The sequence below is a fragment of the Pseudoduganella dura genome, assembly GCF_009727155.1.
Classification (GTDB): domain Bacteria; phylum Pseudomonadota; class Gammaproteobacteria; order Burkholderiales; family Burkholderiaceae_D; genus Rugamonas; species Rugamonas dura.
On sequence record NZ_WNWM01000002.1, the window covers coordinates 3,044,441 to 3,159,783 of the forward strand.

Annotated in this window: 89 protein-coding genes and 3 pseudogenes (2 of these 92 running past the window's edge); 46 read left to right on the forward strand and 46 right to left on the reverse strand. The window is 64.1% G+C overall.

Annotation, left to right across the window (positions count from 1 at the left end; translation table 11 throughout):
- From GJV26_RS13365 to GJV26_RS13380, 4 genes are all read right to left on the reverse strand, one after another.
- Window positions 1-369: the start of an ABC transporter substrate-binding protein gene (locus GJV26_RS13365; protein WP_155712461.1), read on the reverse strand. 837 nt of this gene lie to the left of the window's left edge; the window shows 369 of its 1,206 coding nt (coding positions 1-369); it begins with the start codon at window positions 367-369; the stop codon falls past the left edge of the window.
- Window positions 370-468: 99 nt separating this feature from the next.
- Window positions 469-1,224: an ABC transporter ATP-binding protein gene (locus GJV26_RS13370; protein ID WP_155709236.1), complete on the reverse strand. Its 756-nt coding sequence runs from the start codon at window positions 1,222-1,224 to the stop codon at window positions 469-471.
- Window positions 1,224-1,994 carry an ABC transporter ATP-binding protein gene (locus tag GJV26_RS13375; RefSeq protein ID WP_155709237.1) on the reverse strand — a complete coding sequence of 257 codons (771 nt, stop codon included), beginning with the start codon at window positions 1,992-1,994 and terminating at the stop codon, window positions 1,224-1,226. Before GJV26_RS13375 ends, GJV26_RS13370 begins: the two co-directional genes overlap by 1 nt.
- 294 nt (window positions 1,995-2,288) lie before the next feature.
- Window positions 2,289-3,338 carry an NAD(P)H-dependent flavin oxidoreductase gene (locus tag GJV26_RS13380; protein ID WP_155709238.1) on the reverse strand — a complete coding sequence of 350 codons (1,050 nt, stop codon included), beginning with the start codon at window positions 3,336-3,338 and terminating at the stop codon, window positions 2,289-2,291.
- Between the two features lie 731 nt (window positions 3,339-4,069).
- Between GJV26_RS13380 and GJV26_RS13385 the strand changes: the two genes are divergently transcribed.
- Complete coding sequence (locus GJV26_RS13385; RefSeq protein ID WP_155709239.1) at window positions 4,070-4,864, forward strand: 5'-methylthioadenosine/adenosylhomocysteine nucleosidase; 795 nt, start codon at window positions 4,070-4,072, stop codon at window positions 4,862-4,864.
- A gap of 126 nt (window positions 4,865-4,990) precedes the next feature.
- On the opposite strand, the gene putA is transcribed toward GJV26_RS13385, so the two are convergent.
- Window positions 4,991-8,641 carry a trifunctional transcriptional regulator/proline dehydrogenase/L-glutamate gamma-semialdehyde dehydrogenase gene (gene putA, locus GJV26_RS13390; protein ID WP_155709240.1) on the reverse strand — a complete coding sequence of 1,217 codons (3,651 nt, stop codon included), beginning with the start codon at window positions 8,639-8,641 and terminating at the stop codon, window positions 4,991-4,993.
- Between the two features lie 238 nt (window positions 8,642-8,879).
- Between putA and GJV26_RS13395 the strand changes: the two genes are divergently transcribed.
- Together GJV26_RS13395 and GJV26_RS13400 are read left to right on the forward strand one after the other, a co-directional pair.
- On the forward strand, window positions 8,880-9,335 hold the full coding sequence (locus tag GJV26_RS13395; protein ID WP_130186877.1) for an Lrp/AsnC ligand binding domain-containing protein: 456 nt from the start codon (window positions 8,880-8,882) through the stop codon (window positions 9,333-9,335).
- 51 nt (window positions 9,336-9,386) lie between these two features.
- Entirely contained in the window at window positions 9,387-10,925 is a 1,539-nt protein-coding gene (locus GJV26_RS13400) for a methyl-accepting chemotaxis protein (protein WP_155709241.1), read from the forward strand.
- Between the two features lie 69 nt (window positions 10,926-10,994).
- Here the strand turns inward: GJV26_RS13400 and GJV26_RS13405 are convergent, their stop codons facing one another.
- A complete protein-coding gene (locus GJV26_RS13405) occupies window positions 10,995-11,963 on the reverse strand; it encodes a LysR family transcriptional regulator (RefSeq protein ID WP_155709242.1) in 969 nt (322 codons plus the stop codon).
- Between the two features lie 107 nt (window positions 11,964-12,070).
- Here GJV26_RS13405 and GJV26_RS13410 point away from each other — a divergent pair, with 107 nt between their 5' ends.
- Window positions 12,071-12,358, forward strand: a complete 288-nt coding sequence (locus tag GJV26_RS13410) for a hypothetical protein (RefSeq protein ID WP_155709243.1) — start codon at window positions 12,071-12,073, stop codon at window positions 12,356-12,358.
- Between the two features lie 55 nt (window positions 12,359-12,413).
- Here GJV26_RS13410 and GJV26_RS13415 read toward each other — a convergent pair whose 3' ends face one another.
- The 7 genes from GJV26_RS13415 to GJV26_RS13445 all read right to left on the reverse strand — a co-directional run bounded on the left by GJV26_RS13415 (window position 12,414) and on the right by GJV26_RS13445 (window position 19,377).
- Window positions 12,414-15,152, reverse strand: a complete 2,739-nt coding sequence (locus GJV26_RS13415) for a DUF4214 domain-containing protein (protein WP_155709244.1) — start codon at window positions 15,150-15,152, stop codon at window positions 12,414-12,416.
- A gap of 90 nt (window positions 15,153-15,242) precedes the next feature.
- Window positions 15,243-15,839 (reverse strand): chalcone isomerase family protein, encoded by a 597-nt coding sequence (locus GJV26_RS13420; protein ID WP_155709245.1) that lies wholly within the window; start codon window positions 15,837-15,839, stop codon window positions 15,243-15,245.
- A 95-nt stretch (window positions 15,840-15,934) separates the two neighbouring features.
- Window positions 15,935-16,192, reverse strand: coding sequence for a YfhL family 4Fe-4S dicluster ferredoxin (locus tag GJV26_RS13425; RefSeq protein WP_155709246.1), 258 nt, complete (start codon window positions 16,190-16,192; stop codon window positions 15,935-15,937).
- Between the two features lie 8 nt (window positions 16,193-16,200).
- Window positions 16,201-16,692: a pantetheine-phosphate adenylyltransferase gene (coaD, locus tag GJV26_RS13430; RefSeq protein WP_155709247.1), complete on the reverse strand. Its 492-nt coding sequence runs from the start codon at window positions 16,690-16,692 to the stop codon at window positions 16,201-16,203.
- Between the two features lie 61 nt (window positions 16,693-16,753).
- Window positions 16,754-17,386 carry a 16S rRNA (guanine(966)-N(2))-methyltransferase RsmD gene (rsmD, locus tag GJV26_RS13435; RefSeq protein ID WP_155709248.1) on the reverse strand — a complete coding sequence of 211 codons (633 nt, stop codon included), beginning with the start codon at window positions 17,384-17,386 and terminating at the stop codon, window positions 16,754-16,756.
- Between the two features lie 236 nt (window positions 17,387-17,622).
- Window positions 17,623-18,318: an NUDIX hydrolase gene (locus GJV26_RS13440; protein WP_216643132.1), complete on the reverse strand. Its 696-nt coding sequence runs from the start codon at window positions 18,316-18,318 to the stop codon at window positions 17,623-17,625.
- 186 nt (window positions 18,319-18,504) lie between these two features.
- Entirely contained in the window at window positions 18,505-19,377 is an 873-nt protein-coding gene (locus GJV26_RS13445) for a DUF6279 family lipoprotein (protein WP_155709249.1), read from the reverse strand.
- A gap of 41 nt (window positions 19,378-19,418) precedes the next feature.
- Between GJV26_RS13445 and glmU the strand changes: the two genes are divergently transcribed.
- Window positions 19,419-20,801, forward strand: a complete 1,383-nt coding sequence (gene glmU, locus GJV26_RS13450) for a bifunctional UDP-N-acetylglucosamine diphosphorylase/glucosamine-1-phosphate N-acetyltransferase GlmU (RefSeq protein WP_155709250.1) — start codon at window positions 19,419-19,421, stop codon at window positions 20,799-20,801.
- On the opposite strand, the gene GJV26_RS13455 is transcribed toward glmU, so the two are convergent.
- The gene (locus GJV26_RS13455; protein WP_155709251.1) at window positions 20,785-21,432 is read right to left on the reverse strand and encodes an acyl carrier protein phosphodiesterase; all 648 of its coding nucleotides are present in this window, start codon (window positions 21,430-21,432) and stop codon (window positions 20,785-20,787) included. The two genes, glmU and GJV26_RS13455, sit on opposite strands and share 17 nt — an antisense overlap.
- Window positions 21,433-22,086: 654 nt before the next feature.
- Complete coding sequence (locus tag GJV26_RS13460) at window positions 22,087-22,551, reverse strand: Lrp/AsnC family transcriptional regulator (RefSeq protein ID WP_155709252.1); 465 nt, start codon at window positions 22,549-22,551, stop codon at window positions 22,087-22,089.
- A gap of 270 nt (window positions 22,552-22,821) precedes the next feature.
- Between GJV26_RS13460 and glmS the strand changes: the two genes are divergently transcribed.
- A complete protein-coding gene (gene glmS, locus GJV26_RS13465) occupies window positions 22,822-24,651 on the forward strand; it encodes a glutamine--fructose-6-phosphate transaminase (isomerizing) (RefSeq protein ID WP_155709253.1) in 1,830 nt (609 codons plus the stop codon).
- Window positions 24,652-25,140: 489 nt separating this feature from the next.
- Here the strand turns inward: glmS and GJV26_RS13470 are convergent.
- Window positions 25,141-26,568: pseudogene (locus tag GJV26_RS13470) on the reverse strand (IS1182 family transposase); the annotation flags it as partial.
- Window positions 26,569-27,988: 1,420 nt separating this feature from the next.
- Between GJV26_RS13470 and GJV26_RS13475 the strand changes: the two are divergent.
- Window positions 27,989-29,149, forward strand: a pseudogene (locus tag GJV26_RS13475) (IS30 family transposase).
- A 127-nt stretch (window positions 29,150-29,276) separates the two neighbouring features.
- Here GJV26_RS13475 and GJV26_RS13480 read toward each other — a convergent pair.
- From GJV26_RS13480 to GJV26_RS13510, 6 genes and pseudogenes are all read right to left on the reverse strand, one after another.
- Complete coding sequence (locus GJV26_RS13480; protein ID WP_155709254.1) at window positions 29,277-30,293, reverse strand: hypothetical protein; 1,017 nt, start codon at window positions 30,291-30,293, stop codon at window positions 29,277-29,279.
- 74 nt (window positions 30,294-30,367) lie between these two features.
- Window positions 30,368-32,044, reverse strand: coding sequence for an AAA family ATPase (locus GJV26_RS13485; RefSeq protein ID WP_155709255.1), 1,677 nt, complete (start codon window positions 32,042-32,044; stop codon window positions 30,368-30,370).
- On the reverse strand, window positions 32,041-33,372 hold the full coding sequence (locus GJV26_RS13490) for a restriction endonuclease subunit S (RefSeq protein WP_155709256.1): 1,332 nt from the start codon (window positions 33,370-33,372) through the stop codon (window positions 32,041-32,043). The genes GJV26_RS13485 and GJV26_RS13490 overlap by 4 nt, the downstream gene beginning before the upstream one ends.
- Window positions 33,369-34,826, reverse strand: a complete 1,458-nt coding sequence (locus GJV26_RS13495) for a class I SAM-dependent DNA methyltransferase (RefSeq protein ID WP_155709257.1) — start codon at window positions 34,824-34,826, stop codon at window positions 33,369-33,371. The genes GJV26_RS13490 and GJV26_RS13495 overlap by 4 nt, the downstream gene beginning before the upstream one ends.
- A 42-nt stretch (window positions 34,827-34,868) precedes the next feature.
- On the reverse strand, window positions 34,869-38,372 hold the full coding sequence (hsdR, locus tag GJV26_RS13500; protein ID WP_155709258.1) for a type I restriction-modification system endonuclease: 3,504 nt from the start codon (window positions 38,370-38,372) through the stop codon (window positions 34,869-34,871).
- 468 nt (window positions 38,373-38,840) lie between these two features.
- Window positions 38,841-39,134: pseudogene (locus tag GJV26_RS13510) on the reverse strand (transposase domain-containing protein); the annotation flags it as partial.
- A 442-nt stretch (window positions 39,135-39,576) separates the two neighbouring features.
- On the opposite strand from GJV26_RS13510, the gene GJV26_RS13515 reads away from it, so the two are divergent.
- The 3 genes from GJV26_RS13515 (at window position 39,577) to GJV26_RS13525 (ending at window position 45,531) form a co-directional block, all read left to right on the forward strand.
- The gene (locus tag GJV26_RS13515) at window positions 39,577-42,207 is read left to right on the forward strand and encodes an AAA family ATPase (RefSeq protein ID WP_155709259.1); all 2,631 of its coding nucleotides are present in this window, start codon (window positions 39,577-39,579) and stop codon (window positions 42,205-42,207) included.
- Window positions 42,208-42,318: 111 nt separating this feature from the next.
- Window positions 42,319-44,601 (forward strand): nSTAND3 domain-containing NTPase, encoded by a 2,283-nt coding sequence (locus GJV26_RS13520; protein WP_155709260.1) that lies wholly within the window; start codon window positions 42,319-42,321, stop codon window positions 44,599-44,601.
- A gap of 651 nt (window positions 44,602-45,252) precedes the next feature.
- Window positions 45,253-45,531 carry a hypothetical protein gene (locus GJV26_RS13525; protein WP_173346200.1) on the forward strand — a complete coding sequence of 93 codons (279 nt, stop codon included), beginning with the start codon at window positions 45,253-45,255 and terminating at the stop codon, window positions 45,529-45,531.
- Between the two features lie 176 nt (window positions 45,532-45,707).
- Here GJV26_RS13525 and GJV26_RS13530 read toward each other — a convergent pair whose 3' ends face one another.
- Entirely contained in the window at window positions 45,708-46,583 is an 876-nt protein-coding gene (locus tag GJV26_RS13530) for a LysR family transcriptional regulator (RefSeq protein WP_155709261.1), read from the reverse strand.
- Between the two features lie 98 nt (window positions 46,584-46,681).
- Between GJV26_RS13530 and GJV26_RS13535 the strand changes: the two genes are divergently transcribed.
- Complete coding sequence (locus GJV26_RS13535; protein WP_155709262.1) at window positions 46,682-47,971, forward strand: SGNH/GDSL hydrolase family protein; 1,290 nt, start codon at window positions 46,682-46,684, stop codon at window positions 47,969-47,971.
- Here GJV26_RS13535 and GJV26_RS13540 read toward each other — a convergent pair.
- Both GJV26_RS13540 and GJV26_RS13545 read right to left on the reverse strand, forming a co-directional pair.
- Window positions 47,956-48,561, reverse strand: coding sequence for a TetR/AcrR family transcriptional regulator (locus GJV26_RS13540; RefSeq protein ID WP_155709263.1), 606 nt, complete (start codon window positions 48,559-48,561; stop codon window positions 47,956-47,958). The two genes, GJV26_RS13535 and GJV26_RS13540, sit on opposite strands and share 16 nt — an antisense overlap.
- A gap of 57 nt (window positions 48,562-48,618) precedes the next feature.
- Entirely contained in the window at window positions 48,619-49,299 is a 681-nt protein-coding gene (locus GJV26_RS13545) for a type 1 glutamine amidotransferase domain-containing protein (protein ID WP_155709264.1), read from the reverse strand.
- A gap of 1,039 nt (window positions 49,300-50,338) precedes the next feature.
- On the opposite strand from GJV26_RS13545, the gene GJV26_RS13550 reads away from it, so the two are divergent.
- The 20 genes from GJV26_RS13550 to GJV26_RS13645 all read left to right on the forward strand — a co-directional run bounded on the left by GJV26_RS13550 (window position 50,339) and on the right by GJV26_RS13645 (window position 75,462).
- Window positions 50,339-50,554, forward strand: a complete 216-nt coding sequence (locus GJV26_RS13550; RefSeq protein ID WP_130186902.1) for a TOBE domain-containing protein — start codon at window positions 50,339-50,341, stop codon at window positions 50,552-50,554.
- Window positions 50,555-50,657: 103 nt separating this feature from the next.
- A complete protein-coding gene (locus GJV26_RS13555; RefSeq protein ID WP_229427911.1) occupies window positions 50,658-51,842 on the forward strand; it encodes a sigma-54 interaction domain-containing protein in 1,185 nt (394 codons plus the stop codon).
- A gap of 266 nt (window positions 51,843-52,108) precedes the next feature.
- The gene (locus GJV26_RS13560) at window positions 52,109-53,632 is read left to right on the forward strand and encodes an amidohydrolase family protein (RefSeq protein ID WP_229427910.1); all 1,524 of its coding nucleotides are present in this window, start codon (window positions 52,109-52,111) and stop codon (window positions 53,630-53,632) included.
- Between the two features lie 204 nt (window positions 53,633-53,836).
- Entirely contained in the window at window positions 53,837-55,192 is a 1,356-nt protein-coding gene (locus GJV26_RS13565; RefSeq protein ID WP_155709265.1) for an LLM class flavin-dependent oxidoreductase, read from the forward strand.
- Between the two features lie 237 nt (window positions 55,193-55,429).
- The gene (locus tag GJV26_RS13570) at window positions 55,430-56,971 is read left to right on the forward strand and encodes a putative porin (RefSeq protein WP_155709266.1); all 1,542 of its coding nucleotides are present in this window, start codon (window positions 55,430-55,432) and stop codon (window positions 56,969-56,971) included.
- A gap of 122 nt (window positions 56,972-57,093) precedes the next feature.
- On the forward strand, window positions 57,094-58,188 hold the full coding sequence (locus GJV26_RS13575) for an ABC transporter substrate-binding protein (protein WP_155709267.1): 1,095 nt from the start codon (window positions 57,094-57,096) through the stop codon (window positions 58,186-58,188).
- Between the two features lie 61 nt (window positions 58,189-58,249).
- Window positions 58,250-59,383: an ABC transporter substrate-binding protein gene (locus tag GJV26_RS13580; protein WP_216643133.1), complete on the forward strand. Its 1,134-nt coding sequence runs from the start codon at window positions 58,250-58,252 to the stop codon at window positions 59,381-59,383.
- A gap of 25 nt (window positions 59,384-59,408) precedes the next feature.
- A complete protein-coding gene (locus tag GJV26_RS13585) occupies window positions 59,409-60,281 on the forward strand; it encodes an ABC transporter permease (RefSeq protein ID WP_155709268.1) in 873 nt (290 codons plus the stop codon).
- An 11-nt stretch (window positions 60,282-60,292) separates the two neighbouring features.
- Window positions 60,293-61,063 (forward strand): ABC transporter permease, encoded by a 771-nt coding sequence (locus GJV26_RS13590; RefSeq protein ID WP_155709269.1) that lies wholly within the window; start codon window positions 60,293-60,295, stop codon window positions 61,061-61,063.
- 20 nt (window positions 61,064-61,083) lie between these two features.
- Entirely contained in the window at window positions 61,084-61,911 is an 828-nt protein-coding gene (locus GJV26_RS13595; RefSeq protein WP_155709270.1) for an ABC transporter permease, read from the forward strand.
- Between the two features lie 28 nt (window positions 61,912-61,939).
- On the forward strand, window positions 61,940-62,740 hold the full coding sequence (locus GJV26_RS13600) for an ABC transporter permease (protein WP_155709271.1): 801 nt from the start codon (window positions 61,940-61,942) through the stop codon (window positions 62,738-62,740).
- A gap of 16 nt (window positions 62,741-62,756) precedes the next feature.
- Window positions 62,757-63,575 carry an ABC transporter ATP-binding protein gene (locus tag GJV26_RS13605; RefSeq protein WP_155709272.1) on the forward strand — a complete coding sequence of 273 codons (819 nt, stop codon included), beginning with the start codon at window positions 62,757-62,759 and terminating at the stop codon, window positions 63,573-63,575.
- 24 nt (window positions 63,576-63,599) lie between these two features.
- Window positions 63,600-64,427 (forward strand): NADPH-dependent oxidoreductase, encoded by an 828-nt coding sequence (locus tag GJV26_RS13610; protein ID WP_155709273.1) that lies wholly within the window; start codon window positions 63,600-63,602, stop codon window positions 64,425-64,427.
- A 64-nt stretch (window positions 64,428-64,491) separates the two neighbouring features.
- On the forward strand, window positions 64,492-65,676 hold the full coding sequence (locus tag GJV26_RS13615) for an MFS transporter (protein WP_173346201.1): 1,185 nt from the start codon (window positions 64,492-64,494) through the stop codon (window positions 65,674-65,676).
- Window positions 65,677-65,849: 173 nt separating this feature from the next.
- Window positions 65,850-66,983, forward strand: a complete 1,134-nt coding sequence (locus GJV26_RS13620) for an ABC transporter substrate-binding protein (protein WP_155709275.1) — start codon at window positions 65,850-65,852, stop codon at window positions 66,981-66,983.
- A gap of 180 nt (window positions 66,984-67,163) precedes the next feature.
- A complete protein-coding gene (locus tag GJV26_RS13625; protein ID WP_155709276.1) occupies window positions 67,164-68,372 on the forward strand; it encodes a ScyD/ScyE family protein in 1,209 nt (402 codons plus the stop codon).
- A 194-nt stretch (window positions 68,373-68,566) separates the two neighbouring features.
- Window positions 68,567-69,763, forward strand: coding sequence for a pyridoxal-phosphate-dependent aminotransferase family protein (locus GJV26_RS13630; protein ID WP_155709277.1), 1,197 nt, complete (start codon window positions 68,567-68,569; stop codon window positions 69,761-69,763).
- A gap of 220 nt (window positions 69,764-69,983) precedes the next feature.
- Entirely contained in the window at window positions 69,984-72,131 is a 2,148-nt protein-coding gene (locus GJV26_RS13635) for a protein-disulfide reductase DsbD family protein (protein WP_229427884.1), read from the forward strand.
- Window positions 72,132-72,185: 54 nt separating this feature from the next.
- Window positions 72,186-72,797, forward strand: a complete 612-nt coding sequence (locus tag GJV26_RS13640; RefSeq protein WP_229419290.1) for a redoxin domain-containing protein — start codon at window positions 72,186-72,188, stop codon at window positions 72,795-72,797.
- 430 nt (window positions 72,798-73,227) lie between these two features.
- On the forward strand, window positions 73,228-75,462 hold the full coding sequence (locus tag GJV26_RS13645) for an NADP-dependent isocitrate dehydrogenase (protein WP_155709278.1): 2,235 nt from the start codon (window positions 73,228-73,230) through the stop codon (window positions 75,460-75,462).
- A gap of 127 nt (window positions 75,463-75,589) precedes the next feature.
- Here GJV26_RS13645 and GJV26_RS13650 read toward each other — a convergent pair whose 3' ends face one another.
- Together GJV26_RS13650 and GJV26_RS13655 are read right to left on the reverse strand one after the other, a co-directional pair.
- A complete protein-coding gene (locus GJV26_RS13650) occupies window positions 75,590-76,243 on the reverse strand; it encodes a VPLPA-CTERM sorting domain-containing protein (RefSeq protein ID WP_155709279.1) in 654 nt (217 codons plus the stop codon).
- A 24-nt stretch (window positions 76,244-76,267) separates the two neighbouring features.
- The gene (locus GJV26_RS13655; protein WP_155709280.1) at window positions 76,268-77,683 is read right to left on the reverse strand and encodes a family 43 glycosylhydrolase; all 1,416 of its coding nucleotides are present in this window, start codon (window positions 77,681-77,683) and stop codon (window positions 76,268-76,270) included.
- A gap of 522 nt (window positions 77,684-78,205) precedes the next feature.
- Between GJV26_RS13655 and GJV26_RS13660 the strand changes: the two genes are divergently transcribed.
- Window positions 78,206-78,484 (forward strand): acylphosphatase, encoded by a 279-nt coding sequence (locus tag GJV26_RS13660; protein ID WP_155709281.1) that lies wholly within the window; start codon window positions 78,206-78,208, stop codon window positions 78,482-78,484.
- 98 nt (window positions 78,485-78,582) lie between these two features.
- Here the strand turns inward: GJV26_RS13660 and GJV26_RS13665 are convergent, their stop codons facing one another.
- The 4 genes from GJV26_RS13665 to GJV26_RS13680 are packed head-to-tail and all read right to left on the reverse strand — an operon-like array spanning window position 78,583 to window position 84,666.
- On the reverse strand, window positions 78,583-81,717 hold the full coding sequence (locus GJV26_RS13665; protein WP_155709282.1) for an efflux RND transporter permease subunit: 3,135 nt from the start codon (window positions 81,715-81,717) through the stop codon (window positions 78,583-78,585).
- 9 nt (window positions 81,718-81,726) lie between these two features.
- Window positions 81,727-83,010 carry an efflux RND transporter periplasmic adaptor subunit gene (locus GJV26_RS13670; protein ID WP_173346202.1) on the reverse strand — a complete coding sequence of 428 codons (1,284 nt, stop codon included), beginning with the start codon at window positions 83,008-83,010 and terminating at the stop codon, window positions 81,727-81,729.
- A 10-nt stretch (window positions 83,011-83,020) separates the two neighbouring features.
- Window positions 83,021-84,262 (reverse strand): TolC family protein, encoded by a 1,242-nt coding sequence (locus tag GJV26_RS13675; protein WP_155709284.1) that lies wholly within the window; start codon window positions 84,260-84,262, stop codon window positions 83,021-83,023.
- Between the two features lie 47 nt (window positions 84,263-84,309).
- Window positions 84,310-84,666 carry a hypothetical protein gene (locus GJV26_RS13680; RefSeq protein WP_155709285.1) on the reverse strand — a complete coding sequence of 119 codons (357 nt, stop codon included), beginning with the start codon at window positions 84,664-84,666 and terminating at the stop codon, window positions 84,310-84,312.
- 120 nt (window positions 84,667-84,786) lie between these two features.
- Between GJV26_RS13680 and GJV26_RS13685 the strand changes: the two genes are divergently transcribed.
- Window positions 84,787-85,287: a DUF1993 family protein gene (locus GJV26_RS13685; protein WP_155709286.1), complete on the forward strand. Its 501-nt coding sequence runs from the start codon at window positions 84,787-84,789 to the stop codon at window positions 85,285-85,287.
- On the opposite strand, the gene GJV26_RS13690 is transcribed toward GJV26_RS13685, so the two are convergent.
- The 4 genes from GJV26_RS13690 to GJV26_RS13705 all read right to left on the reverse strand — a co-directional run bounded on the left by GJV26_RS13690 (window position 85,251) and on the right by GJV26_RS13705 (window position 89,038).
- On the reverse strand, window positions 85,251-86,687 hold the full coding sequence (locus GJV26_RS13690; RefSeq protein WP_155709287.1) for an apolipoprotein N-acyltransferase: 1,437 nt from the start codon (window positions 86,685-86,687) through the stop codon (window positions 85,251-85,253). The genes GJV26_RS13685 and GJV26_RS13690 overlap by 37 nt on opposite strands.
- Window positions 86,684-87,511, reverse strand: a complete 828-nt coding sequence (locus GJV26_RS13695) for an AraC family transcriptional regulator (protein ID WP_189441594.1) — start codon at window positions 87,509-87,511, stop codon at window positions 86,684-86,686. The genes GJV26_RS13690 and GJV26_RS13695 overlap by 4 nt, the downstream gene beginning before the upstream one ends.
- A 76-nt stretch (window positions 87,512-87,587) precedes the next feature.
- Complete coding sequence (locus tag GJV26_RS13700; RefSeq protein WP_155709289.1) at window positions 87,588-87,959, reverse strand: hypothetical protein; 372 nt, start codon at window positions 87,957-87,959, stop codon at window positions 87,588-87,590.
- A 191-nt stretch (window positions 87,960-88,150) separates the two neighbouring features.
- Complete coding sequence (locus tag GJV26_RS13705) at window positions 88,151-89,038, reverse strand: AraC family transcriptional regulator (RefSeq protein WP_155709290.1); 888 nt, start codon at window positions 89,036-89,038, stop codon at window positions 88,151-88,153.
- Window positions 89,039-89,176: 138 nt separating this feature from the next.
- Here GJV26_RS13705 and GJV26_RS13710 point away from each other — a divergent pair, with 138 nt between their 5' ends.
- Window positions 89,177-89,932, forward strand: coding sequence for an SDR family oxidoreductase (locus GJV26_RS13710; protein WP_155709291.1), 756 nt, complete (start codon window positions 89,177-89,179; stop codon window positions 89,930-89,932).
- Window positions 89,933-89,986: 54 nt separating this feature from the next.
- On the opposite strand, the gene GJV26_RS13715 is transcribed toward GJV26_RS13710, so the two are convergent.
- Window positions 89,987-92,233 carry a TonB-dependent siderophore receptor gene (locus tag GJV26_RS13715; RefSeq protein ID WP_155709292.1) on the reverse strand — a complete coding sequence of 749 codons (2,247 nt, stop codon included), beginning with the start codon at window positions 92,231-92,233 and terminating at the stop codon, window positions 89,987-89,989.
- A gap of 241 nt (window positions 92,234-92,474) precedes the next feature.
- Between GJV26_RS13715 and GJV26_RS13720 the strand changes: the two genes are divergently transcribed.
- The 3 genes from GJV26_RS13720 to GJV26_RS13730 all read left to right on the forward strand — a co-directional run bounded on the left by GJV26_RS13720 (window position 92,475) and on the right by GJV26_RS13730 (window position 95,350).
- Complete coding sequence (locus GJV26_RS13720) at window positions 92,475-93,179, forward strand: response regulator transcription factor (protein ID WP_155709293.1); 705 nt, start codon at window positions 92,475-92,477, stop codon at window positions 93,177-93,179.
- Entirely contained in the window at window positions 93,172-94,404 is a 1,233-nt protein-coding gene (locus GJV26_RS13725) for a sensor histidine kinase (protein ID WP_155709294.1), read from the forward strand. The genes GJV26_RS13720 and GJV26_RS13725 overlap by 8 nt, the downstream gene beginning before the upstream one ends.
- A gap of 76 nt (window positions 94,405-94,480) precedes the next feature.
- Complete coding sequence (locus GJV26_RS13730; protein ID WP_155709295.1) at window positions 94,481-95,350, forward strand: CE1 family esterase; 870 nt, start codon at window positions 94,481-94,483, stop codon at window positions 95,348-95,350.
- Window positions 95,351-95,519: 169 nt separating this feature from the next.
- On the opposite strand, the gene GJV26_RS13735 is transcribed toward GJV26_RS13730, so the two are convergent.
- The 3 genes from GJV26_RS13735 to GJV26_RS13745 all read right to left on the reverse strand — a co-directional run bounded on the left by GJV26_RS13735 (window position 95,520) and on the right by GJV26_RS13745 (window position 97,867).
- Window positions 95,520-96,215 (reverse strand): outer membrane beta-barrel protein, encoded by a 696-nt coding sequence (locus GJV26_RS13735; protein ID WP_155709296.1) that lies wholly within the window; start codon window positions 96,213-96,215, stop codon window positions 95,520-95,522.
- 192 nt (window positions 96,216-96,407) lie between these two features.
- Window positions 96,408-97,319, reverse strand: coding sequence for a LysR family transcriptional regulator (locus GJV26_RS13740; protein ID WP_155709297.1), 912 nt, complete (start codon window positions 97,317-97,319; stop codon window positions 96,408-96,410).
- Window positions 97,320-97,330: 11 nt separating this feature from the next.
- Window positions 97,331-97,867 (reverse strand): DinB family protein, encoded by a 537-nt coding sequence (locus GJV26_RS13745; protein WP_155712471.1) that lies wholly within the window; start codon window positions 97,865-97,867, stop codon window positions 97,331-97,333.
- Between the two features lie 223 nt (window positions 97,868-98,090).
- Between GJV26_RS13745 and GJV26_RS13750 the strand changes: the two genes are divergently transcribed.
- Both GJV26_RS13750 and GJV26_RS13755 read left to right on the forward strand, forming a co-directional pair.
- Entirely contained in the window at window positions 98,091-98,876 is a 786-nt protein-coding gene (locus tag GJV26_RS13750; RefSeq protein WP_155709298.1) for an SDR family oxidoreductase, read from the forward strand.
- Between the two features lie 53 nt (window positions 98,877-98,929).
- Window positions 98,930-99,310 carry a nuclear transport factor 2 family protein gene (locus GJV26_RS13755; protein ID WP_155709299.1) on the forward strand — a complete coding sequence of 127 codons (381 nt, stop codon included), beginning with the start codon at window positions 98,930-98,932 and terminating at the stop codon, window positions 99,308-99,310.
- 6 nt (window positions 99,311-99,316) lie between these two features.
- Here the strand turns inward: GJV26_RS13755 and GJV26_RS13760 are convergent, their stop codons facing one another.
- Window positions 99,317-99,613, reverse strand: coding sequence for a hypothetical protein (locus GJV26_RS13760; RefSeq protein WP_155709300.1), 297 nt, complete (start codon window positions 99,611-99,613; stop codon window positions 99,317-99,319).
- A gap of 100 nt (window positions 99,614-99,713) precedes the next feature.
- Between GJV26_RS13760 and GJV26_RS13765 the strand changes: the two genes are divergently transcribed.
- Window positions 99,714-100,292 carry a helix-turn-helix domain-containing protein gene (locus GJV26_RS13765; protein ID WP_155709301.1) on the forward strand — a complete coding sequence of 193 codons (579 nt, stop codon included), beginning with the start codon at window positions 99,714-99,716 and terminating at the stop codon, window positions 100,290-100,292.
- Window positions 100,293-100,304: 12 nt separating this feature from the next.
- Here the strand turns inward: GJV26_RS13765 and GJV26_RS13770 are convergent, their stop codons facing one another.
- Complete coding sequence (locus GJV26_RS13770; RefSeq protein ID WP_173346203.1) at window positions 100,305-101,480, reverse strand: aminotransferase class V-fold PLP-dependent enzyme; 1,176 nt, start codon at window positions 101,478-101,480, stop codon at window positions 100,305-100,307.
- A 118-nt stretch (window positions 101,481-101,598) separates the two neighbouring features.
- Between GJV26_RS13770 and GJV26_RS13775 the strand changes: the two genes are divergently transcribed.
- Window positions 101,599-101,790, forward strand: coding sequence for a hypothetical protein (locus tag GJV26_RS13775; protein ID WP_155709303.1), 192 nt, complete (start codon window positions 101,599-101,601; stop codon window positions 101,788-101,790).
- 22 nt (window positions 101,791-101,812) lie between these two features.
- Here GJV26_RS13775 and GJV26_RS13780 read toward each other — a convergent pair whose 3' ends face one another.
- From GJV26_RS13780 to GJV26_RS13800, 5 genes are all read right to left on the reverse strand, one after another.
- Window positions 101,813-103,384 carry a hybrid sensor histidine kinase/response regulator gene (locus GJV26_RS13780; protein ID WP_189441596.1) on the reverse strand — a complete coding sequence of 524 codons (1,572 nt, stop codon included), beginning with the start codon at window positions 103,382-103,384 and terminating at the stop codon, window positions 101,813-101,815.
- 6 nt (window positions 103,385-103,390) lie between these two features.
- Window positions 103,391-104,194, reverse strand: coding sequence for an alpha/beta fold hydrolase (locus GJV26_RS13785; RefSeq protein ID WP_173346204.1), 804 nt, complete (start codon window positions 104,192-104,194; stop codon window positions 103,391-103,393).
- A 108-nt stretch (window positions 104,195-104,302) separates the two neighbouring features.
- On the reverse strand, window positions 104,303-105,361 hold the full coding sequence (locus GJV26_RS13790; protein WP_155709304.1) for an MBL fold metallo-hydrolase: 1,059 nt from the start codon (window positions 105,359-105,361) through the stop codon (window positions 104,303-104,305).
- Between the two features lie 104 nt (window positions 105,362-105,465).
- Entirely contained in the window at window positions 105,466-106,476 is a 1,011-nt protein-coding gene (locus GJV26_RS13795) for a LacI family DNA-binding transcriptional regulator (protein WP_189441599.1), read from the reverse strand.
- Between the two features lie 127 nt (window positions 106,477-106,603).
- Window positions 106,604-107,431, reverse strand: a complete 828-nt coding sequence (locus tag GJV26_RS13800) for a polysaccharide deacetylase family protein (protein ID WP_229419291.1) — start codon at window positions 107,429-107,431, stop codon at window positions 106,604-106,606.
- A 428-nt stretch (window positions 107,432-107,859) separates the two neighbouring features.
- Between GJV26_RS13800 and GJV26_RS13805 the strand changes: the two genes are divergently transcribed.
- From GJV26_RS13805 to GJV26_RS13825, 5 genes are all read left to right on the forward strand, one after another.
- A complete protein-coding gene (locus GJV26_RS13805) occupies window positions 107,860-110,853 on the forward strand; it encodes a TonB-dependent receptor (protein ID WP_155709305.1) in 2,994 nt (997 codons plus the stop codon).
- Between the two features lie 117 nt (window positions 110,854-110,970).
- Complete coding sequence (locus GJV26_RS13810; protein WP_155709306.1) at window positions 110,971-112,518, forward strand: tryptophan halogenase family protein; 1,548 nt, start codon at window positions 110,971-110,973, stop codon at window positions 112,516-112,518.
- Between the two features lie 16 nt (window positions 112,519-112,534).
- Window positions 112,535-113,260, forward strand: a complete 726-nt coding sequence (locus GJV26_RS13815) for a SapC family protein (RefSeq protein WP_155709307.1) — start codon at window positions 112,535-112,537, stop codon at window positions 113,258-113,260.
- Window positions 113,244-114,245 (forward strand): cupin-like domain-containing protein, encoded by a 1,002-nt coding sequence (locus GJV26_RS13820; RefSeq protein ID WP_155709308.1) that lies wholly within the window; start codon window positions 113,244-113,246, stop codon window positions 114,243-114,245. Before GJV26_RS13815 ends, GJV26_RS13820 begins: the two co-directional genes overlap by 17 nt.
- Window positions 114,246-114,262: 17 nt before the next feature.
- Window positions 114,263-115,343 carry the 5' portion of a tryptophan halogenase family protein gene (locus tag GJV26_RS13825; protein ID WP_155709309.1) on the forward strand. Its footprint extends 422 nt past the window's final position, so only the first 1,081 of its 1,503 coding nucleotides appear in the window; it begins with the start codon at window positions 114,263-114,265; the stop codon falls past the right edge of the window.

Sequence of the window (115,343 nt, forward strand, 5' to 3'; positions counted from 1 at the left end):
GAAGATCTTCTTCTTTTCCGCCGCCACTTTCGCCATTGCCAGGTTGGCGCCGGAATTGGTGCCGCCGATCAGCAGGTCCACGCCCTGCTGGTCGAACCATTCGCGGGCCTTGGACGCGGCGATGTCCGCCTTGTTCTGGTGATCTGCGGAGATGAACTCGACTTTCTTGCCCGCGATGACGGTGCCGGCATCCGCGATCGCCATCTTGATCGCTTCGGCGCCGCCGGCGCCGTCGATATCCGTGTACAGGCCGGACATGTCGGTGATGAAACCGATCTTGATCGTGTCGCCCGACACCTGCGCGGATGCGGTACCGGACAGGCCGATGGCGCAGATCGCGGCAGCGCCGGCAATGACTTTGCGCGCCATGGTCGGCATGGTTGTCGCTTTAATTATTGATTTCATTGTCGTCTCCAATCAGTAGGTGTTATTGGGCCGCCTGAAGGCGGCATGGACTTCCCCTGCCTGTCATACGCCCAGCAGCTCGGTCAGCACCGGCATCTTGGCGTTCAGTTCGGATGCAGCAAAGGTCTCGACGATCTGGCCATGCTCCATCACGTAGAACCGGTCCGCCAGCGGCGCGGCGAACCGGAAATTCTGTTCCACCATCACGATCGTGTAGCCCCTGGCTTTCAGCGTGCGGATCATCCGGGCCAGGCCCTGCACGATGACGGGCGCCAACCCTTCGGAAATCTCGTCGAGCAGCAGCAGGCGCGCGCCGGTGCGCAGGATGCGGGCAACGGCCAGCATCTGCTGCTCGCCGCCGGAAAGCCGCGTGCCCTGGCTGTTGCGGCGCTCCTTCAGGTTCGGGAACATCTCGTAGATCTCGTCGACCGACATGCCCTTCGCCTCGGTCTTCAGCGCCGGCGGCAGCAGCAGGTTTTCTTCCGTGGACAGCGACGAGAAAATGCCCCGCTCTTCCGGGCAATAGCCAACGCCGAGGTGGGCGATCCGGTGGGTCGACAGGCCGATCGCTTCCTTGCCGTTGATGCGGATCGACCCCTTGCGGGCGCCCGTCAGGCCCATGATCGCGCGCAGCGTCGTGGTGCGGCCGGCGCCGTTGCGGCCCAGCAGGGTGACGACTTCGCCCTGCTTCACGGTGATGTTCACGTTGTGCAGGATGTGCGACTCGCCGTACCAGGCCTGCAGGTCGGCGATTTCCAGCGCCGATTGCGCCGGTTCGCTGGCGGGCAGGTGGACATTCGAGGTGGCCGGGGCATTCATCAGTGCGCTCCGACCAGTTCGGTTGCTTCGGTGCCCATGTAGGCCTCCATCACCTGGGGATTTTTCGAAACCTCGGCATACGTGCCTTCGGCCAGCATCGCGCCACGCTGCAGCACCGAGATCCGGTCGCAAATGCCGGAAACCACGCTCATGTTGTGTTCCACCATCAGGATCGTGCGGCCGCTCGACACCTTCTTGATCAGCTCCTGCACTCGATGCACATCCTCATGGCCCATGCCCTGCGTGGGTTCGTCGAGCAGCATCAGTTCGGGCTCCATCGCCAATGTGGTGGCGATTTCCAGCGCGCGCTTGCGGCCGTACGGCATGTCCGCCGTGATGGTGTCCGCGAAGTGCGCCAGGTCGACTTCGGCCAGCAGTGCCATCGCGCGGTCATTGAGCCGGTCCAGCGTGCGTTCGCTGCGCCAGAAGTGGAACGTGGTGCCGAGCTGGCGCTGCAGCCCGATACGCACGTTCTGCAGCACTGTGAGATGGGGAAAGACGGCGGAAATCTGGAACGAACGGATCACCCCCATGCGGGCGATACCGGCCGGCTTGGCGGACGTGATGTCCTTGCCGTTGAAGACAATCTGGCCGGAAGTGGGGACCAGGAACTTGGTCAGCAGGTTGAAGCAGGTGGTTTTGCCGGCCCCGTTGGGGCCGATCAGCGCATGGATATGGCCGCGCTGAACCTTCAGGTTCACATCATTGACAGCAGTGAAACCCTTGAACTCCTTGGTCAAATTCCTCGTTTCCAAGATGAAGTTTGACATCGCGTCTCCCTGAGGATTCTTTACATACTGCTAAAATTTTTTGTCGATCATACGCACAACAAATTTGCCAAACAATACCGTATAACTACCATGAACTTTTGCATAAACGCTACGCAACCAAAGTAGATTTGCGCTTTGCGCAACAACGCTAAATCCGGTCAATTGCAGCTTGCATGCCGTATCCGTACTTCTTCCTCTCCTATTTTTGTCATTTTTCGCCTGCCGTCAACGCACGAATTGTGCAGCACAGCAGTATTGCCGATGATATTGACGCCTTGCAAAACAAGCAGCGAATCATTCCCGGCGCATCTCGGCGACCAGCGTTTCGACCAGCCTGGCAGCCCCCATCCGGCGCGCCCGCCCTACCCCTGTTCCACACCATAAGGACATCAATTCCGTATCGCCGCGCTTGGCGGCTTCGAAGCGGATCGGGCCCGTCAACGCATTCTGCACCGGATACGGCGGCACCTCGTCCTCGAACTCTTCCATTTGTTGCATGAACCGGTTGACCAGGCCGCGCGCGTAGCGGCCGGAGAACGCCCGCGTCAGCCGGGTTGACGACGAACCGGCGATTTGCAACCGGTGCTTGTAGGCCGGGTGGATGCCCGATTCGTCGGTGACAAGGAACGCCGTCCCCATCTGGACAGCGGCGGCACCGAGGTCCAGGCGTTCGCGCACGTCCGCCCCCGTCATGATATTCCCGGCCGAAATAACGGGAATCGTGACCCCGGCAACGACCGCTTTTAACAGGGCCAGCGCATCGAGCGTGGCATCGCGCTGGTCGCCGATGAACGTTCCGCGGTGGCCGCCGGCTTCGATGCCGGAAGCAATCACCGCGTCCGCCCCCACCTCTTGCCAGGCGATCGCTTCGTCGACATGCGTGACCGTACCGATCACGGCAATGCCCGCGTCGTGCAACTGCCGTACCTGGCCGGCCGACAGGATGCCGAAAGTAAAGCTGGCCGCTGCCGGTTTCAATGCCAGCAACGTGGCGAATTGCGCGGAAAAATCTTCGCACCATTTGAACGGCAGCGCCAGCTCGGACCAGCCCAGCGACGACCACACGGGTTTCAACAGTTCCACGGCACGGGCAATGTCCGCGCGATCCGGGTTCGGCTGCTCCTGGATAAAGAAATTGAGCAGGAATGGACGGTCCGTCAGTTGCCGGATTTCAGCAACCTGGCTGCGAATGGCGTCGGGCGCCAGCAGCGAGCACGCCAGCGAACCCAGCGCGCCGGCATTCGAAACGGCCGCGACCAGTGCCGGCGTATTGGCGCCGCCGGCCATCGGCCCCTGGATGATCGGATGAAGAAACAGCGACGAAATCGGGAATTGCAGCGTCATGATGCCTCCTAGGGCCTGTGGATAAGCTTATGGATATCCACAGGTATCGTTTGTGCGTAAACGGTGCGGCTGTCAAGATCCCCATTTTTGTCCAAAAACCGTTCCTCGGCCATACAAGGTTTACGCGTGTGGTTGTGCAGTTCGTAAACCGTTGATTCTACTGCTCCGCCGCTACTTATCCACAGAAAGCGCAATCTGTTAACAATCACTATCAGTATGTATACCTGCTTTATTTGTAAACCGACGACGCTGTGCGCCGCCGGAATGGCTCGTCCAGGATACTGGAAACCGGATTTGCAGAATTCGACCGCGCCCTGCGAGACCGTTCAGTAACGATAAAAACGGAACACCAGCGAACCGCGCTGGATTACAGAACGCTTTTTTGATGATGAAAGGCCGGCGGACGCACTGGTGGCAGGGTGGCTGGCTGGCAAAACGGGGGGATTTCAGGGGGGCTGTGGATAAGCTCATGCATATCCACAGGGTTGGATGTGCGTAAACCGGTCAGTGATGGGTAACCGGTTTTTTTGTTCAGAACTCGTCCTGCTCCGATACAATGCTTGTCCAGCTGGTTTACAGGACCGTAAACAACTGATTTTGTGGATGTTAACAGCTTTATCCACAGCGACTGCGCGGTTTACTATCTACTACCAGCTTTATATTTATATTTATTCTTGTAAACCAACAGCGCGCAAAACATGGAAAACCCGCCTGCAATGCTTCCAAATCCCATGTCTGCAGGAAAAAAAATACGGTTTGGCATCATTTCCGCTCTCGCGGAAGAGCAGGAAGGCCTGATCCAGGCCATGCAGACGCCTGTTCATCACTCCCATGGCATGCGCGAATACACGTGCGGCACGCTGTGGGATGTCGACACGGTGGCCGTGCTGTCGCGTATCGGGAAGGTGGCAGCGGCAATGACGGCGGCAACGCTTGTGGAAAAGTTTGAAGTTACCCACATCCTTTTTACCGGCGTTGCCGGCAGTGCCGACTTCAATGTCCGGGTCGGCGACGTGGTGATTGCCGAAGCGCTGGTCCAGCACGACATGGATGCTTCCCCGCTGTTTCCCCGCTTCGAAGTGCCGCTGACGGGCCTGTCTCACTTGCCGAGCGACCTGGGCCTGAGTTCACGCCTTGCCGATGCTGCTGGAATCTTCCTGGAAGGCATGAGCGGCCCCACAGTGCACCGCGGCCTCATCGGCAGTGGCGACCAGTTCATCAACGACGGCGTGCGCCTGGCGGCCCTCAAGGACGCCTTGCCGGGCCTGCTGGCGGTGGAGATGGAAGGTGCCGCGGTGGCGCAGGTGTGTTTCGAGCTGGGAATCCCGTTCGCGGTGATCCGCACGATCTCGGACAACGCCAACGAAAGCGCCGCCGGCGACTTCATGCATTTCGTGAAAACCGTTGCTTCGCGCTACGCCTTCGGCATTCTGGAAAATTTCTGTCGCAACTGGACGATGGCACAGGAAGCTCCAGGCGGGGCTATGGCCGTTTTGACGGGTAAGAGCGGGGCTGGCACGAATTAAGCTATTAAACGCCGCCACGGTCCCTCACAAGGGTTCTCAATGGCATCCGGATCGGTATCCGGCCACGCAGGACGAAAAAATGGCGCCGAAGCGCCATTTTTGCTATTGCGGTGGGTGTGATGCGGTTCAGGCACCGAGCGTCATCAGGCTGGCATTGCCACCGGCCGCCGTCGTATTGACGCACAGCGCCCGCTCGGCGATCAGCCGCCACAACGGGATCGGGCTGTCCGGCGTGGTGTCGACGACGGCGACCAGTGCGCCGTCGCGCTCGGCCAGCGGTACCCGTACCTGGGCCGCCAGCGGCGACTCCACCAGCGCGATCTGGAAATTGTCCTTCAGCGCTTCCAGGCTGCCCACCACGTGCACCCGGTCCAGCAGCGCCGCCGGCAGGTCGGCAGGCACCAGCCCGGTCGAGTGCGCGACCACCACGGCGCGGTTGCCCGTTGCCAGGGCCGCTGCCAGCTGGTTCAGCAGCGCATCCTGCGAATCGGCGAAGCAGGCGATCGTACCGCGGGCTTCATAGCGCAGCGTGTTGCGCTCGCCTGTCGGGCCCGGCAGCACGGTTTCGGTGCCGAGCGGCGTCGAGCGGACATACTGCTCGGCCAGCGCCGCCAGCTTGTCCTTGCCTTTCGCCCGCGCCCACACGGCCAGCGCATCCACGCTGGGCGTCGATTGCCGCGCGTGCGTCTCGACCGGCGCGGCGGCCCGTTGCAGCCGCTTCAGGTACAGCGGACCGCCCGCCTTCGGCCCGGTGCCGGACTTGCCTTCGCCGCCGAACGGCTGCACACCGACGACGGCACCGACGATATTGCGATTCACGTAAATGTTGCCGACATGCGCGCGCGACGTGATGTAGTCGATCGTCTCGTCGATCCGCGAATGCACGCCCAGCGTCAGGCCGAAACCGCTGGCATTGATCTGGTCGATCACCTTCGGCAGCTCGGCGCGGCTGTAGCGGACCACGTGCATCACGGGACCGAACACTTCCTTCGTCAGTTCGGCCAGCGAACGGATCTCGAGCACCGTCGGCGGCACGAACGTGCCCGTGGCGTCGCCCGGCAGCCCCAGCGAGAAGTGCGCCACGCACGACTGCCTGGTTTTCTCGATATGCGCCATCAGGTTCTGCTGCGCCTCGGTATCGATGACGGGGCCGATATCGGTCACCAGCCGGTCCGGGTTGCCGATCCTCAGCTCGCTCATCGCGCCCTTCAGCATCTTCATCGTCTTGTTGGCGATGTCGTCCTGCAGGAACAGCACGCGCAGCGCCGAGCAGCGCTGGCCGGCACTGTCGAACGCCGACGCGATCGCATCCTGCACCACCTGCTCCGGCAGCGACGAGGAGTCCACGATCATCGCATTCTGTCCGCCCGTTTCGGCGATCAGGGGGATATCGCTCCCTTCCGCCACGGCGCGCCTGGCCAGCACGCGGTTGATCAGCTGCGCCACTTCCGTCGAGCCGGTGAAGATCACGCCTTTCACCCGCGCATCGCTGCACAGGCCTGCGCCGACGACTTCGCCGCGGCCGGGCAAAAATTGCAGGGCCGCGCGTGGAATACCGGCCTCATGCAACAGCTCGACGGCACGATGGGCAATCAGCGGCGTCTGCTCGGCCGGCTTGGCCAGCACCACGTTGCCGGCCGCCAGCGCGGCCGCCACCTGCCCGGTAAAGATCGCCAGCGGGAAGTTCCACGGGCTGATGCAGGCGACAGGCCCCAGCGCCTGCACGTTTTTTTCAAGCCGGACCTGCTGCGCGTAGTAACGCAGGAAGTCGACCGCCTCGCGCACCTCGGCAATCGCATTCGGCAGCGACTTGCCCGCCTCGCGGATCGCCAAAGCCATCAGTTCGAGCATATGGGCTTCGTACAGGTCGGCCGCGCGCATCAGCGCCGCGGCGCGCGCCGTCGGTTCCACCGATTGCCAGTCCGCCGCGGCGCCGCTGGCGCTGGCCAGCGCCAGCTCGACGTCGCCCGCGGCGGCTTCGGTCACGTGGCCGACGATATCGCCCTGTTGCGCCGGGTTCAACACCGCCTGGGGCGATTGCCCTGCCGCCGCCGGGTCGGTCGGCAGCGGCGCGGCCAGCAATGGCGCGGCCGTCCACGTGCGCGGCTGCGCCAGCGCCTGCGCGACTTCGCGCAGCACATCCTCGTTCGACAGGTCGAGGCCTGCCGAATTCCTGCGCTCGGCCCCGAACATGTCCGCCGGCAAGGCAATGGCCGGGTGCGGCGCGCCGCCCTGGCTGCGCGCGACATCGAGCGGGTTCTGGATCAGCGCATCGACCGGAATGCTTTCGTCGACGATCTGGCTGACGAACGACGAATTGGCGCCGTTTTCCAGCAGCCGGCGCACCAGGTAGGCCAGCAGCGTTTCATGCGTGCCCACCGGCGCGTAGATGCGGCAGGCCTTGTCCAGCTTGTCCTTGCCCACCACCTGGTCGTACAGCGTTTCGCCCATGCCGTGCAGGCACTGGAATTCGTAGTCGTCGATGCCGTCGCGCTTGGCCCACGTATAGATCGTCGACAGCGTCTGCGCGTTGTGCGTGGCGAACTGCGGGTAGATCACATCGGTGGCGGCCAGCAGCCGCTGCGCGCAGGCGAGATACGATACGTCGGTGTACACCTTGCGCGTGTACACCGGATAACCCGGCATGCCTTCCACCTGGGCGCGCTTGACTTCGGCATCCCAGTACGCGCCTTTCACCAGCCGCACCATGAACTTGCGGCCGCTGCGGCGCGCCAGGTCGGCCAGGAAATCGATGACGAGCGGGCAGCGTTTCTGGTAAGCCTGCACCACGAAGCCGATGCCTTCGAAACCGGCCAGCGCCGGGTCGAACGCCATCGCTTCCATCAGGTCCAGCGACAGTTCCAGGCGGTCGGCCTCTTCGGCATCGATGTTCAGGCCGATGTTGTATCCCTTGGCGAGAAGGACCAGCGCGCGCAGGCGCGGCAGCAGTTCCGTCATCACGCGGTCGCGCTGCGCCCGGCTGTAGCGCGGATGCAGCGCCGACAGCTTCACGGAAATACCCGGGCCGTTGCGGATGCCGCGGCCGTTCGACGCGCGGCCGATCGCGTGGATCGCCGTTTCGTAGCTGGCGTAGTAGTTCGCGGCGTCCGCCTCCGTCAGCGCGGCTTCGCCCAGCATGTCGTATGAATACCGGTAACCGCGCGCTTCGTTGTCGCGGCCGTTCCTGATCGCCTCGTCGATCGTCTGCCCCGTCACGAACTGGTTGCCCAGCATGCGCATCGCCAGGTCGACGCCCTTGCGGATCAGCGGTTCGCCGCCCTTGGCGATCAGTTTCGTGATCGCCGATCCCAGCTTCTCTTCGCTGGACGAACCGACCAGCTTGCCGGTAACGAGCAGGCCCCAGGTGGCCGCGTTGACGAACAGCGACGGCGATTCGCCCAGGTGGCGTTTCCAGTCGCCCTTGCTGATCTTGTCCGCGATCAGGCGGTCGGCGGTGGCCTGGTCCGGAATGCGCAACAACGCCTCGGCCAGGCACATCAGCGCCACGCCTTCGTCGGACGACAGCGAGAACTGGTGCATCAGCGCATCCACGCCCGAGGCGCGGGTGCGCTTCTGGCGCACCGCCGTCACCAGGCGGCGTGCCAGGTCCTGGGCTTGCTGCGTGGTTTCGGGCCCGCGGTCGCGGATCTGCGCCAGCAGCCATTGCACGGCCGTGCGCTCGTCGCGCCGGTAGGCCGCCGTGATCGCCGCGCGCAGCGGCGACGGGTCGCGCAGGATTTCGGCTTGCAGGGCGTTGAAAGGGACTGGGGCATTCATGGGAACAATCTTTATCGAAGGGTTAACAAACCAGGCAGCTACCTAGCAAAACACGCCCGGCAAACGACGTCTGCGGAGCGTGTTGGGGTTACGGCTTGGTACGACTTTGGTGGCTGTTGCCAATGATTCGATTGTATGCGGGATTCTTCTGGATTAATTCTGGTAATGCTGGGGGCTAGCCATACAACATTTTTGGTGAGAGAATTTAACCAAATAAAATTAATGGTGGGGATAGACGATGTTAGACAAGATCAGCAAAAAGATCCTGATGGAACTGCAAAGCGATGGCCGCATCAGCAATGTGGAGCTGGCCGCCCGGGTGAACCTGTCGCCCGCCGCATGCCTGGAACGGGTGCGCAAGCTGCACGATTCGGGCTATATCCTGGGCTATACCGCCCAGCTGAACCCGCAGTTGCTGGACGTTTCGCTGCTGGTCTTCATCGAAGTGGTGCTGGACCGCACGACGCCGGAAGTCTTCGATGCGTTCAAGCATAGCGTACAACTGATCCCCGAGGTGCTCGAATGCCACATGGTGGCCGGCGGCTTCGATTACCTGGTCAAGGCGCGCGTGAAGGACATGGCGGCCTACCGGGAATTCCTCGGCAAGACACTGTTGCAAAAAGGCGTGCGCGAAACCCACACTTATGCGGTAATGGAAGAAGTGAAGAATACCAGCAAGTTGCCCATCAAATAAGCGATCGAACAGGCGCGGCCCGCTCGCCGGCGTTGCGCCGGAGGAGACCAGATGCAGCGCACAGCATTGCAGTATGCGGGATGGACCGTGGGCGCCATGGCGGCGGGCAGTGTGCCGGCCTGGCTGGTATTCGGCGACGCGGCATTGTGGCCGGCCTTGCTGGCGGTGGCGATCGCGGTGCCACTGGCCCGTTTCGGCGGCCGCCCGGGCCGCGATGACGGCCCGCGCCGCTTCGCGGCCACCGTTGGCAATGAAATCGATGCGATCATGATCGGCGCCGCGGAAACCTCCTATTTCATTGATTCCATCAAGACCAGGATCGGCGAGGATGTCGAAACGTCCGGCAGCATTGCCACCGCCACCCGGCAGAATGCCGCCACCACCGGCCAGATCGCCGTCAACGCCGAGCGCGCGGCCCTGGTCGCCCACCGCGTGCGCGAAGAAACCGTGGCCGGTCGCGCCGAGGCCGATACCGGACTGTCGCGTATCTCCGGCGCCAGCAGCGCGGCGCGGACAGCCGCGGACACGATGGCCGACCTGCGCCAGAAGGCAGGCCGTATCGCCGGTATCACGGACGCGATTTCGGAAATTTCCGCCCGTACCAACCTGCTGGCGCTCAATGCCGCGATCGAAGCGGCGCGCGCCGGCGAACAGGGCCGCGGGTTTGCCGTCGTGGCCGGCGAAGTGCGCCAGCTGGCGCAGCGTACCAGGACCGCCACGGACGAGATCAGCCAGATGGTGCGCGAGATTAACGACCAGGCCGGCAAGGCCAGCAGCGGCATGACCTCGCTGGCCGAGGCCGTGACCGGGGCCGCCGGCAACGTGCGCACCGTGCACGCCCTGCTGACGAACATCGAACACTCTTCGCAGGAATCGGAACAGGAAATCGGCCAGATCGCGCACGCGTCGCGCGAACAGGTGGCCACGGCCCAGGTGATCGCCGATGCGATCGCCCGGATCCGCGACAGCATGCTGTCCACCGACCGCGACCTGCCCCGCGTGGCGGCTTCCGCGATGGCGCTGGCCGAGCGCGCCGAGATCATTGCCGGGGCGCTGGCCGAGGCGGGCGTGCCGACGTCGCATGACGCCGTCCGCGCGGCGGCCCAGCGTGCCGCCGCCGACGTCGGCCGCATCTTCGAGGACGCCATCGCCAGCGGCAGGATCACGCGCGAGGCGCTGTTCGACCGCCGCTACCAGCCGGTGCCCGGCACCAATCCGCCCAAGTACACCACGCAGTTCGACACGTTCACCGACAGCGCGCTGCCACCGCTGCAGGAAGGATTGCTGGCGGCGATGCCGCAGCTGGCCTATGCCGGCGCGGTCGACGACGGCGGCTATTTCCCGACGCATAACAGGAAATATTCGCAGTCGCTGACCGGCGATTACGATGTGGACATCGTCAACAACCGCACCAAGCGCATCTTCACCGACCGCACCGGCCGGCGCTGCGGCAGCAACACGCGGCCGTTCCTGCTGCAAACCTATAAACGCGATACCGGCGAAGTCATGCACGACCTGTCGGCGCCGATTCATGTGAACGGCAAGCACTGGGGCGGGTTCCGCATCGGCTACAAGTCGGCGGGCCACTGACGCCAAAGCAAACCGGGGGACAGGCCATTGCGGCCTGTCCCCCGGTGTCGCATGCCTTGTGCACCGATGTCAGTGCGTATCGACCTTCGGCGAGCTGTTCGGCGCGGTGCGTTGCGCCGTCGACTGCATGCCTTCCATCTGCGCGCGCAGCCACTTGTGGGCGGGGCTGCGGGCATCGCGTTCGTGCCACAGCATGTCCAGGTGCACGGCGGGCAGCGTGAACGGCAGTTCCTTGTACACCAGCGCGTCCGTCATGCCGGTCGAGGCGATCAGGTGCTTCGGCAGCACGGTGATCAGGTCGGAGTTCGCCACCACGCGGCCGGCGGTGAAGAACTGGTTCACCGTCAGCAGGATGCGGCGTTCGCGCTGCAATTGCGCCAATGCCTCGTCCACCAGGCCATGCGCGCGGCCGGAGAAGCTCACCAGCAGGTGGTTGGCCTCGCAATAGCTGTCCAGCGTCAGCTCTTCCTTCGCCAGCGGGTGATTGCGGCGCATCACGCACACGTAGATGCCGGAGTACAGCCGCTCGTGGCGGATCGGCGACGCCGTTTCATACGACAGCTGGGCCGCCACGCCGGGGAAGAAGCCGACCGCCAGGTCGATATCGCCACGCAGCAGCATCGGCCGCGGTTCGCGGGTGGTCAGCGGCACCATGCGTACGTTGATGCCGGGGGCTTCCGCCTCGATCGAGCGCATCAGCGAAGGCAGGAAGAAGGCGGCGGTCGCATCCGCCATCGCCAGCCGGAAGGTGGCATGGGCTTTCGAGACATCGAACGAACCCGGCGCCACGGCCGATTCGAGCGATGCCAGCGCGCTGCGCACCGAGGGCCACAGGGCTTCGGCGCGAGGCGTCGGCTTCACGCCGTAGGCCGTGCGGATCAGCAACTCGTCTCCCAGGCTCTCGCGCAGGCGCTTGATCGCGTTCGAGACCGCCGGCTGCGTCATGGCCAGGTGGCCCGCGGCGCGGGTCAGGTTCTGCTCGGTCATTACGGCGTCGAATACGCGCAGCAGGTTCAGGTCCAGCGTCAGGAAACTCATGATTCAGTCATTCAGAGGAGTGATGATTTATATTGGGAAACAGAATTGGATTGATATGTTGCGCTGCACTATAGTTACACTGATTTTATACGCAAACAGAACAAAACATGTCGAATTTCGTTTCCGCAGCCCAATTCATGCCGTTGAGTGTCGGCGATGCGCTGCAAGTCCTGCTCGCCTGCGCATGCGCGGTGGGTTTCCTGGTGCTGTTCAAGCCTTTGCTGCGCGGGCTGGCGCTGGCGGCCGTGCTGGTGGTGAAGCCGAAGCTGTCGAGGGAGCAGCGCCTGCAGCGCCGCCAGATGCGCGATGCCGCCCTGCTCAAGCGCATGCTGAACTCGCAAAAAGTGTCGCCCAGCGAAGCGGCCGAGCTGCGGGCGCTCGCCGCACGCGCCTGATCCTCCGGACTGTTCGAAAACCGGGACCGCCGGCTTGCCGCGGTCCCGGTTTTTTTCAGCCGTACGGCGTGTACTCGAACCCGTTGCCGATCACTTTCAGCAGCGTGGTCTGGTTTTCGTTGCTTTCACTGAAATCCCGCAGCACGCTGGCACGTTCGGTGCCGCTGCCCAGCGCGTTGACCCAGTTGTCGAAGCCGGCCTGGTCGGGCGCCCGGTCCAGCACGTTCTGGTACAGCTTGGTGACGAAGGCACTGTCGCTGAGCGAGCTGCCATACAGCCTGGTGAATTCGTCGCTCTTCAGGAACTCCCGGGACACGTCCAGCAGCGACATGCCGTTGTCCATCTGCTTCATCCAGAAGCCAAGGCCGGTGCTGTCCGGGGAGCGGTCGAATGCCGCCTGGTACAGCCGGTAAGCCTGGCCACCCGTGCCATCGATGTCCAGCGCCACACTGACATTGGAGAACAACAGCCGTTCGACACCGTCGAGCATGTCGGCGCTCGTTGACGACAAGTATTTCTCGACAACGGTCGCGCCGGTCGCGGTGCGGCCCACATCGTAGTTGCTGCGGTTGTACCCGTAAATCACGGTGTCGACGCCGGCCCCGCCGGACACTTTGATGCCGATGCCCAGTCCCACCAGGTAGTCGTTGCCGGCGCCACCCGCGGTCACGGTGCGCAGCGTTTCGATCGACAGCAGCTCGGGGTTCGCGAGCTTGTTACCTGCCAGGTCCAGCACGGCACCGGTCGGCACGCTCAACAGGTACTGGGTCCCCGGCTTGAGCTGTATCGCCGGATCGATGGTCAGCGTGTTGCCGTTGATCGTGACCCGGCTGTCACTGCCATAATAAGTTTCCAGTATCACGCCGGTGCTGTCGCGCAGGGTGATCAGTCCATTGCTGGAGTTGCTGCCGCGAATGATAGCTTCGTTGAAATGCATCGTGATGTTGTCCAGCGGTGCGACGTTCATGGCTGGCGAACGGGAAACCAGGGCCGGGCCGGTCGTGTCGCCGCTGAGCGCCAGGGCATGCAGGGTATAGCTGCCCGTCATGTCGGTGGCGGTACTGTTGTAATACGACGTATCCGGCGATACCGCAATGTAATAGTCGCCTGCAATGCCGGATATGAACGTATACGTGCCGTCCTTGTTGTCGGTGAGATACCCGGCTCCAGCCTGGTCAGGTGAAGTAATCCGCAACTGTACGTAGCCAAGCGCCAGCGAACCTTCGCCGCTGCCGGCACCATGCAACTGGAAGGCGTATTTGGCGCCGTTTTGTAACGTGACCTTGAACGCATCGGTGTCGCCCGTGTAGTCGAGCACCCCGGTTACCTTGCCGCCTACCGTCAATTCACCACTGGTGGTCTTGCCCGCCGCATAATCATCGACCGAAGGCTCGCTCACCGAAAGCGTATAACCGCCGGTACCGCGCGAACCGTTGTTGCTGACCGTGAAATAGTAGTCGCCGGTTGTATCGGCCGTCAGCACGCGGTATTCCGCCACGCCCTTCCTGGCAAACTCGAACAGGTTGGAATTGCCGTAGTAATCGGCTGCCCGGCCGCTCAGCGACAGCCCGTCGCCACCGGTCAGGGCCTGCCCTGTCAGCGCTACCAGGTACGCTTTGCCAGCGGTGACGGACAGCTTGAACACGTCCGAATCCTGCGGAATCGCCAGCTTCCCCTGGACCGGACTGCCGACGGCGACGGCGGCGGCGGTGGCTTGCGTGTCGCCGTAATCATCCTTCTCGCCCACCACGGCGCGTACCTGGTATTTGCCGCTGGTGTAGTAATTGTCCGAAATTTCCAGGTAGTACTTGCCGCCCGCCGCGGGTGCGTATTGCAGCAGCATCGGCGTGGAGGAATCGATGTAGGTGTAGCCGGACGACGTTGCCACCACGGTGCCGTCTTCGGCGATCAGTTTCAGCATGCCCCCACTGCCGTAGTAGGCCGGGCTGCCGGTACCGGCGCCCAGCGTGAACCAGTACGTGGTACCGGCGCTCAGCTGCACGCCATACCAGTCGCGGTCGCCCTGCACTTCGAGTGTGCCGGACGTGGCGGCTGCGTCGAGTATCAACTGGCCGGCACCGGCCTTGTTGGCGGCATGGTCGTCGACTGTCTTGCTGACGGTAATGTTGTAGTTGGTGCCCGAATTGTACGAAGTGCTGGCAGCGATATAGTAATCGCCGGTGAGCGTGGCCGTGAAGGACGTCGGACCCGAGGAGATGTACAGGTTGACACCCACCCCGTTCGGATCTTCCAAGCGCATGCTGCCGGAACTATTGCTGGTGCCGTCCGGATTCCAGTTCGGCGTGATCGTGTAGGTGATGCCTGCCTGAACGGAAATCTTGAAATAATCGATGTCGCTGCTGCCTTCCAATGCAGCGGACGTTTTTTGCCCGAGCGTGAGTACTTTCGCCACGGCCCGCGTATCGCCGATGTCATCAGCCACGCCCGCGCTGGCTTTCAGCGTGTATGGCGCAGCCTTGTAGCTGCCAGAGTAATCCTGCTCGCGCGCTGCGACATAGTAAGTTCCGCTGCTGGCCGCTTTCAGGGTGGCGTTGACGATACTGCCGCCGCTGGTGGAATTGTTGATGTAGTTGCCCTGGCTGTCATAAAAATACAGCGACCGGAAATACGTGTTCGGTGACGTGGAAGTCAGTTCGAAGGTATAGAAATGATTCGCGGTCAATACGATCTTGAACCAGTCGCTGTCGTTCGCGGTGTCGAATATGCCAGTCGCTTTTCCCCCTGGGGAAACGATGCCGCGCGTGGAGGTGTTATCGGTATAGTCGTCGGCCATGGCATTTCCAGAAAGAAAAGCCTAAATGATATCAACTTATCTTTCCGGGAAACTATCAAAATGTCACGAGCAACATGACCTGTTGCTTTTTCATCCGCCCAGCAGCTTCGGTTTCAGGTCCGCATCGGCCGGATCATTGCCGATCCAGATGCGCAGGATCGCGTTGTAGTACGCCACGTCCGGCACGGTCTCGCCGATCTTCCTGCCGTTGAGCGTGCACACGGTGCCGGTGCCGGGAATCCAGTCCACCAGCAGCACGTCGCCTTTCTTCAGGCCGGGAATGGCGGCGAACATCTCGCCGAACGTCTTGGTCTGCGGCAGCAGGCGCGTGCGTTCCGCGGCGTCCGTGTTCGCGTTCAGGCCCTTCATGAACGCGTCGCCGAAGTCCTGCGACGTGAGGTCGCGCAGGCTGACGATCTGGATGCGGCGCGCGCCCTGCACGGCCTGGATATCGGCGGCGGTGGTTTTCTTTTCCGGCAGGTACAGGCCCAGCGCATAGACCTTGAAGATCACCTTGGTGCGCAGGCCGGCGCCGTTCAGCTTCAGCGCCTGGCCCTGGACGGTGGCCGTGTCGTCGAATTTCACGCCGGCCACGTCGGTGGCGGCGAAGGCCGGCAGTGCGGGCAAGGCGGCGGCAAGCAGCAGCGCGCAGGCGCCGTGGATCACTAATCTGCGGGAAGGATTCATCGTGTCTCCGGAGGGATGTTGTGGAAGTGCCGTTGCACTATACCACCGCCCTGCCCGGTTCGAGCACGATCATGCTTTTTCGTGAAGCGCGCCGCTCAGGCGGCCTTTGCCGCTTCCAGGCGCTCGTATTTGGCGCGCAGCTGGTCTTCCGATTCGCGCCATTCCGGGTTGAACGGAATGCACGCCACCGGGCACACCTGCTGGCACTGCGGTTCGGAAAAGTGGCCCACGCATTCGGTGCACTTGTCCGGGTCGATTTCGTAAATTTCCAGACCCATGTAGATCGCTTCGTTCGGGCACTCGGGCTCGCAAACGTCGCAATTGATACAGTCGTCGGTGATCATCAAAGCCATGGCAACCTCTAGGCGGCGTCGAGTGCCGCGATTTTCCTGCGCAACCAGCGGTCGACGGACGGGAAGACGAACTTCGAGACGTCGCCGCCCAGCTGGGCGATCTCGCGCACGATCGTGCCCGAGATGAATTGGTACTGGTCGGACGGCGTCAGGAACAGCGTCTCGACATCCGGCAGCAGGTAGCGGTTCATGCCCGCCATCTGGAATTCGTATTCGAAGTCGGAAACGGCGCGCAGGCCGCGCACGATCACGCGGGCATCGTGCTGGCGCACGAAATCCTTCAGCAGGCCGGAAAAGCTCTCCACCTTCACGTTCGGGTAATGGCCCAGTACCTCGTTGGCGATTTCCAGGCGCTCTTCGACGGTGAAGAACGGATGCTTGTTCTTGCTGTCGGCAACGCCGACCACCAGCGTGTCGAACAGGCCCGAGGCGCGGCGCACGAGATCTTCGTGACCACGGGTCAGCGGATCGAACGTTCCCGGATAAACGGCTACAACCATTGCGGCTCCCTGCATTTTGCACGAATCAGACGCGCATTATGCCTGAAACGCGGAAGCGGGTTTACCCCGCCCGGCGCTGCAACAGGTGGAAGTGCACCATGCCGGCCTTGTCCTGCCGCACCACTTCCCAGTTTTCCAGCCAGTCGGGCGCTTCGCCGTCCTCGTCGATCAATGGCTGGCCGGACTCGGCATACACGAGGCCGCCCTCGGTGACGAGCCTGTCGCACAGCGGCAGCGCGCGGGACAGGAAATCCTCCTGATACGGCGGGTCGAGGAAGATCACGTCGAAGCGCTGGCCGCGCTGCGCCAGCGATTGCGCCAGCGCCAGCGCATCGGCACGCTGCACCACCACATTGGTGGCGTTCAGCTTTTCCTGGATCGTCTGCAACTGGCGCACGATGACCGCGTTCGCGTCCACCATCGTCACCTGCTGGGCCCCGCGGCTGGCGGCTTCGAAGCCGAGCGCGCCGCTGCCCGCGAACAGGTCCAGCACGCGCACATTGCCCCAGTCGCCGCGCAGGTGGTTGAGCCAGTTGAACACGGTCTCGCGCACCCGGTCCGGCGTCGGCCGCAAGCCCAGCGCCTCGAGCACCGGCAACGGCGTGCGCTTCCAGCTTCCGCCGATGATGCGCACCTGCTTGGCGTGCTGCGGACCGTGGACGGGAACTTTGGCGGCGGGCTTTTTCTTTTGCATGGGAACGTGACACGAAAATGACCGCGGGACTATATCACGGCGTCAAACCCCAAGACGGACACTGTCCACAGGAAACGTTACTGAAAATCGGCGACAGTCCCCGATTTTTGGCAACAGTTGACAGTTCCAGCTTCGATTGGCTCTTCAATCGCACAAGGTACCTGGAACCGGGGTCAGACCCCGAATTTCGGAAATATTGCCAAAAACCGGGGTCTGACCCCGGTTTTTGGCAACACTCAATCGCACAAGGTAGGAAGGTCGGGGTTGGCGGCGAAGTCGAACAGCCGCTCCAGCTGCGACAGCGTGACGCGGTCGGTGGAGATCTCCAGCCCCGGCAGCTCATGGCGTGCGACCCAGCGCACCTCGGTTGTCTCAGCGGTGTCCGCCAGTAGCGCGCCGCCGGTGGGGCGGCACAGCACGAACGCCTTGTACACGTACCACGCCTGCGGCGGGTGCGGGTGGACGCGCTTGTCCCACAGCGCCAGCAGGCGGACGGCTTCGGTGTCCAGCCCGGTTTCCTCGCGCACTTCCTTTACCGCCACTTCGAACGGCGTGCAGCCGACGTCCGCCCAGCCGCCCGGCAGCGACCAGCGCCCGCCGTCGTGTTTTTCGCGCGCCATCAGTACTTCGTCCGTACCGTTGAACAGCACGGCGCGGATGTCGACTTTCGGCGTCGGGTAGCCGCGTTCCAGCGCGATCGCATCCCGTAGTTGGGAAACGGGCTGGCCGGTGAGGTGGCTGAGCATCTGCTGGCTCAGCGCCAGCACTTCCTGGTAGCGCTCGGCGTCGAACACATGCGGCTCGTAGGCCAGCCCGGCCTGCGCCAGCGCTTGCAGCCGCTGCGCGATGCCCAGCCACATGCCGTCCGGCGCCGGTGCGGCAGTGGCGTCCGCGCCAGTTGAAATGGTGTCTGATGCGATGTCGGGGTGCATTGCGAGCTCCACAGGAAGATAACCCGGTCAGGCTACCGTTTCCCGGACTGGAGCGCCAGTACCGGCCATGGCAGATAGTTGCCATGCAGGCCGGTTCGGTACCGGAAACCATGATGGCGCCGCACTGCAAGCCACCCGCACTACAAGCGGCCATGTCGCAAACCTGGCGTGCGGACCTTGCAGCCCTTACTTGACGTCCGCGGCCAGCGTGTTGAAGTCGTTGATCCAGCCCTGCATGCGTTTCTGTGCGTGGGCCTTCTGCTCCGGCGTTGCGATGCCGATCACGGTGTGCACCAGGCCGATCGAAGCCTCGGTGTTGGCTTCATAGAAGGCCTTGCGCTCGGAGTTGTCGAGGCGGGCGAAGCTTTCCCGGATCAGGCTCTGGATCTGTCCGACCGCCTGCTCGCGGGTCGGCTTTTCCTGCATGATGCGCCGCGCCAGTGCAAGCACGCTGCGCTGGCGGCGCATCCGTTCGTCGAGCCAGATCGCGTTATCCAGCGGGCGCGCATCGGATGCCTTGCGGATGATGTCCTTCTGCTCGCGCGAAAAACTGCCGAACCACAGCTCGAACTGCTCCATCGATTTCTTGTAGCGGAAAGCGTTCTGGTCTTCGCGGTCGCCCTTCATGTTCTCGCGGCGGAACTTGTCGTTATTTTTCGCGAACTTCTTCTCCATCTGTGCCAGCTGCTCGGGCTTCAGCGACAGCGCCAGGTCGGCGATATCCGGCGCCGCCTTCAGCAGCAACGCCTGGGTGCGTGCGCGGATATCGTCGTAGTCGGCGCGCAGGTCGGCGGGTGTGGGATTGCCGCGCAGCTGCTGCTGCGCGCGCTGCATCACGTGCACGTAATCCTGCAACTGCGTCTTGCGATGCCAGCGGAACAGGTCGTCGATATCCTTCTTGACCTGGTCGCTCTGCTCGCCGTCGAAATCGACATAGTTGTCCAGCCACCAGTACAGCAGCGTGTCGCCGTTGTTGTAGGCCAGCTTCAGCGAGCTGCAGGCCGTCAGCAGTGCCAGCAGGGCGATGAGGAACCAGGTACGGAAAGACGATGTCTGCATGTTAAACTTTTGCCTATTATTAACTGAAACGAATCCAGCATATGAATGTAGTCATTCTCGCTGCCGGCATGGGCAAGCGCATGCAATCGGCACTGCCGAAGGTGTTGCACCCGCTGGCGGGCAAGCCGCTGTTGTCGCACGTGATCGACGCGGCGCGCACCCTTGCTCCGGCCAAATTATGTGTGATTTACGGGCATGGCGGCGCCACGGTGCTGTCCGCCCTCGAAGCGCAGAAGGCGCGCGGCGGCGTGGAAATCTCCGCCGCGCTGCAGGAACCGCAACTGGGTACCGGCCATGCCGTGATGCAGGCGCTGCCCGTGCTCGATGACGCCGTGCCCACGCTGGTGCTGTATGGCGACGTGCCGTTGACCTCCCCCGCCTCGCTGCAGCGCCTCGTCGATGCGGCCGGCAGCGACAAGCTGGGCATCCTCACGGTGGTGCAGGACGATCCGTTCGGCCTGGGCCGCATCGTGCGCGAAGGTGGCAGCAACCGTATCGTGCGCATCGTCGAGGAAAAGGATGCAACGCCGGAAGAACGCGCGATCAGGGAAATCAACTCCGGCATCATGTGCATTCCCACCGGCCGGCTGAAGACCTGGCTGGCATCGCTGGAGAACAAGAACGCGCAGGGCGAGTACTACCTGACGGACATCGTGGCCCGCGCCGTGGCCGATGGCGTCGAAGTGGTATCGGCCCACCCGGCGGCCGAGTGGGAGGTGCTGGGCGTGAACAGCAAGGTGCAACTGGCCCAGCTCGAACGCATCCACCAGAACAACCTGGCGCTGGCGCTGCTGGAAAAAGGCGTGACCGTGATGGACCCGGCCCGCATCGATATCCGCGGCGAACTGGTGTGCGGCCGCGACGTGACGATCGATGTCGGCTGCGTCTTCGAAGGCAAGGTCACGCTGGCGGACGGCGTTTCCATCGGCGCCCACAGCGTCATCGTCAACGCCGCGATCGGCGAAGGCGCGCAGATCAAGCCGTTCTGCCACATCGAGGAAGCCACGGTGGGCCCGAAATCGGCCATCGGCCCGTATGCGCGGCTGCGCCCGGGCACCGCGCTGGGCGAGGACGTCCACGTCGGTAACTTCGTCGAGATCAAGAACAGCCAGGTGGCCGCGCACAGCAAGGCCAACCACCTGGCCTACGTGGGCGATACGGACGTGGGTTCGCGCGTCAACATCGGCGCCGGCGTCATCACCTGCAACTACGATGGCGCCAACAAGTTCCGCACGGTGATCGAGGACGACGCCTTCATCGGCAGCGACAGCCAGCTGGTGGCGCCGGTCACCGTGGGCGCGGGCGCCACGATCGGCGCCGGCACCACGCTGACGAAGAACGCGCCGGCCGGCAAGCTGACGATTTCCCGCCCCAAGCAGCTGACGATCGAGGGCTGGCAGCGCCCCGTCAAGACAAAGAAATAGGCGAATCCGAAGCAGGCGATTCCGCAGCAAGCAATTCAGAAGTAAGTAACTGCGCCCTGCGCCCTTCCGCGAACCGCACCAGGTCGGGGAAGAAGCGCTCGAACCCTTCGGCGATGGCGTCGCGGTGCCGCACCAGGTCCTGCACGCCGTCGCGCAGCAATTCGCCATTGCGGCTCAGGCGGCGCGATACCCGCGCGATCGTTCCTTCCACGCCGTCGAACGTCGCATATCCCCCCAGCCAGTCCTGCCGCACCAAGTAAGGCAGCATCTCGCGCAGGCGTGCCGGCAGTATCGGCTCGTGCGCCGCCAGCGCACGGTAGAAGCGGGCAATCAGCGCTTCGCGCGGCACGTCGCACCATTGCCGCCAGTGCCGGCTCAACTCGTGATCGTAGAACACGTCCAGCACGATGCCTGCATAGCGGCGCCTGCCCTCCCCGAACAAGGCCTTCGATGCCAGCACCGCCGGGTGGCTGTCGGTATAGGTGTCGATGTGCCGGTGCAGCGTGATCTCGCGGGCGATTCCGGGCGGGTAGGCAGCGACGTCGTTGGCCTTGACGAAGTCGCCCAGCATCGCGCCGACCATCGCCGCATCGTCGTGCCGGGCCAGGTAAACGTGGGCAAGGTAATTCATGCGCCATTCTAGCCGCTGCGACCGGGCGCCGCTGTGGACAAGCGTGTGCACAAGGGCCTGCACAACCGGTGCACAGGCGGTGAAGAAGTCGGGTTGCCCGCTGGGACGGGCATGCAGGCCTGCCTTCAGAGTCGATTGGGGATAACGTTGTTGACAAGGGGGCGGAAAAGGCAGGGATAAGCCGTGCATAGCTCTGTATGGCGCTCGACGGGCGTGATTTCGCCCTTTCGACTCACTGGATAACTTTGTGGAAAAGTGCAGGGAAAGCATGTGGACAGCCGGCGCCGCACGCTTTCTGCAGGGTGGCGTGCCTGCTGTTTCGGCACGTGCTGTCATCAGGGGAATGAAACCGGCCGGGCCGGCCGTCGGCAGCGCATTCCGGTGAATAATTCGTCATTTATGCACAGTCAAATAAGGCAACCCGATTAAACAAGCCAGGATGCAAGCTGTTGCGGCATTCGTCCGGAACGTGGCCAGGCATCCCGTGGCCTGCCGGCATGGCTGTGGGTAATTATGTGGAAAAGCATGTGGTCAAGCCGGTATAAGCTGGCGATAACCCGGCCTTTCACAGTGGAAAAGCCCGTGGACAAGCGGGTGCGAAACCGGTGAACAGCCTGTGGATGAGTGTGGATAAGTGGCTGCCGGCATGCCGCGTCAGACGGCAATCCGGGTCTCGAACTTGCTGCGGAACGTGGCGAAGTAAGCCTTCACATTGCGCACATTCGCATGGCTCGTGAACAGGCGGTGCGCCAGCGCATGGTAGGCGGGCATGTCTTCCACCTGCACCACGAGCACGAAATCCGGCCCCGGCGATACCCGATAGCACTGCAGTACCGCGTTTTCCTGCGCCACCAGTGCCTCAAATCCGGCCATCCGCTCGGCCGCCTGTATGTCGAGCGTGATCTCGACGATCGCCGTCAGCCGCGTGCCCACCTTGTCCGGCGCCACGATCGCCACCTGGCGATCGATGACGCCCGCATCGCGCAGCGCCTTGACGCGGCGCAGGCAGGTTGGTGCGGACACATGCACCAACTGCGCCAGCTCGGCGTTGGTAATGGCCGCGTTTTCCTGCAATGCGTTCAGGATGCGCCGGTCCAGCTCATCCAATGTCATTTCCATGGGTGTCTCCCGAAGTAGATCGTTAACGTGAATCAACTCTTCCAGACATTTTTTCGAAGAGTATTTCCATAGGGCATAATTATTAAAGAAAATCTAGAAAAAGACACTATGCCGTGAAATTTTGCATAAATATTTCAGTTATTTTGATCGAATAATTCATGCTCCATTAGGCATGAAATTTTATTTCATTATTCTAATGAATAAGTAAGCATATTTCCACAGGCCTGCTCTACGATGGCCTCCATATCAACGAATACTGTAGAGGTCATCATGTGCGGCATCGTCGGCGCGGTAGCGCAACGTAACATCACCCCGATCCTGATCGAAGGCCTGAAGCGCCTCGAATACCGCGGCTACGATTCGTGCGGCGTGGCCCTGCATGCTGATGGCCGCCTGCAGCGTTCGCGCAGCACGTCGCGCGTGGCGGAACTGGAAAAGCAGATGCAGGAAGTCGGCCTCCAAGGTTTCACCGGCATCGCCCACACCCGCTGGGCCACGCACGGCGCACCGGCATCGCACAACGCGCACCCGCACTTTTCCCCAACGTCCGACAATGCCCGCATCGCGCTGGTCCACAACGGCATCATCGAGAACCATGACGAGTTGCGCGCCGAACTGACGGCGCTGGGCTACGTGTTCCAGAGCCAGACCGATACCGAAGTGATCGCTCACCTGGTCGATCACCTGTACACCGGCGACCTGTTCGACACCGTGCAAGTGGCTGTCAAGCGCCTGCACGGGGCCTATGCGATCGCCGTGTTCTCCCGCGAGGAACCGCACCGCGTGGTGGCCGCGCGCCAGGGTTCGCCGCTGATCGTCGGCCTGGGCAACGGCGAGAACTTCGTGGCGTCCGATGCGATGGCGCTGGCCGGCACCACCGACCAGATCGTCTACCTGGAAGAAGGCGACGTGGTCGACCTGCAGCTGGGCCGCGCATGGATCGTGGATGCCGACGGCAGGCAGGTGGAGCGCGAAGTGAAGACCGTGCACGCGCACACCGGCGCGGCCGAGCTGGGCCCGTACCGCCACTACATGCAGAAAGAAATCTTCGAACAGCCGCGCGTGGTCGGCGACACGCTCGAAGGCGTGACCGGCATCATGCCCGAGCTGTTCGGCGACGAAGCCTACAAGGTCTTCAAGAAGATCGACCGCGTGCTGATCCTGGCCTGCGGCACCAGCTACTACTCGGGCCTGACGGCCAAGTACTGGATCGAATCGATCGCCAAGGTGCCGGTCAGCGTGGAAATCGCCAGCGAATACCGCTACCGCGACAGCGTGCCGCATCCGGACACGCTGGTGGTCACGATTTCCCAGTCCGGCGAAACGGCCGACACGATCGCCGCGCTGAAGCACGCCCGCTCGCTGGGCATGGAAAACACGCTGACGATCTGCAACGTGGCCACCAGTGCCATGGTGCGCGAATGCAAGCTGGCCTACATCACCCGTGCCGGTGTCGAAGTGGGCGTGGCGTCCACCAAGGCGTTCACCACGCAGCTGGCCGCGCTGTTCCTGCTGACGCTGTCGCTGGCACAAGTGAACGGTCGCCTCACGGACGAGGAAGAAGCGGCGCACCTGAAAGCGATGCGCCACCTGCCCTCGGCGATCACGGCCGTGCTGGCGCTGGAACCGCAGATCATCGCCTGGTCCGAGGATTTCGCCCGCAAGGAAAACGCGCTGTTCCTGGGCCGCGGCATGCACTACCCGATCGCGCTGGAAGGCGCGCTGAAGCTGAAGGAAATCTCGTACATCCACGCCGAGGCATACCCTGCAGGCGAACTGAAGCACGGCCCGCTGGCGCTGGTGACGGAAGAAATGCCGGTGGTGACGATCGCCCCGAACGACGCGCTGATCGAAAAGCTGAAGTCGAACATGCAGGAAGTGCGCGCCCGCGGCGGCCAGCTGTACGTGTTCGCCGACGTGGACTCGCGCATCGCCTCCGGCGAAGGCGTGCACGTGATCCGCATGCCGGAACACTACGGCGTGCTGTCGCCGATCCTGCACGTGGTGTCGCTGCAGCTGCTGGCGTATCACACGGCGCTGGCGCGGGGTACGGATGTGGACAAGCCACGGAATCTGGCGAAGTCGGTGACGGTGGAGTAAGGGGGAGCGTTTTTCAAAAAACGCCTGTGGACGAACAATAAAGTCGGCCACAAAACAATAAAGTCGAACACAAGACAATAAAGTTAGACACAAGCGGACGCCGGGACTTTACTCGGCAAAGAAGCCCATGTGTGCCATGTTCCGGCCACATGGGTTTTTTACATCTGCTACTTGATTTTCGATGAACACTGACTAGGGCGAATAAAGTTGGTCGGGCCGAATAAAGTTAGTCGGAGTGGCCCTGCCTGTCGCCACCTTCATGGTGGCGGCAGCGGGCAGGCTCATGTACAGTGAGCCTGCAACCGGCCGCTTTCGGCCCAGGCTGTGTAAAAACTCAGAAATGGATAGAGGTGATCAGTCTGCATCGGCCACTGCATTTCTTCAGTTTGGAGGGGCGCTACGGAAGCTGTTCCCATCTTTCGAGCTCGGCGACTGGACCAGCAGGGTGAGCGCCGCAAACGCACGTTGTAATGCCCGTAAAAGGGCATATGCCCTGACTGCTTCGAACATGCCGTCGACACCAAGTAACGTCATCAAGCGCTTAAGGTTATAGGCGAGTACGTGCAGGCTCATTTCGGTCTTCACTCGTTCCATTCCTTTCGTTAGAAAGTGCGTCACCCCCATCCAGGACTTGATGGTGCCGAACGGATGCTCGACCGAGCAACGCCGGATTCGCATGGCGTCCGGATTTTGTTCAAGACGCTCCTGCATGTCGTCAAGCACGTCCTGGTGTTCCCATCGCGTCACCCGGCGCTCCTGGCTCGGCGTGCACTTATCCTTGAGCGGGCAACCCTTACAGTTCGAGCTCCAGTAGCGATGGAGTGTCATGCCCTTTTCAACGCTGGCAAATCGCTGGATCAGCGATTTGTCAGCCGGGCAACGGTACTCGTTCTTCTCTCGATCGTAGACGAAATCAGCCTTGTCAAATCGTCCGTCGGCCTTGGCATTGGACGTCTTTGTCGCTGGCACTACTGCAGTGATGCCGGCTTGGCTGCATGCCAGGACCTCTTCGCCTTTGAAATAGCCGCGATCAGCGATCGCAGTTAGCGTGGTGGCCCCGATTGCAGTGCGAGCCTTCTTGGCCATTGCTGAAAGTTGATCGCGGTCGCTGCCGATATTGGTCACGTCATGCGCCACGATCAGGTGGTGCTTGGTGTCGACCGCAGTCTGGACGTTGTACCCGATGATCCCTGAGCCTCGCGTCATCATTGAACGGGCATCCGGATCGGTTAGCGAGATCTGTGTTTCGCCAGTCGCTTCCAGCGTCGCTTCGATCTCCTTGAGCGCCGCCATCTGTGACTTCATTGCCGCGATCTTGTCGTTCAACCGCGTGCTGCGCGCTTGTTTCGTCGCCGGTTCTTGCCTGTCGGCCGTGTCCAGGTCCGCCAGGTAGCGAGCAATGTTGGCCTCGATCTCTTCCATCCTGCGCTTGAGCTTGGCCTGCGTGAAATTGCGGTCACTGCTGTTGACTGCCTTGAACTTGCTGCCGTCAATCGCGACCATTGCATCGGAAAATAGGTCGAGTTGTTGGCACAGTACGATGAACTGTCGGCAGACATTACGAATCGCTTTGCCGTTGTCCTTTCGGAAGTTGGCGATCGTCTTAAAGTCCGGCGCCAGCCGCCCCATCAGCCACATCAGCTCGACATTGCGCTGCGCTTCGCGCTCAAGACGCCGGCTCGACTGAATGCGGTTGAGGTAGCCGTAGATGTAGAGCTTGAGCAGTACTGCTGGATGGTAAGCTGGTCGCCCTGTCTTCGCTGGCTGCACACGCTCGAAACCGAGTTTGCCCAGATCGAGTTCATCAACAAACACATCAACCACGCGAACGGGATTGTTCTCAGCTACGTAATCGTCCAGCAGTTCGGGCAGTAACGTCCCCTGTCCTCGATCCTCGCCTTCGATGAAGCGCTTCATATTGCACCTCGGTTGATGAGATACTTACGCAACGTTTACCGATCTGGTTTCGTTTACGCGGCGCGACGTTTTTACACAGCCTGGGCCAGGAGCGGACCTTCAACCTGCAACAAGATCCAAAAGCCGAAACTTACATTCAGGAAGGAGAGTACGACCGAATGACCAGTGCGAAACACACCAAAACCGATGGAGCCGCCGCCGCAAGATACGCAGCGGGACTGCTGGGCATAGCGACTTGTGCAGAAACTACCGCAACATCAATGGCTGAAGATGCCGGTAAAGTCGACGTTAAGTTTTCGTTTCGACATATTGCGTCAACCGGGAAGCTTATAACTGCTCACGCCCAAGTGAAGGCTGGACCGTCTTACCGACAAAACTCATCAGACGCAACCCAACTTCGTCTTGGCATAGACAAGGCGACGCTGCAAGCATTGTCAGGAACTGGTATGCCCGGAGTGGTAATTTGGGTGCCGCCACCTCCGATGGACCGACTGTACTGGTATGCTGCTGACCCTCGTGCCATACTAAAAACTCCAGTAAAAGTGAAACGAACGCAATACATTCGTCCCTCACTGCGACATGATTTATCACGTTTTTATGACTATGCTTCATGGACCCGGGGATATACAAAGCAGACTGTTGCCGCACTCCCAGACGTTCAAGTGATGGCGAAAGCGAAATTGGCCTACAAAGCGTTGAAGTCTCACACTTGGATTAACCCATTAGTGGGGACACTTGAAGTATCTAGACTGGCTTGGCGCCACATCACACGACGTTCGAAGTCTGTAGGGCGTCGTACCATGTCTCTAAGGATCACTCCTTATCTCAAAGCATTTCTCGCGAGTCCGCCCGACCGGTACGCTTGCAATATCTTCGATATTCGAGAATCCGGAACACGGACTATCGAAACTAGATATCTTATGTGCTGGTATCGACAGGCGCTTACTATAAAAGGCGAGAGCTACTCGCTCCTCGTTCGTATACGGGAAGAAATTACATTTCCGACAAACTGGGCAGCTCGCCCGCTCAGTACCTCGGACGTTACGCAGGTGGCGACGTTAGCCGCTTGGTGGGCGAAGAAAGATAGTTGACGTATCTCCCTCGGATTGCTGTACCGACACATTTTTAGAACAACGAATCGCTCTTTTTCCGTGTCATCAAACCCAGCATGGTTGAGACAGATACGTCGACGAACATTGTACCCTTCTATGCGTCCGACGAAGGGGCTACTGGACGAAATAAATTTGCACTCGTCAAGTTCCGTATCAGTGTCATGGCCGACTCGCACGCTGTAGTTGATTACACTAGAGCAAAAAAATAAATGTCACTGCTCACAACGCCAAGGGCCGCTTTGGGTTGCGGATTCAACCGGTGAACGCAACACGCTAAACTGACTGGGTAAGTCATGAGGAGTGTGCACATGAAGCAGAGACCTCGAATCTATTATACGGACAGTCAGAAGGCGTTGATGTGGGATCGCTGGAAACAGGGAGAATCGCTTCAAAAGATCGCCGAATTGTTCGGTCGAAATCACTCTTCTGTCATGGGGATTTTGGCTGAAACGGGTGGGATACGCCCGGCAGAAAGATGTCGTTCCAAGCTTGCTTTGACATTGGCCGAGCGTGAGGAAATATCGCGTGCAGTGGTTGCCGGCTAGTCGATTCGCACAATTGCTGCCTCCCTCGGACGAGCGCCATCGACAGTGAGTCGAGAAATCCGCAGAAATGGTGGCTTGGAAATTTATCGTGCAGGCCGGGCCGACGAGCATGCATGGGTCCGAGCGCGGCGCCCCAAGCCGTGTAAGCTGGTAGAAAATCGAGAGCTCGCCGACATCGTCGCTAGCAAACTCCAATCGCAGTGGTCGCCTGAGCAAATCGCTGGCTGACTGAAGCAGACCTACCCCGGCAGCGAGGTCTACCACGTGTCACACGAAACGATTTACCGTAGCCTCTACATACAGGCCCGTGGTGCATTGAAAAAGGAGTTGCTGGAGCACTTGCGACGGACGCGGAGTATGCGAAGGTCACGTCACCACACGCAAAAAACAGACAATCATGGACGAATCGTTGATGCGGTTTCGATCAGTGAGCGACCAGCTGCTGTGGAAGATCGAGCGGTACCTGGGCACTGGGAGGGAGATCTGCTCTTCGGAAGCCACAACAGTCAAATCGCTACGCTTGTCGAGCGCCAGACACGTTACGTTATGCTGGTGCAGGTGGCTGGCAAAGACACTAAAACAGTCATCGATGCACTTATTGGGTCGGCTCTCAATTTGCCGCGGGAACTGTACAAATCCTTGACTTGGGATCGTGGCAAGGAAATGGCCGGGCACAAGCGTTTCACGTTGGCGACTGATATAAAGGTGTATTTCTGTGACCCGCAAAACCCCTGGCAGCGTGGATCAAATGAAAATACCAACGGGTTACCATGTCAGTATTTTCCTAAGGGGCTAGACCTATCGACGTATTCTCAAGAGCATCTTGACGACGTCGCAAGAAAACTTAACGAACGCCCCAGGAAAACACTCAACTATGAAACGCCAGCACAACGATTTTTAGATTGTGTTGCGTCGACCGATTGAATCCGCAGTCGAAAGCGGAAGTTCGGGACAACTTTGAACAAAAGTGGCGGTACGAACTCGTCTTTAAAAGCGCCACAAATTCAACAGCCCCATCGGGGGCCGTTTTTCTATGCACAGAGATAGCTATTCATTGAAAGAACAGCGCCTCCATATCCTGAATCGCTTGGGGTGTGGGAGCAGTCGCCTGACGCAAAGCCGCACGGCTTCTTGGATTCATGCCTCTTACCGCTGCGTAGACGCGCGCACGCCAGTAGTTGAAGGGCGTCAGCCTTTGTGCTTGGGCTTTGGCAAGACCAGCATCGCGGAGTTTCTCCAAAAAGGACGCATCGTCAGGTGCGCGAGCATCCTCGGCCATCTTTGCTCCCAATTCTCTAAACTCACCCTCCACACGAGACTTGATCTGGTAGACGTCATCCCAGGTCGCGAGCTTTTCTTGTCGATTAGGATCCGCGCTCCTGAAGTTCACGACCACGCGCGGAAACAGATCGTTCGCGTCATCTACAACCACCTCGATCTCTTGAAACGACGCGCGTTCGGTCCACGGCGAAAAGCTGAGGCGACGGACCCCATCCTTGAGAACCAAGTCTTTGGCCAGCTTGGCTTTGGAGTTGCAGGTATTACAGATGGGCAGCAAATTCTTAGGATCGACTCCGTATAGCGGGTACACATCTTTTGCCAGAAGGTGGTCGTACGGGCCGCGCCACTGCTCATTGTCGTTCTCGTCAGCACGAACCTGAGCAAGGTATTCGGTCCCGCAAACGCAGCACACATTGCCATTGCCTGGCGCGTTGCCGTGACGGAAGCGAGCGTAGTGGTCGTCGATGCATTCACCACATGCCTGCTCCACGGCTTTGAGCTTCGCAGTGCGCTCGAACAAGTGAACTGCAAGAATTTTCAAGGCGGGAAATACTGAGTCAGGTATGACTGGAAGCGGCTTTGTCCGATCAGCCAGAAATGTGCAAGGCTCTGTGTTGAGTGCCAATGCGTCCTTGAGGGTTTGCTTCTGCCGTTGATGAAGCGCCGACAACTGCGCCACCAAAGCGTCAATCGCTGCACAAGTCGGCGGATTTCCAGCTACTGCAGCGCACAGGCCGGCGGGAAGGTTCGTTTCATCGACCTGCCGCCCCTCAAGCGTGGCGAGCATCGTCGCTCTAAGAAAGCGATTGAGTCCGTCGAAAACTTCGGACTGCTGAAGATGGGGTCTAATTGCAAACAGCATCAGGGGGCCCGCAGCTTGTTGATGAGGTACGAGCGTTCCATCGACTCGCCGAGTGAGTCTTCGAGCCAGTCCAACTTTTCTTGATTCGTAAATTGACGATCTGCCAGCCTCTCACGAATTTCCTGGACAGCCGTCTCGGAGATCGTTGCACGCAGGTTAAAGTGTTTTTTGATCAGCACGTCAAACGATGCGCCAAAAGTTTCTCCTGGCGGATTCGTCATGTCAGTCACGCCGTTGACCTTCTTGAAATGGAACACCGCTTCGCGGGGTAGTGAAGAGACCAGAAACGGCGAGTGCGAGGAGATGATGGCCTGGGCTTTTCCGTTGGTCTCATTCGCCTTTTCAAAGTCCAGGTGAAATCGGGTGCGCCAGCTTGGGTTCAGGTGCGTTTCAGGCTCGTCGTAGAGGAACAGCGTCTCATCGTCCCCGAAGAGTCGGACGGCGCCCAGTGTCAACAGAAGCTGTACTTCTCCGTCGCTCAAGTCGTCATACGCGACAGTTCGCTCGCCATCAGACATCCAGAGTTCCAGCACAGAAAGAGGGAGCTTCCCTTTCAGCGGCTTCTCAACATGGCCTTGAAAGTTGTCGCGACGCAGCTCGCGTTTCATGCTCCCCGACCATTCATCAACGCCAAGAAGTTGAAGCTTGTACAAGGCCGAGAACCACTCGTCGGGCTCTCGCGAGTCGTTAACCATCCGACGGATAACTTCCGGGTCCGCGAAATCGATTTCGATGTCGCCGGCCAAGTAGTCCAGTTCCAGCAACTCATACTCGGCCTCGCTGGTTCGTGGGGAGATCGGCGTACACCTGTGTGGTCCCGCCAATTCGATCAAGCGCTTGATGTCGCGAGCGTTGTCCGAAGCAGTCGCCTGCCCACGCAGGTCGTACCTCAACACCATACGCGCTGGATGGCGGAAAGGGATTTCATCCCATACCTCGTCACGATCAGCATGCGGGAGCATGCCGATTATCGCTATCAGCAGCGCCGCGCAGTCATAGTCAAGGAAGAGGTTTCTGGGTATCGCCGTGTCGGTCTCGCGCAGCCTGAAGAGGCTCGATTCGGGATCCTCGCCTTCGGCAGCGAATATGCCCGGGTTGCGCCTGAGATAGCGCTCATTGATGGCCAGCGTTGCCCGTTCATCCACTTCGGGCTGCGCAAGCTCCTTCTTCAAGTTTGCCCTGACCCGAATCACGTCAAAGTACTGAAGCGCATTGCGCATGAAGGCTCGCTGAAGGTTTTCGGACATGCCGGAGGCGTATCCGATGACCCGTGGTAGCGCCAACTCTTCCAATGAGCCATCCGACGTGATCTCACTCCATGTCCCCTGGGCCGGGTCCGCAACACCATCGTGAGGCTGGCCAACTAGCTGGTGCACAACAATACGAAGGCGATTCCGCGTGTCCACGACGAACCGGCGTAAACCTTCGTAGCGCGACGATCCCATCTCGTACGTAACGCGGAAGTCATACCCAAGAGGCATACGAACCCGGAAGTCCTGTCGCTGCAGCCTCTCAATGTAGGCAAAGGCCTCGGCGATGAGTTCCATGACCTGCGACTTCCCCGAACCGTTGGCACCAATGAGGACGGCCACGTCACCCTTCACTGTTGAGAAGTCCAAGGCCTGATCCTTCAGGCCTTTGTACTGCCCGAACAGCTCGATCGACAACAGCTTCATGCAGCGCTCTTCCGTCCTCGTCTTGTACTGGTCGGCGGTGCTTCCTGCTGCAGTCGGCGGAGCAGTTCGCTAGCTGGTTCATCATTCGGGTCTTGCGGCACCAGTTCGCCGCGGAAGGCCTTGGCTAGCAGCGCCGGGGTCAGGCGCTCGGTGACGGTTCTTGCAGTTCGCAGCCGGGCTTGAAGGCGGTCGGCGAAGGCGAAAAGGGTTTCGACGCGGCGGACGATTTCGACCTGTTCTTCCTTCAAGGGCAGCGTTAACGGAAGCGTTCGTAAGTCCTCAATATTGATGCCTGTGTAAGCAACACCCTTGGTCACACCGGTCAGCCATCGCTGACATTCGTCACTAGCGATCCAGAGTGAGATGTAGGCAGAGGACGCCAGGGCTTGGTCAACCGGTACAACCGCAACCTCACGGGACACATTCCAGCCCGCCATGTCGTCTGTCGCCACAGCTACACCGCCGAGGGTGCCACGTACGTTCACAAGTACCTCGCCGCCACGCAGCACTGTGCGTCTGTACTCAGCTGAAAGGTTTGGATCGATGAGCTTCATTCCATCGAGCTCGAACCGAAGCCAGCGAACGTTGCTTGTACGCAAGCATGGCGTGCCACCCGGCGTTTCATCGCCAAGTTTGACCACACCGTATGTGATGACCCGATCTGGCAAACAGATTGCCTGAAGGGTCGTCTCCGCTCCGTGTTTCAATCCCCGCGCTATACGCCAATCCTCCGTCAAGCGCCCTGAGAACGCGGCGGCGAGAACGGATTGGCGAAAGCGTTTGAGGATGGGTGCGATGCGGGTCAGGCGGGTGTTGACAGCGTCCACACGGGCAAGGACGATGTCGATTTTGTCGGCGATGCGTTTTTGCTCATTCTTCGGTGCCAGGACGAAAGGCGCCTGTCTTCCAGCCTCCGTTCCAAGACGAGGCATGTTCACTCCATGGCTCACATCGGTCACGTAGTTCAAGAACCTGGGATGGCGAAGCCAATGGAACAGGTAACGGCCATCAACCGCTTCGGAGGGCTTGATCGGTACGATTTCTGTTGTACAGACACCTGGCTGATCGGCGAAGGTGACCTTGTTGAGATAGGGGCGCAGTTTCCCGTAGAGAACGTCACCAGCGTCGAACCGGTTCTTTGTGCTTTTTGATTGACGCTCAGAAAACATCACTCGTTGAAGTACCTTGGTGGTGTCCTTCTCAATGTCTTCGAGTTCAAGCACCCAAGTGTCGGGCGTGAGATCCTCAGGCTCGGCCTTTACGGTGGCGCCATAGAGCACAACGCTACCGAGGTTGGTCTCAACCCATGAGGTGGGCAAGGTGCTCACAGCGCTTCCTCACCGAGTTCTGCCAGGATCGCCTCCAGCTCCGCCAAAGCGCCGTTCAGCTCTGCGACCGCCTCCCGCGCCAGCACCGCCGGCTCGGGTAGGTCGGCCGCATCTTCGGCGCCGTCATCCTTGAGCCAAGCGATGTCCAGGCTGTCGCCTTTTTCGCTGGCGATCCAGTCGCGGCTGAAGCGGCGGAATCGGCCCTGATCGCCCTGGTCCTGCCGCGTGGCTTTGCCGTTGGGATCGTCGCCGTACGCGGCGATGAAGTCCGTAAAGTGCGCGTCGGTAAGCGGGGTGCGTTTACCGAATTTGGGCGCGTTGGCGCGCATGTCGTAGACCCAGGCCTCTTGCGTGCTGCCCGTTGCGGCCTGGCTGACTTTCTCGAAGAACAGCACGTTGGTTTTGACGCCCTGGGCGTAGAAGATGCCGGTGGGCAGGCGCAGGATGGTGTGCAGGCGGCACTTGTGCATCAGGTCGCGGCGGATGTCGGCGCCCACGCCGGCTTCGAACAGCACGTTGTCGGGCAGCACCACCGCTGCGCGCCCACCGTCCTTGAGATGGCGCACTATGTGCTGTAGGAAGGCGAGCTGCTTGTTGCTGGTGGCAAAGGTCAGGTCGTCGCGAGTGGGGCCGCCGCCGCCCTTGGCAGTGCCGAAGGGAGGGTTGCTGAGAATGATCTGGCTCTTGGGCAGGCTGCCACCGGCGCTGCCCAGCGTATTGCCAACATGCACGACGCCTTCATCGTCGCCTTCCATGCCGTGCAGCAGGCAGTTCATAAGCGCCAAGCGGCGGGTACCGGGTACCAGCTCCATGCCAAGGAATGCTTGGCTACGCTGGAACTTGCGTTCTCGTTCGTTTAGCTTGTAAAGGTCGTCGGTCTGGTCTTTGATGTAGCGGTCGGCCGCGATCAGGAAGCCGGCGGTGCCGGCGGCCGGGTCTTGCACGGTTTCGCCGGGCTGTGGCTTGATGACTTTGACGATGGCGTCGATGAGCGGACGGGGCGTGAAGTACTGTCCGGCGCCGCTCTTGGTTTCGCTGGCGTTCTTCTCCAACAGACCTTCGTACAGATCACCCAGTCCGTCTTGCCGGGCGCTGAACCAGTCGATGCCGTCCAAGCTTTTGACGAGCTGTTCCAGGTGGCGCGGTTCTTTCAAGCTGGTCTGCGCGTCTGCGTAGATGGCGGCGATCAGCCGGTCTTCACTGGCGGATAGCTTGAGTAGGGTTTCGCGGTAGTGGCGCAGCAGGTTCAGGCCACTCTTGTCGCGCAGCTCCGGCCAGCGGGCATAGGGTGGCAGCTTGTGGCTTTGCAGAATGCCGCTCTCAGTGTTCTCGTACTCCATTTTGATGAAGAGCAGCAGCACGAGTTCGGTGACGTAGTCGCTGTAGTTGATGCCGTCGTCGCGCAGCACGTCGCAGAGATTCCAGAGCTTCTGGACGATGTCTTGGGTTGTCATTTTTAAGTTTTATGAATCTATTGTGCGTTAAATGCTGGATTGTTAGGCGGCGCGTGGCCAGAGGCCCGAAGCCAGCGCCCCCATCACACTGTCGAGTTGTCCGCCCAGCAGTTTGTCTAGCTGTTTCGCACCACCATCGTTGGCAAAGGCGTTGTTAACAAAAGCTCGGTCGATGACCAGCTCGTGCGTGAGCTGTTTGGCTAGGCGCTCAAGCCATTTGCGCTGCACCGGCGTCCAGGCGTGTAGGGCATAGATCTTCAGCATCGCCTGTGCCACCCGCTGGTCGAAGGGTAGTAGAGCTTCACCCAGCGCCGCTTGGCGGATGTAGGCGATGACACCGGCCGCGATGTCCAGGTTGCTGTGATTGCGCCAAGCGGCCTTGAGGCTGGCTTCGGAGTAGCCAGCCCCGTCAAGCAACAAGCGAACCTCCTTCAGCTGTTCGCGAGTGAGGTCCCTGGGGCGGTTCACCACTGTGGCCATGGCGACCGATTGGTTGACTTGCGCGCACACGAATTGGCTGAAGCTGTCGAGGTAGTCCTCGGGTTTGGCGTACAAGCCCCAGCTTTGGCTGCGTTGCCGTAGCTCGTCGGCATGGGAGGCGATGATGGGCATATAGGTTGTACCCAAGAGCTGTGTGACCTCAGCAAGTTGCAGAAGGAGGCGAGTGTTGTCGCGCAGAAAATCGGCTGCGGCCTGGGGGCCACCTTCTTGCCCAAGCTGGTGCAAGTGGCGGTGCAATTGCTGCGGCGGCATCCCCCATTGCTGCTCCAGCTGGTCCAGCTTTTCTTTCAGGGCCGGCTTCTTCTCGGCCTTGTGCGCGGCGTCGCGTAGAACGCGCATGAGCTTCTGGTTGAGCTGGTCGAGCACGTCGTGCGCGTGGCTGCGGCCGGGGGCGCTGCCCGCGGCCTCGTGTGCGGCAGGGTTGTTCAGCTCTTCGAACAACTGTTCCAGCGTGACCTTAGGGTCCTTTACCAACGGCTGCATGGTGTTGACGGCCTGAAGCGAGGCGTACAGGTCCACCGGGTCGTAGATCTTGAAGACGGTCTTGCCGATTTCGTCGCAACGCCGAGTGGCGCGTCCAATCATCTGTTCGTACAGGATGCGTGAACGCACCCGGCGCATGAAGACCAGGTGGCAGATGGGCGGCACGTCGATGCCGGTGGTCAGCAGGTCCACCGTGATGGCGATGGTGGGGAAGCGCTCGTTCTTGTAGCGACGGATGAGCTGGTCGACTTTGTCGGACGCGCCAGTGATTTTTTCGACCGCGGCTTGGTTGTAGTGGTCACCGTGAACAGCTTTGAAGGCGTCGCCCAGCAGGCGTTTGACCATGTCGGCATGAGCGTCGGTGGCGCAAAAGATCATGGTCTTCTCTTCGCCCATGGGATCCAACTCCTGTGCGAGCTGTTCGCAAATGACGCGGTTGAACGGTTCGCTGATGACACGCTTGTTGAAGCTTTCGAGTTCGAAGTGCAGTTCGTCATCCAGCTCCGCGGTTTCTATTTCGCCGGTACCGAGGTTAATGGCCTCAACCTGTTGGCCGCTGTCGAAGTGGATGCCGTGCTGGCTCAGCAGGGTCTGGTAGCGGATGGGGGGCTCGTGGTCGATGAGCCAGTCGTCGGCCACCGCTTCACGGTATGAGTAGGTGTAGACCGGTCGGCCGAAGATGTCGGTGGTGTGGCGCGCTGGAGTCGCAGTTAGCCCCACCTTGACGGCGTCGAAGTAGTCCAGCACGCGCCTGTAAGTGGAGAGGTACTGGGCCTGGTCGCGCATGGCAAGCTCGCCCTCGGTCATGTCCTGGTCCAGCGTGTAGCCGCGGTGTGCTTCGTCCACGATGATGCAGTCGAAGGCGTCCAGCGGGGACGGGTTGTCGCTGCCGAAGATGCGCTTCACCATGGCCTGAACCGTTGCCACCTGCAAGCGGGTTTCGGCCTCGGCAGCCATGTCGCCCAATTCGGCGATGTTGTAGATCTTGGACAGGGGTTGGCTTTGCTCCAGCGGTGCTTCGTTGAAGGCGTCAATCGCCTGGTCCCCCAAGGCGGTCCGGTCCACTAAGAACAGGATGCGACGGAAGCGCTCAACCTTGAGCAGGCGGTAGATCAGTCCGATGATGGTGCGCGTCTTGCCCGTGCCGGTGGCCATGGCCAGCAGGCACTTGGTCTGGCCTGCGGCCAGCGCGGCTTCCACTGCGCCAATAGCTTTCTGCTGGTAGTCGCGGAGGCCCAAGTAGGCAAAGCCTTCCTGTTGCAGCTTGGCTTCGGCCTCGGCCTTGTTCCGGCGGAGCTGGTCAAGCAGGCCGTCAGGTGAGTGGAAGCTTTGCAGTGGCTTGGACAGATTGCCCTGGTTGCGTAGATCGCGGAACCAGGTGCCGCTGGCTTCAGGGCTCTGCTTGACCAGCGGGCGGCCGTTGCACGAGTAGGCAAAGGGTAGATGAAACAGGCCACCCTGGCCGTCGGGCCACGGGCCCTTACGGCCTTCAGCCAGCCAGGCTGCTTCGTACCCGGGCTCGATTCGAATGCCGCGGGCGTAGCGTTCGGCTTGGCCGATCTTCCCGGCGACGTTGATGTTCAGGCGCTTGGCTTCGACCGCAGCAATGGGCATGAGACCGGCGAACAGCACGTAGTCGGCGCTCTGCTTCCCTGCGGTGGGCCACTCGGCAATCGCCAAATTGCGGTTACGCTCCGGCCGCGCACCCTTGGCGTGCGTGAGCGCGTGGCTGTCGGCCTCCCAGCCAGCGTCCTTGAGCATCTGGTCGATGAGCAGGCGCGTAGATGCTTCGTCCATCGCCACTTTCTGTGCAGCCTGTGTGGCGCGCTTGGCAAAGGCCTGAATATCCTGTGAGCTGGGGATGGTTGCATGGGCATTGGCGGCTTGCAGATGTGCGTCGAACTCGGCCTTGAGGGTGGCGTAACGGGCGCCGGCCTCTTCGGCCAGGACTTCATAAACGCTGCGCTCTTCTGCTGCTCGTTCGGCCAGTAAGCGTTCTTGCTCCGCCTGCGCAACCAGCAGATCGGCCATCTGAGCCTTGGCAGCCTGTTCAGTCTGTACTTCCTGAAGGTGTTGTGTGAGGTCGGCCACTTGCTGCTGCAGCGCGAGCAACCGCTGGCTGGGGTCGTCCGGCAGAATGAAGGGACCGGGCTTGAATTCTGGGTTGCTGCCGAAGCTTCGGTGGAACCACAGAGCGATTTCACGCGCGACCTTCAGCGCCTCCAAACCCTCACGGAAACCGATGCGGTGATCCGCCTGATGCGCAGCTTCGTTGCCTCTGTGGCGCAGCAGATGGAACATCTGTCGTACTTGCGGATCAAGGCCCAGACACTGATCGACTGCGCGCAGCAGCTCGGCCTGAGTGGGTCGGATCAGGCGCACACCAACGCGGGAGGCCACATCCTGCGTGATCGACTCGGCTAACAACCGCAGCTTGAGCACGCAACTGGCCGGATCGAAAGGATAAAGCCGCTCGGCGGTCGCCCCAAGATCAGCGAGCAACGGGCTGTGCTCAGTTAGAAATCCGAAATTGCTGAGTCCTTGCGCGATGTCTCTCGCCATTGACCTCTTACTCCCCTGAGTCCTTGCAAGCCGGTTCGCCCGCAGTGTTTGGTGGACTTACCCTTTCACAACCGTCTTATGCACCCTTACGGCTTCCACTGCTCCTTCACCTCCAATGCCGCGCGATCTACAGTAGTCGAGTACCATGAACTCGACCATAGATGCTAAGCTTCGCCGCTCCTGCTCGGCGGCGGCGACCAGCGCAGCCTTCACATCCGGCGGGACTCTAACGCTAACAACCTCTGTCTTCGTGACGGCCACGAGCTGCTCCTGTGTGAAAAACGCTAGCGTTTTGCTAAGCATATCAGGAATTGTCTTTCCGGCCAACAAGTCTTGAAAATTGGTGCGCTATGCGCAAAGAACTATGGCGCGCGCAGTTGTGTTCGGGCGCTAACTGAACATGCTTGCCGGCCGCGACGTGCTGTACGCATGTCGTAAGCGTCCAGCGACACCACGTTCCGCAGCAGTTCAGTTCAGCGTAGAGTTCGTAAATGGCAGCAGCAAATCGATCTTGCTGTTCGGGCAGGTCCGCAGTTGATCGAGCGTGTCGGTCAGCCAGCGGGCAGGATCGAGCCCATTGAGTTTAGCCGTGGCAACCAAGCTCTGGATGGCACCAGCACGATGCCCGGCACGTGCCGAGCCAACAAAGATCCAGTTCTTCTTGCCGATCGCGATGGGCCGTATGACGTTTTCGACAGGGTTGTTGTCGATCGGGAGTGTGCCGGAGCCGGTGTAGCGCTCCAGTGGAGTCCAGCGTTTGATGAAGCTCGCGCACGAGATGCAGAATATTCTCCGAGCATAAGCCACAGCGAAAACTACGACATCTCCATATCGTATGATTTTAAAAACTGTGATTCCGTGCTAGACGTTGCAGTCTGTTAGGTCGTGCGGTGATTTGAATCCATAGTTTATGTGCAGGGACTATGCTAGTGATGAGCTGATAAGCAGCTTTACGCGAACAGGTCAGGTCGACTTGTTCTTAATGCTTGGCCAGCGCGGGGCGTCCTTATAGTTGCGAAAAGACGACCACCAATTGTAACAAACCATCCCGAGAGCGCGGCGACAAGCCACCAATGGCCCGCAGAGCGCTTCTGCTATCTCCCCGCTAGAACGCTGCGGCTGATTTTGTCGACGACAAGCTCGACTGAAAAAAGATTTGGGGTAACATCAATGAAAAATTAGAAATATCTAATTGGGGACTCCAATGGTCTTATTACACGACATTCTCGCCTGGTCGCAGGCAAGTTTAAAGCCCTGGCAACAGGACGCCGTACGACGCCTTTTCCAGCACAGCATCACCGCCGATGCCATCGAAGACCTGTACGCGATGCTCAAGGACGGAGTCGGCCTTCTCGATCCGCAGGGCCGGAAACCCCAGCCCCTTGTAGCCGAGCACCTGCCGGTCGTCGCGGCCAATGGCGACGCAACGATTCTGATTTCCATGGGCGACGTGCGCAACGTGAATCGACTCGCCCCGCAGCAGGTGCTACAGTTTTCGCCGAAAGGAATGACCGTGATCTACGGCACGAACGGAGCCGGGAAATCCGGGTACGCGCGGGTGCTGAAGCGGGCGTGCCGCGCCAGGGACGTCACCGAAGACGTGCGGGCGAATGCCTTCGAGAAGCCTGCCCCAGGCCTAGTGCCGCAGGCCGAATTCAAGATCCAAGTCGGAGGAAACGCTGGGACCGTCTCGTGGTCCAAGAACAAGCCGGCCCCGGCTGAGCTGGCGACCATCGCGGTCTTCGACACCCACTGCGCGCGAGCCTACCTGGATCATAATCAGGACATCGCCTACCTGCCGTCAGGTCTCGACGTGGTGGAAAACCTCGCCCAAGTCGTGATGCCCAAGCTGCTCGAAAAACTGAGCGCCGAGATTCAGGCGACCGATACCTCCAAGGACGCGCTGGCCCACATGGCAGGCAATACAAAGGTCGGCAAGCTGGTGAATATACTAAGTGAGAACACCCCGCCGGAGGAAATTGAATCGCTGGCCATGATGGGCAAAGAAGACGTCGCAAGGATGGAGACGCTGGGCAAGACGCTAGCCGAAGCGGACCCGGAGGCGAAAGCGACCCAGTGCCGCCTCGCTGCTGGCCGCATGGCAGGCCTGAAGAAGAGGATCGACGTGGTAGCCGCATGGGTCAAGGACGAAGCGGTGGAAAAGCTGCGCAAGCTCGACGACGAAACCCTGGCAGCCATCGCGGCCGAAGCCAAGGCTGCAGGCGAGCTCCGCGCCGGGGAGGAACTGCTGCCGGGCACCGGGGACGCCGCCTGGAAGGTCCTGTACGAGGCAGCGCGTGAATTCTCGATTGCCGAGGCCTACCCGGAAATGGAGTTCCCTCACGCCCACGACGGTGCGAAGTGCGTCCTCTGCCAGCAGGAACTCGAGAATAACGCCGGAGTGCGCCTGGCTCGCTTCGAAAAGCACGTGCAGGAGAGCGTGGCAAAGGTCGCGCAAGAAAAAAGGGAACAGCTTGACGCGGCAGTTGCGAAGATCACCGGCGCCGCGCTGGCCCTCGAGCTCGATGATGCACTCAAGCAAGAAGTCTCCGGACTCGATCCCGAGCTTCCTGGAATGATAGAGTCTTTCGACAAGGCCGTCCTGGAACGCCAGACATGGCTCCTTGGCGCGCAGAAGAGCCACTCTTGGGAGGACATACCAACCTTCCCTGCCGATCCGCGACCGAAGCTCGAGGTCATCGCTGCGAACTTCACCGCGCAGGCGGAAGAATTCGACAAGGCGACCGACGACAAGCAAAAGGCCCTGCTGAAGGCAGAGCTCGGCGAGCTGAGCGCCCGCGCGGCCCTCGGCCCATGCAAGCAGACAGTGCTGGATCTCGTGAACCGCATGCGAGTGAAGGCGCTGCTCACGAAATGCAAGGACGAGCTGAAGACGAAGCCGGTCTCAGACAAGGCAAAGGCATTCGCGAGCAGCGCCGTGACGGCGCCCCTACGGGCAGCGCTGAAGGAGGAGTTCGAAGCCCTGGGCGTGTCGCACGCGATGCCGCGCCTGGACGAAAGCGTAGAGAGGGGGAAGATGAAGCACAAGCTTCAGCTCGACCTAGCGGTTCCCGCGCAGATACGCGACATTCTCAGCGAAGGCGAGCAGAGGGCGATAGCTGTCGGGGCCTTCCTGGCGGAGCTCGTGACGGGCGGCCACAGCGGCGGGATAGTCTTCGACGACCCCGTGTCATCGCTCGACCACATCCGACGCCAGCACGTAGCGCGCAGGCTCGTGAAGGAAGCGGCGAAACGGCAGGTGATAATCTTCACTCACGACACCACGTTCCTGGGCGAGCTGAACGATCTGCTAGAGCAGCACGGCACGGAGCACGCGATCCACCACCTGTTCTGGGAAGGCGCGCACTCTGGAAAGATAAACGCGGGACTGCCTTGGCACCACCAGACGTTCAAGGACCGGATCGACAAGCTCGAGCAGGCCCAGAAGAAGCTCGAAAAGTCGTGGCCGCCCTACCCCGACGAGGAGCAGTCCGCCGCCATGCGCACGCAGTACAGCATGCTTCGCGCCACCATCGAACGCCTGATCCAGGATCTGGTGTTCAATGGGGTAGTTGTGCGGTACCGAGACTGGATCAAGGTCGGCAACCTCGGCGAAGTAGTGGGTTTCGACGACGCCGACTGCAAGGAAATCGAACGCCTGCACAAGGCATGCTGCGACGTCACGGAAGCGCACGACCCGGCGTCAGGAAAGAACGCACCGGTACCGAACGCGCAACAGCTTGGCGCAGAGATCGCCGCGCTCGCAGCAGTGGCGCAATCGATCAAGTCGAAGCGAGAAGCGAAGAAGAAGGCAGCCAAGGGCGGCGCTCCGTAAGGCTGCGTTTCTCGATAAGGCGTTGCCTGCAAGCGGCCCTACCCGTGCCAGGTCAGGGGCATTCACGTCTAGGACACCTACGAACGATTTTTCCTAAGCAAATCTAGAACAATGTACGATCTGCACCGCCTCGGATGGAACAGCTTCCAGCAGCTCTGCCTCACCATAGCCCGTGAGGTCCTCGGCCAGACGACGCAGTCCTTTCTGGACTCAAACGACGCCGGGCGGGACGGTGCCTTCGCCGGGCAGTGGGAGCCAGCGCCCGGGCAGTCACTCTGCGGGAACTTCGTAATCCAGTGCAAGTTCTCAAGCAAAGCGGGCTATCTACTTTCCGTATCCGACATCGCCGGCGAGCTACCGAAAGTGAGCAAGCTCGCCGCCGGCGGGCTCTGCGCCGTCTACGTGCTGATGACAAACGCCGGCGTCTCAGGCAAGCAAGAGGCCAGCATTAGGTCCGCACTTCTGGGCTCGGGAGCTAGGCACGTCCTCATATACGGCTCGACATGGATAGAAGAGCAGATCAGAGAGAACACGAGGCTCAGGATGCTGGTGCCGCGCCTGTACGGCCTGGGGGACCTGAGCCAGATCCTCGACGAGCGCGCCTACGCCCAGGCGCGCGCCGTCCTCGAGTCGCTGAGGGAGGACCTGGCCAAGGTCGTCATCACGGATTCCTACCGCAAGGCCGTCAGCGCCTTGGACGAGCACGGCTTCGTTCTGCTGATCGGCGAGCCGGCGGCGGGAAAAACGACGATTGCGTCGATGCTCGCCATGGCGGCGGCTGACAAGTGGAAGTCATCGGTGCTGAAGCTCGCGGATCCAGGGAAAGTCGTCGAGCGCTGGAACGTGGACGAGCCATCGCAGTTTTTCTGGATTGACGACGCGTTCGGCGTGACCCAGTACGAGTCGCCCCTGGTGCACGGATGGAACCATTCGCTGGCGCAGGTGCGGGCGATGCTGCGAAAGGGCGCGAAGATAGTCATGACTTCAAGGGACTACATTTACAACCGCGCCCGCCAGGATCTCAAGGAAAGCGCGTTCCCCCTCCTCGGTGAAAGCCAGGTCGTAATCGACGTACACGACCTGTCCGAGATCGAAAGGCAGCAGATACTCTACAACCACTTGAAACTCGGAAGGCAGCCGGCCTCGTTCCGCGAGGCGGCAGAGCCTCATCTGGAATACGTCGCGGCGCATGCACGGTTTATCCCGGAAACCGCGCGCCGCATCGCCGATCCCCTATTTACCAAGGAGCTCTATCTCAGCGAATACCACCTGGGGCAGTTCGTAGAGAAGCGTGAGCAGCTCCTGCTGGAAGTGATCCAGGGCTTGGACGCGAGCAGCAAGGCGGCGCTCGGCCTGATATACATGAGGAAGGACAGCCTCGACAGCCCCGTTGTCCTGGAGGGCTCGGAACCCGAGGCGCTGGGGCGCCTCGGCAGCACGCTGGGAGAGTGTATCGCGGCTCTCGGCGCGCTCAACGGCAGCCTTGTGGCGCACATGCAGACAGAGGACCGGAACGTCTGGCGCTTCAAGCACCCGACCATCGGCGACGCCTATGCTGCCACGCTCGCCTTCAGCCCGGACCTGCTCGGCATCTTCCTAATCGGCAGCTCGACCCAAAACCTGATTTCGCAGGTGACCTGCGGCAATGTGGGCGTTGAGAAGGCTGTGGTCGTCCCAAAGTCGCTTTTCCCGTCGATGTCCGCGCGCTTGCGGGAATTCTCAGCCAGTGACAATTACAAGACCGGCTGGATGTCCTCTTGGGGAGCTAGGCGTGCGATATACCTGTTCCTCGCCAGCCGCTGCTCCAAAGAATTCCTGGCGTTGTACATCGAGCAGGACCCTGACATCCTGACGCGCGTATCCAAGCCCGGGCTTAGCCTCAGCGTAGTCGCGGAAGTTGACCTTGCCGTTCGGCTACACGGCTTCGGGCTCCTGCCAGAAGCCAATCGGAAGGAGTTTGTCGAGGCAGTTAGCGGCTACGCTATCGATGGCCGCGACATGCACGCGTTGCGAGACACAGGGATACGTAGCGTATTCACGGACAAAGAGTTCGACGATTTTGTCGAGCGGGTGCGCACGGACCTGCTTCCCAATCTGGACCAAGTGCGCATGAACGCGCAAAGCGAGCATCAGTCCGACGTTCCTCCGGACGAGCACATGCAGGACGTTCTCGAGTCACTAAATACGCTTGGGAGGTACTTCAGCGACGATCACGGCGCAGTAAAGGCTATTGAGCGGGAAACGCGTCTTGCCAACCAGTGGATTGACGAGACTGAGCCGCCAGAGCCAAAAGTGGGTCCACGGGCCTTGGGAGCAGTGGAACCGTCCGAGGAAAGGCGCGGCACCAGAAGCATCTTCGACGACATCGCAGACGACGGCGATTGTGCAGCATAGGCGCGTCGTCGCTGATCCGCGCGAACGGCACCATCACTGAACTTGTGGCCAACTATATTGTTGCAAGATCTCTGGGAATAGTCTGACGGGGCCGACTTGTGTTCAACATTATTTCCTGTGCAAGTCGCGCAGGATGTGCGTAAACTGTTGTTTTAGTTGAGCCGTTTGTGTTCGACTTTATTGTTCGTGCACAACGCCTGTGGCTAATAAAGCCGACCACAAACAACAAAGTCTATCAAAAAATAATAAAGTCCATTATCAGCCTGCAACATGAAAGATTTTTGGATAAGTGCTGCTATGGCTAAAAAAGTCGGCCATAAAACGGCTTTAATGGGCAGGATAGTTATGCTGACGCTAAATTGACCTTATTGTCAGGGAAAACGCTACCTGTACAGGGTGGCGTTTTTTTTTGTCCTGCATCGCCCCGGACCATCCAAGCATTTGCACACGACTTCCTGCCTGCGGCACATAACCTGGCCCGGCCCGATCGCTGCCGTGCGGCTCCGCACTGTTGCCGCTACCGCCGCAGCCGCCGGGGCCTGCTCTGCTAGAATCTCCTGGCAGGACCGAGCGCCGCCTGTTGCGGTTGGGTTTCCGTATTCTCCAGCGAATCCACATTGGCACGGATACTTACCCTCGAAAGGAATTACCTTGAAAAACTATATTGCATTGTTATTGGCGAGCCTGACCTTCATTGGCGGGACGGCAAATGCGGCGGGATGTATCAAGGGCGCAGCCGTGGGCGCTGTCGCGGGCCACGTTGCCGGCCGCCATTCCGTGGTTGGCGCTGTCGGCGGCTGCGTCGTGGGCCGTCACATGGCCAAGAAAAAGGCACGCCAGCAAAAGGAAGCAGCAGACCAGGCAGCCAAGGCGCAAGCTGCGCAGGCGCGCCCGGTACAACCGGCCGCACAGCCGGCGCCAGCGAGATAATATCGTTGGCATGTCGTACCGGCCCGCTGCCGGGACGACATGCCGCACGGTGGAGGAGCCGCCAGGCAAAGCCGGCCCAGGATAATTTTTTACCCAACGACAGAGCCCGGTGGTTGCCGGGCTTTTGCTTTGGTGCCTGCGGGTTCCCTGCCTGGATAACACACCAGGCACGCCGGTCAGAACTGCCCCAAGATGAAATCAATGAACAGTCTGCTGCGCAGCGGCTGATACCGCCGCGACGGATAAAGCAGGTGAAGATCCTGGTGCCGCGCCGACCACTCCGGCAGCACCCGTACCAGTTGGCCGCTGTCGAGCAAATCGCGCACCAGCCAGTCCGGGCAGATGCCGATGCCGCCACCGAGCACCAATGCTTCGCGGATCGCCAGCGCGTTGTTGACGCGGAACCTGCCCGCCGCAACGCATTGCGCCTGTTCCCCGCCGCGATACAGGTCGATCGTATTTCCCGGCGTCCACGCAAAACGCACGAAGTCGTGCCCTGACAAATCGTCGACCACCGATGGCATGCCGCGTGCCGCGAGATACACCGGCGCAGCCACCAGGAAGCGTTCCACGGTCGCCAGGTGCCGGCCGATGGCATCCGGCGGCAGTGCGCCGCCGAGCCGGAACGCGATATCGACACCCTCCTCCACCAGGTCGACGAAGCGGTCGTTCAGGATGAGTTCGACCTCGATGGCCGGATGGTCCGCCAAGAATCGCTGGACCATCGCATTGATGCGGTATTGGCCGAGCGCCACCGGGGCATTGATGCGCAGCAGTCCGGAAGCCTGCCCGGTCATCCCTTGCACGGCGCCCACCGCGGCGTCGAACTGCTCGAGCACCAGCTTCGCATCGTGATAGAAGCGCTTGCCCTGCTCGGTGGGCGACAGGCCGCGAGTGCTGCGTTCGAACAGGCGCACCGCCAGGTGCTGTTCCAGCTGGGCCAGCAGTTTGCTCACGGTTGGTTGCGTGGTGCCGGATTCGCGTGCGGCCGAGGACAGGCTGCCCAGTTCGAGCGTGCGTACAAAGGTGCGCATCGCGCGCATCGTATCCATGCAGGGCATTCCAAAAACGAATGAGTGATAGTCAATCGTACCATCTTCATCATCACCTTCGAATGGCCTATCGTGGACTTCTTTAAACGAAGGAGTTCATGATGATTGCGAATTTTCGGCATGCCGCGCTGCTGGTCGTTGCCATGGCGCTTGGCGGCCAGCCACTGGCAAACGCGTCCGCACCGACCGACGGGCAGTGGGTCACGTCGTGGTATGCGGCGCCGCAGCCGGGGTGGGACAGCAGCTTTCCGCTGCCGATGAACGTGCCTGCGTACCTCGACAACCAGTCGCTGCGCGACACCGTGCGGCTGAGCGCCGGTGGGCGGCGTATCCGGCTGGTTTTTTCCAACCGGTATGGACGGGAACCGGTCGCGCTGGGTGCGGTGAGCGTGTGGCTGGCGGGTGACGACCATCCGGCGCAAACGCTGACTTTTTCAGGAAAGGCCGGGATCGCCATCCTGCCGGGCGCCGCCGCGACGAGCGATCCCGTTGCGCTCCATGTGCCGGCGCTGGCACGGCTTGTCGTCACCAGCTGGCTCCCTGCGCACACCGCCGTGCAAAGCTTTCACTGGGGTGCGCAACAAACGATCCAGGTAGCTCCCGGCAATGCGACCGCCGCCGCGGGCTTTCCCGCCGGCGCCACTGTCGCGGGCCGGGTATTCCTGAATGCCGTCATGGTCGATGCCGGCAAGCACAGCCGAACGGTGGTGACGCTCGGCGACTCGATCACGGATGGCAACGGCTCCACGCCGGATGCCGATCGCCGGTGGCCGGATTTCCTCGCGCAACGCCTGGCGCCGCATGGTATCGCCGTGGCCAATGCCGGTATCTCGGGCGCGCGGCTGGCCAGGGACGGCATGGGCCGAAACGCCCTCGCCCGGTTCGAGCAGGACGTGCTCAGCCAGCCGGGTATTTCGGATGTGATCGTTCTGCTCGGTATCAACGACATCGGCTGGCCGGGCAGCCCGTTCGCCCCCGCCGAGAGCGCCGCGACACTCGATGAACTCACCGCCGCGTACCGCCAGCTGATGGCAGCCGCGCATGCCAGGGGAATCCGCGTCACGGCGGGAACGCTGCCGCCGTTCGAAGGCGCACTCGAGGGCACGCCCTACGCGGGCCACTACAGCGCCGCCAAGGAGGCGATGCGCCAGCGGCTCAACGACTGGATACGTGGTGCCGGCATCTTCGACGCTGTTGTGGACTTTGATGCGGTGCTACGCGATCCGGCCAGGCCCCGGCGCATGCAGGCGGGGTACGATTCGGGCGACCACCTGCATCCGGGCGATGCCGGCTACCGGGCGATGGCCACGGCAATCGACCTGTCGGCGATGTTACGCGGGATGGAAAGGGACGGGCGGGCTTTCCCCCGCGATCAGCCATCCAGGTGAAGCAATTGCCGCGTCACCGCCATGGCGGAATCGAACGGCCCCGTGCCCCGCACGATCTTGACCATCACGCTGGCGCCCAGCCACAGCTGGTAAAGGCTGGCCGCCACTTCTTCCGCGCGGTCGTCGATCGCCAGCGAACCTTCGTCGACACCGCTGTCGATGGCGGCGGCCAGCCGCGACATGATGGCCGAGGTGCCGTGGTCCAGCACGGTACGCATCGCCTCGGACAGGTCGGCAACCTCGGCGGCCAGCTTCACCGCCAGGCATTTCCCCTGGCAGTCCTGGAACGACTGGTTGGCTTGCCATGCATCGAAGTAGCGCACCAGGCGTTGTGCCGCGGTTGAACCGGTCTTGGCGAGCATCTGGTCCATGTCCGCCAGGTAGTCGTCGAAGTACCTCGACAGCAACGCTTCGCCGAAGGCGTCTTTCGAACCGAAGTAGTGGTAAAAGGATCCCTTCGGCACCTTTGCCGCCGTCAGGATCTCGTTCAGCCCGACAGCCGAAAAACCTTTGCCGGACATGATGCTCTGCCCGACAGCAAGGATGTGGTCGCGGACGTCGGAAGACGTGTGATCGTGAAGTTTCGCCATGGCCGAGACTATATCGGGGGCTAGACCGGTCGTCTAGCCAATCCCTTCAATGGGCAATCAGCCGAGCCGCTTGAGCAGCGCCGCCGCGGTGGCGGCGGACGAGGCCGGATTCTGGCCGGTGATCAGCAGGCCATCTTCCACCACGTACGATGCCCAGTCCTCGCCCTTCGAATACACGCCGCCCTTGGCCTTGAGTTCGTCTTCGACCAGGAACGGCACGATCTCCGTGAGCCCCACGCCGTCTTCCTCGGTGTTGGTGAAGCCGGTAACCTGCTTGCCTTCCACCAGCGGCCGTCCGTCCGGTGCCTTTACATGGCGCAGCACGCCGGGCGCATGGCACACCAGTGCGACCGGTTTGCCTGCCTCGATGAAGGCTTCGATCAGGGCGATCGAATTGCCGTCTTCGGCCAGGTCCCACAGAGGGCCATGGCCGCCAGGGTAGAACACGGTATCGAAGGCGGCCTGGTCGACCGTGTCGAGGCGCAACGTGGCGGCGAGTTGCGCCGTGGCTTGCGGGTCCTGCTCGAAACGGCGCGTCAGGTCCGTCTGGAACGATGGCTCATTGCTCTTCGGGTCCAGCGGCGGCTGGCCACCCAGCGGCGAGGCCAGCACGACTTCCACGCCGGCATCCTTGAAGGTGTAATACGGCGCGGCCAGTTCTTCGAGCCAGAAGCCGGTCTTGCGGCCGGTATTGCCGAGTTCGCTATGCGAGGTCAGTACGATCAAGACTTTTTTCATGCTGTTCTCCAGATGGTGAAGTGAGTTAAATAGACCGGTCGTCTAGAAAATTATTCAAGATGGCGCGTGTTTCAGGCATTTAGCATGCTGTTACCGGATTTGCTGCACACGTACGTCACTATAGAATCAATTAGACCGGTCGTCTAGTGATTTTTCAGGGAATTTGAAGCTTCCAAATGAAAAACGCCACGTTGACGTGGCGTTTCCTCTCGACGGCGGCTGGTGCCGCATCGGTTCCGTGCATCAGCGATGCATCAGAAAATCAGGTAGATCAGCACCAGCACCACGGCAGGTACACCCAGAAGCCAAGCCAGCAGATACTTACCCATGATCGTTCTCCTTCTGAAGTGTTGTAAAGATGACTTCATCTTGCGGGACCATAGCAAGGCCGTCGGTACGTTACAGCACGCTGAGCAAGAATTCTCCTGGCAGCCAGGGCACGCATTCGGGTCGCGCTGCAGCGCAACGCAACCTGCCGAGCGGCTTGCCCTCCGACTTGCGTGCAGGTCGATGTGCAGCCAGCCGTCCAGCTCGCAATTGCAGCTCGCAGTGCAGCTCGCCGTCCAGCTTATACGCAATCCGTATAAACATTTGTAAAACGATTAGTTCTTATTTTTCAAGCATTTCTTTACTCTGGTCACACTACCGAATCGCCAGGGGAGCAGGACCATGCAAAAGCAGCCAGCCCATTCCGTGCCAGTGCCGGGACACCGGGCGATGCGTGCGTCCATGATGCGGGCCCGATGTAGCGGCTGGCGTAGCGACGCAGGGTAGGACTGATTGCAGAAAATTGAAGCACGCAACTGAAGCACGCAACAGTAGCAAGTACTGAGCCGCAGCGAGCGTCGCGCTCTTTTCATCCCAGCCTATCCATGCCGCCACCACGTTGTGGCGAAAACAGCCATCGACCCGATGGCCGGGAAGGTTCTCGTCCCCACCCGGATACGAACCTCGAGCCTGGCACACCCCGCCGGGACCCGCATCACGCATTCCACAGTTCGAGTTTTACCGTTCCACCACGCTCACCCAAGGAGAAATCATGAGCATCAAGGCAATCAACGTTCGAAACCAGTTCCGCGGCAAGGTCAAGGAAATCATCGATGGCCCGGTTGTTTCGGAAGTCGATATCGAAACGCCGGCCGGCATCGTCACGTCGGTCATCACCACCCGTTCGGTGCGCGATCTCGGCCTCGCACCCGGCGTGGAAGTGGTGGCCCTGGTCAAGGCGACCGAGGTTTCGATCGCCAAGCTGTAAACGCCGCGACCGCAATCGCTTGCTGCTTCCCTGCCGGTTCGGTGCTTGAGAGCTCCGGTTTGCCGGCAACATCGCGGTCCGGCACCATTCTTTGCGAGGCACTGTGAACAAGGTACTGACTTTTCCCGATTCGTTCGGGATGGCGCTGTCGATCCGCGCCAAGGCACTGTTATTCCACGATCCCCGTTCCCTTGCACTGCTCGAGCAGGTGGAACGCATTGCGCGCAGCGATGCCACCGTGCTCGTCATCGGCGAGACCGGTACCGGCAAGGAGCTCATCGCCCGCCATATCCATGCGCAGAGCGAGCGCACCGGTCCGTTCATCGCCGTCAACTGCGGCGCGTTTTCCGAATCGCTGATCGATGCCGAACTGTTCGGCCATGAAAGCGGCGCCTTCACCGGCGCCACCCAGGCCCGCTCCGGCTGGTTCGAAGCCGCCAACGGCGGCACCCTGTTCCTCGACGAGATCGGCGACCTGTCGATGGCGCTGCAGGTCAAGCTGCTGCGCGTGCTGCAGGAGCGCCAGGTGGTGCGCCTGGGCTCGCGCCGGCCAATTCCGCTCGACGTGCGGCTGGTCGCGGCCACCAATGTCGACCTGCACAAGGCGATCGCCGCCGAGCGTTTCCGCTCCGACCTGTATTACCGGCTCAGTGTCGCCACCGTCAATCTGCCGCCGTTGTACGAGCGCCCTGGCGACATCCTGCCGCTGGCACGCCACTTCATCGGGCTGTATGGCGCGAAGATGAAGCTCGATGGCGTGGAGCTGGAAGCGGATGCGACGGACGCGCTGCTGGCCTACGACTGGCCCGGCAATATCCGCGAGCTGGAAAACGTCATTCACTATGCGCTGATCGTGTGCCGACAGGGGCGCATCCGCGCGGAAGACCTGCGCATCGGCGGGCGGCTGCCCGGCCACCGCGCGGCGGCGCCTGCGCCTGTACCGGTACCCGTACCGGTAGCGGCGCAATTGCCCGATCCTTGCCGCGTGATGCCGCCGGCGCACCAGGATACCCCCGCCGGAACGGTGTCCGGCCTCGAGCGCCTCGACAGCCTGCTGAACGACCTGGTGGAAGCCGGCGAACCGGCGCTGTTCGATACCGTCGAGGAGCGGCTGATCCGCGCCGCGTTCGCCGCGTGCGAGCAGAACCAGGTGCAGACCGCGAAGGCGCTGGGCATCAGCCGCAATGTGCTGCGTACCCACCTGAAGCGATTCGGGCTGATCGGTGGCGAGCCGATGGATGCCCGCCTCGAACCCCGCGAATTCCACGGCATGCCGGCAGCGCAGTAACGCCTCCGGCGCCCCGCGCCGGAATTGCCGCTTTTCCGCCATACCTTCCGCCGGCCCCTCTTTTTCGCCGGACCCTCTTTCCTTCCCCGCTCTTCCCTGCTTCGTTCGCCACACCTGTTGCGAGGCTGTGCGCCAGCCAGCACGGCCTGTGCAGCATCCAACAGCTTTGCCGCGCCGGAGTGCCGGATTCCCCGTTTTTTGCATGGCACGAATGCTGCAATGGAGAGGGTAGCTCCGCCCCGCCCCCACATCATTGGAGAACTACAGTGAACGACCGTCTCGATCGCCTCAGCGCATCCCCTTCCGTCGCCGTCAAGCAGAAACTCGATTTCCCGGTCATCGATACCGATGTCCATACCAACGACTACACGCCCGATCTCGAGGATTACGTGGCCAACTACGGCGGCGTGAAGCTGGTCGATGCGCTGCGCAAGGCCTCGGCATCGCGCATCGGCCGCGGCGGCATCGGCAACGGCAAGAACTGGTATGAGCAAACGCCGGAAGAACGCCAGTACTACCGCACGATCCGCGCGCCATGGTGGGCGCGCGTCACGAAGAACACGCTGGACGTGGCCACTTACCACCTGCCGGAACTGCTGTACGAACGCCAGGAAGAACAGGGTTCCGATTATTCGATCCTGTTCCCGAACAACGTGCTCGCGCCGCTGGGCGTGCGCGACAAGGACGACCGCACGGCACTGCAGCGCGCCGTCAACCACTACCACGCCGACCTGTATCGCAAGTACAGCGACCGGCTCACGCCGGTGGCCGGCCTCGGCCTGCATACCCCCGAAGAAGGCATCGCCGAGCTGGAATTCGCGATCAAGACGCTTGGCCTGAAGGCCGTCAACATCGCCGGCAGCGTGCGCCGCCCGATCCGCGCGCTGGCCGACAAGTACCCGGCCGCCGACCATCCCGAACTGCAGAAGTACATCTCGTACCAGGACTTCTACGGCATCGACAGCGAGTACGACTACGATCCGTTCTGGGCCAAGGCCGTCGAACTGGGCGTGCCGATCCTCACCCACTATGGCAGCCAGGGCTGGACCGGCCGCAGCTCGATCAGCAACTACATGAACAACCACATCGGCCACTTCGCCGACGGTTCCGAGGCCTTCGCCAAGGCGCTGTTCTTCGGCGGCGTCACGAAGCGCTTTCCGCAGCTGCGCGTGGGCCTGCTCGAAGGCGGCGCGGACTGGGGCGCGCGCGTGTTCACGCACCTGGTCGACCGCTGGGAAAAACGCAGCCTGGAAGGCCTGAAGAACTACGACCCGGCTGCCACCGACCGCGCGCTGCTGACCGACCTGTTCGCCCGCTACGGCGCCGACCTGACGAAGGGCCGCTCGATCGAAGGCGAAGACCTGATCCGCGACACGCTCGGCGCCGGCTACACGGCCGGCTCGCGCCAGCCGCAGGGCCTCGAGCTGGAAGACTTCGCCAGGGCCGGCATCGAAAGCGTGGAAGACATCAAGGCGCAGTGGGTCGACAACTTCTTCTTCGGTTCCGAGTCCGACGACCGCACGATCGCCACCGCGTTCAACGACAAGTCCAACCCGCTGAACACGAAGATCAACGCGATCTACTCGTCCGACGTGGGCCACTGGGACGTGCCCGATCTCACCGACGCGCTGGCCGAAGCCTATGGCCTCGTCGAGCAGGGCGTCATCAGCGAAGCCGACTTCAAGGCCTACGTGTTCACCAACCCGTACAAGCTGTACACCGAAGCCAACCCCGACTTCTTCAAGGGCACCGCGGTGGAAGCGAAGCTGAAGGCGAACCCTCAACGCTGACAACGGCCGGGCCCGTGTCACTCTGGTGCCAGGCACCAAAGTGACACGGGCTCAACGGTTGACAACCAGTTCTGTGCCGCTGGTAAAGGAAAAAGGCCATACCCGAAACCACATCAATGCTCAGCTCGTGTCACATGGGTGCCTGGCACCAAAGTGACACGAGCTGGACAGCAAATCTCATTTCATCATCAACGGAGAATTTCCATGTCTCAGCGCAAGATGCGTCTCGGCGCGTTCATCATGGCCACCGGCCATCACATCGCCGCCTGGCGTCATCCCGGTTCGCAACCGGATTCGGGCGTCAATATCGACCATTACATCCACGTCGCGCAGACCGCCGAGCGCGGCAAGTTCGACCAGGTGTTCGTGGCGGACAGCCCCGGCGTCGCCTACCGCGGCGGCGACAACGAGGCGTTCAGCCGCCAGGGCCGCGTGTCGTATTTCGAACCGGTCACGCTGTGGGCCGCGCTGTCGGTCGTCACAAAACACATCGGCTTCGTCGCCACGGCGTCGACCACGTATGAAGACCCGTTCCTGCTGGCGCGCAAGTTCGCATCGCTGGACCACATCAGCAAGGGCCGCGCGGCGTGGAACGTGGTCACCACCGGCGCCGAGAACGTGTACGGCAACTTCGGCCTCGAGGCGCATCCGGACCCGGAACTGCGCTACGAAAAAGCCCACGAATTCCTCGACGTCGTGAAGGGCCTGTGGGACAGCTTCGAGGACGACGCGTTTTCGCGCGATCCGGAAAGCGGCGTGTACTTCGATCCCGAAAAGCTGCACGCGCTGAACCACCACGGCAAGCACCTGAAGGTCAGCGGCCCGCTGAACCTCGAGCGCTCGCCGCAGGGGCAGCCGGTGATCGTGCAGGCCGGATCGTCGGAGCCGGGCCGCGAACTGGCCGCCGCCACGGCCGAGGCGATCTTCACCGCGTGGACCAGCCTCGAGGAAGCACAGGCGTTCTACAGCGACGTGAAGGGCCGCCTGGCGAAGTATGGCCGCCGCGCGGACCAGTTGCTGATCCTGCCCGGCATCTCGCCCGTCATCGGCCGCACGCAGGAGGAAGCGGAAGCGAAATGGGCGGAGCTGCAAAAGCTCATCCATCCGTCCGTGGGCCTGGACACCATCGCGCGCTTCTGGCCCGGCGAAGACCTCACCAAGTGGGACCTCGACGCGCCGCCGCCCTACTATCCCACGCCGCCGGCCGGCAAGAACAGCCGCCACCACGTGGTGATCGAACTGGCGCGCCGCGAACGGTTCACCGTGCGCCAGCTGTATGAATACCTGGCCGGCGCGCGCGGCCACTGGGTGGTGGTGGGCACGCCGCAAAAGATCGCCGACGAAATGCAGAAGTGGTTCGAGAACGGCGCGGCCGACGGCTTCAACGTGATGCCGCCGGTGCTACCGGAATCGCTGGAGGAATTCGTCGACCTGGTGATCCCGGAGCTGCAGAAACGCGGCCTGTTCCGCACCGAGTACGAAGGCACCACGCTGCGCGAAAACCTGGGGCTCGACAAGCCGCAGAACCGCTTCTCCATCAAGGCCGCGAAAGCCGCCTGATCGTCACCGGCGTGCGAAGCCGACACCCTGTTGGCTTCGCAACAGCCGCGCCGCCCGCTGCTTCCCGGGTGCTGGCGAATCGACAGCAACCCCCGCAAAACCTCCCCGAAACGCCCCGAAAACACCGCAAACAGGATGGCACGGAACCTGCGTAATGGAATGTAGTCAGCAGCTGAGTCAGCAGCTAAGTCAGCAGATAAGTCAGCAGATAAACCGTCCAACCATCAGGAGCATTTTTTGAAGTACCTACATCGAAGAATATGCAGTGTCGCCGGCCTGCTCACGATCGCCGGCGCGGCACAGGCAGCGGGGCAAAGCAACGAGGATCTGCAGCGGCAGATCGAGGAACTGAAAGCCGTCGTCAAGACGCTGCAGCAGCAGATCGGCACCAGGCCGGCAGTGGCCGCGAAGGCGGCGAACACGAACGGGGAATCGGCGCAGTCGAGCGCATCGGCAGAGAAGACCGTGATCGGACCGGCGGGGGCCGCCGGGGCCGGCGCGGATGCCGGCACCGACACCGTCGCCGGTACGCCCGACCTTGCCGCGAACAGCGCGACCGAAACCCCTACCGAGACCGCCACCAAGGCCGACATCGACGGCCTGCGCACCGACCTGGAAAACTACAAGTACGAGCAGAAACGCAATCGCGAAACCAAGACGGCGCTCACCACGCGTGGCACCACGATCGGCGGCAGCGTGCAGGCCCGCGCCACCGCGCAGAGCACGCCCGTGAAGACGGGCAGCACGTCGACGTCGTCGGACCGCTATTCCAGCTTCGACATCCCGCAGGCCACGCTCAATTTCGCCGGCAGCCTGTACCGCGATTACTCGGAAGGCCGCAACCTCGATTACCGCCTGGCGTTCGCCTATGCGAAAAACAGCCCCGGTACCGACGGCAGCCAGCTCAATGCCACCGATGCGTATATCCGCTACAGCCCGTTCCCCACGCTGACCGGCCTGGAAGACCCGCGCCTGACGATCACGCTGGGCCAGCAGCAGATTCCGTTCGGCCTGGAAGCGCAGATCGGCGAAGAGCTGCGTCCCGTGATCAACAATGCGCTGTTCCTCGGCGGCCTGGGCGTGGGCACGCGCCAGATCGGCCTGATCGTGCGCGGCGACTACGATCCGTATGTCGACTACGGCTTCAACTACCGTGCGCCATTGCTCGAATATGCGTTCGGCGTGGTCAATGGCGCCGGCCCGAACAAGTCGGACGACAACAACCACAAGGACTACATCGCCCGCGTGGCGTTCACGCTGCCGGTCGATTACTACAGCGTGTTCCGCGAGCTCAAGTTCGGCTTGTCGGCCTACAAGGGCCAGAAGAACCTGACCGCCGGCACCGCGGCCACCGTGGTGGGCCAGGGCAAGCGCGACCGCTACGGCTTCGACATCTACTACAACCACGCACCGTTCGGCGTCACCTACGAATACGCGGAAGGCCGCGACGGCACCGTGAACAACGGTCCGGACATCAAGTCGCGCGGCCAGTACCTGACCGCCTTCTACACGTGGGGCGAGCAGTGGATCGCCAGTTCGCGGGCGCAGGCGAAATACGACGACTACTGGCCGAAGTCCTACCAGCTGTTCGCGCGCTACGACACGTTCGACCCGAACCGGGCACTGGGCAACGACAAGACCAAGGCCGCCATCCTCGGCTTCAACCTGTTCTTTGCCGAGACCACCAAGTTCCAGCTCAACCTGAACCACTACGACTACCAGAACCCGGCGCAGCGCAGCGCGAACGAGCTGCTGGCGCAGTTCCAGTTCGGGTTCTGAGCCATGACGCCGTCATTGAAACTTGGTTACTTTCTTTTCAATAGTGATGAACCGGCATTGAACCGCCTCCCGTTTGAACCGATATTGAACCGCTTTATAGATCAGCATTCCAGGAACCAGCCATGAAACTGTCACGCTTACGTACCGCTACTGTCCTGCTGACCGCCATCGCAGCGGGCGTGCTGGCCTTTGCCGCCCCCGTCGCCGTCGCGCAGGACAAGCCCAAGGTCATCAGGATTTCCTATTCCAGCGCCGGTACCGGCGGCCGCCCGCTCACCGGCGGCACGTCGATCGCCACCGCGCACCAGCAGGGCATCCTGGAAAAGGAATTCGCCAAGGACGGCATCAAGATCCAGTGGACCTTCAACCCCGGCGCCGGCCCCGCCACCAACGAGCAGCTGGCCAACGGCCTGGCCGACTTTGCCCACCATGGCGACCTGCCGATCATCATCGGCCGCTCCACCGGGCTGAAAACCAAGCTGCTGTTCTCGTACACGCGCTTCGGCCCGGCCTACATCACCGGCCCGATCGACTCCCCGGCGAAATCGCTGGAAGACCTGAAAGGCAAGAAGCTCGCCGTGTTCAAGGGCACGGCCAGCCAGCTGGCGCTGGGCCGTATCCTCAAGAAACATGGCTTCACCGAACGCGACTTCAAGACCGTGAGCATGGATGGCGACACGCTGCGCGCGGCGATCGCCACCAAGGATGTCGATGGCGGCTTCATCGCACCGTTCGACCTGGAGGCGCGCGGTGTCGGCAAGGTGATCTATTCGACCGGCCCCGATCCCGAGCTGACTTCGCAGGGCGTGTTCTGGGTCTCCGAGGACTTCGAGAAAAAATACCCGGACATCGTGCAGCGCGTGGTGACCGCGCTCATCAAGGTCACGGCCTGGAGTTCGGAAGAAAAGAACCGCGAAGCGCAATACAAGCTGTGGTCGAACTCCGGCACCAGCTACTACGAATACCAGAAGACCTTCGCCGACGTGCCGCTGAAATGGCGCCTGTCGCCGCTGCTGGACGAGTACTTCGTCGAGAACCTGAAGAAGTCGATCGTGCAGGCCAAGGAGTTCAAGCTGATCCGCCGCGACGTCAGCGTGGATGGCTGGCTGGCGCCGAAGTACCTGAACACGGCGCTGAAGGAGCTGAAGCTGGAAGGCTACTGGCCGGAGTTCAATGCCGCCGGCAAGCCGAAGGCGGCGCAGGTGGCGCAGAACTGACCGGCTGATGACGCCGCGCCCGCCGGTACCTGTCCCGCGTATTGAAACCGAGGAGATCGCCATGACATTCCCACGCGTTCGCACGTTCCGCATTGCCGCCGCCCTGTTGACCGGCGCCGCCGCGGGCGCATTGGCCTTCGCCATGCCCCTGGCAGTGGCGCAGGACAGGCCAACGCAGGACAGGTCAGCGCACGACAAGCCGAAGGTGATCCGGATCTCGTATGCCAGCGCAGGCACCGGCGGCCGGCCGATCGTCGGCGGCTCGGTGGTCGCCACCGCGCACCAGCAGGGCGTGCTGGAAAAGGAATTCGCCAGGGACGGCATCAAGGTGCAGTGGACCTTCAACCCCGGCGCCGGTCCGGCCACCAACGAGCAGCTGGCCAACGGCCTGGCCGATTTCGCCGTGCACGGCGACCTGCCGATCATCATCGGCTGTTCGACGGGGCTGAAGACGAAGATCCTGTTCTCGGTCGCGCGCTTCGGCCCGTCGTACATCACCGGCACGGTCGATTCGCCGGCCAAATCGCTGGAAGACCTGAAGGGCAAGCGCCTCGCCGTGTTCAAGGGCACGGCCAGCCAGCTGGCGCTGGGCCGCATCCTGAAGAAGCACGGCTTCACCGAGCGCGATTTCAAGACCGTCAGCATGGATGGCGACACGCTGCGCGCGGCGATCGCCACCAAGGATGTCGATGCCGGCTTCATCGCGCCGTTCGACCTGGAGGCGCGGGGCGTGGGCAAGCTGCTCTACTCGACCGGGCCCGATCCCGACCTGACGTCGCAATCGGTGTTCTGGGTGTCCGAGGAGTTCGAGAAAAAATATCCGGACATCGTGCAGCGCGTGACCACCGCGCTGGTCAGGGTGGCCGCCTGGAGCTCGGATGAACAGAACCGCCAGGCCCAGTACAAGCTGTGGTCCAACTCCGGCACCAGCTACTACGAATACCAGAAGACCTTTGCCGAAACGCCTTTGAGGTGGCGGCTGTCGCCGCTGCTGGACGAGTACTTCTTCGAGAACCTGAAGAAATCGATCGTCCAGGCCAGGGAGTTCAGGCTGATCCGGCGCGATGTCGACCCGGGCCACTGGCTGGCGCCCCAGTACCTGGCAGCGGCGCTGAAGGAGCTGAAGCTGGAAGGCTACTGGCAGGAGTTCGATACCGCCGGCAAGCCGAAGTCGCCTCGGGTGGCGCAGAACTGAACGTTTTTCAACCTGACGGATTGCCATGAACACCGCCTCCTCCACCGCAGCCCATGTTTCACCTCATGTGTCACCTGTTCCGCCGCGCGCAACGTCGCGCGCGGCGCCGCGCTGGCAAGCGCTGGCATCCACGCTGGGCACCCGTGCCTTCAACTTCGCCGCAGGGCTGATCCTGCCGCTGCTGCTGCTCGGCCTGTGGCAGTACGCCGTCGACCGGCAATGGCTGGCCGAACAGATCCTGCCGGCGCCCGCGCTCGTGTGGCAGTCGCTGGTCGAGCTGTGGGAGAACGGCGACCTGACATCCAATCTCGCCATCAGCCTCGTGCGGCTGGGCTGGAGCCTCGCCATCGGCGGCGGCACCGGCTTCCTGCTGGGCATCGCGATGGGCATCTCGCCCACGATCAAGGCCTATGTGTATCCCGGCTTCCAGCTGGTGTCGCAATTCCCCGTGATCGGCTGGGTGCCGCTGCTGATCATCTTCGCCGGCATCGGCGAGGCGCTGAAGATCTCGGCGATCTCGATCGCCGTCGTCGTGCCGGTGGCCGTCAACACCTTCAAGGGCATCCGCAACATTCCGCGCGCGTTGCTGGAAGTGGCCGCCGTCTACCGGTTCACGTTCTGGCAGAAGGTGCGCCGGCTGGTGCTGCCCGCCGCGTCGGCCGGCATCTTCAACGGCCTGCGCCAGGGCGTGATGCAGGCCTGGCTGTCGCTGGTGTTCGTGGAGCTGCTCGCTTCGAGCGAAGGCATCGGCTACCTGATGGTGTGGGGCCGCCAACTTCTGCAGCTCGATATCGTGGTGGTCGGCATGATCGTCATCGGCACCGTGGGCATCGTGCTGGACCGCCTGCTGGCCTGGGGCGAAGCGCGCCTGCAGGGCTGGCAGCGCCGGGCTTATTGAGGAAACCGAGAATGAAATCGATTCGTGAAACGGACCTGCGCGGCTTCGTGCTGCCCGTGGCCTTCCTGGTGCTGTGGTACGTGGTGACGGCACTGCAGCTGGTGAACACCAAGTTGATCGTGCCGCCCGGCGCCGTGCTCGACAGTGCATGGAAAGTCGTCACCAGCGGCCAGCTGCTGGGCGGCCTGCAGGCGAGCCTGACGCGCGACATCGCCGGCTTTGCCGCCGGCAGCGCGGCTGGCATCCTGCTCGGCCTGCTGCTGGGCATTTCGCGCTGGGCGGAACGGCTGATCGGCCCCACCTTCCACACGCTCAAGCAGATCTCGCTGTTTGCCTGGCTGCCGCTGCTGTCCACGTGGCTGGGCACAGGTGAAGCGGCGAAGATCCTGTTCGTCGCGCTGTCCGCGTTTTATCCGGTGGCCCTGAGCACGTTCGAAGGCGTGCGCGGCGTGACCCGCGCGCAGGTCGAGGTGGCGCGCGTGCTGGGCTTCAACCGCTGGCAACTGGTGTCGCGCCTGATCCTGCCCGCCGCGTCGCCGCAGATCGCCACCGGCCTGCATCTGGCGCTGCTGTATGCCTGGCTGGCCACGATCGGCGCCGAGTACCTGCTGGGCTCGTCGGCGCAAGGCATCGGCAACGTGGTCATCCGCGGCAAGGCCACCTTCCACGTCGAGCTGATCATCGTCGGCATGCTACTGATCGGGCTGGTCGGCATGGTGCTGAACCGCCTGGCCTCCCTGGTCGAATCCCGCGTGCTGCACTGGCGCGGCCCTGTGCACTGAAGCTCACCGATCGATAAACCATGTCCTCTCTGACCATTGCCCTGCCCTCCATCGGCGAAAAGCAGCCTGCCAGGCTGCTGCGCTGGAACGACGGCCTGACGCGCTTTGCGCTGTCCTGGCCCTTCCCGCTCGCGGTGCTGCTGATCTGGTATGTCGCTGCGGAATACGAATGGCTGCCGCCGCAGATCCTGCCGCCGCCATCGATGGTGGCGTCCACGTTCATCGACCTGGTGCGCACCGGCGAGCTGCCGGAAAACCTGTGGATCAGCATGTGGCGCGTGCTGGCGGGCTTCGCGGCCGGCGGGCTGGGCGGCCTGGCGCTCGGTGTGCTGATGGGCCTGTCGCCGACGGCCAAGGATTACCTGTATCCCACCTTCCGCCTGATCGCCCAGGTGCCGTCGATCGGCTGGCTGCCCCTGTTGATGATGCTGGTGGGGATTGGCGAAGCGCTGAAGATCATCCTGATCTCGAAGGCCGCCTTCGTGCCGATCGCGCTGAACACCTACAAGGGCCTGCAGGGCGTGTCGACCCGCTTCATCGAGGTGGCCCGGGTGTACCGCTTCACGCGCTGGCAGCTGCTGTCGAAGGTGGTGTTCCCCGCCGCGCTGCCGCAGGTGTGGAACGGCATCCGCTACGGCCTCACGCATGCGTGGCTGGCGCTGGTGGCGGTGGAACTGCTGGCATCGTCCGAAGGGCTGGGCTTCATGATCGTCTACGGGCGGCAGCTGTACCAGCTCGACGTGGTGCTGGCCGCCGTGGTCGTGGTCGGTGCGATCGGTTTCGCGCTCGACAAGATCCTGGCGCTGATCGAACAACGCCTGCTGCGCTGGCGCACGGATGGCTTTTAAGCCGGGCTTTTACTACAGAGGAACCACGATGTCGACTGCAACGGATTCCGGATCACGTATCGACGTGCGCCGCGTGCTGCGCGGGGCCGCATTGCCGGCGCTGCTGTTCACCATCTGGTGGGCCGTATTTCATTTCGGCTGGACCGACTCGGTGATGTTCGTACCGATCAGCAAGGTGTGGGAAACGGCGGTGCGGCTCTCCGCCACCGGGGAGCTGTGGCGCTCGCTGGGCGCATCGCTGGCGCGCGACCTGGCCGGGTTCGCCCTGGGCAGCACGATCGGCTTCGGCGTCGGTATCGCGCTCGGCCTGTCGCGGCTGCTGGAAAACCTCGTGGGTCCCACGCTGCATACCATCAAGCAGATCTCGCTGTTCGCGTGGATCCCGCTGATCTCGGTATGGTTCGGCCTGGGCGATACCGCCAAGGTGGTGTTCCTGTCGCTGGCGGCGTTCTTCCCCGTCGTGCTGAACACCTTCGAAGGCATCCGCAGCGTGCCGCGCGAGCTGATCGAGGTGGGCCGCGTGTTCGCGCTCACGCCGGCGCAGATGCTGCGGCGCGTGGTGCTGCCGGCCGCGCTGCCGTCGATCTTCAACGGCGTGCACCTGGCGCTGATTTACGCATGGCTGGCCACGCTGGGCGCCGAATACCTGCTCACGTCCGGCATCGGCATCGGCAACCTGCTCACCGACGGCCGCGAACACCTGTGGATGGACCAGGTGCTGCTGGGCATCGTCATCGTCGGGTTCGTCGGTTTCACGCTGAACCTCATTGCAAACCATATCGAAGGCCGGCTGCTGCGGTGGCGCGGCACGTCGACCGGACAATACTGATCATCCTGGAGAACACATGGCACACGCAGGCACGCTGGAAATCAGCAATCTGAGCAAGCAATACCGGGTCAAGGGCGAAGCCTTGCCCGTCCTCGACAACATCTCGCTGTCGATCCGGCCCGGCGAATTCATCAGCATCGTCGGCTCCAGCGGCTGCGGCAAGTCCACGCTGCTGCGGCTCGTGATCGGCCTGGAAAACGACTACCAGGGCGAGATCCTGCTCGACGGCAAAAAGGTCGTCGGCACGAGCCTGGAACGGGGCATCGTGTTCCAGGAGCACCGGCTGTTCCCGTGGCTGACGGTGGAGCAGAACGTGGCCATGGGCCTGCTCAATGCCGACCTGCCGGAAGCGGAAAAGCGCGCGTCGGTGCAGGAACACATCGAGCTCGTCGGCCTGAAAGGGTTCGAGACGGCCCACCCGTACCAGCTGTCGGGCGGCATGTCGCAGCGCGTGGCGATCGCCCGGGCGCTCGTCAACCGCCCCGAGGTGTTGCTGCTCGACGAACCGTTCGGCGCGCTCGATGCGCTGACCCGCGCCCACCTGCAGCAGGAACTGCAGCGCATCTGGGAAGCGGAAGGCATCACCGCCATCCTCGTCACGCACGATGTCGACGAAGCCGTGTACCTGGGCGACCGCATCGTGGTGATGGAGCCGCGGCCGGGGCGCATCAAGCGCATCGTCGACGTGGACCTGCCGCGCCCGCGCGATCGCGGCAGCTACGCATTTGCCGAAATCAAGGACGACGTGCTGGCCGAGTTCTCCGACAAGCCGCGCCCCGAGCTGCTGGACGTGCCCGCGCGCGATTCGGTCTCCGAATGGCAGTTCTCCTGGTAATTCACACACAAGAAAGCAACCACCATGTCCGATCCCTTTGAATTGTTGAAAGCCCGTTACGGCAACGGCCAGCATGCCCCCACCGTCGATACGCTGAACCCGGTGCTGGAGACGTTGTTCTCGCACCGTTCGGTGCGCGCCTTCCGGCCCGACCCGCTGCCCGCCGGCACGCTCGACCTGCTGGTGGCGGCCGCGCAGTCGGCGCCCAGCTCCTCGAATTTGCAGGTGTGGAGCGCCATCGCCGTCGAAAGCCAGGAAGGCCGCGAGCGCATCGCCACCCTGGTCGGCAACCAGAAGCACGTGCGCGAGGCGCCGCTGTTCCTGGCCTGGCTGGTCGACCTGTCGCGCCTGCAGCGGCTGGCCGCCGAACGGGGACGCGAGCTCGACGGCGCCGAATACCTCGACACGTTCCTGATGGGCGTGATCGATGCCGCGCTGGCCGCGCAGAACGCCGTCAACGCGGCCGAATCGCTGGGCCTGGGCACCGTGTACATCGGCGCATTGCGCAACCAGCCGGAGGCGGTGGCGGCGGAACTGGGCATCAAGCCCGGCGACGGCGTCTACCCCGTGTTCGGCCTCGTCATCGGCCATCCGGATCCGGAACGGCCGGCCGCCGTGAAGCCGCGCCTGCCGCAATCGTCGGTACTGTACCGCGAGCGCTACACGCCGGCACCGGTCGAGCAGGAAGTGGGCGGCTACGACGAAGCGATGCGCGCGTTCTACGAGTCGCAGGGGCTGCCCGTCACCACGTGGAGCGAGCACTCGCTGGCGCGCCTGAAGAGCCCCGAGGAACTGAAAGGACGGCACCGCCTCAGGGAAGCCCTGGCCGGCCTGGGCTTCCCGTTGCGCTAGGCGGCCGATGACCTCTTCGACACTGACTGGAGAACTTCCTTCACGTCACTTTCTTACCGGGTTCATGTTGCTGGGAGTCCTGGCCGGCGCGTCGAACGGCATTGCCAAGGTGGTGTTTCCGCTCTACGCCGCGGCGATGCATGCGTCGCCGTGGCAGATCGGACTGGTCGGCGGGCTGCAGTTCGCCGGCATGCTGCTGCTGTCGCTGCCGCTGGGCGCGCTGATCGACCGGCACGGCAGCCGCCCGCTGTTCCGCTTCGGCTGCATCGGCGGCATCGTGGTCTTCCTCGCCGGCTTCAGCTTTGCTTCCACGCCGTGGCAACTGATCGCCTGCGTAGTGCTGTTCGGCTTCGTCAACCCGTTCCGCATGGTGACCACGCAGACGGAATTCCTGCACCTGCTGCCGCGGGTCGGGCCCGCCAAGGCCGGCTGGCAGCGCGCGTCGCACAGCGCCGGGATGTTTTTCCTGGGGCCGATGCTGGGCGCCTGGCTGGTCGGCCTGGCCGGCTACTCGAATACCTTCCGGGTGGTGGCCGTGGGCCTGTTCATCACGTTGCTGATCGGCGAGCGGGTGATGTCGTCGGCACCAATGGGCCAGGGGGCCGATGCCACGCCGTTCGTCGGCCGCATGCTCGACCAGTTCCGGCTCATCGGCAGCCGCGCCGAGCTGCGGCGCACGATGCTGATCGAGTTCGTCGGGCAGGTGGCGATGTCGTACTTCACCGTGTTCGTGATCCTGGTGGCGATCCGCCGCTTCGGCATGCCCACGCAGCAGGCCGCCGGCCTGGTCACGCTGCAGGGTGCGGTGTTCGTGCTCACGCTGCTGGCGGCCGGCGCCATCGTGATGGCGTGGCGCGAACGCACGCGCTACCGCACGGCGTTCGCCATCCTGCTGTGCGCCGAACTGCTGCTGGCCAATCCGCTGCACCCGGCCGCGCTGTGGGCCGGCGCCCTGCTGCTGGGGCTGGGGCTGGGCATCCAGCAGCTGACCTGCGTGGCGCAGTTCGCCCGGCTGGCGCAGGAACTGGGGCGCGGCCGCACCGGCGGCATGTTTTCGCTGGCCGGACCGAGCGGCGCGCTGGTCGGCGCCGTGGCGGGCGGGCTGCTCAACCAGTATTTCGGCATGCTGGCGGGATTTCACGTGCTCGCGGTGCTGTTCCTGGTGCAGCTTGGACGGACGTGGCTGCGGCCGGCGCCCGCCGCATTGCCGGAACCGGATATCGAGCGGCCTGCCGTGAACGGTGGCTGAGGACGGCTGGGGCGGCAGCCAGGGTGTTCAACACCGGGCACCGCCGCAACAGCCCAGGTGGCGATTGCTGCTGCCTGCGCAGCAGCGCCGTGCCGGCAAGCCACGAAATGCCGTTCCTGCCGGTGGCATGGAACCTGCAACGGACTGGTGACCAACACCAGCGAGGGCAAGTCATGAAACAGGCAAGGCGCAACATTGTTACCCGATCGTTCCGGCTCGTCGCCGCGATCGCACTGGCCGGCGCCGCGGCGCAGGCGTTCGCCGCGGCGCCGGCGGTCATCCGCGTCGGCGTGGCATCGCCGGCGCACGGCAGCCCGCCGGGCATCTCCGGCTCGTCGATCGCCATCGCCCACGCCACCGGCGCGATCGAGCAGGAATTCAAGGCCGACAATATCAAGGTCGAGTGGTTCTTCTTCAAGGGCGCCGGGCCGGCGGTCAACGAGGCGCTCAGCAACAAGCAGCTCGACTTCGCGTTCCAGGGCGACCTGCCGTCGATCATCGGCAAGGCCGCCGGGCTGAAGACGCGGCTGATCCTGGCCACCGGCATCCGCGCCAACCTCTACTTGGCCGTGCCGCCCGATTCGACGATCCGGAAGGTGGAGGACTTGCGCGGCAAGCGCGTGGCATTCTTCAAGGGCACCAACGGGCAACTGCCGATCAACCGGCTGCTGGCGGCACACGGCCTGGCGGAGAAGGACCTGCGGGTCGTCAATCTCGACACGGCCACGTCGCAGGCCGCGCTGACCACGAAGGATATCGATGCCGTGTTCGGCGGCTACGACCTGATCAAGCTGCGCGACAAGGGCGTGGCCCGCATCGTCTACACGAGCAAGGGCGACTCGCCCGTGTTCACGCGGCAGAGCCACATGCTGGTGACCGACGACTTCGCCGGCAAGTATCCGGAGCAGACGCGGCGCTTCGTCAAGGCCGTGGTGAAAGCCGCCCGCTGGAGTTCCGACGACGCCAACCGCGAAGAAGTGTTCCGCATGTGGGCGCGCCCCGGCACCGCCAAGCTCGAACACTGGAAGGAGGACTACGAGGGCCAGCCGCTGCGTACCCGGCTCAGCCCCCTGTTCGACCCGTTCCTGACTGAGCGCTACAAGGATGCGGTCGAGCATGCGTACCAGTTCCGGCTGATCCGCCGGAAGTTCGATGTCGATACGTGGATCGATCGCAGCTTCCTGAACGCCACGCTGAAGGAATTGAAACTGGAAAGCTACTGGCCGGCGAACCCGGTGGGCGCGTTCTCGGCAAAGGCCGCGCAGGTGTCGCAAAAACCGGTGCCGGGAGGTTCGATACGGTCATGAAAGCCAACGGTCAATTCCCTGCATCCACGCCTATTTCCTGTCAACTGTGCCAATCCTGCCACTAAGGCATCGCACAAACGAATAACCGGCAACCCTGTCTTGCATTTGCGAACTGCCGTGCTAACGTGAGAGGACCTTGGGGCCACGCCGCCCTCTCGTTTCCCGTCACAGGAGCTTGCCATGAATGGTTTGCGCTGCATGTTCGGATGTGCGTTGCTGGTATCGATGGCCGCCGGCGCGGCCCCGCAGGTGGACGTGGTCGCCAGGGGCCTGAGCAACCCGCGCGGGCTCGCCTTCGCCCCCGATGGCGCGCTGTACGTTGCGGAAGCGGGCAAGGGCGGCAACGGCGGCTGTGCCGTGCTGGGCGACGGGCAAACGGGCTGCTATGGCGAGACGGGCGCCGTGCTGCGCATCGACCTTACCGGCAAGAAGGAGCCCGCGCGGGTGCTGCGCAACCTGCCGTCGCTGGCACCCGAAGGCGGCTTCGGTGCGACTGGGCCGCAAGCCGTGGCCTTTGGCGCCAACGGCGCAGGCAGGGTGGCGCTGGGCCTGGGCTCGCACCGCGCCACCCGCGAAGGGCTCGGCCGCTATTCCTGGCTGTTCGGGCGGGTCATTCCGGTGTCGAAACTGCATGGCACTGCGGTGCCGCCGGCCACGGACAAGCAGCCCGCGCAGCTTGGCGACGTGCCCCCGCCCACGGCCGCGCAGGAGGAAAAGGCGCCGATCGACCTGGCCGCCTTCGAGGACGTCAACGACCCGGCGGGCGACGGTTCCGACAGCAACCCCGAGGGCCTGCTGACGCAAGGCGCGAACTACATCGCCGTGGATGCCGGCGGCAACTCGCTGCTGCGCATCGGCAGCGACAAGAAAATCACCACCCTCGCAACGTTCGCACCGCGAGACGTGCCGGCGCCGCCGTTCCTCGGCCTGCCGCCGGGTGCCACGATACCGATGCAGGCGGTGCCCACGTCGGTGGCCGAAGGGCAGGATGGTGCGCTGTATGTCGGCCAGCTGACCGGCTTCCCCTTCCCTGCCGGCGCCGCCAATGTCTGGCGCGTGCCGGCCGAGGGCGGCGAGCCGGAAGTGTTCGCCAGCGGCTTCACCAACATCATCGGCGTGGCGTTCGATGCCGCCGGCCGGCTGCACGTGCTGCAGATCGGCGCCGGCTTCGCCGGCCCCGGCGGGCCGCCGCTGCTGGCGCCGGGCCGGCTGATCCGCGTGGAAGCCGATGGCACCCGCACGGTCATCTACGAGAACCTGTATTACCCCGGCGGGCTGGCGATCGGGCCGGATGGCGCGGCCTACGTGACCAACAACGGCATCGTGCCGGGCCCCATCCCGGGGGCGTTCCCGGATGGCGGGCAGGTGCTGCGGATTTCGCTCGACTGATTTCGCCCGCTCGGACAGATTTGCCCACTCGGACAGGTTTGCCGGCTCGACACGTTCGCCGGCTCATGCGCGCCCGATCGTGCCCGGCCGGGCTCGGTGCACATCCATATCCGCGAGCACGGGTATCGATACGATATTGATGAGGTCATGACCGGCTGCTATGCTGAAGGGTCCCCCCTGCATTGGAGCCGGTCATGATCGAAGCTGTCAGCGTTCCCCATATCGTTCCGCTGAGCGATATCCTTCCCGATGAACCCCTGCTGATGATGGGCGCCGGCCCGGTGCCGATCCCGCAAAGCGTGGCAATGGCGAACTCGATCGTCATCAACCACCTGGGCGATACGATGAACCGCGTCATCGCCCAGGTCAAGGACATGGGCCGCTATGTGTTCCAGACGAACTCGCGCTACGTGCTCGGCGTGGGCGGGCCCGGCTCGGCCGCGATGGAAATGGCGATCGCCAACCTGGTCCATCCCGGCGACCGGGTGCTGTGCATCTGCAACGGCTACTTCAGCCGCCGCATGGCCGAAATGGTCAGCCGCGTGCGCGGCGAAGCCATCATTTTCGAAACGGGCACCAACGAAGGTGCCGGCATCGAAGCGGTGGAGCGGGAACTGCGGAGCGGGCGCTACGACGCGGTGACGCTGGTGCAGGGCGAAACGTCGAACACGGTGTGCAACGGCAACCTGGCCGGGATCGCGCGGCTGGCCCGCGAACACGGCGCGCTCGTCATCGTGGACGCCGTCTGCACGCTCAGCACGATGCCGCTGGAAATGGACAACTGGCAGATCGATGCCGTGATCACGGGCGGGCAGAAGGGCCTGTCGTCGATTCCGGGCGTGTCGCTGCTGGCATTCTCCGAACGGGCCTGGGCGAAGAAGATCGCCACGCGGGGCGACCTGCCGTTCCACTGGGTGCTGGACGCCAGCCTGGCCGACAAGTTCTGGAACCAGAAATCGTATCACTACACCGCGCCGGTATCCGGCATCCTGGCCCTGCACGAGGCGCTGCGGCTGGTGTGCGGCGAAACGCTGCCGAAGCGTTTCGAGCGCCACCTGCACTGCTCCGTGGCCTTGCAGGCGGGTATCGAGGGCATGGGCCTGCAACTGCTGGTGGCGAAGGAACACCGGCTCAATTCGGTGGTCGGCATCGTGGTGCCGGACGGCGTGGTGGCCGCCGACGTGCTGTCGCACATGTCGCGCGTGCATCGCGTGGAGATTGCCGGCGCGTTCGGCCTGAACATCGTGCGCATCGGCCAGATGGGCGAGCAGAGCCGCGCGCACAACCTGTTCCGCACGCTGCACGCGCTGGGCTCGAGCATGAAAGCCTCGGGCGCCGTGCTCGATTTGCCGGCCGGCATGGCGGAGCTGGAGCGCTCGCTGTCGCATTGAGCGTGGGCTGAGCAGGCACCGGGCAGTACCGGGTACACGCCGGGTGCGCCAGCGGCCGCGCTGCCGGCCCGCCCATGCGCGGGCAATCCTGCGCTGGTAATCACGCATTGCCAATCATGCATTCGTAACCATGGGCTGGCAATCATCGGTGCGCAATCAGCGCATGGGGTGGCATTAAGCCTTATCATTGTCCCATCGACATCAGCGAGGACAATGGGAAGTGACGTCACTGTACAAGTTCGCGGCGGCCAGCCTGCTCTTCACCTTCCTCCCGCTGGCGCAGGCCGCCGGGCCGGTCGTGGTTACCGATCACGTGCGCGGCGAATTGCTCGTCCACGCTCCCGAGGGCATCCGGCCCGGCAAGACATTGTGGCTGGGCCTGGCGATCGATCACCAGCCGCACTGGCACACGTACTGGAAAAATCCCGGCGACTCGGGGCTGGCCACCACGCTGGCCTGGAAGCTGCCGGCCGGTTTCACGGCCGGGGAGATCGCCTGGCCAACGCCGAAGAAACTGCCGCTCGGCCCGCTGACCAACTACGGCTATGAAAACAGGGTGCTGCTGCCCGTGCCGGTGCAGGTGCCGGCCGGTTTCGCGGGGCAGGAGCTGAAGATCGGCCTGCACGCCGAATGGCTGGTGTGCAAGGAAATCTGCCTGCCCGAATCGGGCGACTTCGACATCACGGTGCCCGCCAATGCGCCGGTTTCCGCCAGCGGCGCACTGTTCAGCGCCACGCGCGCCGCCACGCCGGTGGCGCTGGAAGGTGCCACAGCCACCGCGCGGGTCGACGGCAAGGCCATCGCTGTCGAGGTGCGCGGCCTGGCGGCCGCCCCGCAAGGCGACGTGCAGTACTTTGCCGAGGATATCGGCGTCATCGATTACGCCGCCAGGGTCGACCAGCAATGGGCGGACGGCACGCTGCGCCTGCGCGTGCCGCTGTCGCCGCAGCGCAGCGAGAGCCCCACGGTGCTGAAGGCCGTGCTGGTGGCGCCGGGCCAGCCGGCCGGCTGGACGGTGTCCATCCCTGTCGAGGGACCGTGGCCAGCGATCGGCGCCGCCGACCCTGCCCCGGCCCCTGCCGCCGCGGTGGCGCCTGTGCCGATGCCGGCGGCACCGGCCGCACCCGCGGCGGACACGTCCTTCGTGCTGTCGCTGCTGTTCGCCTTCCTCGGCGGCGCACTGCTGAACCTGATGCCGTGCGTTTTCCCCGTGCTGTCGCTGAAGATCTTCAGCCTGGTGCAGCACAGGGAAGAGCGGCGCAAGGCCGTTGCCGGCGGCATGGCCTATACGGCCGGCGTCGTGCTGTCGTTCGTCGCGCTGGCGGGATTGCTGCTGGCGCTGCGCGCCGGCGGTGCCGAACTGGGCTGGGGCTTCCAGCTGCAGTCGCCCCCCGTGGTCGCGGGCCTGGCGGCGTTGTTCACGCTGATCGGCCTGAACCTGGCCGGCGTGTTCGAATTCGGCGGCGTGCTGCCCGGCGCGCTGGGCGGCTACCGCGCGAAGAATCCCCTCGTCGACGATGCGCTCAGCGGCGCGCTGGCCGTGGCCGTGGCGTCGCCCTGTACCGCGCCGTTCATGGGCGCCGCACTGGGCGTGGCGTTGACGGAACCGGCGCCACAGGCGCTGGCCATCTTCGCCGTGCTGGGCCTCGGCATGGCGGCACCTTACCTGCTCGTGGCGCTGGTGCCGGCGCTGGGCCGCCTGCTGCCCCGCCCCGGCGCCTGGATGGTGCGCTTCAAGGTACTGATGGCATTCCCCATGTTCGCCACCGTCGTATGGCTGCTGTGGGTGCTGGGACAGCAGACCGGCATCGATGCGATGGCGGGGATGGCCGGCGTGCTCGTCGCCCTGGCGTTTGCCTGCTGGACGATCGGAGCGCCGGCGAAATCGCGCGGCACGAAGATCGCGTTCGCGGTGGCGGGTGGCGTGGTGCTGGCCGCGGCCGTGCACCTGGCATGGCCGCTGCTGAAGGCCGAACCGGCCGGGCCGGCGCAGGCGTCCGCGCGGTCGCCGGGCCATTGGGCGCCGTGGTCGGTGGAAGCCGTCGGCCAGGCACGCGCCGCCGGCAAGCCCGTGTTCATCGACTTCACGGCCGCGTGGTGCATCACGTGCCAGTTCAACAAGCGCACCGTGCTGAGCGATGCGCAACTGCTGAAGGATTTCGGCGCGCGGGACGTGGTCCTGCTGCGCGCCGACTGGACGCGCCGCGACCCCGCCATTACCCGGGAGCTGGCGCAGCTGGGGCGCAGCGGCGTGCCCGTGTATGTCTTGCTTGGACCGAACCACAGCCAGCCGCCGCAAGTGCTGTCCGAGGTGCTGACCGTGGAGCAGGTCCGGACGGCGTTGGGCAGGATCCGGCCTGCAAGCTGAAGTACTCGACTGACCTATTCAACTGAACTACTCAACTTGACGAGAGGAACTCCGATGAAGAAGATGACAGCAGCAGCAGCCATCCTGGTCGCCGGCCTGGTGACGACCGGCATCGCCGCCGCGCAGGCCACCGTGGGCCAGCCGGCCCCGGCCTTTACCGGCGTGGACACGGCCGGCAAGCCGGTCTCGCTGGACAGCTACAAGGGCAAGTACGTGGTGCTGGAATGGGTCAATCCCGATTGCCCGTTCGTCAAGAAGCACTATGACAGCGGCAACATGCCGGCCACGCAGAAGCACGCCGCGGCGAAGGATGTGGTGTGGCTGTCCGTGAGCACCAGCGGCAACGCCACGAATGACCCGAAAGTGGCCAGCTCGCTGAACAGCTGGACCAAGGAAAAGAACGCCACCCCGACCGCCCTGGTGCTCGACGACGGCAAGATCGGCCATGCCTATGGCGCGAAGACGACCCCGCACATGTACCTGATCGATCCGGCAGGCAAGATCGTCTACGCCGGCGCGATCGACAGCAAGCCCAGCTCCAACGCCGCCGACATCGCCGGCTCCACCAACTACGTGATCCAGGCGATCGACGAAGTCAAGGCCGGCAAGGCCGTCAGCAAGCCGATCACGCAGCCTTACGGCTGCTCCGTCAAGTACGCCAGCTGAGCCTCTACGGTTGAGTTCGTGTCACTTTGGTGCCAGGAAGGAGTGATGCCGAGTACGGCATCACCGCTACCCAGGCGAGGGGCAGTGCTCCTCGAAATCCCTGTTACGCCACCAAAGTGACACGGTCTCGGCCATTGCGGCAAAGGCAAAAACTGGCATCCCATTCCAAGCTCGTGCATAATACCGAGCTTGTCCTATATCTTATATAAGACTTGATCGAAGGCAGGCCTGCCCGGCTATCGATACCCCGGCCTCCGGTACGACGAAACAGCGATCATCCGGACCCCCGGCCCGGGGCGACTGGGTTATGATTTGGCGCTGTCCGTAGCGCCGTCCGGAGGGTCAAGGTGATGAGGATGTTGCGTTGACGCGAGACCAGGCAGGCGAATTTTCAGTATCAGGAACCCCACGAATTCCGAGGAATAAGCGCATGAGCAATGATCCGACCATTATCTACACGTTGACCGACGAGGCGCCGCTGCTGGCGACCCACGCATTCCTGCCGGTCGTCAGGACTTTCACCAAGCCCGCCGGCATCCGCGTCGACGAGGCCGACATTTCGGTGGCCGCGCGTATCCTCGCGAACTTCCCGGAATACCTGACCGAAGAGCAGCGCGTGCCCGACGTGCTGAGCGAACTGGGCAAGAAAACGCTGGAGCCGGACGCGAACATCATCAAGCTGCCGAACATCAGCGCTTCCGTCTCGCAGCTGCAGGCCGCCATCAAGGAACTGCAGGGCAAGGGCTACAAGCTGCCCGACTACCCGTCCGATCCGAAGACCGACGAGGAAAAATCGATCAAGGCCCGCTACGGCAAGTGCATCGGCTCCGCCGTGAACCCGGTGCTGCGCGAAGGTAACTCCGACCGCCGCGCGCCGCGCGCCGTGAAGGAATACGCCCGCAAGAACCCGCACTCGATGGCCGAATGGTCGCAGGCATCGCGCACCCACGTGTCGCACATGACGCACGGCGACTTCTACCACGGCGAAAAGTCGATGACGCTGGACCGCGCCCGCGAAGTGAAGATGGAACTGATCACCAAATCCGGCCAGACCATCGTGCTGAAACCGAAGGTCGCGCTGCAGGAAGGCGAGATCATCGATTCGATGTTCATGAGCCGCAAGGCGCTGCTGGACTTCTACGCGTCGCAGATCGAAGACGCGAAGAATACCGGCGTGATGTTCTCGCTGCACGTGAAAGCGACGATGATGAAGGTGTCGCACCCGATCGTGTTCGGCCACTGCGTGCGCATGTTCTACAAGGAAGCGTTCGAGAAGCACGGCGCGCTGTTCGACAGCCTGGGCATCAACGTCAACAACGGCATGGCCGACCTGTACAACAAGATCGCCACGCTGCCGGCCTCGCAGCGCGAAGAAGTCGAGCGCGACCTGCACGCCTGCCAGGAAAACCGTCCGCCGCTGGCGATGGTCGATTCCGCCAAGGGCATCACCAACTTCCACTCGCCGAACGACGTGATCGTCGATGCGTCGATGCCGGCCATGATCCGCGCCGGCGGCAAGATGTACGGCGCCGATGGCCGCCTGAAGGAAGTGAAGGCCGTGATCCCGGAAAGCACGTTCGCCCGGATCTACCAGGAAATCATCAACTTCTGCAAATGGCATGGCGCCTTCGATCCGCGCACGATGGGCACGGTGCCCAACGTGGGCCTGATGGCCCAGCAGGCCGAGGAATACGGTTCGCACGACAAGACGTTCGAAGTGCCGGAAGCCGGCACTGCCAACATCACCGACCTGGCCACCGGCGAAGTGCTGCTGTCGCAGGAAGTCGAGCAGGGCGACATCTGGCGCATGTGCCAGGTCAAGGATGCGCCGATCCGCGACTGGGTCAAGCTGGCCGTCACCCGCGCGCGCAATTCCGGCATGCCGGCCGTGTTCTGGCTCGACCCGTACCGCCCGCACGAGAATGAACTGATCAAGAAGGTCAACACGTACCTGAAGGATCACGACACGGAAGGCCTGCACATCGAGATCATGTCGCAGGTGCGCGCGATGCGCTACACGCTGGAACGCGTGATCCGCGGCCTGGACACCATCTCCGTCACCGGCAACATCCTGCGCGACTACCTGACCGACCTGTTCCCGATCATGGAACTGGGCACGTCGGCGAAGATGCTGTCGATCGTGCCGCTGATGGCAGGCGGTGGCATGTACGAAACGGGCGCCGGCGGTTCGGCACCGAAGCACGTGCAGCAGCTGACCGAGGAAAACCACCTGCGCTGGGATTCGCTGGGCGAGTTCCTGGCCCTGGCGGTGAGCCTGGAAGACCTGGGTATCAAGACCGGCAGCGCCAAGGCGAAACTGCTGGCCAAGACGCTCGACGCGGCCACCGGCAAGCTGCTGGACAACCGCAAGTCGCCGTCGCCGAAGACCGGTGAGCTGGACAACCGCGGTTCGCAGTTCTACCTGTCGCTGTACTGGGCCCAGGAACTGGCCGCGCAGACCGAGGACGCCGAACTGGCGGCCTACTTCGCGCCGCTGGCCAGGTCGCTGGGCGAGAACGAGCAGAAGATCGTCGCCGAGCTGCTGGAAGTCCAGGGCAAGCCGGCCGATATCGGCGGCTACTACAAGGCCGACGAAGCCAAGGTGAAGGCCATCATGCGCCCGAGCGCCACGTTCAACGGCGCGCTGGAAGCACTGGGCGCCTGATCGCCCTCCGCAGTCGATGAAAAGGCCGGTTGCGCGAGCAACCGGCCTTTTTTTGATCCGTCGAAAAGCTGGCGAAAACCGGTCTCTGGCACCATTTCATTTGGAAATGGTGCCAGACACCCGACCATCACGGCCGCGGGCTGCCGGTCCGTTTGATGGAACGCCGCCGCGCCAGTCCCAGCACGCCCAGCCCGCCCACCAGCAGCAGGCCGGATGCCGGTTCGGGCACCGCGCTGACGCCCACCGCGACATCGGTCATGCCCGGCAGGTAGCCGTCGCCCAGCGTGTCGATCCGGAACGCCGTGAAGTATTCGCCGGCACCAGTGGCCTGGAAGCCTTCGAACGTCAGGCCGAGCGCACCGTCGGCCAGCGTCACGCCGTTGAACGTGTAGGTGGCCTGGTTGGTGGCGATCGTGATGTCGACCGGCCCTTCGGTCACCGCCCCGTCGAAGCCGAACAGGTTGTATCCCGCCGCGATCGTGCCGGTCAGTCCCGAAAAATAATTGTTCGAGATCAGCGTGCGCAGCGTGCCGATCGAATAATCGGTGCCCGCGCCCACGGTGATGTTCAGGTCGGAAGCGTAGGTGACGTCGCCGCGGGTGAACGGATCGCCCGGCACGTGGAAGCCTGCGCCGAAATCGTCGAAATTGCTGTTGTACGCGATCGAGCCGAGCGCATTGAACGCGCCCCGGTCGCCGACCAGGACGACATCGGCAGACGCCGTGGTGCCGGCGGCGGCCAGCAGCGCGGCCGCGGCCAGTTGAACGAATCTGGTATTCATGGGGTCATTCCTTTTTCGATGGGATTACTGCCGTACCAGCGACCACTGCTGGCTGGCGCCGCCGTGCAGCGGGTATTGCAGAACGGCGGCGTTGTTCGCCGTGCTGCCGCCGCTCACTTCGGCCACCAGGCCGTTGAGCTTGTTCTTGATCGTGTAGTTGCCGGAAGCGGCATCGGCGAACTGCCACTTCTGGCCGTCGCCGCCCCAGTAGGACCACTGCGCCACTTTCGCGCCCGGCGACATCGACACTTCCCAGTCGTCCATGCCCAGCAGGCTGTTCTCGTTGATCACGCTGTAGTCGCCGTTGCCGTGGCCGATGACGTACCAGTACTGGTTCTTCAGCGCGCCGAACGTCTTCTGCTGCACCATCGCGCCCGGCTGGGTCGCGCGCAGCATCGCCGTATCGGCCACCGTCAGCGCCTTGCCGCTGTTCTGGTTGAGGATCGCGTAACGCCCATCGCTGACGCCGTCGCAGTCGTCCGTGAAGCTGTCGAAATCGCGCGTGAGCACCGGCCAGTCGATGTCGGTGCCGCGTGTCGCATAGGTCATCTTCATGATCTGCAGCTTCGCATTGCCGTTGTCGGCCGTGTCGTAGTAGTGAGTCGACACGAAGTTGCAGCCGTTCTGCTTCAGCACGCCCACGTGGCCGGGGCCCTTGTGCCGGCCGTCGATGTTCGCCAGGATGGTGCGCGGTTCCGAGTAAGGGCCGTCCACGCTGGTGGCGCGCTGCACCTCGACGTAGTACGTGCTGTTGCTGCCCTGGCAGCACGCGCCACGGTTCGCGAACAGGTAGTAGTAATCTCCGTTGCGGGTGATGTAGGGTGCCTCGATATCGCGCCGTGCATTGGTGCCGCCGGCGATCTTGGTCACGTAGCTGGCCAGCTTGCCCGTGGCCTGGTCGATCTCGCCCACGCCGAGGCCGCCGAAGAACGAACCGAAACTCATGTAGACGCGGCCGTCGTGGTCGCGGAACAGGGCCGGATCGATCGCGTTGATTTCGGTGTTGCCCTTGTTATAGGACTGCACCACCACGCCCAGGTCGGTCCAGACCGGGTTCTTCAGCGACAGGCTGCGCGCCACGCCGATCGCCGAGTTGGTGGTACCCCACTGGGACACCGAGTAATAGATGTAGTAGGCGCCGTTCATCTGGATCACGTCCGGCGCCCAGTACGACGAACCGTTGGCCTTGAAGTTGGGGATCTTCTTTTCCACCCAGGCCGGATTGGTCGCGAACACCGGGGCCGGTCCGCCCTGCCACGTCTTCAGGTCGGTCGACGTGGAATACCAGATGCCGGTACCGGTGGTGAAGTTGAAGTACGTATCGCCATCCTTCGTGATCGTGCCGGGATCGTGCGCATTCTGCAGCCCGGCGAGCTCGATGGCCCCGCTCGAGGCGGCGCCGCACGCCAGCATTAAACCTGCGATGATTTTCTTGAACATTGTCAGTCTCCGTGTTGTTGTTGTTGTTGTTGCCAGGTGAATCAATGAAGCGTGCCGCGCGGGGCAGTGGCCGGCATGGCGTGACGGCTGTCGTGGAACCGCTCATCGCAGTGCGACGGGCGTGCGAATGCCATCTCCGCCGTCATGAAGTCGGCCGGATTGCATTGTCGAATTCAGGTGCCTGGAGGCCAGGCGGGGGCATTCAGACCAGTCCGACGACCGGATGCTGCGGAACTATCGGGACGGGAAGCAGGATGGGAAGCAGGAACGCGCGGCGGGAACGCGATGGGCGATGCGATGCATGGGAGTCTCCGGATGTTTTATTGTGTCGGCTGCCATGTGCGGCGCCTTGTTGAAAACATCGTACCCAGATCGATATCGGTGCACCAATGATAAATTTGTAAGTTGCGATATTCGTTTGGATATCCCTGGTACCACGCATCATCGCGCTGGTTAACCCCATCCAATCGGCGCTACACTGGTGGTCCGATCAATTCCTGAAACCGCAAAGGTATCGACGACATGGCAACCCGGCTGATCATCGAAGGAACCGTCCAGGGCGTCGGCTTTCGCCAGGCGCTGAAGGCCGAGGCGAATGCCCTGGGGCTCGCCGGCTGGGTGTGCAACCGGCGCGATGGCACGGTGGAGGCATGCTTGCGGGGCGCGCAGGACGATGTGGAAGCCCTGGTGGCGTGGTCGCGGCACGGCCCGCCCGGCGCGCGCGTCACCGGCGTCACGCGCTTTGACGCGGACGATACGGAAATCGGCGGCAGCGGATTCCATATCGCCGGCACCCGCTAGGCTGCAGCGCTCTCCAGTCCGTGTCCACTTCGGTGCCTGACCCCGGGGTGGACACGGGCTGAACACGGGCTGAACAGTAAGCCGCTTGTTTCATCTCATCATTTCATCGCCTTGCGGTTCATCCACAGGTACAGCGCCGGCAGGATCAGCAGCGTCAGCGCCGTGGAGGACAGGATGCCGCCGATCACCACCGTGGCCAGCGGCCGCTGCACCTCGGCGCCCGTGCTGGTGGCCAGCGCCATCGGCAGGAAGCCCAGCGAGGCCACGAGCGCCGTCATCAGCACCGCCCGCAGCCGGCCCTGCGCGCCATCGCGCATCGCCTGTTCGGGCGGATAGCCCTGCTCGCGCAGCGAGCGCACGAACGACAGCATCACCAGCCCGTTCAGCACCGCCACGCCGGACAGCGCGATGAAGCCGATCGCCGCCGAGATCGACAGCGGCATGCCGCGCAGCCACAGCGCCAGCACGCCGCCGGTCATCGCGAATGGAATGCCGGTGAACACGAGCAGGCCGTCGCGCAGGCTGTTGAACATCAGGTACAGCAGCGCGAAGACGATGGCCAGCGCCAGCGGCACCACGATGGCCAGCCGCTGCGAGGCCTTTTCCAGGTTCTCGAACTGGCCGCCCAGGGTCAGCCAGGTGCCCGCCGGCAGTTTCACTTCCTTCAGCCCGCCCTTCAGGTCCGCCACGAACGAACCGAGGTCGCGCCCGCGCACGTTGGCCGTGACGACCACGCGCCGCTTGCCGTTCTCGCGGCTGACCTGGCTGGCTTCGGGCACGAACGTCAGCGTGGCGATTTCCGACAGCGGAATGCTCGATGAACGGCCATTGCCCGTGGACGAGGCGGCCGGCAGCGCGATCGGCAACTGCCGCAGCGTGTCCACGTCGTTGCGCAGTCCCTCCGGCAGGCGCACGGTGATGGCGAACCTGCGGTCGCCTTCGAACACCAGGCCCACGTCGCGCCCGCCCACCAGCGTGCCGAACGCTTCCTGCACGTCCGCCACGTTCAGGCCATAGCGCGCCGCCTTGATGCGGTCCACCTGCAGGGTCAGCGCCGGCAGGCCCTCGGTCTGCTCGATCTTTACTTCCGCCGCGCCGGGCAGCTTCTGCAGGCGCCGGGCCACCAGCTGCGCGGCGGCCTGCATCGTTTCCGGATCGTCGCCGAACACCTTCACGGCGACGTCGCTGCGCACGCCCGAAATGAGCTCGTTGAAGCGCAGCTGGATCGGCTGCGAGAACTCGTAGTTGTTGCCGGGAACGCGGTTGGCCGCCTGCGTGATGGCTTCCACCAACTCGGCGTGCGACTTGCGCGGCTTCGGCCAGTCCCGTTCCGGCCGCAGCATGATGTAGCTGTCCGCCGCGTTCGGCGGCATCGGGTCGGTCGCCACTTCGGAGGTGCCGATGCGGGCGAACATGCGTTCGATCTCCGGGAATTGCTGCAGCAGCGCGCGTTCCAGCCGCTGCTGCATCTGTACCGACTGCTGCAGGCTGGTGCCGGGTATGCGCATCGTCAGCACGGCCAGGTCGCCCTCGTTCAGGTTCGGCGCGAACTCGGTGCCGAGCCGCGTCGCCAGCACGCCGGAGAGCAGCACGGCCAGCGCGGCGAACGTCAGCGCCACCGGCCGGTTGCGCAGTACCCAGTCGAGCGCCGGCGCATACAGGTCGCGCGCCCCGCGCATGATGCGGCTGTCGTGCTCGGCCACCGGCTTCGTGACGAACAGCGCCACCGCGGCCGGCACGAACGTCACCGACAGGACCATCGCCGCCACCAGCGCCATCACCACCGTGACCGCCATCGGGTGGAACATGCGCCCCTCGATGCCCGACAGCGCGAAGATCGGCAGGTACACCGTCATGATGATCAGCTGGCCGAACAGCAGTGGCCGGCGCGCTTCCGCGGCGGCGGCGGCCACTTCGGCGAAGCGTTCCTCGCGCGTCAGCGCCCTGCCCGCCGCAGCCTGCGCATGGGCGAGCCGGCGGATGCAGTTCTCCACGATCACCACGGCGCCGTCGATGATGATGCCGAAATCCAGCGCGCCCAGGCTCATCAGGTTGGCGCTGACGCCCGCCTGCACCATGCCGGTAAACACCATCAGCATCGTCAGCGGGATCACCAGCGCGGTGATCAGCGCGGCGCGCAAATTACCGAGGAAAAAGAACAGGATCGCGATCACCAGCAACGCGCCTTCGGCCAGGTTGTCGCGCACCGTGTCGATCGCCTTGTTGACGAGCACCGAGCGGTCGTAGACGGGCAAGGCCTGCACGCCGGCCGGCAGCGAGCGGTTGATGTCTTCCAGCCGGTGGCGCGCGGCATCGGCCACGCTGCGGCTGTTCTGGCCGATCAGCATGAACACGGCGCCCAGCACCACCTCGCGGCCATTCTCGGTGGCCGCGCCGGTGCGCAGTTCGCGGCCCAGCTCCACGTCCGCCACGTCGCGCACGCGGATCGGCGCGCCCTGCACCACGTCGAGCACGATGTTGCGGATTTCTTCCAGCGTGCGCAGCTGGCCCGGCGTGCGCACCACGAACTGCTCGCCGCCCCGCTCGATGTAGCCGGCTCCGGCATTGCCGTTGTTGCGGTCGAGCGCCGTGACCAGTTGCGCGAGACCGAGGCCATGCGCGGCCAGCCGGTCCATGTCCGGCGCCACCTGGAATTCCTTCTCGTAGCCGCCGATCGTGTTGATCTCGGTAACGCCGGCCACGCCGCGCAATTGCGGCGCCACCACCCAGTCCTGGATCTCGCGCAGGTCGGTCGGGGTGTACGGCGTGCCGTCCGGCTTGCGGGCGCCCTCCTTCGCCTCGACCGTCCAGTAGAAGATTTCACCGAGCCCGGTGGCGATCGGTCCCAGCGAAGGTTCCATGCCCGGCGGCAGTTGCGACCGGGCCTGCTGCAGCCGCTCGCCCACGAGCTGGCGGGCGAAGTAGATATCGGTGCCGTCGCGGAACACGACCGTCACCTGCGACAGGCCGTATTTCGACAGCGAACGTGTCTGCTCCAGCCCTGGCAGGCCGTTCATCAAGGTCTCGATCGGGAACGTGATGCGCTGCTCGACCTCCACCGGCGAATAGCCCGGCGCCGGCACGTTGACCTGCACCTGCACGTTGGTGATGTCCGGCACCGCGTCGATCGGCAGCATCCGGTAGCTGTGGACGCCGAGGGCGGCCAGGCACAGCACCGCAAACACGACGAGCCAGCGCCGCGCGATGACCGCGGCAATCAGTTTCTGGTACATGGCGGCCCCTTAGTGATCGTGCTCGGCTTCGGACTTGCCGAGATCGGCCTTCAGCAGGTAGCTGCCTGACGCGGCATAGCGGCTGCCGGCGGCGAGACCCTTGACGATCTCGGTACGCCGCCCGTCGGACCGCCCGGTGACGACGGTACGCGCCTCGAAGCCGCCCGGCGTGCGCACGAATACCACGCTGCGCTCGTGGATCGTCTGCACCGCGTCGAAGGCCACGGTCACGGCCGCATCGCCCTGCCGGCCCATCAGGTCGACGGTGGCCAGCATGCCGGGCCGCAGCCGCATGCCGGGGTTCGGCAGCACGATGCGGGCCGTGGCCATGCGCGTGGTCTCGCCCAGCACCGGGCCGACGAACGATACGGTGCCGCGCACGGCTTCGGCCAGCGCGGTCGCCGTCACCGTGGCCGGCATGCCGGCTTCCACCTGCGCCAGGCTGCCCGACGGCACCGCAGCTTCGATCCATACGCGGCCCAGGTCGGCGATGGTCAGCAGCGGCTGGGTGCCATCGGACGCCATGCCCGCAACGGCGGGCCGTTCGATCACCACGCCGGCCAGCGGCGCATGGAGGATGACGGCGGCGCCGCCCGACGCCGCGATGCCCAGCGCGGCCAGGCGCTGGCGTGCGGCATCGGCCTGCACCTGCGCCTCGCCGAACGCGGCCTGGGCGATATCGAGGTCCTGCCGGGCCGAGATGCGCTCGTCCCACAGCCTGCGCTCGCGTTCCACCACCGTGCGGGCCAGCTGCAGCCGCTGCGCCGCGGCGGCGGCATCGGCGCGCCACTGCGCCACTTCCGCGATCTGCAGCGTGACCAGGCCCTGGCCCTTGCGCACCACGCTGCCCGGCGACACCAGCACCGACTGCACCATGCCGCGTGCCGGTGCAGCGACGGCGACGGTGCGTTCCGCATCGGCGCGCACCTGCGCGGGCAGGTGCAGCGTTTCGCGCAGGCTGGCCGGCTGCGCGGCGTCGATGCCGATGCCGTTGGCCTTGATCTGCGCTTCGGTCATCGCGATCGCATCGGTGGCCGCGGCCGCCGGGGCGGATTCGGCGTGGCGGTCGTCGTGGCCGTGCGAATCCTCGTGCTCCTTGTGGCCGGCCGCCGCCTCGCCGCTGCCGTGCCCGTGCTCTTTTCCGGTCTCCTTCCCGGTGCCGTGCTCCTGTTCGTGCGCGTGCCCGTTTTCCTCGTGTTCGGTGCCGGCGGGCTGCCGCAACAGCATCAGCGCGGCCAGCATTGCGGCCACCACGCACATCAGCGCGATCGCCAGTTTCTGTTTTCTCGTCATCTCGTTCTCTTCAATCGGGTTGTGCGGGGCCGGCCAGGCGCTCGATCGCGGCGTGGGCACGCCATGCGTCGAGCATTGCCTGCCACTGGCGGGAACGGGCCTGGAACAGCGTGCGCTGGGCATCGAGCACGTCGAGGAAGGTGAACTTGCCGTATTCGAATCCCTTCAGGCTCAGCTCGTGGACCGAGCGTGCTTCGGGCACCACGTCGTGCTCCAGCAGCAGGGCTTCGCCGCGGGCCTGGCCGAAGCGCAGGCGGGCGGCCGCGAGGTCGGTCCGCGCCGCCAGTTCGGCCGCTTCCAGTTCCGCCCTGGCGCCGTCCGAGCGGGCCATGGCGGCGGCCAGGTTGCCTCCGTTGCGGTCGAACAGCGGCAACGGGATCGCCAGCCCGACCACCGCCTGGCGGTGCGCCAGCTGGTCGTCGCGCTGGCTGCCGATGGTGAGCGTGACGTCCGGCACGCGGGCCGCGCGCTCGGCATCGGCCTGCGCATTGCGCAACGCAAGCTGCTGGCGTGCACGGCGCACGGAGAGCGCCCCGGCCGCGCGTTGCAGCAGCGCCGGCAGCGGTTCCACGGCCGGCAGCGTGGCGACGGCGCCGCCGGCCAGTTCGCGTGCTTCGAGCGATTCGCCGGTCAGTGCGCCGAGGGCGTTGCGGGCGATCGCCAGGTCGGCCGCGGCGCGTTCGAGTTCGACGCGGGCATCGGCCTGTGCCACCCGCGCCTTGCTCGCTTCCACCGGCGAGACCTTGCCGGCCGCTACCCGGCCGGCAACCGCTTCCAGGCTCTTGCCGGAAAGTTCCAGCGTGGCCTGCGCGAGCTGCCGGCGCTCCTGCGCGATCAGCGTGGTGTAGAACGCATCGATGACATCGGCACGCAGCGCCTGCCGCCGCAGCGCGTGGTCGCTGCGGGCGAGATCGAGCGCGCCCTGCGCCACCGCCACGCGGGCTTGCCGCTTGCCGCCCAGTTCGAGGGGTTGATTGACCTGCACGGTGGTGGTCCGGGTGCCGGCGCGGTGGCCTTCGCGCAGGTAGGCCAGTTCGGGATTGGGCAGGCGGCCGGCCTGCTCGACGGCGGCGGCGCCGGCGCTGGCTTCGTGCGCGGCGGCACGCAGGGCGGGATGACGCTCGACGGCCAGCGCGATGGCGGCCGGCAGGTCGAGCGGAATGGCCGTGGCCGGCTCGGCGCCCGCGGCGATGCCGCAGGCGAGTGCCAGTACCACGGCCGGGACGAATCGTCGTCCGGGCGGGATGAACATGGGTGCTCCTGATGGATGGATCTGATCAGGCGAGCCGAATGAAATGGCTAGATGGCCTGCGCCTGGCTGGAGAGGGCGGTGTGCGGCCACTGCGGCCGTTCGGGACGGCCGGGGCTATGGGAGGTCAATGCGGGGCTGGCCGGTGCATGGGCGGGCGCTGTGTCGTGCAGCGCCGGGATCACGGCGATGGCGGATGGAAAACTGATCGTGTGCACGAACACGCAGGCGGCACAGTGCGGATCGCTGGCGCCGCCATGTTCGTCGCCGGCGTCGAACACGGGCTGCGCTTCCACCGCATGGTGGGTCACGCCTTGCGGCGTGGTCATGCAGCAGCGGTCCGCCATCGCCAGGGCAACCTGGAATGGATAGATCAGCAACAGCATGATGAGGATCCAGCGGCGCATGGTTCGATTCGACGGATGGTACCGGCCATGAGTGTCGGCTTCAGTACCAGCCATAAGTATCAGCTATAAGATCAGCTATGATACCTGTCATCGCCTCGCCGGCAAACAGGAGCCTGTCGCATGCTTGCGCCATCCCGCGTTTTCCTGCATTACCTGGACCGCCTGGACCACCTGTTGCAACGTGTCGCGGCCTTCGATCCGGCCGTGGCGGGCAACCGCCTGCATCCGGACATGGCACCGCTGCTGCAACAGGCCCGCACCGCCATCGGCTTCACGCTGCGCGTCAGTTGCCCGCTGGCGGGGCGCGACATCGTCTCGTTCCAGGGCGAAGACTTCACGCTGGACGGCGTGCGCGGCGAGCTGGCGCAGGCCGCCGCCTGGCTGGCCGCGTTGCCTGCCGATGCATTCGACGGCATGGCGGGAGTGCAGGTGGACACGGTGGCGGGTTTTGCCGGACTGCGCTTCGACGGGCCGGATTACTTTTTACTGTACGGCCTGCCCAATTTCTTCTTCCATTACGGCATGGCCTACGCGATTGCAAGGCAGGCCGGCGTGCCGGTCGGCAAAGCCGATTTCGACGGCTTTCACGCGTACCCGGCGGGCTTTTCCTTTCCCGCATGACGTAAGCCACGCCACTGCAACAGCATCAGCAGCGCGGCCCCGGTGCACAGCCAGCCGAACCAGTCGCCGGTGCGGGCGTACAGCGTGTCGACCCGCGCCGCCGGCACGGTTGCCAGCAGCGTTGCGCCGGGCAGCGGCGCCGAGCGGGTTTCGGCCGTCACGCGGCCATACGCATCGGTCACGGTCAGCAGGCCGTCGCGCGCGGCGCGCACCATCGCGAAGCCGCTTTCCACGCCACGCAGCGCCGACAACCGCGCCGCATAACGCGCATCCAGGTTGAAATCCCAGGCCGGCACCAGCATCGCCTGCGCATGGCGCCGGCCATAGGCACGGCCCATGCCGGCGAAATGCATGTCCTTGCAGATCGCCAGGCCGTAGGCGGTGTCGCCGATGGGGCGCACGTCGTATCCCGTGCCGGGCAGGAATTCGCGCTCCGGCGGTGCCATGTGGTGTTTCACGTAGCTGGCGTCGCGCCTTCCATCGGGCCCGAACAGCCACGCCAGGTTGTGCTTGCGGCCGTTGTCGTCGGTGCCGATGCCGGCCACCAGCCATACGCGGTTGCGGGCCGCCAGCGAGCCCAGGCGCTGCGACAGCCGCGCGGCGGCATCCGGTGCCACGACCGCGATCTTTTCCGGCAGCACGACGATGCGGGCACCCTGCGCGGCCAGCGCGTTCACGTGGCGTTCGTACTGCGCCCAGATGCGCTCGACCTGCGCCTCCGGCACGCGCGGGCCGATGAAATCGTCGATCGCGGCCAGGCCGATGCGGTCGCCGGCGATGGGCGCCGGGGCGGGAATGCGGACGTAACCGAAGGCGAAGATGGCGGCAACGAGCGCCAGTGTGCAGCCGGCCGGCACCTTCATCGCCGACCAGCCGCGCACCGCTGCCAGTGCGATCACGGCGGGGACCAGCGCCACCGCGAACACCAGCCCGGCGACTCCGGTCAGCGAGACGACCTGCACGGCGGGCGCGAAGTCCGCCTGCGAATACGCCAGGCTGCCCCAGTTGCCGTCCGGGTGCAGGGTCGCCAGCAGCGTGTCGACCGCGCACCACAGCAGCGGGTAAGCCAGCACGGACCATGCGGACGCGGTGCGCAGCATCACGTGCCGCGCCAGCAGGCTCACCAGCACCCACGCCAGCGCCAGCAGCACCGTCACCAGCGCGGCGACCGGTAGCGGCATCACCAGCGAAAAATAGGAAAACAGGCCGCCCGAAGCGATCAGCCCCGCCAGCAGCGCGAGTCCGCGTGCCGCTCCGGTGCTGCTGCGAAGTGCGGCGATCAATACGGGCGCGGGTGCGATCCACGCCAGCCACCACACCGGTTCGAGGCCGAAGGCAAGGCGCATGGCGATGCCGCCCGCGACCGCCAGCGCCACGCTGGTGATGAGCCGGCGCTTCATCGGGCCGCCACCGGGATCCAGATTTCCACGCCGCCTTCGCCGGTGGCCACGTCGAAGCGTCCGTCATAGCGTTCGAAGTCCGGGCCGCCCAGCGCGCGCAGGCCCGAAGCCGGCAGCCAGCGGTCGTAGATCGCGCGCCACGTCATGCGGATCGCCGCGATGTGGCCGGGGTGGAAGAAGACGGCGTAGTGCCGCGCCGGGATCGCCAGCGCCACGAGCCCGGCAGGCGCCCTGCCGGCGATCTCGATGCCGCACAGGTAATCGAATGCGCCGCCGTCCGCTTCGATGCACACGCCGTATTCGTTCGATCCGACCAGGCAGGCGGGCACCGGGTGGCCGGCCAGCCGCTGCCATTGCGCGGGAATGCCGGCGGCGGTTTCGTGGCTGTAGCGTTCGCGCAGGCCGGCCACGGTCAATGCGGGCCGTTCGACCAGCCGGGGAGCCGCGAGGACGAGGTCGCCGCCGTGGTCGAGCCGCAGCGCCCGCACCAGGTCCAGCCCTTCGCAATGGCCCCGGGCGCGCAGCGCTTCCGGCGTGAGGCCGAACTGTTCGCGAAATGCCCGTGTAAATGCTTCATGGGAGCCATAGCCGGCGTCGAGGGCGACCGCGAGGATGTCGGGCGCGCCATCGGCCAGCGCCAGCGCGGCTTGCGTGATGCGCCTTGCACGCAGGTAGCGCATCAGCGTGCGGCCCGTGGCCAGGCCGAACGCGCGCGTCAGGTGGAAGCGCGACGCCTCGCAGGCGGCCGCCACGTCATCGAGCGACAGGTCGGCACGGGCGGAATTGTTTTCGATATACCACAGCGCTTTGGCAACGATGCTCACGGCGGCTCCATGCATTCATTGAGCGCACTCTAGCATTCCCCGCCAGGGCGGACTTGACCGGAATTGCGGTGACCGGTCAGGGCATGCGCGCGAACGCGAGGAACAGCCAGGCCACGGTGATGACGACCATGCCCGTCACGGTCACGCACGACCAGGTGAAGAACCAGGCCGACAGCAGCGTGGCCTGCACCACCTTCTCGAACAGGATGCCAAGGCCGAAGTCGCACACGGCCAGCACCGACCAGCGCCGCAGGTAGACGGGCAGGTAGCGGCTCATGCGCTGGTTGTGCTGGCGTGCCGCATGCCGCTCGAACAGGTCGCGCGCGGCGTTCACATCGCGGAACAGCCAGTCGAAGAACAGGAAACGGTACAGCAGCTGGCCGAACGACAGCTCCGGGTTCTGCTCGGGTTCGGGCGGGGCTGGCAGTGGCTGGGGCTCGCTCGTCATGATCGGCGATCAGGATGGTTGAGAAGTGACCGGGGAAAAGATGAAAACACGCACGGCTGGGCGCATGGACGATACTAAGTCGAATTCGTCCGCAACACCAATTGCCGCGTCAATCGTGCTCGCGGTGGGTGGGTGGAAGAGCGGGTGAAAGAGCGGGTGGATGAGCGGCTGGATGCGGGCTGGACCGTACGCTATGCCGGCTGCAGGCGCTCCCGTGCCGCCCGGGTATCGCGCACCGGCGTGGTGCCGAACAGCCGGCCATATTCGCGGGTGAACTGGGGCACGCTTTCATATCCCACCGTAAAAGCCGCGGTGCTGGCGGAGGCGCCTTCGCCCAGCATCAGCCGGCGTGCCTCGATCAGCCGCAGCTGCTTCTGGAATTGCAGCGGAGACAGCGATGTCAGCGCCCGAAAATGCTGGTGGAACGACGAGGGGCTCATGCCCGCTATTTCCGCCAGGCGTTCCACGGGCAATGCACGGGCGAAATCCGTGCGCAGCAGTGCCACGGCGCGCGCTACCCGCTGTGCCGGCCCGTTCGGCCAGCCGAGCCGCCGCAGCGCCGGCCCGTGCCGCCCTGCGAGCAGCCAGTAATGCAGCTCGCGTACCAGCTGGGCGTGCAGTACCGGCACGGCGTCGGGGCGGTCGAGCAGGTGGAGCAGCCGCCGCGCGGTATCGGCCACTTCCGTATCGGTGGTATCCACGCGCACCGGCACGTGCGCGTCATCCGGCGCGGCGCCCATCTGCACCCCCAGCTCGGCGATGACGGCCTGATCGAGTTCCAGCACGAGCGACAGGTAGGGCGCGGCCAGGCTGGCAGCGGTGATCTGGCTGACGATCGGCACGTCCGCGGTGATCAGCAGCGATTCGCCGGCACTGAAATCCACCGAGGTGGTGCCCATCGTTACGTTCTTGGCGCCCTGCACCACAAGGCAGACGATCGGCTTCGAAATCGCATGCTGCAAGCCGCTGGGCGCGAATGCGCGCACGGCCAGCAGGCCGGGAATGGCGGAGCGGGCCAGTCCGCTGGCATCGGCATGGGAGTCGGCATGGCGGCGTACCGCGTCGAGCAGGGTATCCATGGCATCAGCGTAACCCGAAAACGGCAGGGCGGCGTGGAATTGGAGGATCAGGCAAAAAAACCGTTCCTTCGTGAAATTGCGCTGGCACGCGCGGGACCATCATGGCGGCTCCCAACCACGCATCGTCAAGGAGCCAGCATGACCACGATTACCCTCATTACCGGCGCCAGCCGCGGCCTGGGCCGCAATACGGCACTCAGCATCGCCCGGGCCGGCGGCGACGTCATCATCACGTACCAGAGCCGTGCCGAGGATGCGCAGGCCGTTGTCGCCGAGATCGCGGCACTGGGCCGCAAGGCCGTGGCGTTCCAGCTGGACAGCGGCAATATCGGCAGCTTTGCCTCGTTCGTGCAACAGTTACGCGGCACGCTGCGCGAAACGTGGGGCCGCGACAGGTTCGACCATCTCGTCAACAATGCCGGCCACGGCGAACACGCGGCGCTGACGGACACCACCGAGGCCCAGTTCGACCGGCTGGTGGACGTGCATTTCAAGGGCGTGTTCTTCCTGACGGCGGCGCTGCTGCCGCTGCTGGCCGATGGCGGCCGCATCGTCAACCTGTCGTCCGGACTGACGCGGCTCACCATTCCAGGGTATGCCGCCTATGCGGCAATGAAGGGCGCCGTGGAAGTGATGACGCGCTACATGGCAAAGGAATTCGGCGCGCGCGGCATCGCTGTCAACACGGTGGCGCCGGGCGCCATCGAAACGGATTTCGGCGGCGGCGCCGTGCGCGACAATCCGGACCTGAACCGGATGCTGGCGCAAATGACCGCGCTGGGCCGCGTGGGCGTGGCCGACGACATCGGCCCGATGATCGCCGGCCTGCTGGCACCGGGCAACCGCTGGGTGACGGGCCAGCGGATCGAGGTTTCGGGGGGCCAGGCCCTCTGATCCGGGCGGCCAGGCTCTCCGATCCGGGCGGCCAGGCTCTCCGATCCGAGCGGCTTACAGGCTGGCGCGCAGCGACAGCGTGACGTTGCGCGGATCGCCGTAGTAGTAGCTGATGCCGGTCGGCGCGAACTTCTTGTAATACACCTTGTCGAACAGGTTCTCGACGTTCAGCTGCAGCGCGTAGCGGTCGCTGAACCGGTAGTTCGCCATCGCGTTGAAGATCGAATAGCCGCCCTGGCGCACCGTCAGGCCGCCGGCGGTCACGTAGGTATCGTTCTGCGTGCGCACGCCACCGCCCAGCGTCAGGCCCTGCAGCGCGCCGTCGAAGCGGTAGCTGGAGAACACGTTGACCTTGTGGCGCGGATCGATCGTGCGCAGCGGCAGGCCCGTGTTGGCGCTGCTGGTATCGGTGATGTATTTCGTACGCGTGTTGGTATAGCCGGCCTGCACCTGCCAGCCCGGCAGGATCTCGCCGGCCAGTTCCAGTTCCCAGCCCCTGCTCTGCGTTTTTCCGCCGGCCACGCGGCAAAAGCCGGTGGTGTAGTACGGCGCGCACGGATTGGCCGACGTGGGGTCCTCGACCGCCTTGCCCTCGTTGGTGATGTGGAAGATGCCGGCCGAGGCCGTCAGTTTGCCGCCGAAGAAATCGCCCTTCACGCCCGCTTCGTAGTCCTCGCCGCGGATCGGCTGCAGGATGTTGCCGTTGACATCCTTCACGTTCTGCGGCGTGAAGATTTCCGTGTAGCTCAGGTAGGCGTTCAGGTTACGGTTGAAGTCGTATACCAGGCCGGCGAACGGCGTGGCCTCGCGCTCGATCCTGTAGTTGCTGGCCGGCGTGCGCGGCACCTCGTATTCCCACCACGACAGGCGGCCGCCGACGAGCAGCGTCAGCGGATCGGCGACCGACAGCCGCGCCGTGCCGAACACGCCCTTCTGGCGCGTGTAGTTCGGGTTGGCGCTGCCCGGGGTCGCCACATCGCGCTCGGCATAGGTGCCGTACGGGTCGAAGGTGCGGATATCCACGACCTGCGGGTACAGGCTGCCCTGGCCCCAGCTGTCGATCGATTCGGTGCGCAGCGCCTCGCCGCCCACGATCAGCTCGTGCTTGCGGCCGAACAGCGTGAACGGGCCGCTGGCCACCGCGTTGACGACCTTCTGCGTGCTCTCGGCGCCGGTGTACTGGGCCGAGGCCACGCTCATCAGGTAAGGATTGGTGGTGCCGGCCACCCGCGTGAAATACGATTGCTTGAAGCCGCCGTTCTTCAGCGCCAGGTGCACCCAGGCGGCGCCGACCCTGGCCGTCCAGCCGTTGTCGAAGCGGTGCTCGATCTCGGCGAACGCTTCGTCGTTGTAGCGGTTCCAGCGGTTCCAGTCCACGCCCAGGTAGGTGTCGCGCGGCAGGTACAGCGGCGAACCGTCGAGGTTGCCGGGCATGCCGCCCCAGGCGCCGGTGGCGTCCAGGTCGGTGTGCTGCAGGCTGGCGGTCAGCGTGGTCTTCGGCGCGAGGTCGTATTCCACCACGCCGTACAGCACTTCGCGTTTTTCCTGCTTGGCCTTCTGGAAGAATTCCTTCTCGTCCGCCACCACCACGGCACGTGCGCGCAGCGTGCCCGATGCGTTGAGCGCGCCGGAAACGTCGCCTTCCACGCGGTGGCGGTCCCAGCGGCCGACAGTCGCCACCGCGGATGCCTGGAATTCCCGCGTCGGCCGCTTGCGCACCATGTTCACCGTGGCCGACGGGTTGCCCGAACCGCGCAGCATGCCCGAGGCGCCGCGCAGCACTTCCACGCGGTCCAGCACGGCCGTATCGGGCTGCACGAAGGCCGAGCCGCTCTGGCTGAACGTGATCCCGTCGACCTGCAGCGCATCGATCTGGTAGCCGCGCGAGTGGTACGTGACGCGTTCGCTGTCGGTGTAGTCGACCGACACGCCCGGCGTGTTCTGCAGCACGTCGTGCAGGTCGAGGAAATTGCGGTCGTCCAGCAGCTGGCGGGTGATCACGGTGACCGGCTGCGGGATGTCGCGCACCGTCTCGAAACCTTTCATCACGCTGGCCTTGCGGCTGGCCAGCGAACCGGTGTTTTCGGTGTTGTTGTCCATCGTGCCCGTCACGGTCACCGTTTGCAGCGTGGTTTCCGCCTCCGCCGGCGGCGCCGCGGGCGCCACTTCCTCCGCCGCATGCAGCGCCAGCGGGTAAGCCAGCGACAGGCTTGCGCACAGCAGGGTCAGCCCGGTGCCGCGCCTCCCGGATTGCTGGCGGAACGGGTGCGGGGCGGGGCTTGCTGCGCGATCGGGAAACATGACAACTCCTGTGCTGGGGGCGGAAAGACGAATGAAATGCGAATGAAATGCGAATGGGAATGAGAATCAATCTCAATGATAGCGTGGAAGCTGCCGGCCTGTCGATGCCCCTTTCCGGGGATTGCCTGTTTCCTTCCGCGCAGTGTGCGGCGCCGGCACGCGCGCATTGCCACCACTCCACTGCCCTGCTACTGTTCGATGCCCGTGCCTGGCGACGACGAACGCATGACCACATGACCCGATGACGAACCGCAGCGCCCTGACCATCCTGGTGGTGGAAGACCATCCGACGATCGCCCGCCAGGTCGTGCAGTTCCTCGACGGCCTGAAGTGGCAGACCGACCATGCCGCCACCGGCGCGCTCGCCATCGAACTGGCCACGCGCGAAAGCTACGACGTGGTGCTGCTCGACCTGAACCTGCCCGACATGGATGGCCTGGACGTGTGCCGCGCGATCAAGGCGCGGGCGCCGCGCAACGTGCCGGTACTGATGCTGACCGCCCGCGATGCGTTCGAAGACAAGGCCCGCGGCTTCCATGGCGGCGCCGACGATTACCTGACCAAGCCGTTCGACCTGCGCGAGCTTGCGCTGCGCTGCGAAGCACTGGCGCGGCGCGGGCAACTGCACGTGGGCCAGGAGCTGAGCGTCGGTCCGCTCACGCTGCTGCCGCGTGACCGGCGCGCCCTGTGCCACGGCATGCCCGTCACGCTGACACAAGCCGGTTTCAGGATCCTGTTCACGCTGTGCACCGCGCATCCGCATGCCGTTTCCCGGTCCGCGCTGATGCACGAGCTGTGGGGCACCAATCCGCCGGACAGCGATGCACTCAAGTCGCACATCTATGCGCTGCGCAGGCAACTGGCGCTGGCCGGCGCGCCGGACATCATCGGCACCATTCCGCAGCTCGGCTACAGGCTGCAACCTGCCGCGGCCGCCGATGTTTAAGTCGATCCGGCATGGCCTGTTCGCCGCGCTGGCCGGTTTCACGGTGCTGATCTGCGTTGCCTATACCGGGCTCGCGCTGGTTATTTCCTATGTGACCGAAGACATGCTGGTCGACCGGCTGCTGGAACGGGAAGCGGCCGCCATGGGGGCGCATTTCCGCCTGCATGGCGCGATCGGGCAGCCAGGTATCGACCTCATCCGTGTCTACAGCGGCAGTGAGGCGTTGCCTCCGCTTGCGCGTGAAACGATCGCGGCCGGCAAGCAGCGTGCCGAGATCTTCACGGACACCGGCCATCACTATCACCTCCGCACGCTCGACCTGCGCGGGGCGGGCGGCGTGCGACGCGTCTACCTGCTGGCCGATGTCGGCCCCCTGCTGGTGGTGTCGAAACTCTTCCAGGACATCGGCGGCATGCTGGTCTCGGTAGCGCTCGGGCTGATCGCGCTGGCGCTGCTGCTGGCCTGGCTGTTGTCGCGCCGGCTGGTCTCCCCGCTCCAGGTGCTGGCGAATGAAGTGCGCAGCCTCGCGCCGGATATGCCCGATACGCCGGTCGTTTTCAGCGCCCGCGGACGCCGCGATGAAATCGGCTACCTGGCCGACAAGCTCGGCACCACGATCGCCGACCTGCACGCCGCGCTGCGCCGCGAGCATGCGTTTGCGCGCGACGTCAGCCATGAATTGCGCACGCCGCTTACCGTGATGAACAATACGCTGGCCCAGGCGTCCTCGCGGCCGCTGGAGCGGCACGAGGCCGCGCAACTGCAGACCGGCCTGGACGAGATGCGCAATACCATCGAGGTGCTGTTTGCGCTGGCGCGCGCCGGGCATATCGCCAGCGAGGTGTTCGACCTGCGCGGCTGTATCGAGGAAAGCCTGCTGCGCCTGCTGGACGACGTCGCCTGGCGCGACGACCGGCTGGTGCTCGACCTGCCCGACCGGCTCGAGGTGGCCGGCAACCGCCATCTGGCCACGCTGCTCGTCAATAACTGCCTCGGCAATGCGCTGTTCCATGGCATGCCCGGCGCGCCGCTGCGGGTGTCGTTCGCCGACGGTGTGCTGAGCATGGCCAATGCGGTCGATCCGGGCCGGGCCGGCACGACGCAGGGTTTCCTGCATGGCCAGAACCTGCTCCAGCGCATCGCCGGGGCCATGGGGTGGGAACTGGGCTTTCATCCCGGCGCAACGGCTTACCGTGTCGATATCGTGCCGCTGCGCGCGCCCTGAAACCGGCCGGATTTCACCGGGGTTTCACCACCGGTTTCCTATCCTGCGTACTGGCCAACTTTCTCCATGTACGCACATGAAAATCCTCGTCAGCCTCCTCGTTCTCGCCAGTACCGCCTTGCCGGCGTCCGCGCAGGTGAAGTCACTCTTGCACAAGGAGGAAAAGCGCCGCTACCTCGTCTACACCCCGCCGGCCTATGCCGCCCAGCCCCACAAGGCCTTCCCAGTCGTGTTCAACTTCCATGGTGGCGGCATGACCATGGCAGAACAGATGCTGTACACGCAGATGAACCGCGCGGCGGACCGCCACGGCTTCATCGTCGTCTACCCGGCGGGCATCAAGCAGGACTGGAACGTCGGCTTCGGCATGCCGTACCTGGAAGGCACCGACGATATCGGCTTCACCGCGGCGCTGCTGGACAGGCTCCGGCAGGATTACCGCGTCGACAGCGCGCGCGTGTATGCCACCGGCCTGTCGCGCGGCGGCTTTTTCGCGCTGCGCATCGCTGCCGAGTTGCCGCATGCGTTCGCCGCCGTGGCATCGGTGGGCGCGCCGATGCCCGAACCCGTGGTACGGCACCATGCGAAACCCGGCAACATCGGCGTGCTCCTGCTGCACGGCACGGCGGACCAGGTGGTGGCCTACGGCGGCAAGCCGGCCGGGTACCTGTCCGCCGAGGAGACCTACAGCTATTGGCTGAAACGGAACGGCGGGGCGGCCGGAGCAAGCCGCGTCATCGACAGCGACACCGGCGACGGCACGCAGGTGGCCTGGATCGAGGGCGGCAATGGACAGCAGAGCGTGGCATTGGCGACGATCAGGGAAGGCGGCCACACATGGCCCGGCGCCGATCCGTTCAACGTGGGCCTGCCGATCGGGAAAACGACGCGCGATATCGATGCCAATGACGTGATCTGGCAGTTCTTCGACAGGCACCGCCGCTAGTGTCCTGAGTCAGAGATTCGTTGAATAAATTAGACGAGAATCGCCCCGATGCGGCGTTGAAAATACCCGGAAAGGCCCCGGCCTTACCGGGCATTTCCGCCTTGCCTCGAGACGATTTCGTCAAATTTATTTGTCAACGAACTTCTAACTCAGGACACTAGGCCGCGAATCAGAAGCCCATTTTCAGGTTGGCTCTCACGCTGTCGGAGTTGGCGGAATTTCCCCATGTCTTGGCGGCATCGCCATGGCGGCCATATTGGGCATCGACCGTGGTTGTGCCGTCGACCCTGTATTGCGCCCCCGCGCCAAGGTAGCGGCCGGTATCGGATTGGTCCCTGGCGTGCACGCCGGACGGCTTGCCGGCACGGGCTTGCATCAGTTGCGCCTGGTTTTCCGGCGCCTTCTTCGCATCCTCTCCTTTCAACGCACTGTAGGCGATGCCCACCTTGCCGTAGAGATCGAGCCTGTCGGTCAGCGGGACCGTGTACCTGGCGGCGAGATGGCTGCTGAAGCTGCTGGAACCGAGCGCGCCGGACATGTTTTCCCGGCCAGGATCGATGCGGTGGAAACCACGGTCATACAGGTGGACGTAACCGGCTTCGATGGCCACGTGCGGAAACAGTTCATAGCCGCCGAGCAGCCGCGGGTCGGTCTTGAAAAGCCCCTGGAAGGCCTGGTCGTTGAGGCTGGACGCCTGGTTCCCTCCATATGCGCGCGGATAGGGCCGGTAAGCCTTGTCGAACGATTCCTGCATGGACGACCGCTTCGAAGTGGCGTAAGTATCCGGTGCTCCCTCCACGACCTGGGCTTGCACCGAACCGGCAAAAAAGATCGCTGCCGCACAGGCCAGACAATGTGGTTTCATGGTTCCTCCCTATGAATTCCCGTGCCAGCCACTAGCCGTATCATTCGGCCCCGCACTGGCATCGGGCCGCCATACTGGCATGTTCTTGCATTATTGGAAAGTGCTTAGCAAGCGAGTGGCAGCAGGTAGCAAATGAGTAGCAAGTGAGTAGCAAGTGAGTAGCAAGTGGGTGGCAAGTGAACTGGCAATCCTTCACAAGCGCCATGCCGGCCGCGACAGGTGCTCGGCAAAAAACGCGCCCAGCACCTCGATCTTGGCGGGCCGCGCCCGCGCCGACGGCGTGACGAAATACAGCCCGCCCAACGGCATCGACCAGTCCGCGAGAATCGGCACCAGGCGGCCATCCCGTACGTAGTCGGCCGCGATGAATTCAGGCAGGTCGCAAATGGCCAGGCCGGCGAGCACGGTGGGGAGCAGCGCATCGGCGTTCGTCACCCGCAGCGGTCCGTGGGGACGTACGCTCGTCTCTTCGCCGGCGGCGCTGGTGAACCGCCAGGTGTCGCTGCGGGCGCGGTATGCGTAACCCAGGCAGGCATGCGCATGCAGCTCGGCAGGATGGGCGGGCGTGCCATGCCGTTCGAGGTAGGCCGGCGCGGCGACGACCAGCCGTGCCACCGGCGCCAGCTTGCGCGCCACCAGCGACGAATCGGGCAGCACGGCGATGCGCAGCGCGGCATCGAAGCCATCGCCGACGATGTCCACCGTGGCATCGGAAAGATGCAGGTCGATCTGCACTTCCGGATACCGCCGGAAGAATTCCGGCAGCAGCGGCGCCACCCAGCGCAGGCCGAACGACATCGGCACCGCCAGCCGCACCAGCCCGCGCGGCTGCGCCGATTGTTCGCGCGCCGCGCCTTCCGCCTCTTCCGCCAGCCGGAACACCTCGCCGGCACGTTCGGCCAGCGATGCGCCGAATTCGGTCAGCGCCAGCTGGCGCGACGTGCGGTTCAGCAACCGCGCGCCGAGTCGCTCTTCCAGCCGCGCCACGGCGCGCGACACCGTTGCCACCGACACGCCGAGCGCGCGCGCGGCACCGGCAAACGAGCGTTCCTCGGCCACCTTGGCGAACAGCGCCAGGCCTTCGAAATCGGGAATCTTCGACATCGGCTATGCCTTCATCCCAGGTCCGGCACGATTTCCAGCAGATCCGTGACGCCGACATCGATGCCGGCCTGTGTCAGCAGCGTGCTGGCCTGGCCACGGTGATGGGTCTGGTGGTTGAAGAAGTGCAGCAGCAGGCTGCCGAAGTGCTTGCGGTGCGCGATGCCTTTGCTGTTGCGGTAGACCAGTGGCGCTTCCAGGTCGGCGCTTTGCAGCTGGGCCGCCAGCGCGGTGATGATGCCGTCCAGCTGCTCGCGGTGGCCTTGCAGCGTCCGCAGGTCGTTGCCGAAGCTCTGTGTCAGCGACGCCGGCGCCGGTTGTCCACGCAACGCATCGAGCGCGGGGAAGGCGGCCGGGTGAAGTGCAAAGCGCGTCAGCCAGATCGTGTCGCCGGCCACCAGGTGGTTCATCGTGCCCAGCAGGGAGCCGAAGAACGCGCCGCGATCCCGTGCCAGCGCTTCGGCCGGCAGCCGGGCGGCGGCGGCATACAGCTTGCGGTTCATGCCCGCGTTGTAGGCGGCAAGCAGGACGATATCTTCGCGGGTCGGCATGGCGATGTTCACGGTGGCGGCTGGACGGATCTCCATTCTAACCGGGCTGGACATGCAGTCGATCGTGGCTCGACCGCCTTGGCGGGCAGTGCCGGCCCTGCAGCATGGGAGAGGTTTGATATCGACAATTTTGCAATGATGGTTTGCGATAGTTGCTGTTTTAGTTCGTCCGAGACATCGATAAGATCCTTGCATCGCACTTCAACTTATCAAGGAGCTGACCATGAATTCCACTGCCACCACCGCTGCTACCACCACTGCAAAACTGCAAGGCAAGATCGCTGTCGTTACCGGCGGCACCTCGGGCATCGGCCTGGCCACCGCGAAACGTTTCGCCGCCGAAGGCGCGCAGGTGATCGTCACCGGCCGCCGCCAGGCCGAACTCGATGCCGCCGTCGACGCGATCGGCCATGGCGCCACCGGGCAGCGCGTGGATTCGTCGAAGCTGGCCGACCTGGATGCCTTCTACGAACGCATCGGCGCCGCCCACGGCCGCATCGACGTGCTGTTCACGAACGCGGGTGGCGGCGACATGCTGCCGCTGGGCCAGATCACCGAGCAGCAATACGACGACACGTTCGACCGCAACGTGAAAGGCGTGCTGTTCACCGTGCAGAAGGCGCTGCCGCTGCTGTCGCAAGGCGCGTCGGTGATCCTCACGGGTTCCACGGCCGCCAACATGGGTACCGCGGCATTCTCCGTCTACGCCGCCTCCAAGGCCGCCGTGCGTTCGTTCGCCCGCAACTGGATCCTCGATACGAAGGAGCGCGGCATCCGCATCAACACCGTCGTGCCGGGCCCGATCCGCACGCCGGGCCTGGTCGAGCTGGCCGGCACCGATGCGCAGGCGCAGCAAGGCCTGCTGGACTATCTTGCCACGCAGATCCCGCTGGGCCGCGTGGGCGAGCCGGATGAAGTGGCGAAAGCGGTGACGTTCCTCGCCTCGGACGATGCCAGCTTCGTCAACGGCACCGAACTGTACGTGGACGGCGGCCAGGCCCAGGTCTGATCGCCATGGCTGCCGGCTGGTGCCGGCAGCAATTCAACTTCCAGGAGAACACCATGAAAACCGCCCCGCAACTGCTGAACGACTACCTTGCTTCGATCCAGGACCCGCAAGCCGCCGGCGCCCTGTTCGCCGACGACGGCGTGCTGGAACTGCCGTACCTGAAATCGGCCCGCGCCCAGGGCCCGGAAGCGATCGCCGCCTTCATCGGCGGGCTGCTGAAGAACGTGCCGGACTTCCGCTTCCACGACATCCGGATGTTCATCGAGACCGACGACCAGGCATTTGCCGAGTACAGCGTGGAGGCGAAAGTGCTGTCGACCGGGAAGACCTACCGGCAGACCTATGCGGGGCGGCTGGTGGCCGAGAACGGCAAGATCAAGCTGCTGCGGGAAGCGCTCGATACGGTGGCGGCGGCCGAGGCGTTCAGCGCGTGATGCCGGTCAGGATGCCGCCTTCAGCCAGTCGCGCCCTTTCTGGTCCAGCGCGGCGGCAATGATTTCCGGCGGCAGGCTGTAAACCGTGGCCCAGGTGGCGCGGCCATCCGCGGCATTGGACGGGAAGCTCGTCGTTTCGATCGGCCAGTGGTATTTGCGCTTGAGCGCCCGCACGATCGCGGCCAGCGTGACACGCCCGCGCAGCGGCTCGGTGCCGGCCTGGTCGGCATTGGACAGCAGCACGGCGAGAACGGCGCCACGGGCGGTGCGGGGGCCGGGAAAGACGGGAGTTTTGCGGGGCATGCCGCCATTGTAGTGGCAGGACCGGTCGGGCGGCGCCCCGCCTGCCCGGTGATGCCTGCTTCGTGATGCCCGCACCGTCCCGCCCTGTATACTCGCCGGCATGGATATCAATCAGATCATTGCCCAGCGTTTGCGCGAACTGCGCGGCGCCCGCGGCCTGTCGCTGGCCGTGCTGGCCGAACGCAGCGGCGTCAGCCGTTCCAACATCTCGCTGATCGAACGCGGCGAAAGCAGCGCCACCGCCACCGTGCTCGACAAGCTGGCCGCCGCCCTGGCCGTGCCGGTCGCCTCGCTGTTCGAGAAACCGGCCGATGCCACGTCGCCCGTCGCGCGCGCCGGCGACCAGCCGGTATGGACCGACCCGGGCTCGGGCTACGTGCGCCGTACCCTGTCGCCGGCCATGCATTCGCCGATCCAGCTGGTCGAGGTGAGCTTTCCGCCGGGCGCGCGGGTGGCCTATGAAACGTCGATACGCGACATCGACATCGACCGGCAGATGTGGATGATCGAGGGGACGATGGAAATCACGCTCGGCGACGCGCACTGGGTACTGACCGCCGGCGACTGCCTCGTCATACGGCTCGACGAGCCGATCACCTACCACAACCCCACCGACCAGCCGGCGCGCTACCTGATCGCGCAGGTCACGCAGGCGCACAAAGCCAAGGCGGAAAAATAGCTGGTTACGTGGTCACCGGCTTGCCAGCGCGCGGATCGCCGCCACCAGCGCGTCCAAGTCCGCCGGCGCGGTGTACAGGTGCGGCGTCACGCGCACGCATTCCTCGTCGCCAATGCCGCGCACCACGGTGAAGATGCGGTGTTCGTCCATCAGGCGTGCGGCCACGGTGCGCGCCGGGATGCCGTCGATGCCGAACGATGCCAGCGCGCCATGGCGGCACGCATCGCGCGGCGTAAACAGGCGGACCCCTTCGATCCCGCGCACGCGGTCCATCCAGTAGCCGGCAAGGTAGCGCAGCCGCGCTTCCTTGTTGCGCGTGCCGATCGCCTCATGGAAGCGCAGCGCATCCTCGACCGCCAGGATCGGCGCCGGCGGTATCGCGCTGAAGTGCCCCAGCTTCGCCATGTCGCCGGGCGCGTGGCCAATGTCGCCGAACAGCGGGGCGATATCGGCGATGCGGTTCCTGGCGATATACAGCAGCCCCGTGCCGAGCGGCGCGCCGACCCATTTATGCAGGTTGAACGCCGCGAACTCGGTGCCCAGTTCGGGCACCATGTAGTCGATATGGGCCAGCGAATGCGCGGCATCGACGATGACATCGATCCCGCGACCGCGTGCCATCGCCGCGATCTTCGCCACCGGCATGATCTGCCCGGTGCGGTGGACCACGTGGGTGACGAGCAGGAGCCGCGTGCGCTGCGTGATTGCCCTCTCGTATAACGCCACGATCGCATCGTCGCTCGTCGGGTCGAGCGGCACGTCGATGGTGGCCAGCTCTAGTGCCTTGCGTTGCGCGAGCATGCCGAACGTGTCGATGACGCTGTCGTAGTCATGCCGCGCCAGCAGCACCACATCGCCCGCCGCGAACGGATATCCCTGGATCAGGATGTTCAGCGACTCCATCGCATTGCGGGTGATCAGCAGCTCGTCGCGGCCGGCCCCGGTAAACGCGGCCAGCGCCGCCATCACGCGTTCCAGGCGCTCCGGAAAGCGCACGCGCATGAAATAGGAATTCTCGCGATCCACCTGTTCCTGGTAACGCCGGAATGCTTCCTGCACCGGGATGGCCGGCAGGCCGAAGTAGCCGTTTTCCAGGTTGATGAAGTCGGGCGATGGCGCGTACCGGGCGCGGATGCTGTCCCAGTAGTGTTCGTCGTCCGGGGCAATGGGGGCGGTTTGCTGGGGCAAGGCAGGCTCCTGCGCAGGTTGAAAGGTGTGTTTAAAATCCAGTATACAAGATAAATTAATCCGGTATACTGGATTTCATGGGGCGCTGGCCAGGCCCCTGACTCACCGAGGAGAGAAGATGAGCAAGAATGCCACCGCGCGCCCGCCGCACCCTGATGAGAGGACTTCCGGCTTTGGCCAGCGTTCGAAACCGCCCGTTCCCAGTCCGGTATTGGAAGGTATTGTGCAGGAAGCTCCGCCGGCCCCGGCAGTGAGCCGCACGGTTGGCACGGAGGTGAGGAAGATGCTGGCGCTGATCTCGATCCGCTGAGCCAGCCCCCGGAGCAGTGCGCCTACGACGCCTTTGCGTTGGGCAGCATTCCCCGCAGGACGTCGAGTTCGATGGGCTTGGTCAGGTGGTGGTCGAACCCCGCGTCGATGGCCAGCTCGCGGTCCTTTTGCTGGCCCCAGCCGGTGGTGGCGATCAGCGTCATGCCCGTGCCGCCGGGTGTCGCGCGCAGCCGCCGTGCCAGTTCGTAGCCGGTCATGTCCGGCAGGCCGATGTCGAGTAGCGCCACCTCGGGATGGAAAGCCGCGGCGACCCGCAGCGCTTCGGCAGCCGTGTGGGCCATACGGGTCTCGCAGCCGAACATGCCCAGTGCCAGCGCCAGCGTTTCAGCCGCATCCTGGTTGTCGTCCACGACCAGGATGCGCGCGTGCGGCGGCGCGGGGGCGGCAGCGTTGGCCGCTTGCACGGATGGCGCGACGCTGGCCGACAGCGGCAGGCGCACCGTGAACTGGCTGCCCTGGCCCACACCCGCGCTGGCGGCATCGACCGTGCCGCCATGCAGCGCCACGATGCCGCGCACGAGCGCGAGGCCGATGCCGAGGCCGCCCTTCGACCGTTCCAGCGCCGGTTCCAGTTGCGAGAACATCTCGAACACGGTGGGCAACGCGGCAGCGGGGATGCCGATGCCGTTGTCGCGCACGCGAATCTCCGCCATGCCGGCCGCGCAGGCCAGGTGCAGCTCGATGGTGCCGCCGTCGGGCGTGTATTTTGCCGCGTTGGTGAGCAGGTTGATGACCACCTGGGCCAGCCGGGTCGCATCGCCGTCCACCAGCACAGGGGCATCGGCCACCGCGATGCGCAAGGTATGGCGGGCCTTGTCCATCATCGCGGCGAGATCCTGCGCGGCGCTGCGCACCAGCGCGGACAGTTCGACGGGTGCCCGGCTCAGTTGCATGCGCCCCTGTGTGATGCGCGAGACCTCCATCAGGTCGTCGACCAGCCGCGTAAGGTGGCGCAACTGCCGGTCGAAGGCCTGCAGCAGGCGGGGATCGCCATCGTTGCCGAGCTTGAACTTCATCACATCGAGCGCGCTGCGCATCGGCGCCAGCGGATTGCGCAGTTCATGCGACAGCGTGGCGAGGAACTCGTCCTTGCGCCGGTCGGCGGCCGACAGTTGTTCGTTGAGTTCCTGTAGCTGGGCTTCGGCTTCGCGGCGTGCTTCCAGCGCCGCTTCGGCCGCCTTGCGGGCGGACAGCAGTTCGCGCTCGTAGGCCTGCCGATCGGCGGCCTTGAACAGCGCCCAGTGGTCGAAGCAGTCACCGGATTCGCGGCGCCGCATGATATTGATCAGCATGGGCATCCGCTGTTTCCGGCGGTTGACCAGCTCGACCTGGATTTCCGCCACCGATCCCCGCACTTCCAGGATCGGCTGGCAATGCGTGTGGTAGAACAGGCGGGCGCCGATCGGCAGCAGGTCGCGCATCCGCGTCTTGCCGACCAGCTCCGCTTCGTCGTATCCCAGCCAGGTACAGGCGGTGGCGTTGATCTTCACGATCACCCCGTCGGCCCCGGTGAGCACCAGGCCGCAGGCGGCGTGGTCGAACAGGCTGTCGCCTTCCGGAAGCGCGTGGTTCACGTGGTATCAGCGCAAGGTGTGCGCGAGGAAGGCTTCGATGGCGCGCGAACTTTCGTTGGGTGCGCTCATGTGCGGGCAATGGCCCACGTTGTCGATCACGTGCAGGGTGCTGTTGGGCAGGTGCCGGTGCAGGTAATCGCCCACCGTCAACGGCGCCACCAGGTCGTCACTGCATTGCAGGATCAGCGCCGGCACGGTCGAATGCGGCACGTCGGCCCGGTGGTCGGACAGGAACGTCACGCGGGCGAGGTGCTTGGCGATCTTGGGATCGTTCCGGCAGAAGCTCTCGGTCAGTTCCTCGCTCAGTTCGGAGCGCCCCGGCGCACCCATGATGACCGGTGCCATGCTGCTCGACCAGCCAAGGTAATTGGCATCCATCGTTTCGAGCAGTTCGTCGATGTCGCTGCGGCTGAAACCGCCGATATAGTCGCCGTCATTGATGTAGCAGGGCGAAGGCCCCACCATGACCTGGGCCGTGAAGCGTTCCAGCGCCTTGATCGTGGCCAGCATGCCGATCATCGTGCTGACCGAGTGGCCGACAAAGACCACCGGGCCGGTGGCGAACTCGTCGAGGATTTCCAGCAGGTCGTCCGCATAGCCGTGCAGCGTGCCGTACTTGTCCGGATCGTAGGCGGACACGTCGGATTTTCCGCTGCCGACGAGATCGAACGAGATCGTGCGGAAGCGTTCGGCAAAGGCAGGGGCAAGGAAGCGCCACATGGTCTGGTCGCAGCCGAAGCCGTGCGCGAACACCATGGTGGCCGACCCGCTGCCGGCGACATGAACATTGTTTCGGGACTGTACGGACATGTTGACCAGTGTTGTTGTAGAAGCAACATGGGATTATACCCGAGCTGTTGGCGGACACGGTTTCCCATGGGTGCCGGTTGCCACGCGGGTGAACTGCCCGCTGGCGGTTTACTCCGCCGCCACCGGCATGCCCTCGATCTTCCAGCGCAGCATGCCGCCGGCCAGGTTCGCCACCTGGCCAAAGCCGGCCTTGGCAAGCAGCACGCAAGCCTGCGCGGACCGCACCCCGGAGCGGCACACGGCCACCACCGGCCGCTCCTTGTCCAGTTCCCCGAGGTGATCCTGCAGCTGCGACAGCGGCACCAGCCGCGCACCGGGCAGGTGCCCCAGCCTGTCGATGAATTCCGGCGCTTCGCGCACGTCGAGGATCTGCGCCTTCGTGCCATGTTCGAGCAGCGCCATCGGTTCGATTTCCCACACGCCGGAAAAGCGCAGCGTCAGCGGTGCCCAGCCGGGAACTTCCGGCGGCAGTACGCCGTCTTCCGGCTGGCCGGATCGCATGTTGGCGGGAACGGCCACCGCGATCAGCTTCGGATGCGGCAGGTTCAGGTTGTTCATGTGGCCGGTGAAATCGCCTTCGTCCACCTCGCCGCCCAGGCGCGGGTTGAAGCGGCGTTCCTCGGCCACGCTGGTGACGGTGATGCCGCGGTAGTCGTGCGCCGGGTACAGCAGGCAGCCGTCGGGCAGGGAGAGGATCTGCTCGCGCACGGAGGTGAACAGCTGCCGCGGGCTGCCCTGCTGGAAGTCGGTGCGGCCGCAGCCGCGGATCAGCAGGCTGTCGCCGGTGAAGGCCATGCTTTCATCGTCGAGCACATAGGTCAGGCAGCCGTTCGTGTGGCCCGGCGTGGCGCGCACGCCGAGGTGGCGCGCGCCGAAGGCGATGCGGTCGCCATGCCGCAGCGGCTGGTCGACCAGCGCCGCGCCGGCCGCCGCCGCCAGCGCGATGCGGCTGCCGCAGCGCTGGTGCAGGCGCCAGGCGCCGGTCACGTGGTCGGCATGCACGTGCGTGTCGAGCGTGGCCAGCAGCTTCAGGCCCAGTTCCTGCAGCAGCGCCGTGTCGCGCGGTACCTGCTCGTAGACGGGATCGATCAACAGTGCCTCGCCGCCATCGGCGAGCAGATAAGTGTAGGTCGACGAGGTGGGATCGAACAGCTGGCGAAAGATCATGACGGGCTCCGGGCGAACGGCCGGCTTCGTGGGCCGGCCGCCAGCGAATCTGGGAATCGGGTGGTGGCAACGCCCATTCTAGCAAGCGCCGCCGTACCGCGGGCTCATCCGGCCCGGTTCGCCACCGATGCCCGTACCGTCACCGTCACCGGAAAATCCCGCTCCACCGGCCGCTTCAGGTCGTAGCACAGGTTGAGCAGCGCGTTCAGTCCGTTCAGCGTCATCTGCCGCCATGGCATGCGCACGGAAGTCAGGCGCGGCGCCGCATACTCGGCGCTCGGCGTGTCGTCATAGGCCAGCACCGACAGGTCGCGCGGCACGCGGATGCCCGCTTCCTGGAAGTGCGACAGCGCGCCCACGGCCATTTCGTCGTTGGCGCAGAACAGCGCGGTGGGCGTGCGGCCGGATGCAGCCAGTTCCTGCGCGGCGGCCCAGCCGCTGGCCGGCGAGAAGTCGCCTTCGCGGCGCCACATGGCGGCGGTGTCGATGCCCGCCGCGGCCAGTTCGGCAATGAAGCCGTCGATGCGGGCCACGCTGTCCTCCAGTTCCATCGGGCCGGTCAGCAGCGCGATGTCGCGGTGGCCGTTGTCCAGCAGCGTGCGTGCGGCCAGGCGCCCGCCCAGCACGTGGTCGACGGTGAAGCACTGCCCGGGAATCGTGGCAAAGCGATGGTTCAGCGCCACCAGGCGCGACAGCCTGCCGCCGGCCACGGCGAGATCGTCTTCGCCCAGTGCGCCCGTCATCACGACCAGGCCGTCGCAGCCGCGCTCGATCAGGAACTCGATACCCTCGATCGCCTGGCGCCGCGCATCGCCCAGGCCCACGCCGAACGCCACCACCATGTGCAGGCCGGCCGCGCGCAGTTCGGTATCGATGATCTGCAGGATCGGCGTGTAGAAGGTGCCGGACAGGGCCGGGATATACACGCCGATCATCTTCGACGAGCCCGACAGCAGCGCGCGCGCCGCATGCGACGGGCGAAAGCCCAGCTCCTCGATCGCCTTGCGCACGCGCTCCAGCGTGGCCGGCGACACGGGCCCGCTGCCATTGATCGCGCGCGACGCGGTGCCCAGACCCACGCCCGCCAGGCGGGCAACGTCTTTGATGGTTGCCACGAAATTCCGCTCCGTATTACAAGACGCTTACGAGCATACTGGAAGTGACTACCTGCGCCAAATCAAACGATGTCCTGGTGCCTGGCCCCAGGTCAAAAGCTGCGCGGGATCAAATCATGTGTCGGGCTCAGCGGGATTTCACGTGTTTCATGATGTTCAGGAACGTGTCGGTCCAGTACACCTTGCGGTTCGCGGCCAGGTACTTCACCAGTTCCTCGTGCGCGGCGCTGGAATTGGCCAGGTGGTCGCCGCCGATGCCGTGGAAGGTGAACGCGATCATCGTGCCCCGCCCGGCCGCTTCTTTTACCATCGCGATCAATTGCTGCCCGGTGAGCCCCACAGGAATGACGACCGGCACCAGGTAGGGATCCAGCGCGGCCATCGACGGCACGGCGCCGTGGCCGATGCCGGCCTTGATCGCCACGAATTCCGCCTGCACGGCGGGCAGGTAGTTCTGCCCGCCCGCCAGCACGTCGCCGCACGGCGCGGTGAACGTGCGCTCGCGCCGGCCGTCGATCGCGTACAGCATCGTGTTCGCCAGTGCGACCTGGTCCTTCATCTGCGCCACGCTTGTCGTATCCAGGTCGCGGTGCGGGACGACCCAGCCGCGGTCCGGCTGCGCGCTCCGGCACTGGTGGAACAGCGTATGGTTGGCCAGCTCGTGTCCCTGCCGGGCGGCGGCGCGCCATTCGGCCAGGCGGCTGTCGATCGTCGGACTGGAGAGCGTCAGGTAGAACGTGCCCTTCACGCCATACCGGTTCAGCGTGGGGATCGCGTTGTCGAGCTGCGAATCGGCGGCATCGTCATACGCGAGGCTTACCGCGGCCCTTTCGCCGTTCGGCCAGCGATACGTTTCCGCAGCCAGGGCGCCATTCAGTGTGCCAATGAGTACGCCGGCCAGCGCCGGCAGGGTCCAGACGGTTTTCTTCATCTCGTTATCCAGGGTATGTGACATGAACGCAACGCCATGCTGCGCTGCAGATTGCGGCCATAAAATGGAAACGTTACCATTGAATGACTTTCATCTTTGCATGCGCCCGCCGCGCCGTCAACCGGGGAAACCATGGCCATCCCCCGCGTACGCCCGGACATCACAGCCGCGCGTACCTGTCCCTGAGCGGAACAGGGTTTTTACAACAATCTCGACCAATAACAAATCTGTTCCGATTGACAAGCAGGAAGGGTCAACCTACCATTTGCCAACCATGTATGGAAACGTTTCCATAATCATGATCGGCAGCGAACACATGCAGATATTTCGCCTGCTTGATGGGAGTGTAAAAGCAGCGATGCGCCTGCTTGCGCGAGGGGTACCGGCAACAAACCAGCAGCCGCCTGCGCCGGGCGGACCGGGTAGACAACCATAAGAACACAGGAGACCACATGCACCATCCGAAGGCAAAACAGAAACTGATCGCCCTGGCGGTCGCCGGCGCCTGCGCTGCCGCGGCGCTGCCGGCGCAGGCGCAGGGACAGGACACCGCGCAAGGCCCGGCCCAAAGCCAGGGAGCGGACCTGTCGTCGTCGCAGCCGGTGCAGGCGGTCGTCGTGACCGGCATCCGCGCGTCGATGCAGTCGTCGCTGAACCTCAAGCGCAATTCCGACGGCATCGTCGACGGCATCGTGGCCGAGGATATCGGCAAGTTCCCCGATACGAACCTGGCCGAATCGCTGCAGCGCATCTCCGGCGTGTCGATCGACCGCTCGATCGGCGAAGGCTCGAAGGTCACCGTGCGCGGCGTGGGGCCCGATTTCAACATGGTGCTGCTGAACGGCCGCCAGATGCCCACGTCGAACCTGGGCGACCTGAACGGCCGCGCATTCGACTTCGCCAACCTTGCCTCCGAGGCGGTATCGCAGATCCAGGTGTACAAGACGAGCCGTGCCGAAACGCCCACCGGCGGCATCGGCGCCACGCTGAACGTGATGACGGCGCGTCCGCTCGACCGCCCCGGCCTGCAGGCCTCCATCGGTGTGAAAGGGGTCTACGACAAGTCGTCGTCGAACCTGCCGGGCGACGTGAAGGCGGGCGACCGCGTCACGCCGGAAGTGTCGGGCATCTACAGCAACACGTGGAACGACAACATGTTCGGCATCGCGGTGACCGGCAGCTACCAGGAACGCAACCTGGGCTACAACACGGCATCCGTCTCCAGCGGCTGGAAGGGCCCGTTCCGCGGCGACGAAAACACCTGGGGCACGATCCCGCAGCCCGGCACGCCGGGTTCGCAGAACATCACCAACCGCCCCGGCGCGGGCGATGTCTACTCGGTGCCGCAGAACCTGAACTACGCGTTCTCCGGCGTGCAGCGCGAGCGCACCAACGGCCAGGTCACGTTCCAGTTCGCGCCGCGCAAGGACATCACCACCACGCTGGACTACACCTACTCGCAGAACAAAATCCACACCCGGCGGCAGGACCTGTCCGCATGGTTCAACTTCGGCGCCTCGGCCTCGAGCTGGACGGGCGGCCCGGCCGCCGGCCCGCTCGTCTACACGGAATTCCTGCCGGCCGCCAACAGCGACATCGCGATGGGCGGTGCCGACTTCGCCACCGTCAGCGAGAACAGGTCGCTGGGCTTCAACGCGCTGTGGAAGGTGAATGCCGGGCTGCGCTTCGAACTCGATGTGCACCACTCCACCGCCGAGTCGCAGGCCGACAGCCCATGGGGGTCGGACAACGTGCTGGGCACCTCGTCGTTCAGCCGCGGCGATACCACGGCCGACTTCAGCCAGGATTTCCCGGTGCTGTCGATCGCCGGCGCGGACTTCAACCGCGCGCCGCAGCAGGTCACCGGTTCCGCGTTCCGCAACGGCTACATGAAGGGCGACATCGACCAGGCGCAATTGAAGGGCCGGCTCAAGCTGATGGAGAGCTCGCAACTGAACTTCGGCCTGTCCGCCACCGAGGTGAGCAACCGCTCCGCGTTCTCGACGATGCAGCGCGACACGTGGGGCGGCGCCACCAGCCCGGCCGACTACCCGGCCAGCGTGTGGCACCCCGAAACCGTGCGCGGCTACTTCGACAAGATCGACGGCTCAGGCAACCCGAACCTGTTCAACAATTTCTATACGTTCGATTTCGGCGAAGTGCGCGACCTGGCGATCAAGGCTTCCGGCCGGCCGGACCTGTATTCAGTCAAGCCCACGTGGGATACCGACCAGCGCACCAGGGAAAAATCGAAGGCGCTGTACCTGCAGCTGAACACCGACTGGGCCACGGCGCTGCCGGTCCGCACGGCGATCGGCCTGCGCTACGAAAAAACCGATGTGACCTCGACCGCGCTGGTGCCGACCGCCACCAGCATCGTGTGGCTGTCGCAGAACGAGTTCTCGGTCGTCAAGGGCGATCCGCAATTCACCACGCTCACCGGCAAGTACCATCACCTGCTGCCGAGCATCGACACCGACATCGAGCTGCGCGACGACATGAAGCTGCGCGCCTCGTACGGCGAAACGATCGGCCGGCCCCGCTACGACCAGATCCAGGGCGGCACGGTGCTGGACAACCTGGCGCGCCTGGACGGCGGCACCGGCACCCAGGGCAACCCGGGCCTGAAGCCCGTGAAGTCGAAGAACCTCGACCTGTCCTACGAGTGGTACTACGGCAGGCAGAACTTCTTTGCCGTCGGCTTCTTCAAGAAGAACCTGGAGAACTACGCCGGCCAGTCGAAGATCGATGCCACGCCGTTCAACCTGCACACGCCGGTGGGCGGCCCGTTGTGGAACGCGGCGGTGGCCAGCGGCTGCACCAACGCCGATACGACCTGCGTGCGCAACTACATCTTCCGCAACCATGCGAACGCGCCGGGCGTCACCCGCGGCCCGGACGACGCGTCGGGCAACGCCACCGGCGAGATCGTGGGCCAGCCGGGCGATCCGGTCGCCAATTTCCGCATCACCACGTTCTCGAACCAGAAGAAGGCCGACCTGAAGGGCCTGGAGGTGAACGTGCAGCACATGTTCGGAAACAGCGGCTTCGGCCTGTCGGCGAACTACACGTACGTCGATTCCGGACTGGGCTTCGACAATGCCGGCATCGGCGAACAGTTCGCGCTGGTGGGCCTGTCCGATTCGGCCAACCTGGTGGGTATCTACGAGAACGACAGGTGGAATATCCGCGCGGCCTGGAACTGGCGCGACAAGTTCCTGGGCTCCACGTTCGACGCCGCCGGCCCGAACCCGATCTACACGGAGGCCTACGGCCAGTTCGACCTGTCGGTCGGTTATGCGATCACGCCGCAGCTGTCGATGCAGTTCGAAGGCATCAATCTGACCAACGAAACGACGCGCCAGCACGGCCGAAACGAGCGCATCCTGGTCAACGCCACCCAGGCCGGGCCACGCTACATGTTGGGTCTGCGCTACAAGTTTTGACAATCGTTTTCAAAACCTGGGGCAGGCATGGTTTCCGGGGGTGGAAACCATGCCGATTTTTGCTTTCCAGGTTAGTTTTTCGGTTAGACTAATTGGCACCTTTGCATCAGGAAACTCATGTCCAAGCCGATCAACCACGTGGTCATCGTCGGCGGCGGGTCGGCCGGCTGGCTGGCCGCCGGCGTCATCGCGGCCGACCATCCTTCGCTGAAAGTGACCCTGATCGAGTCGCCCGACGTGGCGCCGATCGGCGTCGGCGAAGGCACGTGGCCGTCGATGCGCGATACGCTGCACCGCATCGGCGTTTCCGAATCGGCGTTCTTCCGCGAGTGCGACGCGGCGTTCAAGCAGGGCTCCCGCTTCGACGGCTGGCGCGAAGGCGGTGGTGCCGGCGATTATTACTTCCATCCGTTCGTGCTGCCGCAGGGGTTCGGCGAGGCCGACCTGGTCGGGCGCTGGCAGCGCGATTTCGCCAACGTGCCGTTTGCCGACCTGGTGAGCTTCCAGCCGCACCTGTGCGTCAACGGCCGTGCGCCGAAGCAGCCGGCCACGCCGGAATTCGCCGCGGTGGCCAATTACGGCTATCACCTCGATGCGGGCAAGTTCGGCGTGTTCCTGCGCAGGCACTGCCTGGAAAAGCTGGGCGTGCGCTACGTGCCGGACCACGTCACGGCCGTCGACAGCCATGAAAACGGCGATATCGCCGCGCTGGGAACGAGGGAGCACGGCGCCCTCGAAGGCGACCTGTTCATCGACTGCACCGGCATGCAGTCGCTGCTGCTGGGGCGCCACTACGGCGTGCCGCTGGTGCACCGCAAGGACGTGCTGTTCAACGACAGCGCCCTCGCCGTGCAGGTACCGTACGAGCGCGGGGACAGCCCGGTCGCCTCGCAGACCACGTCCACCGCGCAGCGTGCCGGCTGGATCTGGGATATCGGCCTGCCGACCCGGCGCGGCATCGGCCACGTCTACTCGAGTTCCCACACGACGGATGAACAGGCGCAAGCCGATCTGAGGGCCTATGTGAAGGCGACGGGAAGCGCGGACATGCCTTCGCCCCGCAAGCTGACCTTCGAGCCCGGCTACCGGCAGCAATTCTGGCACCGCAACGTGGTGGCGATCGGTCTTTCCGCCGGCTTCATCGAGCCGCTGGAAGCTTCCGCGCTGGCGCTGGTGGAAATGTCGGCGGCGATGGTCAGCGACGACCTGCCGGCCAGCCGCGAAACGATGGACATCGTGGCGCGCCGCTTCAACGACGCGTTCACGTATCGCTGGGAGCGCGTGATCGAATTCCTGAAGCTGCACTATGTACTCAGCCGCCGCACCGACTCCGACTACTGGCACGACAACCGCCGTGCCGAAACGATTCCCGCGCGGTTGCGGGAGCTGCTGGCGCTGTGGCGCCACCGCCCGCCATCGCGGCTGGACTTCAACCGCATCGAGGAAGTGTTCCCGTCGGCCAGCTGGCAGTATGTGCTGTACGGGATGGGCTTCGTGCCCGACCGCGAACGCATCACGCGGCGCGGTATCGATGGCAACCCGACCGGCGACGCCAAAGGCCACTTCCGCGATGCCGCCGAGCTCGCGCGCAGGATGCTGCGGGCGCTGCCGTCGAACCGCGAACTGATCGACCATATCCGCCTTCACGGGCTGCAAAAAATCTAGAACAGACGAGACAAGCATGACGAACCACGTTTTACTGAACAACGTCCAGCACAAGGACCTGAAGGTCATCACCCGCCATGGCGCCGGCCTCGGCGACGAGGTGATGTTCGTTGCCACCTTCCCCGCCGAATTCCGCACGCTGCAGGCGCACTACCCGATCGTGTTCCGCAAGACGGAGGACGGCCGGACGTTCGAGCCGATCGTGCTGTTCGGCTTCCAGTCCGGCGAAAACCTGTTCCTGAAGGACGATGGCTGGGATGCGCCGGAGATCCCGCTGATGATCGAGCGCCAGCCGTTCCTGATCGGCCGCAACGGCGATGAAATGCTGGTGCACGTGGACCTGGACAGCCCGCGCGTTGTCAAGTCCGACGATCCGCGCACCGAAGGCGAGGCGGCGTTCCTGCCGCATGGCGGCATCACCGAGTACCTGGAGCGGATCAATTCGATCCTGTTCACGATCCACGAAGGCTTCCAGAGCAACGCGGGCTTCGTCGACGCGCTGCTCAAGCACGAACTGCTGGAATCGTTCGTGTTCGACATCGAGCTCGACGACGGTTCGCAGAACCGCCTGGCCGGCTTCTACACGGTCCACGAAGAGCGCCTGCATGCGCTCGGCACAGAAGCCATTGGCGCGCTGCACCGGGCCGGCTACCTGCAGGCGATCCACATGGTGCTGGCATCGCTGTCGCAGTTCCGCGCGCTGATCGACCGGAAAAACCGGCGGCATGCTGCCGGTCGCTGAACTGCGCGGCCTCGCGCCGCGCGACCTGAACGAGCGCATCCTGGCATCCACGCAGCCGCTGCTGCTGCGCGGGCTCGTGGCGCACTGGCCGATGGTGCGGGCGGCACGCGAGTCGCAGCAGGCCGCGTCGGCGTATCTGCAGCGCTTCTACAAGGGCGGACCCGTCGTGGCGATGCTCGGCCTGCCGGACATCGGCGGGCGCTTCTTTTACAACGACGACATTTCCGGCTTCAATTACCGCCCCGTGCATGCGCCGCTCGATGGTGTGCTGGCCGAGCTGGAAGCGCATCGCGACGACGCGGAACCGCCGGCGATCTACGTGGGCTCCACCACGATCGATACCGTCCTGCCGGGCTTTCGCGCCGAGAACGATGTCGACCTGGGCGGGCGCGAACCGCTGGCGTCGATCTGGATCGGCAACCGCACGCGCATCGCGGCCCACTACGATGCGCCCGACAACCTCGCCTGCGTGACCGCGGGGCGGCGCCGCTTCACGCTGTTCCCGCCCGACCAGCTGGCGAACCTGTACGTGGGGCCACTGGACTTCACGCCGGCCGGGCAGGCGATCAGCCTGGTCGACCTGCACGCGCCCGATTTCGAACGTTTTCCGCGTTTTCGCGAGGCGCTGGCGCACGCGCAGGTGGCCGAGATGGAAGCGGGGGACGCGCTGTTCATTCCCAGCATGTGGTGGCACCACGTAGAGGCACTGGAGGCGTTCAATGTGCTGGTGAATTACTGGTGGCGCCAGTCGCCCCACTATATGGATACGCCGACCAACGCGCTGATGTACGCGATCATGACGATCCGCGACCTGCCGCCCGAGCAGCGCAAGGCGTGGGAAGGCCTGTTCCGCCATTACGTGTTCGAACAGGATGGCGCGACGGCCGCCCATATTCCGCCGGCCGCGCAGCGCATGCTCGCGCCGATGACCGAGGACATGACGCGCGCGCTGCGCGCGCAGCTGCTCAAACGCATGAACCGATAAGAACGAAGGAGACGAACATGGAACAACAACGCGAGAAGAAACCGGTGCGCCGCGTGGTGATCGCCGGCGGCGGCACCGCCGGGTGGATGGTCGCGGCCGGTCTGTCGAAATCGCTGGGCAAGCTGCTCGACATCAGGCTGATCGAGTCCGACGAGATCGGCACCGTCGGCGTCGGCGAGGCCACGATTCCCACGCTGATGAATTTCCATCACCTGATGGAAATCAACGAGCAGGAGTTCATGGCCGAGACGATGGCCACGTTCAAGCTGGGCATCAGTTTCGAGAACTGGCGCAACGTGAACGAGGATTACATCCACTCGTTCGGCACCACCGGCACCGACCACTGGACGGCCGGCTTCCAGCACTTCTGGCACAAGGGTCGCGAGCGCGGCGTGGCCGGCGATTACGGCGACTACTGCCTGGAACTGAAGGCGGGGCTGCAGAACCGCTTCGCCCACCTGCCGAAGAACGGCATGAACTACGCGTACCACATGGACGCGGGCCGCTACGCGAAATTCCTGCGCAGGTTCAGCGAGCGCCATGGCGTGCAGCGCGTGGAAGGCAAGATCGCCGAGGTGCGCAAGAACCTGCTCAGCGGCGACATCATCGCGCTGCGGCTGGACTCCGGCGCGGAACTCGAGGGCGACCTGTTCATCGACTGCACCGGTTTCCGGGCGCTGCTGATCGGGCAGACGATGGGCGTGGAATACGAGGACTGGTCGCACTGGCTGTTCAACGACAGCGCGGTGGCGCTGCAGACGAAATCCGTGCGCGATGCCGTGCCCTACACCCGCGCGATCGCGCGCGACGCCGGCTGGCAGTGGCAGATCCCGCTGCAGCACCGCGTGGGCAACGGCATGGTGTACTCGAGCCGCTACACGGACGATGAAACGGCGGTGCGCACGCTGCAGGCGGCCGTCGACGGCGAACCGCTGATGACGCCGCGCGTGATCCGCTTCACGCCGGGCCAGCGCAAGCAGACGTGGAAGGGCAACTGCGTGGCCATCGGCCTGGCCAGCGGCTTCCTCGAGCCGATCGAATCGACCAGCATCCACCTGATCCAGCGCGGCATCATCCGGCTGATGCAGATGTTCCCGC

What these genes read in the sequence shown, in the direction of transcription:
- GJV26_RS13370 (WP_155709236.1), bottom strand. Translation starts at nt 1,224, where the DNA reads ATGAATGCCCCGGCCACCTCGAATGTCCACCTGCCCGCCAGCGAACCG.
- GJV26_RS13375 (WP_155709237.1), bottom strand. Translation starts at nt 1,994, where the DNA reads ATGTCAAACTTCATCTTGGAAACGAGGAATTTGACCAAGGAGTTCAAG.
- GJV26_RS13380 (WP_155709238.1), bottom strand. Translation starts at nt 3,338, where the DNA reads ATGACGCTGCAATTCCCGATTTCGTCGCTGTTTCTTCATCCGATCATC.
- GJV26_RS13385 (WP_155709239.1), top strand. Translation starts at nt 4,070, where the DNA reads ATGTCTGCAGGAAAAAAAATACGGTTTGGCATCATTTCCGCTCTCGCG.
- putA (WP_155709240.1), bottom strand. Translation starts at nt 8,641, where the DNA reads ATGAATGCCCCAGTCCCTTTCAACGCCCTGCAAGCCGAAATCCTGCGC.
- GJV26_RS13395 (WP_130186877.1), top strand. Translation starts at nt 8,880, where the DNA reads ATGTTAGACAAGATCAGCAAAAAGATCCTGATGGAACTGCAAAGCGAT.
- GJV26_RS13400 (WP_155709241.1), top strand. Translation starts at nt 9,387, where the DNA reads ATGCAGCGCACAGCATTGCAGTATGCGGGATGGACCGTGGGCGCCATG.
- GJV26_RS13405 (WP_155709242.1), bottom strand. Translation starts at nt 11,963, where the DNA reads ATGAGTTTCCTGACGCTGGACCTGAACCTGCTGCGCGTATTCGACGCC.
- GJV26_RS13410 (WP_155709243.1), top strand. Translation starts at nt 12,071, where the DNA reads ATGTCGAATTTCGTTTCCGCAGCCCAATTCATGCCGTTGAGTGTCGGC.
- GJV26_RS13415 (WP_155709244.1), bottom strand. Translation starts at nt 15,152, where the DNA reads ATGGCCGACGACTATACCGATAACACCTCCACGCGCGGCATCGTTTCC.
- GJV26_RS13420 (WP_155709245.1), bottom strand. Translation starts at nt 15,839, where the DNA reads ATGAATCCTTCCCGCAGATTAGTGATCCACGGCGCCTGCGCGCTGCTG.
- GJV26_RS13425 (WP_155709246.1), bottom strand. Translation starts at nt 16,192, where the DNA reads ATGGCTTTGATGATCACCGACGACTGTATCAATTGCGACGTTTGCGAG.
- coaD (WP_155709247.1), bottom strand. Translation starts at nt 16,692, where the DNA reads ATGGTTGTAGCCGTTTATCCGGGAACGTTCGATCCGCTGACCCGTGGT.
- rsmD (WP_155709248.1), bottom strand. Translation starts at nt 17,386, where the DNA reads ATGCAAAAGAAAAAGCCCGCCGCCAAAGTTCCCGTCCACGGTCCGCAG.
- GJV26_RS13440 (WP_216643132.1), bottom strand. Translation starts at nt 18,318, where the DNA reads ATGCACCCCGACATCGCATCAGACACCATTTCAACTGGCGCGGACGCC.
- GJV26_RS13445 (WP_155709249.1), bottom strand. Translation starts at nt 19,377, where the DNA reads ATGCAGACATCGTCTTTCCGTACCTGGTTCCTCATCGCCCTGCTGGCA.
- glmU (WP_155709250.1), top strand. Translation starts at nt 19,419, where the DNA reads ATGAATGTAGTCATTCTCGCTGCCGGCATGGGCAAGCGCATGCAATCG.
- GJV26_RS13455 (WP_155709251.1), bottom strand. Translation starts at nt 21,432, where the DNA reads ATGAATTACCTTGCCCACGTTTACCTGGCCCGGCACGACGATGCGGCG.
- GJV26_RS13460 (WP_155709252.1), bottom strand. Translation starts at nt 22,551, where the DNA reads ATGGAAATGACATTGGATGAGCTGGACCGGCGCATCCTGAACGCATTG.
- glmS (WP_155709253.1), top strand. Translation starts at nt 22,822, where the DNA reads ATGTGCGGCATCGTCGGCGCGGTAGCGCAACGTAACATCACCCCGATC.
- GJV26_RS13480 (WP_155709254.1), bottom strand. Translation starts at nt 30,293, where the DNA reads ATGCTCGCCACGCTTGAGGGGCGGCAGGTCGATGAAACGAACCTTCCC.
- GJV26_RS13485 (WP_155709255.1), bottom strand. Translation starts at nt 32,044, where the DNA reads ATGAAGCTGTTGTCGATCGAGCTGTTCGGGCAGTACAAAGGCCTGAAG.
- GJV26_RS13495 (WP_155709257.1), bottom strand. Translation starts at nt 34,826, where the DNA reads ATGACAACCCAAGACATCGTCCAGAAGCTCTGGAATCTCTGCGACGTG.
- hsdR (WP_155709258.1), bottom strand. Translation starts at nt 38,372, where the DNA reads ATGGCGAGAGACATCGCGCAAGGACTCAGCAATTTCGGATTTCTAACT.
- GJV26_RS13515 (WP_155709259.1), top strand. Translation starts at nt 39,577, where the DNA reads ATGGTCTTATTACACGACATTCTCGCCTGGTCGCAGGCAAGTTTAAAG.
- GJV26_RS13520 (WP_155709260.1), top strand. Translation starts at nt 42,319, where the DNA reads ATGTACGATCTGCACCGCCTCGGATGGAACAGCTTCCAGCAGCTCTGC.
- GJV26_RS13530 (WP_155709261.1), bottom strand. Translation starts at nt 46,583, where the DNA reads ATGGATACGATGCGCGCGATGCGCACCTTTGTACGCACGCTCGAACTG.
- GJV26_RS13535 (WP_155709262.1), top strand. Translation starts at nt 46,682, where the DNA reads ATGATGATTGCGAATTTTCGGCATGCCGCGCTGCTGGTCGTTGCCATG.
- GJV26_RS13540 (WP_155709263.1), bottom strand. Translation starts at nt 48,561, where the DNA reads ATGGCGAAACTTCACGATCACACGTCTTCCGACGTCCGCGACCACATC.
- GJV26_RS13545 (WP_155709264.1), bottom strand. Translation starts at nt 49,299, where the DNA reads ATGAAAAAAGTCTTGATCGTACTGACCTCGCATAGCGAACTCGGCAAT.
- GJV26_RS13550 (WP_130186902.1), top strand. Translation starts at nt 50,339, where the DNA reads ATGAGCATCAAGGCAATCAACGTTCGAAACCAGTTCCGCGGCAAGGTC.
- GJV26_RS13565 (WP_155709265.1), top strand. Translation starts at nt 53,837, where the DNA reads ATGTCTCAGCGCAAGATGCGTCTCGGCGCGTTCATCATGGCCACCGGC.
- GJV26_RS13575 (WP_155709267.1), top strand. Translation starts at nt 57,094, where the DNA reads ATGAAACTGTCACGCTTACGTACCGCTACTGTCCTGCTGACCGCCATC.
- GJV26_RS13580 (WP_216643133.1), top strand. Translation starts at nt 58,250, where the DNA reads ATGACATTCCCACGCGTTCGCACGTTCCGCATTGCCGCCGCCCTGTTG.
- GJV26_RS13585 (WP_155709268.1), top strand. Translation starts at nt 59,409, where the DNA reads ATGAACACCGCCTCCTCCACCGCAGCCCATGTTTCACCTCATGTGTCA.
- GJV26_RS13590 (WP_155709269.1), top strand. Translation starts at nt 60,293, where the DNA reads ATGAAATCGATTCGTGAAACGGACCTGCGCGGCTTCGTGCTGCCCGTG.
- GJV26_RS13595 (WP_155709270.1), top strand. Translation starts at nt 61,084, where the DNA reads ATGTCCTCTCTGACCATTGCCCTGCCCTCCATCGGCGAAAAGCAGCCT.
- GJV26_RS13600 (WP_155709271.1), top strand. Translation starts at nt 61,940, where the DNA reads ATGTCGACTGCAACGGATTCCGGATCACGTATCGACGTGCGCCGCGTG.
- GJV26_RS13605 (WP_155709272.1), top strand. Translation starts at nt 62,757, where the DNA reads ATGGCACACGCAGGCACGCTGGAAATCAGCAATCTGAGCAAGCAATAC.
- GJV26_RS13610 (WP_155709273.1), top strand. Translation starts at nt 63,600, where the DNA reads ATGTCCGATCCCTTTGAATTGTTGAAAGCCCGTTACGGCAACGGCCAG.
- GJV26_RS13615 (WP_173346201.1), top strand. Translation starts at nt 64,492, where the DNA reads ATGTTGCTGGGAGTCCTGGCCGGCGCGTCGAACGGCATTGCCAAGGTG.
- GJV26_RS13620 (WP_155709275.1), top strand. Translation starts at nt 65,850, where the DNA reads ATGAAACAGGCAAGGCGCAACATTGTTACCCGATCGTTCCGGCTCGTC.
- GJV26_RS13625 (WP_155709276.1), top strand. Translation starts at nt 67,164, where the DNA reads ATGAATGGTTTGCGCTGCATGTTCGGATGTGCGTTGCTGGTATCGATG.
- GJV26_RS13630 (WP_155709277.1), top strand. Translation starts at nt 68,567, where the DNA reads ATGATCGAAGCTGTCAGCGTTCCCCATATCGTTCCGCTGAGCGATATC.
- GJV26_RS13640 (WP_229419290.1), top strand. Translation starts at nt 72,186, where the DNA reads ATGAAGAAGATGACAGCAGCAGCAGCCATCCTGGTCGCCGGCCTGGTG.
- GJV26_RS13645 (WP_155709278.1), top strand. Translation starts at nt 73,228, where the DNA reads ATGAGCAATGATCCGACCATTATCTACACGTTGACCGACGAGGCGCCG.
- GJV26_RS13650 (WP_155709279.1), bottom strand. Translation starts at nt 76,243, where the DNA reads ATGAATACCAGATTCGTTCAACTGGCCGCGGCCGCGCTGCTGGCCGCC.
- GJV26_RS13655 (WP_155709280.1), bottom strand. Translation starts at nt 77,683, where the DNA reads ATGTTCAAGAAAATCATCGCAGGTTTAATGCTGGCGTGCGGCGCCGCC.
- GJV26_RS13660 (WP_155709281.1), top strand. Translation starts at nt 78,206, where the DNA reads ATGGCAACCCGGCTGATCATCGAAGGAACCGTCCAGGGCGTCGGCTTT.
- GJV26_RS13665 (WP_155709282.1), bottom strand. Translation starts at nt 81,717, where the DNA reads ATGTACCAGAAACTGATTGCCGCGGTCATCGCGCGGCGCTGGCTCGTC.
- GJV26_RS13670 (WP_173346202.1), bottom strand. Translation starts at nt 83,010, where the DNA reads ATGACGAGAAAACAGAAACTGGCGATCGCGCTGATGTGCGTGGTGGCC.
- GJV26_RS13675 (WP_155709284.1), bottom strand. Translation starts at nt 84,262, where the DNA reads ATGTTCATCCCGCCCGGACGACGATTCGTCCCGGCCGTGGTACTGGCA.
- GJV26_RS13680 (WP_155709285.1), bottom strand. Translation starts at nt 84,666, where the DNA reads ATGCGCCGCTGGATCCTCATCATGCTGTTGCTGATCTATCCATTCCAG.
- GJV26_RS13685 (WP_155709286.1), top strand. Translation starts at nt 84,787, where the DNA reads ATGCTTGCGCCATCCCGCGTTTTCCTGCATTACCTGGACCGCCTGGAC.
- GJV26_RS13690 (WP_155709287.1), bottom strand. Translation starts at nt 86,687, where the DNA reads ATGAAGCGCCGGCTCATCACCAGCGTGGCGCTGGCGGTCGCGGGCGGC.
- GJV26_RS13700 (WP_155709289.1), bottom strand. Translation starts at nt 87,959, where the DNA reads ATGACGAGCGAGCCCCAGCCACTGCCAGCCCCGCCCGAACCCGAGCAG.
- GJV26_RS13705 (WP_155709290.1), bottom strand. Translation starts at nt 89,038, where the DNA reads ATGGATACCCTGCTCGACGCGGTACGCCGCCATGCCGACTCCCATGCC.
- GJV26_RS13710 (WP_155709291.1), top strand. Translation starts at nt 89,177, where the DNA reads ATGACCACGATTACCCTCATTACCGGCGCCAGCCGCGGCCTGGGCCGC.
- GJV26_RS13715 (WP_155709292.1), bottom strand. Translation starts at nt 92,233, where the DNA reads ATGTTTCCCGATCGCGCAGCAAGCCCCGCCCCGCACCCGTTCCGCCAG.
- GJV26_RS13720 (WP_155709293.1), top strand. Translation starts at nt 92,475, where the DNA reads ATGACGAACCGCAGCGCCCTGACCATCCTGGTGGTGGAAGACCATCCG.
- GJV26_RS13725 (WP_155709294.1), top strand. Translation starts at nt 93,172, where the DNA reads ATGTTTAAGTCGATCCGGCATGGCCTGTTCGCCGCGCTGGCCGGTTTC.
- GJV26_RS13730 (WP_155709295.1), top strand. Translation starts at nt 94,481, where the DNA reads ATGAAAATCCTCGTCAGCCTCCTCGTTCTCGCCAGTACCGCCTTGCCG.
- GJV26_RS13735 (WP_155709296.1), bottom strand. Translation starts at nt 96,215, where the DNA reads ATGAAACCACATTGTCTGGCCTGTGCGGCAGCGATCTTTTTTGCCGGT.
- GJV26_RS13740 (WP_155709297.1), bottom strand. Translation starts at nt 97,319, where the DNA reads ATGTCGAAGATTCCCGATTTCGAAGGCCTGGCGCTGTTCGCCAAGGTG.
- GJV26_RS13745 (WP_155712471.1), bottom strand. Translation starts at nt 97,867, where the DNA reads ATGCCGACCCGCGAAGATATCGTCCTGCTTGCCGCCTACAACGCGGGC.
- GJV26_RS13750 (WP_155709298.1), top strand. Translation starts at nt 98,091, where the DNA reads ATGAATTCCACTGCCACCACCGCTGCTACCACCACTGCAAAACTGCAA.
- GJV26_RS13755 (WP_155709299.1), top strand. Translation starts at nt 98,930, where the DNA reads ATGAAAACCGCCCCGCAACTGCTGAACGACTACCTTGCTTCGATCCAG.
- GJV26_RS13760 (WP_155709300.1), bottom strand. Translation starts at nt 99,613, where the DNA reads ATGCCCCGCAAAACTCCCGTCTTTCCCGGCCCCCGCACCGCCCGTGGC.
- GJV26_RS13765 (WP_155709301.1), top strand. Translation starts at nt 99,714, where the DNA reads ATGGATATCAATCAGATCATTGCCCAGCGTTTGCGCGAACTGCGCGGC.
- GJV26_RS13775 (WP_155709303.1), top strand. Translation starts at nt 101,599, where the DNA reads ATGAGCAAGAATGCCACCGCGCGCCCGCCGCACCCTGATGAGAGGACT.
- GJV26_RS13785 (WP_173346204.1), bottom strand. Translation starts at nt 104,194, where the DNA reads ATGTCCGTACAGTCCCGAAACAATGTTCATGTCGCCGGCAGCGGGTCG.
- GJV26_RS13790 (WP_155709304.1), bottom strand. Translation starts at nt 105,361, where the DNA reads ATGATCTTTCGCCAGCTGTTCGATCCCACCTCGTCGACCTACACTTAT.
- GJV26_RS13800 (WP_229419291.1), bottom strand. Translation starts at nt 107,431, where the DNA reads ATGTCACATACCCTGGATAACGAGATGAAGAAAACCGTCTGGACCCTG.
- GJV26_RS13805 (WP_155709305.1), top strand. Translation starts at nt 107,860, where the DNA reads ATGCACCATCCGAAGGCAAAACAGAAACTGATCGCCCTGGCGGTCGCC.
- GJV26_RS13810 (WP_155709306.1), top strand. Translation starts at nt 110,971, where the DNA reads ATGTCCAAGCCGATCAACCACGTGGTCATCGTCGGCGGCGGGTCGGCC.
- GJV26_RS13815 (WP_155709307.1), top strand. Translation starts at nt 112,535, where the DNA reads ATGACGAACCACGTTTTACTGAACAACGTCCAGCACAAGGACCTGAAG.
- GJV26_RS13820 (WP_155709308.1), top strand. Translation starts at nt 113,244, where the DNA reads ATGCTGCCGGTCGCTGAACTGCGCGGCCTCGCGCCGCGCGACCTGAAC.